We start from the raw sequence: 110,192 nt of genomic DNA on the forward strand, positions 1-110,192 counted from the left end.
CCGATGTTTTTGTCATCGGATATGGAATGGACATTGCATACCGTTACCGGGAATTGCCCTTCATAGGCAAAATGGGCCGGGCTTAGATCGGTGAAGATGCATTAATTAAGTGTCTTCCGTTTTTTAGGAAGGATGTCCCCGTGGCACGGGTATTGGTAGTTGAAGATGATGAAGCAGTCCGCGACTTTGTTTGTCGCGTGCTCTCGATGCATGGCCACAGCCTTCTGACCGCCCATGATGGCGCCGAAGCTGTCGAGCAGATGAATGCCCACCATTTCGACCTTCTGATTTCCGACATCGCCATGCCGGTGATGGACGGTATTTCGCTGGCGCTGAAAGTTCGCGCCTCCAGGCCGCATGTGCCGATCATCCTGATGACCGGTTACGCCAATGAACGCCAGCGCGCACACAATCTGTCATTGCTGATCGAAGGGCTTCTGTCGAAACCCTTCACCATGGATCAACTGCTGTCTGAAGTGGGTAATGCGCTGAAGGCTGCTCGCGCCCGCAAGGCGGAAATGGAGGCGGCAGGCGCCCCCATCTCAGCTCAATCGCCTGAGAGCCAGGACGGTATTTCGTCCAGCGACAGCAATTCATCCAGCGACTGACGTTTCCTGATCACCGCAACCTTGTCACCGTCCACAAGTACCTCAGGTACAAGCGGGCGGCTGTTGTAGGTTGACGCCATCACAGCACCGTAGGCCCCGGCTGACTTGATCGCCACCAGGTCCCCTGCCTTGAGTGGGGCAGTATTGCGTTGCTTGGCGAATACGTCGCTGCTTTCGCAGATGGGCCCGACAAAATCAGCCTTCAGCGTTTCGTCACCAGACGGTTCCGCAACAGGCACGATGGCGTGGTAAGCATCATACATGGCGGGACGGCTGAGATCATTCATCGCAGCGTCCAGGATATAGAAAGTGCGGTTTTCGCCCTGCTTCTCATAGAGCATTTCCGTCAGCAACAACCCTGCGTTCCCAGCAATCAGGCGGCCGGGCTCGAGAATGATGTTGCAGTCCATGTCCCCAAGGACCTCCCGGATCATGGCGCCGTAATCAGCGGGCGCAGGCGGGGTCTCGGCGTCCGGGTCATAAGGGATGCCCAGGCCGCCGCCCAGGTCGATGTGGCGGATGTCATGGCCCTTGGCGCGCAGGTCGCGCACCAGGCCAACCACGCGCTCAAACGCCAGGCGGAAGGGCGCCAGGTCTGTCAGCTGCGACCCGATATGCAGGTCTACGCCCACGGCCTTGAGGTTCGCAAGTTCGCCAATACGGGCATAGACCGCGTCCACTTTCTGCCAGGCGATACCGAACTTGTTTTCCGATTTGCCGGTGGAAATCTTGGCGTGGGTCTTTGCGTCCACGTCCGGGTTCACCCGTACGGATACCGGCGCTACCATGTCCATGCTGGCGGCAACGTCATTCAGGGTTTCAAGCTCGGCTTCGCTTTCGGCATTGAACTGCATGATGCCGGCCTCAAGGGCGGCGGCCATCTCGGCTTTGGTTTTTCCCACACCGGCGAAAGCAATCTTGCTGGCCGGGATGCCGGCTTTCAGCGCGCGCTTGAGTTCGCCCAGACTGACCACATCCGCGCCCGCGCCTGCTTTCGCAAGTACACGCAGCACCGCAATGTTGCTGTTGGCCTTGACGGCAAAGCACACCAACGCATCCAGCCCCTGAAAGGCCTCGGAAAACACACGGAAGTGGCGCTTCAGCGTTGCCGTTGAATAGACATACACAGGCGTGCCCACCTGTGCGGCGATCTGCTCAAGCGGTACATTTTCGGCCATCAACTGACCGTTGCGGTAATGGAAATGATCCATGGATAAACCTATCTACTCGGAAGGGTCAGTTTGATGATGAATAGCCAGCGGGCGGTTTGACATCGCCCTTCTTGCCGCAAGCCCCAAGGCTGCCGGCGGCCAGCAGAATCAGGGAAATGGTCAGCAGTTTACGCATCTTGGCTTCCTTACTTGAGGGCTTTACGGGCGGCCTTGACCGCCTTCTTGACATTCGCGGGCGCCGTACCGCCAAAAGACGTGCGGCTTGAGACACTGGCGGACACGCTCAACACGTCGAACACGTCCGACGTGATGCGCGGCTCGATGGTCTGCATGGCTTCAAGGGGTAGGTTCTCAAGGTCCACGCCCAATTGTTCGGCCGCTTTCACAACCGCGCCCGTTACATGGTGGGCATCGCGGAACGGTAGCCCGAGAACGCGGACCAGCCAGTCGGCCAGGTCTGTGGCAGTGGAGAAGCTCTGGCCTGCGGCAGCGGCCATGGCATCCGTGTTTGGCTTCAGGTCTTCGATCATGCCGGTCATGGCAGCCAAGCACAGCTCAAAATCATCCACGGCCTGGAACACGGGTTCCTTGTCTTCCTGCATGTCTTTTGAATAAGCCAGCGGCAGGCCTTTCATGACCATCATCAGGCCGTTCATGCTGCCGCTGATGCGGCCCACCTTGGCGCGGATCAGTTCGGCGGCGTCCGGGTTACGCTTTTGCGGCATGATCGATGAGCCGGTCGAATAGGCATCCGACAGCGTCAGGAAGCGGAAGGCCGCTGACGCCCACAGCACAATCTCATCCGCCAGGCGCGACAGGTGCACAGCGGAGATCGAGAGCACGCTCAGGAACTCAAGCGCGAAGTCCCGCGCTGAAACGGCATCCAGCGAATTGGCCATCGGGCGGTCGAAGCCGAGCGCCTTGGCGGTCATGTGCCGGTCGATGGGGAAGCTGGTGCCGGCGAGGGCTGCGGCGCCCAGGGGGCTTTCGTTCACCCGGGCGCGGCAGTCCTTGAGGCGCGCGCGGTCACGGCTCAGCATCTCATGGTAGGCCATCAGATGGTGACCAAGCGTGACGGGCTGCGCGGTCTGCAAATGGGTGAAGCCCGGCATGACGGTGTCAGCATGCTTTTCAGCCTGGTCCACCAGCGCGGCCAAAAGGCCCTTGAACAGGCCGTCCAGCGCATCAATGGCGCCGCGGGTCCAGAGGCGGAAGTCGGTTGCCACCTGGTCGTTCCGCGACCGGCCGGTGTGCAGGCGCGCGCCGGCGTCGCCGATAAGCTCACGCAGGCGGGATTCCACATGCATATGGATGTCTTCAAGCGCGGGGTCGAACACCATCTTGCCGGCTTCGATCTCACCCGCCACTTGGTCGAGGCCCTTATGAATGGCATCGCAATCGGCCTTGCTGATCACGCCGACAGATGCCAGCATGCTGGCATGCGCCTTGGAGCCTGCGATGTCTTCGCGGTAAAAGCGTTTGTCGAATCCGATCGAAGCATTGATTTCCTGCATGATGGCCGAAGGGCCGGAGGCGAAGCGTCCGCCCCACATGCTCTGGCCGCCTGCCTGCTGTTCAGCTGCGTCTTTATTGTCGGATTTGTGATCCACGGTGGTCTTGCCTTTCGTACCAGCCTGACTATTGTTTGGCCGATTGTTAACGGTCCTGTCTGGAGACTAAAATGCCTAAAAAGGCCTTATTGCCTGCTGTCATCCTTGTCGTCCTTCTGGGCGCAGCAGCTTATCGGCTGTTTTTGCCTTCGACAACGTCCTTCCCCGCAGATGCGCCGATAAATTCTTATCTGAAAGGCGAAATGGCCAAGCTTTCCTTGCCCGAGGAACCAAAGGGCCTGACAGACCATATCATCATGCGCGAAGACGGCTCGCCCATCAAGCTTTCGGCCATGAAGGGCAAAGCTATGCTGATCAACCTGTGGGCCAGCTGGTGCGCGCCCTGCCGGGCTGAAATGCACGAGCTTGCCAACCTGCAGCGCGAGCTCGGCGATGACACATTCGAAGTGGTGGCGATCACGGTGGACCGGGGCGGCGTGTTGCAGGCGAAAGACACGCTCGAAGAATGGGGTGTGGAGGGGCTGAACCTCTATGCCGAACCCACGATGGCCATCGCGCTTGAACTCGCTGACGGCAAGCTGCCCACCAGCTATATCATTGGCGCCGACGGGCAGGTGAAAGCCTATTTCCTTGGGCCGCTCAAATGGGACACGCCAGACGCCATCGCGCTTTTCACCGCGCTCAAGAACGGTGAGATCTAGCGTCTCTTTTCTTCGGTTATGCGGTGTGGCATCATGGGTGGGCCGGGCATCAGCGCCGTCACGCCGTAAAATGGGGAGGCAGTCATGAGACCGTCAAACATCTGGATCGCACTTGTTGGGCTGGCATTTTGCCTAGCGCTTCCCGCCAGGGCGGACGATAGGCCCATCGATGCCTATCTGGTCGGCGAAATGAAAGGCCTCGAGGTCTTCCACGGCGATTTGGATTTTTCCGATTATAAGCTGGTGACCGGCTTCAAGGGCCGCGAGAAGATTGTCGAGAAATTGGCGACCAAGCATGGCAAGGTCCTGATGATTGCCTTCTGGGCGCTCGCCTGCCAGCCATGCGACATGTATCTGAAGGACTTGAACAAAGTGCAGGAAGCGCTCGGGGACGACCGGTTCGAAGTGGTCGCGATTGATCTTGAACGCAACAGCATTGTCCAGACCCTGAAGGCGCTCCAGCGCCAGGGGCTGACCGCGCTCGCGCCCTATGGCGATTTTCATCCGAGCATTACGCAGGAACTGGAGGCCAACCCGGGCTTCCGCTTTTATGGCCGCGAGCCCAAGACCATCCTGGTAGACAGCAGCGGCAAAGTCAGGGCCTATTCCAGCGTCACGCGCGACTGGTTGTCGGACGACGGTAGGGCCCTGATTGATGCTTTGAAGGATGGCAAGATTTAACTAGCCCAAGCTTGTTGCGTCTGCCGGAATCTCATCCTGGTGGACGATCTGTGTCTCGGTCGCGGCGTCGGCTTTCCATTCCTTGATATAGGGATGGTTGAGGACCGCGTTCATATAAGTGCGGGCGGTCTCGCTCACCTCAATGCCGTAGGTCTCAAACCGGGACACCACAGGGGCATACATCATGTCTGCCGCGCCGAACGCGCCATAAAGGAAATGGCCCCCGGCGCCGAAGCGGCTGCGGGCGTCGGTCCAGATGGCGTCGATGCGGGTCACGTCCTTCTGCACAGCGTCTGAAAGTGCAAGCCCGGTCCAGCGCCCGCGCATGTTCATCGGCGCGTTGCCGCGAAGGCCCATGAAGCCGCTGTGCATTTCAGCGACGATAGAGCGCGCGTTCGCAAAGGCTGCTTTATCTTCCGGCCACCAGAATTTCTCAGGCGCGATGCGGGCGCAATAGTCGATGATGGCAAGCGAATCCCAAACCCGCACGTCACCGTCCAGTAGGGCGGGAACGCAGGATGTAGGGGAATAGTCTTTGATGGCTTCATAGAATTCCGGCGTATCTAGGCGGAGTTTGATTTCTTCGAACGGAAGGCCGGTATGGCGAACGGCAAGCCATCCGCGAAGCGACCAGCTGGAATAGGTCTTGGTGCCAACAATGATTTTAAGGTCTGACATATGTCGTGACTCCCTGAATTCTTATGGATGCACAGGATAGTCTGGCAGTCTTTACCATAAGTGCCCTACCGCGTCGCCCGAATGTTTCTAAGGCAACCCCTGCGAAAAATTAATGCTGCCACGACAAGCCTTGGATGATTCTTTTCTTGCAATTAAGAATGATTATTAATAATGAGGAGGGGTAGCCAAGAATGAAACCGGGGGTTTTACACGATGATCATGGAACGTGGGTTCGAGAAACAGATGCGGCGCTGCACGTGTCACAAGGAAAGCCGGGCGCGGCCAGCCCTGGGGACCGTGATGAAGCTGACCACGGTTGGCCTCAGGCAGGCCTGTGCGGCGCGGGCACAGGCGCTTGCCTTCGAGTGCGCCGACGCGCTTGAGGCGCGGCTGGCGGTCACAACAGGCGACAGTGAACTGATGCGCCTGTGGGACGCGCCGGTGGCCAAACCCATCGCGGTATCAGATGCCGTGTGGCAGCTGATGCGGGTGGCAAATGAACTGGCGTTCCGCACTGACGGTATTTTCGACGCGGCGGCCTCCGGCAGCGATGGCCAGGCACACTGGACGGATATAGATCTTTCCAAGCGGGGCTACGTGCGCTTTCGCCGCAAGATGCGGTTTGACCCCACGGGGCTGGTGAAAGGCTTTGCCGCCGATATTGCCGTGCAGGCGATGAGTGAACAGGGTGCGCGTCGGGGCTTGGTGGATGTGGGCGGCGTTATGCGCGCCTTCGGGCCGCAGGAATGGCGCGTGCAGTATCATCTGGCGAACAGTAAGCATCCGTTGCCTGTTGCCCTGACAGACGGCGCGCTGGCGGGGGGCGGCTCCAACAGCGGAAGGCTTTTTGACCCGGTAACCGGCGTCATGCACGCGGGCCAGGAATGGCGGGATCTGCGGCTGGTTGTGCGCGCCCGCACGGCGGCTGTGGCTGACGGTCTGACCAAGGTTGCCATGCTGGCGCCAGGGCGCGCAGCCACGCTGCTGCCACGTCTTGGTGCGTCGGTTGCCATGCTGACAAATGAAGGCGCCCACGCGCTGGAGTATGCGTCCTGATCAGGTGAAGGCAGCCAGGCTGATGCCTTCCGTGTTGCACACCTGGCGGACCATCTTATGGGCCGACAGGCGCTTCAGGTAGGCGCCCAAGCGGGGAAAGCTTTGGGGCGGGACGGGCATATCATCGGCCCAGATGCACAGCATCAGCAGGAAATAGTCACAGATGGTGACGGTATTGCCCACCAGATAGAGTTGGCCTTCAAGGGCTTCATCCAGAATCTTGAAGGCTGCTGCGACACGGTCGCTGTGGGCGGCCTCCACGGCCTTGGCGCCAAGCGGGTCCTGCGTGTGCTTTTCCGGGTAGCAATAGACCATATAGTCCGCCTGCAACGTGTTGGTCAGATACATCAGCCACTGCAGGAACTTGGCCCGGTGCGGACTGCCAGGCGCTGGCGCGAGGCAAGCGTCCATGTGACGTTCAGCCAGATACAGGCAGATGGCTGGGCTTTCAAACAGCACGGTTTTGCCGTCCACAAGCGTGGGAATGCGCCCCGCCGGGTTAAGCTTCAGATAGTCGGCTGACTTCTGCGCGTCCGCCTTGCGGTCTACCAGCTCAAGCGAAAAGGGAACACCAAGATGGGCCAGCACAAAATGCGGCGCCAGACTCGCGTTTCGAGGGTAGTAGAACAGACGGTACATAGAGCAGTGCCCCTTGCGAATGCTCATAATCAGACTGTTGGTCAGCGGATTTCTTGCTGATATCACGCCCGCCCGGAAAGGGCGAGCGTGCGCTGATCAGAAAGGGGGGCGACCTAACCGCCCCAGTGCAGGTCATAGGCGTCGATTTTTACCTGACGGCCGTTTTTGGCGAAGGCTTCCTGCGCTTTTGGCAGGGCCAGTGCCTTGCGAAGCCGGTTCATCATCACGCGTTCAAACGGCGGTGTCTTGGGCGCTTCCTTTGCCTGCAGGAATTTGCTGAGCGCCTCATCGCGGTAGGATGCATCCTCCAGGTTGGAGACGATCAGGTCCGCCGTTTCACCAGGCTTGTCAGCGCACAGAAGCGTTGCCTGATAGGCATGAATGTTCTTGCGTGGATCTTCTGCCATATTGGCCAGGATCGGGGCTGCCTCATCCGTGCGACCAAGCATGTAGCGTGAACATGCCTGCACGCTTTTGATGAACATCCGGCCATATTCGCTGGCATAATCGTTAGCCACCTCGGCGCCCAGTTCTTCCGCGTAGGTCAGGGCTTCCTCATAGCGTCCGACGCGCTGAAGCATGATCGCCAGATTGATGCGCATACTGATGGTATCGGGGAAATCCTCAATCGGAAGGTCTGCCATCTTCTTCAACACATCGATCGATTCGTCATAGCGACCCAGATCATTCAAGGCAAAGGCATAGCTGTTGACCGCCCAGAATGCGTCGGTGCCGATGGCCTCCACTGTGCCCCAGTCCTCGAAGAAGGGCTTGGCCACGGCAGCGGCTTCCTTGATCTTGCCGCCAGCCCGCAAGGCTTCGATGTAGGCGGTGAGGCGTTCGACATCCTCATCGTCTTCCTCATAGGCTTTCTTGCGGTTTTCAATCTCGCGGTCCAGCGCGATCCGGAGATCCGCGCCCGCGCGCTTTTCCACGTCCGGCCAGATAACCTCATAGCGGCGATCCACCATCAGCGACAACAGGGACTGCGGATCGCTGATCTGGTCCAGGAAGCGCGAGACGTTACTGAGCCGGTCAGTTTCCACCAGCGCCTGGACGGCTGTGGCATAGATCCAGTCGGCCCCCCATGAGTTGGACCCTTCATAGCCGGCACCGGCCAGCAGGATGGCCAGATTGTCAAACAGCTCAGTCTTGCCGACTTCGGTCAGCTTGAAGTTCAGGTCTCCGACCCACTCGCTGTTGAGGTTTTTGGCAGATTGCGGATGCTTGGCCGCTAACGTCAACAGCACGCCAACTTCCTTCTCGAGGTCTTCGGCACCGCGGTACAGCTCTGCCATCCTGAAATAGAGATTGGCGTCGTCGGCATAGAGGTCAGCGGCTTCTTCAAAGGCCTTCAGGGCAAAGCTGTCCCGGTCTAGCTTGTTCAGCACCATGCCACGTTTCAGCTGGATCAACCCGCGCAGGCGGTTGGCTTCAGGCACTTGTTTCAGCATGGCATTGAGCGTGCGCAACGCCTGGATGTTCTTGTCGTCATCCATGGCCCTCAGGGCCTTGGTCATATCCTCTTCAATCGGTGCGAACAGCTCTTCATCAATGTTGAAACGGCCAGCCATCGAAAGCGGCACGTTATCGATCTTGAAGGTCAGGTTGGTGTGGCCTGCCAGATCATTACCGAACTTGATGGCGTCAGCCGCATCGTCAGCGGCGACCGACAGCATATTGTTTTTCACCTCAAAATCGATCAGCAGCGTTTCGTGATTTTCGGTGAAGGTGCGCTTGAAAGTGGCGTCTTCCACGGACCTGATAACCACATCACTGCCTTTGGGGCGGCGGCCTTCAACGGTCAGCTTGATCTGGTGATGCCGGTTGATGCGGTAAGGCATCTCAAGCGGGGTGCGCCGCGAAGTCTGGTTCGGCACGTTGAACAGGTCGCGCACACCCCAGGCCCTGATGGGCATGGATTTCATGGCGCCAGCCGTGCGCGCCTTGACGCGCGAGAAGCTGTAGCCGACCGTGATGGTGACCCGGTTGGCATCCATATCGTCCTCAATGGTCAGCTTGGTGCTTTCCTCGATGCCGTCATACATGCCCTGGTAATAATCAAAATAAGATCCGGAAAACTCATCGTAGGACTGGCTGGCAATACTACCGCGCTGAATGTCGGCTTCGTCTTCCTCATAAACGGCGGTGACAGTCAGGGTGAAAAAATTCACACCCTTCGCGGGGAAGAAGTAGGATTCTGTGACCTGCAGGGTTGGCGCGGTGGTTGGCTGGACGGCAATCGGCTCCAGCCCCGCGTCTTCTGCCCCAATCGGCAGGCCATAGGCGTAGCTCGGCTGGATCAGCATGTCGCCGCGTCCGCCCTGGTGTGAAAGGGTCGGATCAAGCCAGTAGGCCTTGTCGCCGATCTGCGCTTTCGTGATGGCATGGTCGAATGCGATGGGCGCCGGCAGCATGTCCGGCAGGCCCGGGCCTTCGTCGCTTTCCACCAGCGCCGGCCAGGCGCTGATGCCCAGTTCACGCAGGACGGCAGTCAGCAGCATGGCCTTGTCCTTGCAGTCGCCGTAGCCGCGGCGGATCACCTGTTGCGGCGTCCTGGGTACGTGGGAGCCATTGCCGATTTCAATGCCCACATAGCGAATCTTGTCCTGTACCAGGCGCAGCGCCTCGGTCAGGCGGTCCTCTGGCGCTTGCCACTGGTCGGCGATGGTTTTGACCTGGGCTTTGAAGGCGTCAGGCAGGGTCATGTCTACGTCATATTTGGGGGCGGCCCAGCGCTGGACATCTTCCCAGCTTTCCATGCTGGAGACACTGACAAGCGGCCAGGTGATATGCCAGATGGGGGTCGATTCCTCGCCCGGAACCGAGTCCGGGTCAACCACTGACCATTCATAGACCTTTGATGCACCTGCGCTTGTCACGATTGGTGCCGGGGCGCCTTCATAATCCTTGATGTAAAGCGGCTTGTCAGCGGGCCAGATCAGCTTGTAGTGACGCGCGCCAACAGGGTCGGACCAACCCATATCGAAATAGTCGAAAAACTCACCAGGCCAGAGGTCGGAGGTGACCAACGAGGAAACAGCGTAATCGATGGTGTCGCCAACCTGGATGTCTTCCAGTTCGGCAAGGGCCGTCAACTGGCCGTCGATGATGCCCGCGCTCTCGAGCCCTTCTTCCTGACGCAAGAGCGTGATCTCAAGGTCCGCCAGGCGGTCCAGTACCTCGCCGTTCCGGATCACCCGGATATGGTTGAAGGTCAGGACCGTGTCATGGGGGTCGAACGCATAGGTCAGGCGCGACGCTTCCTCGAGCCCGGACCGGTCAGTTACCGTGTAGGCGAAGCGGTTATAATATTCATAGCCATCCGGGCGCCAGGCAACCTGTGTATCGGCCAGGGTATAGAATATGCCGTCGCTGACGCCTGCTGCCCGGTGCGCTGGGACTTCCGTTGTCGCGGTCCGTTCCACGATCCAGTCAGATGCTGCGGCTTTGCCAACAGTGACATCCTCTTTGGTTTCTATGGACGCCTGGGCCGGTGACATGACCACTGGCTCAAGAAACAGGAAACACGCAGCAAAAAGCGCTGCTGATACGCGATTGACCATGACAACCCCCACAAGATTTTTACGTCAGCGCCTGGTTACCACTTCTGGCGCTCAGAAATTGATAGCGTCCCAACTCCTGCGTGGCAACCATAGTGTATCGCTTACAGGGCAAAATGCGCGCACTGCGGGTCGGGCAAAGAAAAGCCTCGCCGGGCGGGCGAGGCTTGGTGGTCCTGAAAGGTCGGAGCCAAATTACCGGGTTGGTACCGGGATATCGCCGCGATAGTCGTAGAAGCCGCGGCCCGTCTTGCGGCCCAGCCAGCCGGCTTCGACATATTTCACCAGCAGTGGGCAAGGGCGGTATTTGCTGTCCGCCAGGCCGTCATAGAGTACCTGCATGATAGAGAGGCAGGTGTCGAGGCCAATGAAGTCCGCGAGCGTCAGCGGGCCCATCGGATGGTTGGCACCCAGCATCATGGCGTCATCGATGGCTTCCACGCTGCCCACGCCTTCATAGAGCGTATAGATGGCTTCGTTGATCATCGGCATCAGGATACGGTTGACGATGAAGGCCGGGAAGTCTTCGGACACCACAGTGGTCTTCTTCAGCTTTTCCGTGAACACATGGAAGCGGTCGAAGGTTTCTTCACTGGTGGCAATGCCCGGGATCAGCTCAACAAGCTTCATCACGGGTACGGGGTTCATGAAGTGAACGCCCATGAATTTTTCAGGCCGGTCGGTCGAGGCAGCGAGACGGGTGATGGCAATGGAACTGGTGTTTGATGCCACCAGCGCGTCGGCCTTCAGGTGCGGGCAGAGTTCCTTGAAGATGGTCGTCTTGGTCTTTTCGTCTTCAACCGCGGCTTCGATCACCAGGTCGCACTTGTTGTGGGCGGCGAGTGTGTCGGCCAGCTTGATGCGTCCGATGGCGGCGTCCATGTCAGTGTCTGTGATCTTGCCCTTGGTCACCTGACGGCCCAAGTTGCCGCGGATCACCTCAAGCCCGGCTTCCGCCCGGTCCATCGACACGTCAGACAGGAGCACGTCCATGCCCGCGAGCGCACAGACATGGGCGATCCCGTTGCCCATCTGGCCTGCGCCAATAATCCCTACCTTCTCAACCATGATATTCTTTCTTTGCCACGTGTTAAGTCGTGACTTTTTCTAACATATTTTTTGATACTGGGGCAAAAAAGGGCGCGCAATTGGTGCGAATTTTAGTCGCACGCGCTGCACGCCCTTTGGAATGTGTTAGCCGAGGGCTTTTTCAAGCGCCGGCACGGCTTCAAACAGGTCAGCCACAAGGCCATAATCCGCCACCTGGAAGATCGGGGCTTCTTCGTCCTTGTTGATTGCAACGATGATCTTGCTGTCCTTCATACCAGCCAGGTGCTGGATCGCGCCGGAAATACCGACAGCGATATACAGCTCTGGCGCCACGATCTTGCCGGTCTGGCCGACCTGGTAATCGTTCGGCACGAAGCCGGCGTCCACAGCCGCGCGGGATGCGCCAACGGCAGCGCCCAGCTTGTCAGCCACAGCGTCGATGATCTTGAAGTTCTCGCCTGAGCCCATGCCGCGGCCACCGGAGATGATGATCTTGGCGGATGTCAGTTCAGGACGGTCGGATTTCGACAGCTCAGCCCCCACATAGGACGACACACCGGACGCTGGCGTGGCAGCGATGCTTTCAACGGCAGCAGAGCCACCTTCAGCGGCCGCCTTGTCGAAGGCTGTGCCGCGCACGGTGATCACCTTCTTGGCGTCAGACGATTTCACGGTCGCGATGGCGTTGCCGGCATAGATCGGACGCTTGAAGGTGTCTTCGGAGACAACTTCGATGATGTCGGAGATCTGCGCCACATCCAGGGCCGCTGCAACGCGGGGCAGGAAGTTCTTGCCCGACGTGGTGGCCGGCGCCAGGATCGCGTCGTAGCCGTCAGCGATGGATAGCACGATTGCAGCCAGTTCTTCCGCCAGCGGATGCGCGTAAACCGCATCGTCGGCAACTAGAACTTTGGACACACCGTCGATTTTCGCGGCGGCGTCTGCGGCTGCGCCGCAATCCGAACCCGCGACCAGCGCGTGTACTTCACCAAACGCTTTGGCCGCTGTGACAGTGGCAAGCGTTGCGTCTTTTACCGACGCGTTATCATGTTCTACAATTACGAGAGCGGTCATTAGATTACTCCCTTTTCTTTAAGCTTGCCCACGAGTTCCTCAACGCTTTCAACCTTGATGCCGGCTTCGCGTTTCGGAGGTTCTTCAACCTTGATGGTGGTCAGGCGTGGTGCCATCTCAACGCCAAAGTCGCCGGGTGTTTTCTCATCAATCGGCTTGCGCTTTGCTTTCATGATGTTCGGCAGCGTCGCGTAGCGTGGCTCATTGAGGCGCAGGTCGGTGGTGATGACCGCCGGAAGGCTCAGCTTCACGGTTTCAAGACCGCCGTCGATTTCGCGCGTTACATTCACGCTGTCGCCGTCTGCAGCAACTTCAGAAGCGAAGGTGCCCTGCGGCCAGCCCAGGAGCTGTGCCAGCATCTGGCCGGTCTGGTTGCAGTCGTCATCGATCGCCTGCTTGCCCAGAAGCACGATGCTTGGGTTTTCTTCTTCCACGATGCCCTTGAGGATTTTGGCAACCGCGAGAGGCTCGGTCTCGCCGTCATATTCAACCAGGATGCCGCGGTCGGCGCCCATGGCGAGGCCGGTGCGCAGGGTTTCCTGTGCCGCCTTCGGGCCGATGGAGACCACAACGATCTCTTCCGCCTTGCCGGCTTCCTTCAGGCGGATTGCTTCTTCGACAGCAATCTCGTCAAAAGGGTTCATGGACATTTTAACGTTTGCGAGCTCAACGCCCGTATTGTCGGATTTAACGCGAACCTTCACGTTATAATCGACGACCCGTTTTACGGGGACCATGATCTTCATGGGGTTCTTTCTCCCAGTTTTTTGTGCAGGGCAACAAAGCCCCTGAGAACCTTGGTTGACAAAGTCGGGGCAAAAGAGGCCCCAACCCTTGGAAATATTAGGGATACACAGCGTTAAACCAGATAAAAACCCGAGTCAATGCAGTGCAGCATTTTGGGCTGCGCCGTAGCGGTAATCGGGTCTATCGTGTGGCGCCGGGCACCCACAAAACGTCCGAAGCACCATCCTTATTGAGGTGCCTTGAAAGGACAAATAGGTGGTCCGAGAGACGATTCAAATATTTTATCGCCGCTGGATTGATTGAAACCTCCCGCGCAGCCTTGATCGCATGCCGTTCCGCCCGTCGGATCACGGTACGGGCCAGATGCAGATGCGCGCTTGCGGGTGATCCACCGGGCAGGATGAAGCTGGTGAGCGGCTGCATCCGCTCGTTCATGCGGTCGATCTCTTCCTCAAGCCGCGTGACCTGCGCGTCGGTGACCCTGAGCGTCATCTCGCCGGGGGTGAAATCCTCGCCTGGGGTCGAAAGGTCAGCGCCCAGATCAAACAGCTCATTCTGGATGCGGGCCAGCATCTGGTCGGCGGGGCCTTGTGTGGTCAGGCGCGCAAGCCCGATCACCGAATTGGCTTCGTCCACCGTGCCGTAGGCTTCAATGCGGGCGTTATCCTTGGCCACACGGTCACCGCCGGTGAGCGAGGTTTCGCCCCCATCGCCGCCGCGCGTGTAGATTTTGGTCAGCTTCACCATGCCGCGCCCCTAAAGCGTGAAGGCGAACAGGGCAAAGAACAGGATGGCCAGCGCCTGCGCCGCTACCCGTGCCTGCATCAGCTTGTTGCCGTACTTCTTGTTGAAGTCACCGCCCTTCGCCATGGTGCCAAAGCCCGCGAACAGGATGAACAGGGTGAACAGCATGAACAGCATGCCGAGTACCAGGAAGATAAACATAAGGGTTGGTCTCTCTTTTGCGTTTTGCCCACTATAAACCACTACGGGTATGGGGCAACAGCAGACCAATGGGTGCGGCAATTGATTCACCTTTTTCTTGCGCCGGGGGTGATGTTCGGCTCTGAATATGCGGGACAACCGGGTGGGGGATCTATGAATTTCTATTCTCAGGAACTGAATGCCGAACTGGGCGCGGGCGAAAAGCTCATCTGGGCCGGCGGGCCGAAGCAGGGGATATATCTAACTCAGCGGGATTTCTTTTTGATCCCGATTAGCTTGTCTTGGCTTGGAACGGCTGTTGCTTGGGAATATTCTGTTTGGACCGACGGCGGGCATATCACATCGCTTCTTTTCGGTGGAGTTTTAGTCGCAATTGGCCTTTTTATGACGTTTGGACGTTTCATCGATGACTGCTGGAGGCGCTCAAAGACAATCTACGGACTATCCGAAAGGCGGGCGATTATTTTGGAAGGTCGCAACGTAAAGTCTGTTCAGCTTTCGTCGGCGACTACGTTCCAATTCTATCGGCATAACCACGGACGTGGGACGATACAGTTTGGTGTCACTCCAGAGGATCAGAAAAAAACTGGTGTTGGCGCTCTGTGGGCTTTTGATACCACTCTGCCCACCTTTGAACAGATCGAAGATGGCGAACGCGTTTATGCCGAAATCAAGAGGATCGTCGGGCTTTAAAGGCCAAGCGCGGCGAGCAGATCTGCCGGGTCGACACCACTTTCGCGCAGACTCTCAAGCGTGACGGACTTGTTCCTTTTGGCGAAACGCTCGCCGCGCTCGTCCAGCAAGAGCCCATGATGGTGATAGACAGGCGTGGGGTACCCGAGCAGTTTCTGCAGCACGATGTGGATATGGGTGGCGTGGAAAAGATCTTCGCCGCGAATGATGTGGGTGATGCCCTGAAGCGCATCGTCCACCACCACAGACAGGTGATAGCTGGTGGGCGTGTCCTTGCGCGCCAGCACCACGTCGCCCAGTTCGTCGGGGGTGGCTGTCACCTCACCCTTGAGTTCATCCTGCCAGACGAGCGGCTCGCCGATGTGCGCCAGCGCTTTCGCCAGGTCCAACCGCCAGGCGTGTGGCGTGCCCTCAGCGAGCAGGGTGCTGGCATCGTCGCGCCCACGGCAGATGCCCGGGTAAATTGGGCCGTCGGGACCGTGCGGCGCACTCTCACTTGCGTCGATTTCGCGGCTAATGTCTTTACGCGTGCAGAAGCACGGGTACACAAGCCCCATGGCCTTCAGGCGGTCGAGCGCATTCTGGTAATCACCAAAATGCTCGCTCTGGCGCCTGACCGGTTCTTCCCAGTCAAGGCCCAGCCATGTGAGGTCCTCAAATATGCCGCCCACGAATTCGTTTCGGCACCGAACTGTATCAATGTCTTCAATGCGCAACAGGAACCGCCCGCCCGCTTCCTGCGCGCGCCGGTAGGCCAGCAGCGCTGAATAGGCATGCCCCTTGTGCAGCCGCCCTGTGGGGCTGGGGGCAAAGCGCGTGACAAGCTGACGGGGCGTGGTGTTCATGCCCGCACTTTAGGAAACGCAGAGCGGAAAGCAAACCAAATTGCGCAGGCCCACATGACGGTATCCATGGCTCAGATCGAATCACAACATAATGCTTTGTCATCCGGGTGTAACACTGTATCTTGTATATATGACCTGTCGGAGTTGAAGCCTTTATGTTTGTGGGGCGGTGCCGATGGTGGGCGTCGGTACCCTTTCCGGCTTGTCGGGGGGATATAGACTATGGGTGTTAACTTTACGCCCCATTTGCCGAACCCGGACACCTGTCCGGCCCTTGTGCTGAACGCCGACTACAGGCCGCTCAGCTACTTTCCTTTAAGTCTGTGGAACTGGCAAACGGCCCTGAAGGCCGTTTTCCTGGATCGCGTGTCGATCCTGTCGAACTATGACCGCGAGGTGCATTCGCCCTCCATGTCCATGCCGCTGCCGAGCGTGATCGCGCTCAAGAAATATGTGCGGCAGCCCAAGTATCCGGCCTTCACGCGCTTCAACCTGTTCCTGCGTGATGAATTCACCTGCCAATATTGCGGCGCCACCGAGGAGCTGACGTTCGATCATGTGATCCCCAGGAGCCAGGGCGGCCGCACCAGTTGGACCAACATTACGGCAGCGTGCGCGCCGTGCAACCTCAGGAAGGGGGGCAGAACACCGGAAGAAGCGCACATGTACCCCATGCGTAGGCCCATACGGCCCACGGCCCATGAGCTTCATGAACACGGTCGCCAGTTCCCGCCAAACTATCTGCACGAAAGTTGGCGGGATTTTCTTTACTGGGACGCGGAACTCGAACGCTAGGCGAAGGGTTCCCCCGCTTCCATCCGTATCAGGCCCTGGGTGCCAGATATGGAAGGAGGCCATATGTCAGATGTATCTGCCATTGGTGGTGGTCAGGGGTTTCGCCCGCCGCCGCCCAAACCGCTCTCGGATGATCAGAAAAACCTGATCAGCGAGACACTCTCAAACTATGACCCCGACACTGTGTCAGAAGAAGACGCGCAGGCGATTGTCAGCGCCTTCAAGGACGCGGGCATCCGCCCGGGCAAGGAGCTTGCGAGCGCGATGGAGGAGCTTGGCTTCGACGCACGCGCGGTGGGCGAACTTGCAGGCGCTGAGCGCCCGAAGGGGCCGCCACCCCCAAAGCCGGGGGAAGGCCAGGCTCTCAACACCGAAGGCCTGCAAACCATCGAAGATATCCTCGAGGATTATGACCTGACCGAGCTTTCGGAAGAAGACGAGGAAAGCATCCTCAAGGCGTTCGAGGAAGCGGGCCTGATCGGCGAGGAAGGGTCAGTGTTCAACCTGACTGTATAAGCGAGGTATGTTCCGAGTAGGAGGGGCGGTCTCGTGCCTGAGGCCGCCTTTCTTTCAGTCTCGACCTAACGGCGTCATGCTGAACTTGTTTCAGCATCCATCATGTCATGGCCAAGGCAGCAGGTCAGTTGTCGTCGATCAATAGACGCTGTTTGCGAAGCTGGCGGTACGCCAATCAAGTTCAGGGTGACGGCTGGCGGCGTCTGCCATCACACCCGTTTCGAGATCCAGATGGCGGCTTTACAGCCGGCCTTGATGGCGGCGGAGAGGACAGGGTAGCCCACGGCTTCCTCGGCGCCATGTTCTTCGGCGATCTTCTTGTGTTCGACCTCTTCGGCCTGGAACTTTTCGATCACTTCTTCAAGCTCAGGGTCTTTGCCCTCAAGCCGGTCACGCTGGTGCTGGTAATGGTCGTCGATCACCTCTTCAACCGCCTGCGTGCAGGCCATGGCGGCCTTTTCGCCCATCAGCGCGGTGGTGGCGCCAAGGGCAAAGCCGGCCACATGCCAGAAGGGTGTCATCAGCGTGGGGCGCACGCCGCGTTCGGTGATCATCTTGTTGAAGCGGTCCAGGTGAACCTCTTCCTGCTCATGCATGTGCTTCAAAAGCCCCGCCTTGGGGTGGCTGTCGCCCATCACGGCGCGCTGGCCCGCATAAATCCGCACCGCGCCATATTCGCCCGCGTGATCAACGCGGATCATGCGCTCGGTCTCTTCCTTGAGGTTCCGGTCACCCGGCAGCGGGCGCGCAGGCACCTGTTTCTCAAGCGTTGGCTTTGGCAGGGTTTCTTTTGCGGTTTTGGCCATGCGTTTGTCCTCAGGCGTCTTTCGCTTTCAGGGCGCAAAAGGCGGTCATGCCCAGCGCGATCAGGAAATTATAGCCTGCCATGGAGATTCCGAAAAGGGACCATGCTATTTCGTCGCAGCGAATGAGCGGCGCGTCCATGATGGCCTTCAGCGCGTCATCGACGCTGTCGGTCACATCCACATAGCTTGAGCAGGTGGCCAGCCCTTCCCACCAGCGCTGTTCCACGCCGAAGTGGAAGGCGGCGATGCCCGCGTCGGTGGCGAACAACAGCGCCAGCAGCACCAGCACCCATTTCCGGGGCAGGCTTTTCATGCCGGTCGCGATCAGGCTGACGGCCATCACGGCCATATAGGGGTAGCGCTGCCACCAGCACAGCTCGCACGGCGGATAGCCCGCCAGCTGGAAGGCGAAGGCCGAGCCCAGAAGCAGCGTCGCCATGATGCCGGCAAACAGCACCGGCTCGCGGTTCGGGAAGGATGTGAGTGTCTCGCTCATGCGTGGGTCCTAAAGATACTTGAGGGCGACAAAGCCCAGAATGCCTAGCACCATGAAGGCGGTGGTGACAAGCCCGAGGCGCTTTTCGATAAAGTCGCGGATTGGGTCCCCGAACTTCCACAAAAGCGCCGCGACCAGATAGAAGCGCGCGCCGCGGGCGGGAATGGACGCGCCCACAAACACCAGCGGGTTCAGCCCCACAACGCCACTGGCGATGGTGACCACCTTGAAGGGGATGGGCGTAAAGCCTGCCACCAGCACAATCAGGATACCGTAGTCGGTATAATAGCCGCGGAAGGCTTCGAATTGCGCCCCATAACCGTAAAATTCGATGATCGGCTGGCCGATGGTCTCAAAGAGGAACATGCCGATCAGATAGCCCGCAACGCCGCCCAGCACACTGGTGACCAGCGTGATGGTGGCCAGCCGCCAGGCTTTCAGCCGGTCGGCCAAAATCATGGGGATCAGCATGATATCGATGGGGATCGGGAAAAAGCTGGATTCCGCGAACGAGATGGCGCCAAGCCACTTTTCAGACGCCGGGCTTTGGGCCTTTTCAATCGTCCAGTCGTAAAGTTTCCTCAGCACGGTCGCTGCGCTCCCCCTAAATGCTTTTGGCGGCACCGGCCCACACCCCCACCCGACCACCCACGGGATTATACTTGGGGTGGTCGGGTGGGGGTGTGGGCTGGACCAGCCAGCTACAAGCATGATCCTTAGCAATGGGGCGGGGGGATGGCAACTGAATGCGCCTGTGCACACGAATTATTTATGGGGGGTGTTCAGGCCGCTCACTGCATGCTTGACGGCAGAAGAAACGCGTATATGATGCACCCGCTTTCTACCGCAGATTCGATGCGCAGTGCCCCTGTGGCGGAACTGGTAGACGCGCGGGATTCAAAATCCCGTTCCTTCGGGAGTGTCGGTTCGATTCCGACCGGGGGCACCAAACAAACGGCGACCTTTGGGTCGCCTTTTTGTTTTGTGCCTTCCTTGAGGAATAACCGTGTTCGTTCACGCAGCGAATGGAATGAGCGAAGTAGACGTGAGCATGGCAAAGCCAGCGCAACGTCATTCCGACCGGTGGCACCATTTCACATAAGTCATAGATATTGTTGGAAAACTGAGCGAAATTTGGGAATCCGGACTAGGTGCGATATTTCCTAACTCCCTGAAAAATCAGTATTTCAATCTAGGCCGACAACCGATTTTTCCGGCTGCGGGTGCCATTTTGGGGACCAAAATCAAGAACACCTATCAGAGGATTTCTGTTGAACAAAAACAACCTTAAATGATCTAATTGCCGCCTGTTTGAATAATTAGCTAGGCTTGACGCATGTTTGAGAAACTACCCCACGAGTTAGAGGAAGGCGATATCAGGCGTGTGGTTGATCAGCGCTGGAAGGAAGGCGATACCCTCGAATTCAAGACATTCCCGTTGAAAAATGGCTCGTTGGATTTCGAAAGCTGCCGTGACCTGATTGCAAAGGAGCTTGTCGCGTTTGCAAACGCCCATGGTGGTTGGCTGATTTGTGGCATTGATGAAGTCGAAGGCGTAGCAGAGAATATTGTACCGGTCGCTAATGCAAGTGACGTGTTGGAAAGGCTGTGTAGATCTTTTGCCGATACAATTGATCCAAGACTAACGGTGCTCCACGTCGGGGACGTTCAGCTTGGCGACACTGGAAATGGGGTTCTGGTTTTCTATGTCCCTCGGTCGCGCCTCGCCCCACACAGGTGTAATCTCAAGAAAAATAAGGAATGCTATTATCGTCGGGGGGAGGAAAGTAGGCCGATGACGATGAGGGAGATACAGGATTTAACTCTTTTTGCCTTTCAAGGAATGCAGGCTGTTGATAGTGCACTTCGGGAAAGGGAACGATTGTTCGCGAAAAAAATGGAGGAAATGTATCCAAGGGGCAGTGGAGGCTTTGGGGTGCGCGGCTCCTTTTATCCACTTGAACAGCTTCAAGTGGATGATATGGCACAAGACGGTCGTCCAAGAGCGACAGCATTGCCAATTTCTTGCAACCAAACAGGTTTGACGTTGAAATTTAAGTCTGGGCCGGACTATTGGCGGCCAATTTTGCGCGGTGTTTCGGACGATAATTTTGATCGTCGGAAAGAGGAGCCGATGGTTCTCGGGCGGGAAATCTATGGAAATGGCTTGATAGAATACAATTTGTTTAGCAAGGCTATGCCTCTCGATCATGAAAAGAGAGAATTTACGTCAGACCTGAAAGCAGATTGGATTTTTTTCATACTATGCAATGGATTAATCTCTGCAGAACTGTTCCGGCGCCACGCAGGCGCTGTTGCCGCAGAATACGCTCTAGAAGTTGAAGTGCTGTCTCCTGAAATGCCGGTTAGAATGTTTACCCTAGCAGGGACCTTGCACGGGCGATTGCCGAAAGGGCAGACGAAATTCCCAAGGTATAGTGTTGGCCCACGACCAGAGTTTGAAAAACTGGTTAAGGTTTTCGAGCGCGATATGTGGAACGCAGCCAAACGGCAGGACAAGGCAGAGTTTGGACCCAATTTTGAGGGCGCTTTTGGGGCGCTTCAATCACAAGGATAGGTCCAGATACGCCAGCGTTCGGGGTACCATTTGGGTACCAATTGATTTCTAACTATTTGTTGTTAAGCCATTTTGTGCGCCCGACCGGGGGCACCATTTCTCAGGCTTCGGTCTTTTCCAGATAGTCTTTGACGGCCTTCAACAGCCCATCGCTGGCGGCTTGTATGGGGGATCGACAGGTGGCCTCAAAATCTTGGATCGTTTGTGGTGATCCACTCACAGTCCACATCAAAACTTGATGCCCTGCCAACAATGTTCTCAGGCAACAGAGACAATGCTCTGATGAGTTTTCTTGCGGTCAAAGGTGGGTCCAATGCTGCATCAACGTACAAGGATGTACCATTCGCCTTGATATGGTCGAATTGCTCGAACATTACAGGGCCGATTTCATCGACCAAGACAAAGCCGGTCGAGCACCAGCCCATGCCGTCCTCGATAAATCGCTCGATCTTGAAGCCAAGTTTGTCGGCAAGCGGTTCTATCATTGCCACGACTTGCAAAACGGGTTCGCAATGCTTGCTTGGCCACCCAGGAAAGTCTTCTGAGGTCGAAAATTGCACTTAATCCCCCAAGTCCAAAATGCGTCAAAACTATCTAGCTCATGCAACCTAATATGAAAAGAACAGGCCCTCAATCAGTTGGTGTTTGCTGGTGGGCAGGAGTGCTGCCTAGTGGGTATTTGTGCGCATTATTTGTACTGAACCGTCACTAAGATATTTTTTTTATAAGGATTCTTGCTTCCGACCGGGGGCACCATTTCTCAGGCTTCGGCCTTTTCAAGATAGTCTTTGACGGTCTTCAACAGCTCATCGCTGGCGGCTTGTATGTCCTGCAGCACGTCGGCCTGGATGCGCTGCATCACCATCTTGTTGCGAAAGGCGGACTGCAGGGCATGGTTGCCCGCCAGCTCTTCCCTGGTGGAAACCACCTCGCGGAAGCGGTAGCGAAGATGGTTGCTGAGGTCCAGCGTGATGTCCTTGGAATAGGCGTAGGAGGTGTTCGTCTGCTGGATGGCTTCCATATAGGCGCTTTCATACCGGAGGATCGCGGCCTGCATGTCCTTTGACGTGATCAGGTCCAGCTTGCCGCCTTCGATCAGGCGGCGCAGGGCCGCGGGCCGGTGGCGCACGCCCCAAAAGCGGTAAACGGCGATGTGGGTACGCTGGAAGGTGGCCAGGTCTTCGTCGGTCCAGCTTTCCTTATACAGCAGGCCCGTTGCCGCGGTTGTCAGGGCGGCGACCTCGCGCGATTCTGCTATCTCCTTGGCGCGGTCCTGGGTTTCGGCCTCAAGCTGGCTGGCCAGGAATTCAAGGAAATAGCGGCCTTCAGCGGCGTCCTTGCGCGCCTGGTTCCAATCTGTCACCTGCAGGCCGATGAAAATACCGGTAATCACCACCAGAACGTCCAGCCCCACGGCCACCCAGTTCTGGTCTGTCACATGTTTCATAAACCGCCGAAGGATCATGGCGTTGCTCCCCTCAGCCCCCGCGTGAAGCCTAGCCGCATTTGGCGCGGCTGTCTAATAGGGGTGTCAGTCGCGGGCGCGGATGGTGACACGCGGGCTGGTGTAGTTCCAGTCGCACACCAGATCGCTTGAATATTTCTGGCAGATATTCAGCGCCACCACTGCCAGGCAGCGGCCGCCAAAATCACCCTTGATCATCAGGTCCTGCGGGGCGTCGCTGATGTCCAGCAGGGTGCGGCCTTCACTCTGCTGCTTCTCCTTCACCCTCGCGAGGCTAACAGGCGCGCTGCTGATGTCGAACGCGATGTGCCGCGTGTTGTCGAGCAGGACACTGTACCATTGGCCGCTAAAGTGCCAGGTGGCGCCGATGATCAGCAGGCCTATGAGCGGGTTCAGCTTCACCTGCGACAGCTTCAGTTCCTTGATCTTGATGAAATACAGGTTGATGCCGCTTTGCAGTGTCATGTCGGCCCGGTCGCGCATCAGCACCACGACGCCGGTCAGCACCAGCAGCCCGAACACCGCCGCCGCCAGCGGCACCAGAATAGAGGCCACCAGCACCCAGAAGCCCTGTTCGTGGGCCACGCACAGCGCGCAATCAGGAAGCATGGTCTTCAAGCTCCCACGGGATAAAGATGGTGGTGATGCTGGTGCCTTCAAATGTTACGGTCACCACCCCGGGGTCAACCGTGAAGCCGGCATCGGAAACGCTGGCCTCGAAGGCGGGGGCCATGCCCAGGAACACGTCGCTGACGCGGTGGGCATGTTCTTCAAAGAAGGCGGCAATGGCGCCATCAAGTGCCTTCAGCGACCCGGCGGACAGGCTGTGTTCGTGCTTTCGCAGATAGGCGCCGCGCATGAACACCGGAATGGCTGCCTGCAGGAAATTAGGATCGCTGAGGCCTTTGCGGTTCCGGTTTGTGAACTGGTGGTAGTAATAGCTGAAAATTTCGAACCGACGGTTTTCATAGGCTTTCCAGTCCAGCTCCAGAAGGTCAGCCAGCATCTGCCGGTCGGCGCTGAAGCCGCCAAATTCGACTTCGCAGACGGTCTTGTCCTTGTACATCCAGACGCTGCAGGCTGCCGCTGTGCCGTAGCCCTGCCAGGACTGGTCCCTGAAGTTGCATTCACAGCGCTTGTCGGCCGCCCTGACGTCCGACGCCGCCCCCGCTATGCACGCCAGCGCGACGCCAACGAACACATGTAACAGCCTGTGGTCCATCCCATGCCTCCCCCAGATGAAAGATCAAATCTGGGTTGCATCATAGCGTATTGTCGGTTGCTTTGCTATCTGGCGTCAGTCCTGCGGCGTGGCGGTTGTCGGCGGGCAGTAGCGCTGGCCCTTGTCGAAGATGATTTTCCAGTCGCCGTCCGCGTTCTTTCGCCAGGTGGAATGATAGTATGCCACCACCGTGCCGTCTGGCGCTTTCACCGGGCCGGTTGAATGGGCCAATGTGCCGCTATTGAGCACCAACACGGTCTCGGGCGCCCAGGAAAAGGGCGCAGCCTCGCCGTCATAATAGGGGCGCCAGCGCATCATCACGGCATCACGCCCGCGGTCCGGCACATTGGGGCCCCAGAAGACGGTTTCCTCATCCAGGAAGCTGGCGAAGGCGTCAAAATCGCGGTCGGCCATGGTTTTGGCGAAGGCGGCCTCAACCGCCGCTACTTCTTGCTCAAGCGCCGTGGCTTCATAGCCGGACAGCAGGTCGTCTGCCTGCAGCGCGGGCGTGCCCAGGCCGATGGCCGCCGCCAGGATAATGGATGTCAGGTGATAACGGGTCATGCTGTGTCCTCCCCAGCCCAATGTCTGGTGGCAGTCTACCTTGAGGGCCGGGGAGTTGTCTATTGCACGTCGGTTGAGGGGCCTCAGGGGCCTATTCCGGTTTCCTGAGCACCATGAAAATGGCCTTCTTGGGCCCCGGGCGCCACTTGTAGGCCACATCGAAGCCGGCATTGGTGAAATCGGCTTCCAACTGATTGGCGGTGATGAAGGCAACCACCCGCGGGGCATAGCCCACCAGCCGCATCAGCGGCAGGATGGGCTTCAGCCAGCCCATGCCGTCCTTCAGGCACACGGTACTGGTGACAAACAGGCCGCCGGGCTTGAGCATGCGGTAGACCTGTTTGATTACCTCGCGCCGGTTTGGCACCAGGTGCAGGATGGAATGGGCCATCACCATATCGAGGCTGGCGTCCTCAACCTTCAGGTCATCGATGGCGGAAACCTCGAAGGTGACATTCTGGATGCCCTCCGTGTCGGCTTTGGCGCGCGCGATGGCGATCATTTCCTGAGAGATATCAGTGGCGCGGATGTGCTTCACATGCGGGGCGTGCCTGAGCGCCGTGGTGCCCGTGCCGCAGCCGATTTCAAGCACCTCCATGTCGGGCGTGAAATAGCCGCGCGTGACTTCAAGCTTGCGCTCGTAGGACGGCATGTCCGAGATTTTTGATTTCGCATAGCCCTTGGCCATGCGGTTCCAGAATTTTGCGTCTTGCTGCATGATGTTCCCCCATCGTTGCTGTCGTGGCCATAAGCCGATTGCACAGTGTATGTGGGAATGGGGACAGCGGCGTTAAAGGGTGACCTCAGGATTTTGCATCGCGCCGCAGTTTCAGGCGGTGGCCCACATCGACGATGGCTTCAATCGCGGGCTTCAGTTCCGCGCCCAGGTCCGTCAGCGAATATTCCACGGTGGGGGGTGAGCTGGGCACCACTTCCCGGTGCACGATGCCTTCGGCCTCCAGCTTCTTCAGCCGGGTGGTCAGCATCTTCGCAGACACGCCCACCACATCGTCCTTGAGTTCGCTGAAGCGGCGCGGCCCGGCCGACAGATGCCAGATGATATTGGGCGTCCACTGCCCGCCGATGATGGCGAGGCACTCGCTCAAGGGGCACATGGGGGGCGTGGATTCGACCTTGCTTTTGCGGCGTGTGAGCATGGGCTTCTTTCAATTTCATAAATATTACAGTGGGTTACCAATCGGTTCCCTACTTACCAGATGGTAACCTCAAAGTCATAGTTACCTATTGAAACTAACTATGCAGTAGTTATTTGATTTCGTAAAGAACGTGCATCCAAACGCTCAACGGAGGACGAAATCATGTGGCACAGTAGGCGCGCAACCGAGGCGCTCAACATCCGGTATCCGATCATTCAGGGTCCTTTCGGGGGCGGCTTTTCCAGTAGCGATCTGGTGGCGGCTGTGTCGAACGCCGGGGGGCTAGGCTCCTTTGGCGCGCATAACCTGACGGGCGACCAGATCCGGTCGGTGGTTGCTGAAATCCGGGAAAAGACGGACAAGCCCTTCGCGCTGAACCTTTGGGTGTCGGTGGTGGATGAGGGCGGTCATGGCCTGACGGGGCCTGAGTATGTGGCTGCCCTGGAAGCTTTCGCGCCCTTCTATGAAGAACTGGGCATCAGCGCGCCGCCGCCGCCCGAAAATCACATTGAAAACTATGAGGAACAGGTCAAGGCCCTGATCGAGGCGCGCCCTGACGTGTTCAGCTTCGTGTTTGGTATCCCCTCAGTGGATGTGCTGGCGCGCTGCCGCACCGCCGGCATCAAGACAATGGGCGCCGCCACAACGGTGGCCGAGGCCAAAGCACTTGAGGCTGCCGGCGTGGATATCATCCTGGCCACCGGGCTTGAGGCGGGCGGGCACCGGCCTTCGTTCCTGAAGGCGGCTGAAGAAAGTCTGGTGGGCACGCTGCCACTGGTGCCGCAGGTGCGGGACGCGGTCTCTGTGCCCGTTGTGGCCGCCGGCGGCATTGGCGATGCGCGCGGTATCAAGGCCGCTTTCGCGCTGGGGGCGGACGCCGTGCAGCTGGGCACGGCCTTCCTGGCGTGCGCAGAATCGAACGCCACCGACGCCCACAGGGACTGGCTTTTCGACAATGCGTCCGACGACACGGTCCTTAGCCGCGTGTTCACCGGGCGGCTGGCGCGGGTGAAGCGCAACCGCTTCACGGAAAGCGCGCCCGCGCCGCTGCCGTTCCCGCTGCAGGCCTGGTTCACCGGCGTCATGAAAAACACAGCCGCGAAGGTCGGGCAGCATGATCTGGCGTCGCTCTATGCCGGGCAGGGCTCGCCGCTCCTTAAACACCGGTCGGTCGAGGCGCTGATGACCGCGCTGCTGGCTGAGCTTGACCCTCAATTTCTTAAATCCCAAAACCCAATCATGGAGACTGACAATGTATGACCTTTATTTTTCCCCGGGCGCCTGTTCACTGGCTTTCCACACCATGCTGCGCGAGGTGGGCGCACCGTTTCAGCTGATCAACAAGGCCGATGTGCCTGAGGACGATTACGCCGCGATCAACCCCACAGGCACTGTGCCTGTCCTCAAGGACGGCGATCGTTATGTCCGGGAAGGCGCGGCCATCGCGCTCGCGATCGCGGAAGCCTTCCCGACCGACCTACTGCCGGTTGGGGTCGCGGGCAGATCGGCGCGCGAAGCCATGCTGTTCGCCAACGCCAGTGTACACCCGGCCTACAGCAAGCTGTTTTTCCTGGCCTTCAACCTGGAGGACGGCCCAGTGAAAACCCAGGCTCTTGAATTGGCCGCTGCCCGGGTTGCCAAATTGTGGGCCATTCTGGACCAGAGACTGGAGACCAGTGCCTATGTTGCGGGCGATGCGCTGACCATTGCCGACATCATGCTGACGGTTTACGCCAACTGGGGCCAGTTCTTCCCGGTCGATATTCCGCTTGGCAAGAATGTCCAGCGTGTGATCGCTGATGTGACCAAACGCCCTGCCTTCCAGGAAGCGCTGGCTGCTGAAGGTGTGACCTACAAAGCCGCTGCATAAGCCTGACGCCGGGGCGCCCATTGGGTGTCCCGGCTGCGCCACTATGGTTCTTGTTTTGTTCCGATTGTTTGGTGCATACTGCGGTCCTGCAACCGAAGGGGGAGAGATAGATGATCAAGGGAAGCTGTCACTGTGGCGCGGTTCATTTTGAAGTGCGCAAGCCGCTTGAATGGATCACCGAGTGCAATTGTTCTGCCTGCCGCAAACTGGGCACCATCTGGGCCCATGCGGATGAGAGCGAGATTGACCTGACATACGCTGAAGGCGCCACCCTCAGTTATGTCTGGGGCGACAAGACTTTGGCGTTCCACAGCTGCAAGACATGCGGCTGCACCACCCACTGGCTGACGCTTGATAAGGCAGAAGTTCCGCGGATGGCTGTTAACATGCGCCTGGCGGAGCCTGCCGCTGTCGCCAACATTCCGGTGCGGCACTTCGACGGCGCCGACACCTGGCGGTATCTGGATTGATCTTTTCTTTACTTGGGGCGGTTTGAGGCGCACATTTCCCTTTCGCGATGGGGTCGCGGGAGAGACAGAGTATGGCAGGCAACGGCCCCCAGAAAACACGCGTCTACGGCAGTCACCCCATTATCGATAGCGAAAGATGGTCGGTCTACAATCACCGACCTGACGATATCGTCATCACCACGTCCTATAAGGCCGGCACTACCTGGATGCAGACGATCGTTGCCAACCTCCTGTATCAGGACGGCAACTTCCCTGCGCCCGTCAGCGTGATGGCGCCGTGGCTTGATATGGCCCTGCCGCCGCTTGATGAAGTGGCCGCCGGGCTTGAAGCCCAGGAAGGGCGACGGTTTATCAAGACTCACCTGCCGCTTGACGGCATCCCCTTCTATGACACGATGAAATATATCTATGTTGGCCGGGACGGGCGCGATGTGTTCATGTCCATGTGGAATCACCACAGCAATTACAATGACGACCTGAATGCCATGGCGCGCGCGACCGCCGCTGCCCATGGCAGGGAATGGCCCGCAGAATATGCAGACATCCATGCCATGTGGCGTGACTGGGTCGGCAGCAGCTGGTTCGACTGGGAGGAAAGCGGTTTCCCTTACTGGTCGCACCTGCATCATGTGCAAAGCTGGTGGGACCACCGCGACCTGCCCAACATTCATTTTGTTCATTTCGCCGACCTGTTGGCCGACCCGGAAGGGGCGATCCGCCGCCTGGCTGCCTATCTGGATATCGAGATTGATGAAGCCATGCTGCCTGGCATCCTGGAAAGGATATCCTTTGGCGCTATGAAAAAGGGGTTCCAGAACATCATGCCAGAAGCCGACGATATCTGGCGCGGTGGCGGCAGTACCTTCATGAACAAAGGCACCAACGGCCGGTGGCGCGGTGTGCTGACGGATGAGGAGCTAGGGCAATATGACGCCGTGGTCGCGAAAGCGCTGGCGCCGGATTGTGCCAGATGGCTGGAGCACGGCGGGCCGGTCTAGATATAATCGAAGTCTTCCTCCGGGTGATGTACGTCCGGCTGCACCGGATGGATCGGGACAGTCAGGGTGACAGTTGTGCCCTTGCCTTTCTCGGATTCGATCCGCATGCCGCCTTTCATCAACAACATGAAATGTTCCACCAGCGGCAGGCCAAGGCCCGTTCCTTCGCCTTCCGTCTGGACATACATCTGCTCGCTCACCTGGGCAAACGGCTGCATCGCCAGCTCGATTTCCTGATCACTCATGCCGATGCCGGTGTCAGCAACCTTCAGTTCAAACTGGTCACCCAGCTCAGTGGCCTCGATGGAAATACTGCCTTCTGCAGGTGTGAATTTCACCGCATTTGATACCAGATTGATAATCACTTGCTTCAGGATGCGGGGGTCGGTTGTGATCTCGAGTGGCGGCACATTGATCTGCAGCTTCTGGTTCTTGCGGTCCATCAGCGGCTGGCTGAAGGAAACGGCTTCCTGCACGATCTTGTCCAGATAGGCATCATTGAATTGCAGTTCGAACCGGCCCGCTTCCAGCTTCGACAGGTCGAGGATGTCATTGATGATGTCCAGCAGATGTTTGCCGCTGTCGCAGATGTACCCCAGATATTCTTTGGTCTGTTCGGGCGTAACCGTCATATCCCTTTGCAGCATCTCGGAAAAGCCGATTACCGCGTTCAGGGGCGTCCGCAGCTCGTGGCTCATGGATGCAAGGAAGCGTGATTTGGCAATGCTGGCGGCTTCGGCTTCCTCTTTCGCGTGGGTCAGTTCCATGGTGCGTTCCACCACCATTTGTTCCAGCCGCTCTTTCTGTTCTTCCTGCAGTTTATAGTGCAGGCGAAGCTCATGGATCATATCTGCGAAGGCGCTCTGGAGGATGCGGAGCTCGTCATGGCTGTTGCGTTCACTGTTTTTGAGAAGCGCTCGGGTGATTTCGTCATCCAGCTCTTTCTGCAGGCCGCCAAAGCGGGCGCGCCGGGCAAGGCTGGTGACCATCTGCAGCGGCTTCAGCCAACGCTTCAACAGCCAGGCGGCGACCACAAGGCCCAGCAGCGCCAGCACGCCGGCATATAAGCTAGCCTGCTTGATCAGGTCGTTGATGCTGCCGTGCACCCGTTCGGTGGTTACCCCCAGATGTACAACCCCTATGAGTTCCTGATGCGTCGTACCGGCTGTTTCCGTTGGCTCGGCGTCAACCATCAGGTCTTCGTCGAACAGGTCGTCGCTGTCATTGGCCAGCAGGTCGCGCCAGATCGGGGCACCGATATGCATGCCGGCGCCAAGAATGTCCGTGGCTTCTGCGCTATTTTCTGCGTGCTGCAGCACAACAGACCCCCGTGCCTGCTGCACAGTGCTGGCGACAATGGCGTCAATTTCCTGTTCCTTGACCGTCTCCGGCAGAGAAGCGATCACCTGGCCCGATGGGTCAAGGATGCTGATGTAACTGACGTCCGGGTCCTGCAAATAGGGACGCAGGGTTTGTTCGAGCAACAGCCTGTCGCGTACCAGAACACCCAGTTTTACGTTTTTGGCGATCCCCGTTGCCGTGGCTTGGCCGCGCTGTTCGAGGTCGTCCGTGAACACCCGCGATGAAGTCACCACAAATGCGGCAGCCAACAGCCCGCCGACAGACAGAACCAGAAGCACGAGGAACCCGATGGCCCTTTGTGTCAGGCTGAGGTTGTCTGCAAGCCAGCGCCCTGGCGCCCATGTCTGGTCCCGCCTCTTCATCGCAGCACCATCTTGATACCTGCAGGGGCATCGCCGGTGGCCCTCGGGGTCTGGCTGCGTGTGTCTTGATTGACCAACAACTGGAACAGGGTGGGGTCATCAGACAGATCCGGTGCAACACCGGTCTGAAGAAATTGCTCAATGGCACGGCCAAGCTTTTCGCCCAGCCGGGCAGGGTCCACTGTCAGGGCGGCCAACATGCCGCGCTCCACCAGTCTGTCGCTGTCTACCAGGGTGGGTATCTGGTTCTCAAGTGTCAGCTGCAGGATATATTCGACGGTGTCGCCATTGATGGCCACCCGGTCCTGAATGAAGATGAGGGCATCCATTTCCTGGATCGCGGTCCGCAGGCCTTCAGGCACATCATAGGGCCGCTGGACATAATAAAACTTGATTTGCAGGCCGAGGTCTCGCGCTGCCTCGACTGTCGGGTCCCGGATTTCATCCAGGCTCTGTTTGGTGGCCAGGAAACCAACTTTCTGGATATTGGGTGCCAGTGCCTTCAGCGCCTGAAGCTTCAGTTTGGGCGAAGGAGGAATGACAAGGTTGACGACACTATCTTCATACTTGTCTGTTTTTATATCCGGCGTGCCAAGGCTGTAGAAGATGGGGACATCTTTCAGCTCGCGGGCGATCATGCGGGTGGCGGGTTTGCCAAGCGTGATCACCAGATCCAGGGCTCCGTCCTCTTTCAGTTTTGCCAGTTCGTAGGAAATCTGTCTGCCAATGCGAACGCTGCCTCTCATGTCCATGTATTTGACAGGGCGGCAAAGAGCGCAATGCTGGTTGAGAGCTTCTGCAAGCGTGATGCTTTGGTCGCGCTTGACGGTATCCACAACATAGACTTCCGCAGCCCAAGTGGGTGCGACCGGCAGGAGGCAGGCCAACAGGCCCCAGAGGCCGTGGAAACTCCTTCTCCACCTGCTTGCGCGAGAGCGCCTGTTTTTATAGCAGTCGTCCGCCGTCATATGCGATCGGTTTGTCCCTTTCCCGACAAAAGGGTCAGCTTGCCCTTTCAGGCCTTGCCCACCATGCATAAGCATATCAGGCAATAGGTTAGTAGCCGGTTAAGGATGATGTCGGTGATTTTCGGCGAGCAATAAGCCCAATAGTGTTGCTTACCGCTGAGGGCGCTCTATTCTCCTGATGGACACGGGAGGAATTCACATGAAAAAACTGAGCCTGATTGCCCTTATCTTTGTGGTTTGGACGGTGGTGCCGGCGCGTGGCAGCGATATACCAACAGCATCGCCCGAAGACGTAGGCCTGTCGGCGTCAACACTTGATGCCATGACGCGCCATTTCGACGCCTATATCAAGGAAGGCAAGCTCAGTGGCCTGACCACCCTGGTGGCCCGGCATGGCAAGGTGGTGCATTTCGAAACCTATGGCGACCGCACGCTGGCGGGGAATGAGGTGCTTAAGGATGATGATATTTTCCGCATCTATTCCATGACCAAGCCGGTGACCGGTGTGGCCCTGATGATGCTCTATGAGGAAGGCCGGTTTCAGCTGGATGATCCGGTCTCAGTCTATCTACCTGAATTTGCAAACGCCCAGGTCTTCGAGGCCATAGCGGAAGACGGCACGGTTGAAACCGTGCCAGCGAAGCGCCCGATCACCATTCGGGACCTGATGCGCCACACGGCCGGCCTGACCTATGGCCTGTTCGGCGAAACCCCGGTGGACAAGCTGTATCAAAAAAACGGCGTACTGCAGTATGGCCTGTCGGCAGAGGAATGGATTTCCCGCCTGGCCAGCCAGCCACTGCTGTATCAGCCCGGCGACCAGTGGGTCTACAGCTTTGCTGTCGATGTGCAGGGGCGTCTGATCGAGGTGCTATCGGGCAAACCGCTGGACCAGTTTTTTGAAGACCGGATTTTCAAACCGCTCGGCATGACCGATACGGGTTTCTATATTTCAGCAGAAAAGGCCACGCGCCTTGTCGATATGGTCAAGCCCGTTCAGGATCCAGCGGAAGGCGAAGGCCTGACCGTCACGACCGACCCTTATTTCCCGGACTATACCAAGAAACCGGCCAGCTTTTCTGGCGGTGGCGGGCTGGTCTCCACCACGCTTGATTATTGGCGGTTTGCCCAGATGCTGGCGAACGGCGGCGAGCTGGACGGTGTGCGCCTCCTGAAGCCGGAGACAATCCGCCTGATGGCGTCAGACCAACTGCCCCCGCAAGCGGCGGGCCTTTGGGGCGCTGACCGCGGGCTCGGTTTCGGGCTGGATTTCGCCGTGGTCAAGGACGTGCAGAAATATGGCGGGTACGGCAGTGAAGGCATTTTCTACTGGAGCGGCATGGCCAACACCCATTTCTGGGTCGACCCCAAGGAAGACATGGTGGTGATCCTGATGACAAACCTGCTGCCTTATGGCGCAGTGCCCCTTCGGGAAGACCTGACCAAATATGTGTATGAGGCCTTGGGCCAGACGGTCAGCCCTCAGGTCGCCCAAGGTCATTGACCTTTCAACAGGTTGTCTCTGGGTCAAAACCAAAAAATTATTGGATGACGCCTGCGTGTGTGGGTAGGCGCGTTAACGCAGTAGCGGCGGGGCATGGGCCCCGCCGCGCGCCCGGCTGTCTGCTCACAACGGATGACCCCCATCTACTCAGAGCGAACAACAATGGCGACTTTGTCCCGCCGCATGCCAGCCTTTACCGCTTCGTTATGGATGCGGATAAACTGGCCCATGGCCGCGCTCGGGTCTGTTTCCACCACTACAGGCGCCTCGGGGCGGGCGGTGTGCTCCTGTTTGATGATCGCCTCTATCGACCAATGGTCAATCAGCCGCCCGGCATGGAAGATGCGGCTGGCGGCATCCACGGAGAAGCCGATCGGCTCAGTCGGGGATTTCGGGCCTGGCTGCGGCTTCTGGAAGTTTACCGAAAGGCCATCCTCGCGGATGAAGCTGGCGGTGACGATGAAGAAGATCAGCATGATGAAGACAATATCCAGCATGGGGGTCATGTCTGTGCGGGCTGCGGTCCGGGAGCGGGTACGTGTGCGCATGGCGGCCTCCTTACTGGGTCTGAGTAAGTTCAAAGGTCATGCGGAACTGGCCCCTGGACGCCCGCGGCTGGCCGTCCACCACCGTCGGTTTGTATTTGAACTTCTGGATCGCCTTGAGGGCGGCCCGTTCGAAATAGCCCTTGGGGTTGGCATCAATCACCACGGCATTTTCAACAGTTCCCATTTCAGAGACGGTGAAATCCAGGATAACCCAGCCTTCGACACCGTCGATCAGGGCCCGCCGCGGGTAGGTGGGGTTGACGCGTACGATCGGAATACGCTCGCCATCAGAGACCCCCAGTTTGAAAGTGGTGCCTGTTGAGTTGATATAGGGTTTAGGAGCGGGGCCGACTTCAAAGTTGAAGCCATCAAAAGAAGCGGAGCGATCGACTTCGACTTCTGGCTGGGGTTCTGGTTCCGGCGGCGGGGTGACCCGCTCAATTTCACGTGCCGGTCGAACTTCGATATCACCTATATTCACATCCAGCCTGATCGGCGGTCGGGGCTCGGCAAAATCCAAATCATCTGAGGCCACCAGGCTCTGCATCAGGTAGAACAGGCCGAAGGTTGCGGCCATCGCTACACCGGAAATGGGAACCAGTTTGGTTTGATTGGTTGTTGCGAACATAACGCCCTCCATCAATGTTATGATGTAACATTATCAGAGGATTTCGATTTTGAAAAGTTATAATGTAACTTTTTATCGGGCAGCAGTCCCGAGGCGCCGAAGTTTGGCGAACCAGCCCTGCTTTTTTGCGGCGCTGGCTTTGTCGGTCATGCCGAAATAGCTGGTGCGGATAGGTCCGCAGCCTGAGAAGGCCAGCACATTGCGGATGAAGAACTTGACACCGTGGGCCCGGAAAAACAGCCGGTAGGCGAAAGCCGGCATGCCCAAGGTGACAACCAGGCGGACGGAACACCCCTTCATCAGCTTGCGCCATGCCACCGGGTCATTGCCTTCAGGCATCAGGTTGGGGCGGAATATCTGCTCAAAGAAAGCCTTGAGGAGCGCCGGCAGGCTGCCGAGCCACAAGGGAAAGATGATCACCAGATGATCGGCCGCGAGGATTTGCTGCTGGACCTGCGTCAGCCCGTCTGGGGTTGGGCCCTTGGTCCAGTCGGCAGGCGACCGCAGGACCGGGAAGTCGAGATCTGCGACAGTGACCCGCGCTACAGAATGGCCGGCGTCTTGCGCGCCGTCACTATAGGCGTCCGCGAGGGCGTGACAAAGGTGGGTGGTGGTGGTGTCTGGGTGGCCCTGCAGGACCAGGATATTCTTCGGCTTGGACATATGGATGCGCTCCCATTGGGTTGGCTGCATCCTGCCAGCGGAGAAGTCGCCGTTCCTTGACTGTGATCAACTGGCCCGCCTTCAGGCAGCGGCGGTTAGGCAAGGAGGTATCGCGGCAGGCAGGGGCAATAGCTGCCTGTGGGCTCAGGGCTTCGCTCGGTCGGCAAGCTCCCCAAAGAAAAACGGCGCCCCGAGGGACGCCGTTCTGATGGTTTTGGTGAAAAGCGTTTAGCCTTTCAGCATCTCTTCGCGGGCTTCTTCAGCGGCGAGATAGCTCTCCCACTGAGTGACCATGCGCTTGTCCTTGCGGTCGGTTGCCATACGCTTGGCAGTCTTGAAGGCCTGGCGGGCTTCCTTGAACTGCTTCAGCTCGGTATAGGCCTGACCCTGCTGCATGGTAGCAGACAGAATCTTGTCTTTGGCTTTATCCGACTTGTCGCCCTTGAACGCTTTGATCACATTCTCGAACGAACCAACGGCATCCTTATAGTGTCCAAGCTGCATCTGCACCTGAGCGATCTGGAACCAGAGGTCGCCATCTTCATCGCCTTTTGCGGCTACGGAAAGCGGTTTGAGCGCCTTCTCGTATTCGTAGGCCATCATATAGCATTGACCGAGGATCTTCTCGTTCTTGGGGGATTGCTCGACACGGTTTTCCTTGAAAGCCTTTTCGAGAATCCAGGCACATTTGATTGGAGCACCGCGCGCCAACTGGATCTGGGCAACGTTCACGAGCTGAGTCTCGTTATCGTCGAGGAAGCCTTGCTTGTAAGCTGCTTCCGTCAGCGAGTAGGAGGTCTGCTCCTGGCCCAGTTCCTGATAGATCCCTGCCAGCTGGGTCCAATAGCGAGGCTTTGGCCAGTTGATCAGGAGGATCTCCAGCACATCACGGACTTTTTCATACTGGCCAAGTTCCCAGTGAGAGGAGAGAGCAATGCTGTACCAGCTTTCTTTCACTTCCACTGTGTCTACGGTCTTGCCCACTTCGATTGCCTGATAGATATAGTTCAGGCACTCTTCGAATTCGTTCCGTACATAGTGCAGGTTGGCGATGAACTGCAGGTTGCTGACGCTGATGAGCGTCGGGTCAACACGGTTCTGCCAGCGCTGGATATATTCCAGCGATTTGTCGAAATCTTCTTCACTATAATAGAGTTGCCCCAGATTATAGATGATGCCGATTTCAAGAGCTTCCGGGATGGAATCTGCAAACCTGAGGATCTCTTCGTAAGCACGGATCGTGCCTTGAACGTCATCTTGCTCGTAGAATACCTGTGCCTTCAACTGCCAGGCCACGGCTTTTTCATAGTCGTTGGCCTTGCGCTCAAGGGCGTCATTCAGGATTTCCATACCTTCCGCATAGTTCTTAAGGTCGATGGCTTCCTGGGCCTTCTGCAGCTTCTTGTGGAAGTCTGCGCTCAGCGCCTGAACCTTGCGGGTTTTTTGCTCACGTCCAGCATCCGCCCGTTGAGCGAACGCTGCTTTTTCACCAAAGATTGGCGTACCTTCCGGCATTGGCAGCGCAGCAAGAACTGCAGCTGCCGCGACGGCCATTGGAAGGGACTTGATGGTCTTGATCATGTTCATGACTTTCTCCTCCCCCCTATTAATCGGCCAAGTCGAAGCTGAAGCGGTATTTCACACCGGTCACCTTCTGCGGTTGGCCATTGACCACCTTGGGCTTGTATTTGAACTTCTGCGCAGCTTTCGTTGCAGCCCGTTCAAAATAGCCTTTTGGGTCAGCGTCAATGATAATGATGCTTTCAGGCGGTACTGTACCGTCTTCGTTCACCGTCAATTCTACAATCACATAGCCTTCGATGCCGCGCTCTTGCGCCCGACGAGGATATTGTGGTTGCACGCGCACCAGCGGCAGATAGTCACCGTCCTGGCTAGGACCGAGGTCGATGGAACCCAGATCAACACCTGCGCCAGAGTTGGCACGGCCGATCGCCAGGTTCATCTTGTTCGGGCCCTGTAGGTCCACCTGAGGTGTTTCCATCTCCGGCGGTGGGGCTTCCACTTCCGGCGGCTTCTCTACTTTACGCTCCATGCGTTGAGGCGGCTGTTCGTCAATATCCTCCACGACGCTGACAAAACGCAGGCGCTTTGAGTCGTCGATGTTCACGTCCTGGTCAAAGTTGACCAGGGCCTGCATGAGGAAGAACAAGCCAAAGGTTACGCCAGAAGCGGCAAAGAATGCAGTAGCTAATCTTGCAATCATGATCCTTGCTCCGCTGCTATGGCAATTGTTGGGACGCCAGCATCGCGCACGGCGTCGTACACTTTCATTACCAAACCGGCCTTCGCTTCTTCGTCTGCCTGGATTGCAACAGTCCCTTTCGGGTTTTCACTGTGCAGTTTCTCAACCGCTGTCCGCAGAGCATCAAGCTCGACAGAGTCACGGTTGATCCAGATTTCGTCGTCAGGCGTGACAGCGATCAAAATACTGACTTGCGTCTGTGGTGTCGCTGTTTCCGCCGACGGCTTTACAACCTGGATCCCGGCTTCCTTTACGAAGACCGCAGTAACGATGAAGAAGATCAGCATGATGAACACGATGTCGAGCATCGGGGTCATGTTGATGTCTGCCTCTTCTTCTTCTCTTTGTGCGTGGTCTCGCATTGTTTTCTCCACTATGCCCCCTGAGGGACTGCCCTTGAGGCGGGGGCTGTGCCCCCACCGGCTTACTTCTTGGGCGTCATTACGACTTTGTCAGTGCCGATCCCGATAGCCATCGCCGCATCATAGATACGGAGCGAGAGGCCAAAATGGGACCCTTCGGCAGCCTGAATAACAACCGGTGCCTCCGGACGCTCCACGCTTTCTTTCTTGATAATCGATGACACGGACGAGATGTCTACATAACGGAAGTCATGCATAATCCGGCCACTGTTATCGATAATGAAAGCGATAGCGCGCTTGTCATCGTCCGGCGGCGGAGGATTTTCAGTATTGTTATCCTCCGGTTTGTTGATCTCCAGACCAGCTTCTTTGACAAAGGTTGCGGTAACGATGAAGAAGATCAGCATGATGAACACGATGTCGAGCATCGGCGTCATGTTAACTTCGGCTTCGTCGCCCCCTTTTGCAAATTTACGCATTGGTCAAACTCCAAATCTGGTCTTAGTGATCCGTTGTCAGGCTATCTTCGAGCCGCTCGGATTCGCGTTTCGCACGACGTTCGATATAGGTGCTGAGGAAGATGCCAGAAAGTGCGGCAACCATACCCGCCATAGTCGGGATTGTTGCTTTGGATACACCTGCTGCCATGGCGCGAGCGTTCGAAGAACCCTGTGTTGCCATAACCTCAAACACTTCAATCATCCCCGTAACCGTACCCAGAAGCCCGATAAGCGGACAAAGGGCAACGAGCGTTTTGATCATGCCAACACCCTGATTCAGGTTGTTGTTGACCTCGGAAATCATGGCAGTGCGGATTTTGTGCGCATACCATGACCGACGCTCGGCACGGGATTCCCATGCATCGACAACGCGATTCTTCTGCTTGTTGTACTCCAGTGCGAAGTACCAAAGACGCTCGACGATTAGCACCCACATAATGAACGTGACGCCAAGCACCAGGAACAGGACGCTACCGCCCCGCTCCATGAAGGCTTGGATCGCGCCGAATGCTTCGTTAAGCGCTAGCATTCGCGTGCTCCTTCTCTGCGTGAACAGCGATGATACCAGCGGATTGTTCTTCCAGTACGTGGATCACGGACTTGGAAGCACCGGCAACGAAGCTGTGCAAGAGCAGAGTAGGGATAGCAACCACGAGACCTTCCACCGTCGTCATCAGTGCGGCGGAGATACCTGCGGCCATCATGCTTGGGTCACCAGTACCGAACAGGGTAATCGCCTGGAAGGTCTGGATCATACCAGTCACTGTACCGAGCAGACCAAACAGTGGTGCTACCGCGGAGATCAGCTTGATCAGCGTCAGGAAGCGCTCAAGGGCAGGCGTTTCCTTCAGGATTGCTTCGTCAAGCTTCAGTTCAAGCGTCTCAACATCAACGTTTTTGTTGCTGTCGTAAACGGAGAGAACACGGCCCAGCGGGTTGTTGGTGTCAGCTACGTCAGAACGGATCTGCTTTTTCACCTTGCCGGAAACCAGCATCAGGTAAAGCCACTGAACAACCGCCATCAGAACGCCGATCGCACCCAGTGTCAGGGTCAGGTAACCAATGAAACCACCTTGAGCGAGATACTCAGGGAGTGTTGGCTTCTCAACTTCGAGGTTCAGGATCTGACCACGTGATGGGTCGATCGCGATTTCTGCGAAGCCGCTGGTTGCACCCTGGAACGGCTCAATCGTGCCAGTCAGACGACCGGAAGGCTGGCGCTGCAGCTCTTCAACTGTACCGTCGTTCTTCAGGATGAAGAACTTGCCTTCGCCCACGAGGCCGAAGTCACCGATACGAGTGATTTCTGCAGTGTAGGTGTTGCCGTCAACGCCGCGAACGGTGTGGTTGAAGGATTTCACCTGACCGGAACCGATCATCTCCAGAACCATCTGGGATGGCCAAGCGCGGATTTCTTCGATGGATGGCAGCTCAGACGTGGAGGACGCTTTTTCAACAAGCGTGTTGATTGGCTCCATACGGCCTGAGTTGTCGACTGTTACGTGCGAAGACGCGATAACGGATTTGGCGTCACCAGCAGCTTGCTGAAGAACACCGAACAGCTCCTGGAGCTGACCGAGACGCTCGCGCTGGAGTTCCAGCTGACGGGCAATTTCAGTTTCGTTATTGCGGCGAGTCTCTTCGAGACGCGCACTTTCACGCTCCAGGCGCTGCTGTGTCTGGCGCTCTTCGGCCAGAAGCTGAGCCTGTTGCTCTTTGCGGGCCATAAATTCGGCTTCGCGCTCTTTGTGCTGCTGAGTTTCAGTAGCACGGCCTTCTTTAACTTTGCTCAGAAGGCTGTTCAGGTCTGCGGTTTGAGCTTGTGCAGCGGCTGTGAAGCCAAGCACGAGAACTGCAGCAGAGGTCAGAAGTCTTTTCATTGTTATTACTCCCCTTACTGAGCCGGTGCTTTGACAGGCAGTGTCAGCACGTCAATTGGCATCTGGCTGCGAGCCATACGGATGAGTTGCTTAACCGGCGTGCCGAATTCGTCACCCAGCTGTACCCAGGACCGGCTGTTCTGGTCCCAAGTCGCGGTCTCTTTACCGTCTTTAGTCTGGTAGTAGAACGCAACACGACCCACGCGAACGAAGTTCACGCTGCGGCCATCTTCGAGGGTGTCCTCGTAAGCGTTGATCGAACGACCGTACTGAACCTCAGCCTTGTAGGCTTCGAGGATCACGCGGAAGCGCTCAGGATCGCTTACGTTCGGGTCGTCAATCACGTCAGTCAGGTTCGAGAGACGCTCACGGCGCTCGTCGATCTGGAACGGAATATCGAGTTCCACAAACTCAGACAGATCTTTGATCATGTCTTCCATCAGCGGAATCACTTGACGCTTGATTTCGTCAATCTGCCCGATGGAGCGTTTGATTTTCTCGATTTCTTCTTCCTGCTTGGTGATCACCCGGCGCTGTTGAGCGTTGTACGCCCGCAGACCAGCGTTGGTCTTCAGAACCGTTTTGAACTCCGTGTAAAGTTTGGAAGTAGCGTCGGCTGTTTTATCAATAGTAGCCTGGGACGCTTGTGCGATTTTAGTGGCCTGGTTTACCTCGTCTACGATCGACTTCAGGCGTGCATCTTGTGCGTTAGCAGCAGTTGCACCCAGAAGGATCGAGGCAACCGCAGCCGTCGAGACAGCTATACGTTTCACTTTAGCCTTATCCATTTTCTGCCCACATGGGTTTTAACAAAGCTACAGAACTCCCCGTGGAACAGGGCATCCTGCAGCGGATTAAACCTTGCAAAGATGAGGTGCCCGAAGGCCCCAAACCTTTACCCTTTCAAAAATTGGGAGCAAGCCGACAGCTATGCATAGTCCCGGACCCAAGAGCCCGTTCAGTCACAGAGTCGTTTCAAAAGGCTTTCCCGTACCTCTCCCAATTGTGCCGACCACCTCACGGATTTGCTCCGCTTTTTATCTCTTTGTCTCGCCGCCTATATTCCGACCTCGGGGAGGCAGGAGGACGATTTATTATGATTTTCCCCGCCCCCAGAAACTTGCGTCTCTGAAAGTGGAGATGAGACGGGCGGTCCGGCTCGGAGCCTATCATCCAAGAATCTTCTGTGATTCCAAGCAAAAATTTCACTTTTCGTATCAGAATCACGTCAAGCATATAATTTTACTGCGTCCAATCCGTTGGCTGAGTAGACAAAATTAGTATGTAATAATATAACTGATGGCGTGCAAAGTCAATTGTTTAGCACGGATGTGTGCCGGTGATAGACGGTGGGATGGGAACAATCAGACTTTGGTCGGTATTGGCAAGAACACACCAAACCATGGTTTAGAATGCATCAGGAACGGGCGGTGTTTTTCTGCTGCAATTCCATCAGGGCCGCCACGACGCCGTGCCACTGATTCTCGGTAGATACCTGAATTGCATGTTCAATTCCCATATGGCTGGACAGACGATTGGCCAACATCCGACTGTCGTCGGAAATGTGACCGGTGTCGAATTCGCCTGCGCTGCCCTGGGGGGTAACACATGAAGATGAACGCATACTGCACACCCTTTACTAACTACATACCTCTCGCTGCCGACTGGCGCCGACAGGAAATATAGTAGAGGCCAGTTCTAAAAATCGGGTTAACAGGTGCTGACGATTTGACCCAAAGCGTGGGCAATTTAATTCCGAAAAAGGGCTCATTTTTCTGCCCCAGCGCGCGCAAAACAATCTCCGGACGAGGGTGATTCGGTAGCAGCCCATGCCAAATAGCCGGAAATTCGTGGTGACTCGCAGTGGCTTAGAGCACTTCGGGCACAAGAGTGACCCGCCGCAAGCCCCGCACACTGTTGCCGATATAGAGTTCGTCGGCCGCCATCAGGTCCGCGCGGCGAATCACTGCTTCCGAAATCTTTGGGCTATGGCCTGAAAGGAGAGCCTGCCGAAACGTCCCGGCCAGCAGCCCGCACGTCTGCGCGGGGGTCAGCCACTGGCCGTCCCTGACGATGAAGACAGTGCTGATGGCACCTTCGGTCAGCTCATCGCGCTCGTTGAAGAACAGGATGTCCTCAAAGCCGGCCTTGAAGGCGCGGGCGAATGCACCGTCATAGAGCGGGCGGTTGGTGGTCTTGTGAAACAGGAACAGATCACCAGATTGCACCCGGTCCTTGGCCAGGCACACACGCCCGGTCCCGGCCTGGGGCACAAGGGCTGTACTGGTGACGGTCACGGCGCCCGTTTGACCGAGCAGCAGCCGCACCCGGCGCGGCGTGTCCATGGGCAGAAAGGCCTCGCGGTGCGCGTCCAGCATGGCCATGACCAGCTCCCGGTCGAAGGCAAAATCGAAATAACCGGCGCTGGCCTCCAGCCGTGCCAGGTGGGCGTCCAAGAGGTCAAAGCTGCCGTCCGTGTCCAGCCTCATGGTCTCGATCAGCGAAAAGTCTTTGGCGTTTTTGGCTTCTGTCTTGGTAAAGCGCGCCTTCAGCAGGCATTCCTGATACTCGCCCGCCGGGTCGCTGTCCGCCACCACGCCGCTGCCCACGCTTAACCGGCCATGGCCGTCCGGCCCGAAAGCCAGCGTGCGAATCGGCACATTGAGCGACCAGTCCATCTGGCCGTCACTGCCCGGGCTGAAGTGGCCGATGGTGCCACAATAAACACCCCGGGGTGCCGCTTCGAGTTCAGCGATAACTTCCATCGCCCGCACCTTGGGTGCGCCGGTGACCGACCCGCACGGGAACAGCGCCGCCAGGAGCGCGGACGGCGTCAGCGCCGCGTCTGCTTCTGCCTCGATGGTGGAGGTCATCTGCCACAGCGTGGGGTAGCGCTCGGTCTCAAACAGGCCCGTCACCTTCACGCTGCCGGGGCGGCTGATGCGACTGAGGTCATTCCTGATCAGGTCGACGATCATCAGGTTCTCGGCGCGGGATTTCTCGTCAGCCTTCAACTCAGTCGCCACCGTCTGATCATCCGCAGGTGTCAGGCCCCGGGGCGCGGTGCCCTTCATGGGCTTGCCGGTGAGCCTGTCGCCCTGGCGCCTGACGAACAGTTCGGGCGACAGCGACAGCACCTTATGGCCACCATGTTCCGCGCCGGTGTCGATATAGGCACCAAAAGGCACCGGCTGGCTGGCGCGCAGGCGTTCATACAGCGCCAGCGCATCGCCCTCAAGTCGGCAGGGCAACGGGAAGGTATGGTTGATCTGATAAACGTCCCCGGCTTCGATATAGGCGTGAACCTTGGCAAGTGCCGCCAGATAGTCGGCCTCCGAGACCGGCGACTCGCCGATCTCAAGTGTGGCCATATGCTGGTTGCCGCGCCGGGCATTGAAGAAAGCCTCACGTGCCTCACCCGGCGTCAGCTCTGTGCGCGTCCGGGTGGCCATCATCCAGATCAGCGGCTCATCCGCGCGCCCAGTCATCTGCGGCTTCAGCCGCGGCTCGAAATGCGCCGCGCATTCGTAAGATATCCAGCCCGCCAGATGCAGGCCGTCCGCGAGCGCCGCGTCCATGGCGGCCAGCGCTGCGCCCACCTCATCCAGGGTCTCGGCCACAATCACGCGCTCAGGATCACAGAACAGCAATGACCGTCCCGCCCGGTGCGCCGGGCGGCTATCGTCAAGGAGCACCATCGGTGCATTTCTGAAATCACTTACTGGCATAGGGGCAAAGGGCGCGCTGGCCTGCCTTCCGTTATTTAGTTACTATTGAAACTGTCGGGCTGGCGGATTAGAACCAGTTCCCAAAATCCGGGTCCTTATGAGACAGACCCACCGGCGCGTCAATATGGCGTGCTTTATAATAAAAGGGAAACCCTGATGCCCCTAACCAAACCCGAAGCCACCGACGTGCGCCCGATCGTTGACCCTGCTGAGCTTGAGACCATCACGGATCTCTATGACCGGGTGCAGTGGCTGTCGTCCTGGACCATCCATCACGCCAACAATATCCGCGAAAGCCGCGACGGCCTGAAGGTAGGCGGTCACCAGGCCTCAAGTGCGTCGCTCGCGGCCATCATGTGCGCGCTTTATTTTGGTGTGCTGCAGCCCGAGGATCGGGTGGCGGTCAAACCGCACGCCAGCCCGGTGTTCCATGCCATCCAGTATCTGTTCGGCAAGCAGACGCGCGACCAGCTTGAGCGTTTCCGCGCGCTCGGCGGTGCCCAAAGCTACCCAAGCCGCACCAAGGATATCGACGATGTGGATTTCTCCACCGGGTCCGTCGGGCTTGGCGTTGCCATGACGGCCTTCGCCTCCATGGTGCAGGACCATCTGATCGACCGCGGCCTTGTGAGTGCCGACAAGGCCGGCCGCATGATCGCCCTGATGGGCGACGCGGAGCTGGACGAAGGCAATATCTATGAAGCGCTGATCGAAGGCTACAAACATAACCTGAGGAACTGCTGGTGGGTGATCGACTATAACCGCCAGAGCCTTGATTCGATCACGTCCGACCGCATGTTCACCCGGTTCACCGACATCTTCGAGACCACGGGCTGGAAGGTGATCAACATCAAATACGGCAAGAAGCAGCAGGCGGCGTTTAAGAGGCCGGGCGGGATTGCGCTCCGCGACTGGATCGATGCCTGCCCCAACACGCTCTATAGTGCGCTGACCTACAAGGGCGGGGCTGCCTGGCGCGATCGCCTGATGGCGGATATCGGGTCGAAACGCGGGGTGAAGAAGCTCTTGGACGGCTATTCGGACGACGCGCTGCAGACGCTGATGACCAACCTGGGCGGCCACGATATTGAGCTCTTGCTTGAGACCTTCCGCTCCATCGACAGCGATCAGCCGCACTGTTTCATCTGCTATACGGTCAAAGGGTACGGCCTGCCGTTCCAGGGCCACAAGGACAACCATTCGGGCCTGATGAACCCATCCCAGATGGCTGAACTGCAGGCGCAAATGGGCGTGCCCGAGGGGCGCGAATGGGAACCGTTTGCCGGCATGGAAGACAAGGCCGCGCATCTTGAGAACTTCCTGAAGAAGGTTCCTTTCAACCAGCCAGCCACCCGCCGTCATGACGCACCGACCCTGAAGCTTGAGGATGCGCTCGAGCCCGTTACGGGCAAACAGTCGACCCAGGTGGCTTTCGGCAAGATCATGAATGCGCTCGGGAAGGGCACCAGTCCGCTGGCGGACCGCATCATCACCACCAGCCCGGACGTGACGGTGTCCACCAATCTGGGCGGTTGGGTGAACCAGCGCGGTATCTACAGCCGTGACCTGATGGAAGATGTCTTCAAGGCTGAAAAGGTAGTCAGCCCACAAATCTGGCAAGGCCACGGCAAGGGCCAGCATATGGAGCTGGGGATCGCTGAGAACAATCTGTTCCTTGCGCTCGCGGCCATGGGCCTTTCCGGCAGCCTGTTCGGCGAACGCCTGATTCCCGTGGGTACGCTGTATGACCCCTTCATCAACCGCGGTTTGGATGCGCTCAATTACGCCTGTTACCAGGACGCCCGCTTCATGCTGGTGGCGACACCAAGCGGATTGACGCTCGCGCCCGAAGGCGGTGCGCACCAGTCGATCCATACGCCGGTCATCGGTATGGCGCAGGACAAGCTTGTCTATTTCGAGCCCGCCTATACGGACGAGCTGGCGGCCATCATGGCCTGGGGCTTTGACTATATGCAGCAGCCGGACGGCAGCTCGATCTATCTGCGCCTGTCGACCCGCGCACTCGCGCAGCCCGAGCGGGACGGCGATGCCTGGCAGGCCGACCTGCTGAAGGGCGCCTATTGGGAACACACCCCGGAAGAGGGCGCTGAGCTGGCCATCATCTATACCGGCGCCGTGGCGCCTGAGGCGAATGCCGCCCTCCAGGAAATTCTGGAGGACGTGCCGGGTGCGGGGCTTATGGCTGTGCCGTCGCCCGACCTTCTGCACAAGGACTGGTCGGAAAGCGTGCGTTCGCTGGGCCGGGACGGTGTGCGGCGGGAAAGCCATATTGGCCGCCTGCTTTCTGGCCTGTCCCCCAATGCCGGGATTGTCACCGTCATCGACGGTGCGCCCACCACCCTCAGCTGGATCGGCGGCGTGAAGGGGCACCGCACCATGCCGTTGGGGGTCGATGAATTCGGCCAGTCGGGCGATATTGATGATCTGTACGACCGCTACCGCATCGGCACGGACGCCATTCTGGATGCCTGCGCATCTGTCTTCACCGCGCGGTAACGGCTTCCAAAATTGGCCCTATCAAAAATCCAGAAACCGGTCCTCCCTTCAGGGCCGGTTTTGTGGTTGGTTGTGGCAAACTGACGGAGATTTGCCATGCCCGGGTTCGACAGCCTGTTTCCTTTTTTCATCGCCACTGCCATCTTTGCCTTCATGCCGGGACCGGCGATCCTTTATACCGCCGCGCAAACGGTGGCGCGGGGGCGCAAGGCTGGCTTTATGGCGGCGCTGGGGATTCACCTGGGCTGTTATATCCATGTGATCGCGGCGGCCCTTGGCCTGTCGGCCATCTTCACCCATGTACCGCTGGCTTACACGGCGGTGAAGCTCGCGGGCGCGGCCTATCTGGTGTGGCTCGGGGTCAAGATGGTCCGGCAGAAGCTGGCGCCTGCGGACACCGCCCATGACCAGGAGATGATCGGCCAGACCAAGTCTGCCCAAAGGGCCTTCTTTGAAAGCATGACCGTGGAAATTCTGAATCCCAAGGTGGCCATCTTCTTCATCGCGTTCCTGCCGCAGTTTGTGGATGCGCACGGAGCGTGGCCTGTATGGGCCCAATTCATGGCGCTGGGGGCATTTGTGAATATCTGTTTTTCAAGCGCGGATGTGATGGTGATCTTCGCCGCCGACCGGGTGGCCAAGGGCATGAAGGGTATTGGGCGGAAACTGGATTTGCCGAACAAGGTGGCGGGTCTTGCGCTTATCGGCCTTGGCGCGCGGCTTGCGCTGGCCGACGATTAGGACGGATAAGGGAAGCGGCATACATCCACGCCGCTTCCCTCGAATTTTGGTCAGATAACGCCGTAGCCGTTCAAAAGGCCGGCGATGCTGGCAATCAAAATCACCAGCCAGCTGAACACCGTGCCCCAGAAGCGGAACGGGTTGCGGCCTTCGAATTTGCCGAACGTCAGGCCGTGCATAAAGCGCCCAAGCACAAAGAAGGCAGCCAGCACGATCAGGAAAATCGGGTTCACGCCCCGGTATTCCAGCAACCCGATCAAGATCATGCCAAAAGGTGCATATTCTGTCAGGTTGGCGTGCGCCCGGATGGCGTTTGCCAACTGCTCGTCACCGCCATCGCCGATAGAAACCTTGGCGCGCCCTCTGTTTTTTGCAACGTTATATGATAAGTAGAAAAGAAGCAGGCCCAAAAAGCTTGCGGAAATCAATGTAATGGTCATAAGCCCTCCCCGATTGATATAGGGGAAGGTGGTGCTTGTGGGCACCAAGGTCAAGTAGGGATTAAAAGTGGCACGGCAGGTAAAAGATCGATTCAGGGACTGGAATTTGCTGCATAAATCGGTGGTGGCATTGATTGCAGCTTTCTTCGTCAGTGTTGTCTACAGGGCCGTCATTGTGATCGACGCCGGGTTCGAGATGGAGCAGGAAATGGTGATGCCATATGCCGCTGAAGCCATCTGGCCGTGGATTTATCCACCCGAGCGCCGCACCGACTGGCAGGCCTGGCAGATTGATTATGCGCCTTATGTGGGCAAGCCAGACCAAGCAGAATCGACCCGCCTGGTGCGGTGGAAGCAAGGTTTCAAGCATTGGCATGCTATTGAGCGTACGACTGAAGTGGTGCAGCAGCGTCTCTATGCCACCGTGCAGGAATCAGACAAGGACGTGCGCTGGTTCCGGGTTGAGCTGATCCCCGAAGGCCCTTGCAGCACCCGCGTGCGCCTGCACGACGTGGCGCGCCCGAAAAAATATGAAGAACGCTTCTGGTTTTTCACCCGCCGCAAAGACGAACAGGATCGGCTCGACAAATCGCTTGAAGCCCTGGACCGCTGGGTTGGCGAAACAGCAGGCGCGTGCGAGGTCTCCGCAGACTGATCCGGCCTGGGGTGGCCTGCGAGGCAGGCACTCAAATTGTTCTGGATCGACCGCCGGTTTGTGCGGTCAGGTGGGGCAGGGTCAGGCGTCGCTGACTTCAAAGTCCGTGAATTCCCACTCGTCGATATTTTCCATCTCGGCCAGGAACAGGTTCTCTGCGGCTACCACTGCTTCCTCTTCGGACGCGGCCTCAACATCAGTAACCCAATAGAAGGTACCATGTGGAAGTGCTGCTTTCAGGGTAACGGTGCGACGAGCCATAGGGGTGTCCTTAATTCTGCTTGTTTGGTGCTTTCTGGAAACATCTCACAAGCGCCGGTCTAGCATGAAGCAAAAGCCCCTGCAATCACCCCGATGGCTATTTTCGCCTTTTTGAAGAATCGTCCTAGAGGGATCGCCCGATCAGTTCCTTCATGATCTCAGATGTGCCGCCATAGATGCGCTGAACGCGGCTGTCGGTATAATGGTGGGCGATCTCATATTCGGCCATGAAACCATAACCGCCATGAAGTTGCACGCAGGTGTCCACCACGCGGCCCTGCATCTCGGTGGTCCACAGTTTGGACATGGCGCCGCCCACAGCGTCCAGCTCGCCTTTCACATGGCGTGCCAGGCACTGGTCAATGAAGGCCCAGCCCACATCGATTTCGGTTTTCATTTCCGCCAGTTTGAAACGGGTGTTCTGGAATTTGGCAATCGGCCGCCCGAACGCGTGGCGCTCGTTGACATAGTCCAGCGTGATATCGAATGCCCGCTGGGCCCCCGCCATGGCAATCACGCCAATCGACAGGCGTTCCTGCGGCAGCTGCTGCATCAGATACATGAAGCCGGCACCCTCAGCCCCGATCAGGTTGGTGGCGGGCACGCGCACCTCGTCAAAGAACAGCTCAGACGTGTCGGACGAATGCTGGCCGATTTTCTCAAGGTTGCGGCCGCGGCGGAAGCCCTCGCGGTCCGCTTCCACAACCACAAGGCTTACGCCCTTGGCGCCTTCCTTGGGGTCGGTCTTGCAGGCGACGATAACGAAGTCGCAATTCTGGCCGTTTGAAATGAAGGTCTTCTGGCCGTTGACCACATAATGGTTGCCGTCCAGCTTTGCCGTGGTCTTGATGCCCTGCAGGTCTGATCCCGTGCCCGGTTCGGTCATGGCAATGGCGCCAACCATTTCGCCCGTGGCCATCTTCGGCAGGATGCGCTCTTTCAGGTCGTCGGACCCATAGTGGAACAGGTAGGGGGCCACGATGTCTGAATGCACCGCCAGCGCGGCACCACCGGCCCGGTTATAGACCTGTTCCTCGTTGATCACGCAGTTGAAGCGGTAATCGCCGCCCACGCCGCCGTATTCCTCGGGCATCTGCGGGCACAGGATGCCGGCTTCACCGGCCTTGTTCCAGAACTCGCGCGGGACCTGCCCGGCCTTCGACCAGTCCTCGGTATAGGGCACGGCCTCGGCTTCAAAGAATTTGCGGACGGCGTCCCGGAAAATATGGTGCTCTTCATCGTAAACTGCGCGGCGGGCCAGCATATGGCTTCCTTCCCTTTTGTTCCCTCTGGAACATGAAGATGGGGCGGTGGCAGGAGGGAGTCAAATAAAATGGACGCAGCAGTCTATTAAATGCAGTTGTTTGTGGGAAAGTACCCACTGACGGGTATTGCCCGTCGGTATCGGGAGGAAATGGCGCGGCATAATCGGCGTACAAAAAAAGGGACCGTCCGGTCCCTTCCTGCGTCTCTGGGTTTTGGGCCCTATGGGTGTGCCCCCAAAGTGCCCTTTTACCCGGTCTGTGCCCTTTTTAACCCGCTTGTGCCCGGCGGTAGGACCGGATCGCTTCGTTCATGCGGATCTGAAGTTGGCGGCGGCGCTCATGTACGGCGGCCAGGTCTTCGTCCCAGCGTGCCTGCTGGTCTTTGGTCAGATACGGCATGATTTTGGCGGCCCGCTGGTCCATGCAGGTCAGATATTCGTCTACCTTTTTGGAGTATTCCAGGATGGCGTCGCGGCTGTCGCGAATCTGGTCAGCATCGGCAACGGCCCCATTGGGCACAGGCGGTTCGTCCATCGGTGGCTCACCGCAATCTGCAGCAAAAACAGAAGTGCTTACAAGCACATAGCCGGCGAGTACTAGAGACAGGGTTTTCATCATCAGTTCGTTATCCTTACCAGTCAGAGACCGCATCATACAAAGTTTGGCGCCGAGGGCAATTGCCATAAAGGCTTATGCCTGATCAGCTTGGCCAAATTGCGGCGGTTGGCTTGGTCGTGCTCAAGGAAAGGGCCGGCACCGGGCCAGCCCTTCACTTTGCCTGGGGTGCCTTAGTCGGCCTTCTTGGCCGCGGCTTTTTTCTTGGGTGCCGCTTTCTTGGCGGCAGGCTTTTTCTTCGGTGCAGCCTTCTTGGCAGGCTTTTCTTCCGCCTGGGCTTCACCGCCAGACAGGTCGATCGGCTCGGGCGCTACATCGTTAGCCGCCGCCGATTCCGGTGCTGGGCTGCCGGTTTGCTGCGCCGCCGCCGCTGCCTGCTGGGCTTCCATTGCCTGCCTGCGAGCTTCGTCTTCCGCTTTGGCGTGCTCAGGGAACAACTGGCGGTACACCGCGTTCACGCGGCCACCAACGTCCGACAGCGCTTTTGCAACAGCCTGCAGGTTATAGCCCACACCGCGGTAGTAGAAGGTGTGTGTGTTCGGGTTATAGGCCCGATAGATGCACTCTTCCGGTGTGTTGCCTTCGCCAAGCTGGGCAGGGTCACCGACAAAGTCGAAGACAACCTGGCGACCTTTGGTGTTGGTGATCCATTCTTCGACCTTCTCGTCGGCGCGCTCCCACAGCTCTGCCAGACGGCGATCATTCAGTGGATGCTTCTCCGGCAGTTGCAGCACTTTCCTGAGGGCCTCACCACGACCGCGTGCACGGGCGCGGGTCGGCCACAGCAGCGACGAGATCTGGCTCGATGGCATCAAAACCATCTGGCCGCCATAAAGGACGCCGTTGGCTGCCTTGTTGACTACTGCCTGGTTGAAAAGGTCGAACGAGGCCTGCGCGTGCAGGCACTGGTTCCGGAGTTCGTGAATGTAAATGGCAAGCGTATTATTATCCATGTCAACTATTCGCTTTATTCTTGAGTTCGTTCGCAGCTGTCTCTCCGCACCTCCTCCCAGATGGTGCGCCTGAATTCCCTATTCAAGCCGGAGACTGCCCCCTATGGCCTGAGCGATAGCACAAGCGATCCCCCAAATACTAGCACGGAATCACGCCTTTCGGCGGAAGACATACGCTTGTGTCATTGCCAGAACACAGGGAAGGCGGTAAACTGCCAATGGGTGAAACTAGTTGGGTGCAAAAATGGCAGATGCTGCTTTTGCTGCAGGCTCGCAAGGCGCGAGCCCCGTTTCTCGTGCGGAACGTCCTTCCGCGCGCCCCAGCGGCTCGTCTTCAGCCCAATCTGCCGACTTCAGCCGAAGTCTGAACCAAGGTCAGGGCGAATCGGGTAGTTCGTCACTACGCTTGTTCCCGGGCCAAGGCGCAAATGCAGCCCAGCCTGGTCGTGGCCTTCTGGGGAACGGCGTGTCGTTCCTGCTGGCCCAGACCCGGACGCAGGAAGCCAGCGCACCGCTACCGCCAGTTTCCAATTTCGAGCGCGCCAAGAACCGCTATCTGGAGACCCAGTCCAAGATCAAGGACACGATCGCAGCCAACAGCATCCTGCGCGGCGAGGCGGACGTTGCTGCCGACGCAGAAGAAGCCTCAGCTCAGTCCCAGATATACGATGATGACGTCGAAGAAGCCCAGCCTGGCCGTGTGCAGTATGGTTCCGGCAGCCTGATCTAGGCTTTCCAGCGCAAGATTTGTTTCATATTGGATTAGGACGCAAGGCGCGATGTGAGGATCGTGAGCCAGCGGGTTACCCGCTTTTCATGCTCGCCCGGTTTGCTGTCGCCAATCGGCTTGCGGCTATAGATAACAAGGCTGCTTGAATAGCCATCGATATCCAGAATACGAACTGTCAGGACTGCAGGGATGCTTTCACCCGGGAGACGCTCCAGAAAATCAAACTGGTTGTTGACCGGGTCGAAGCTGTAGGTCCGAATGGTGGGCATATTGTCCACATAGTCGGCCAAAGCCAGTCTAAGTGTGCCGGCATCAACTTCAAAGCGGGCAGCAGGGCCGTTGGTTGTCGCAGCTTTGCAGAGAGTGCCCGGGCACAAAAGGTACCCGGTCTCATCCCCGTCGAAAGGCAGTGTTTCAAATTCCACCGTTTCGAGCGTGCCGCTCTCATCACCGAAAAGACTATCGCCCCCGCCGATCTGGACCATGAAATAGACTGCCAGTCCGATGACAATGACGAAAAGGCAGAGACCGATAGCGAGGGAGCGAAATTTTTCCAGCATGATAACCTATTTGACCAGTTGCTTAACCCAGGATCGAGCCAAGCTGCATGGCAAGGCTCATGTCGCCTTCTACACGCAATTTACCAGTCATGAAAGCCATCTGTGGATTAAGGTCTCCTTCTGCGATCTGAACGAAGTTATCCATCGTGACTTTAACAGTGCAGTCAGCTTCGGAGTCTTCGTTGTCGACCACGCTAGGCGAAGCCTTGCCGTCGATGCGCACAACGCCGTCGTCGCCAAAATCAAACTTGATGATAGCAGCCAGTGGGGAATGCGAGCCAACGCGGCCGCGGATTTCTTCGGTGATTTTTTCCAGTGACATAATGTCCTCCCTTACAACTGATTGTGAATATTGGACTTATCAGTCCAGAAATCAATCAGTTATTTTGTTCAATTTAATTCTGGTCGTCTTTTTTCTTCTTCAGCTTGCCTACGAGGCTCGACAGGCCTTCTTCCAATTTGCCTTCAGCGCCAGAGGCAATATCCTTCAGTTTGTCAGATGCGCCAGCCTTGATCAGCGCTTGGGTGATTTGTGGCTGCAGCACCGCCATGATGTGCCGTGCGATTTCAGCCGGGGCCAGGCCTTTTTCGTCTGTTCCAAGATCGGTGATGTTGAAATCAGCCAGCTGGATGGTCTGGTCCACTTTGATGGAGCCTTCATTCTTTACAGCCACCTGCGCACCGCGGATTTGCATGCTTTTGATTGTCAGGGTGATGTTGGACGGGGCGGTTTCTTCCGAAGGACCAACATTCTGTTGCAGCCTTTCAAAGTTTGTTTTGCCGTCGATACGTCGGGCATCCAGCATCGGAGCATCAATCACAATGCTGTCGATAATAATATGATCCGACATCAGTGTGCTGGGCCGCAGTTTCATGTCAAAACTGCCAACGCTTGCAATCTTGCCCTCGCCATATCCTTGCGGTTGGCCAATCTCAAGCCCCTTGATGGCAACCTTGCCAGAGAAGGGCGACAAGGACACGCTTTCAACAGTCACCGGCACCTTCAAAGTTTCCGGTCCACCGGTCTCCACGCCTACTTTGACAATATTGTCGAGTTGGACGTATGCCACACCCACACCGATGAGTATGATGACTACCAACCCAAGAAACAGCTTTTTCATTGTCGTGCCTCCGTCCCGTTTTGATCCGACTTGCCAGTATGATGGCACTGTTTTACGGCCTTGTTAAGGCATAAGACAGCAAGATCATTTGAACAAAAGTCTTAACGAATCCCGTCAGTTATGCCAGCATGGCCGTAAGGCTTGGCAAGTTTACCAAAAAGGGTGGTGATTTCATGGCAGTGCTGACGCAGGTGCTCCTTCTGGTATCTTATATGATCCTTGGTCTGGCGGTGATGATCATTCCGCCGCGCCTGTTTGACATGCCCGAGCAGCTGGCACAGCTGCTGGGGGTGGTTGTTTTCTTCGGCGCCTGGCAAATCCAGAACCTGTTCACCGTGAAGCGGATTGAGAAAGAAACCGCAGCGCGCGTCGCAGTGCTTGAAGATGTCACGACCATCTTGCGTGGCGACCTGGAGCGCACGCGCCGCAAGACGGAACAGGGCGACGAAAAGAGCATCGAGGTTGTTGGTGAGCTGAAGGTGCTGCACACCCTGCTGACCCAGTTGACGAAGCGCGAAGGTGAGCTGGAAGCCAAGGGTATCAAGGTGGCCAAGCCCGCGAAACGTGGCGGCAAGGCTGGAATCATCGAACCTACAGACGAAGATGCCATGGCACTCAGCGCCGATCATGTGCCGGAAAAGCCTGCTGAACAGCCAGAGGCCAAGTCAACGAAGGCAGCCAAAGCAGAGCCAGGAAGCGATGTAGATGGCGAGGCCAACGATGACGGTGACATGGAGCTTGATGAAATCGAGTTGACGCCGGAAGAGGCTGCCATGGCGGTGGTGGATGAAGGCGACGGCACGGAGCCCTTGCCACAGGACGAGGATGGTGATGAGGATGAGGGTGCGGAGCCTGGCTCGGCTGTGTCCCGCGCTGCTGGCGCGAGCCCGAAGGCACCTGTGCGTGGCAAGAAGGCACAAATCCGCCTGATCAAGCGCGAAGACCAGCTTCTGTCTGTGATCCGCAGTTCGCTGGCGGAAAACCGGGTGGACCTCTATCTGCAACCGATCGTCACGCTGCCATCCAGGCGGTCTGTGCACTATGAATGTTTCTCCCGCGTACGGGATGAAGAAGGCCGTATTATCCTGCCCCGCCAATATATGCGGGTAGCGGAAAACAAAGGCCTGATCGGCACCATCGATAACCTGCTGTTGTTCCGCCTGATCCAACTGGTACGCCGGCTTGGCAAGCGTCGTCCGAAGGTACGCTTCTTCATCAACATGTCGCGCCATTCCATGGAAGACGAGGAATTTTTCCCGCAGTTTATCGACTTTATGTCTGCCAACTCTGAATTCCGTGACCGATTGGTGTTCGAGATCAGCCAGGAAGACTATTATCTGCTGCCGGGCGAAGTGAAGGAGCGCCTACTGGCGCTTGGGCGCAAGGGGTTCGGATTCTCCATGGATCTTGTGAAGGATTTCAACAAGGACTTTACCTATCTGGGCGAAAACAAGTTCCAGTTTATCAAGTCCGACCTGAAGGATCTGATGATTGCGCACCCGGAAGAGGGCGACGTGGAAGCGATCAAGTCTTTCCTCCGTCGCAACGGTATGCAGCTTGTCGCCAGCCGGGTCGAGAGCGAAGATGATGTCCTGATGGCGCTTGAATCCAAGGTAGAATATGCACAGGGGTATCTCTTTGGCGAGCCAACGTCGGCTGCAAACCTGAGCAGCGAATTTTAATCTGTAGCGAGTAAGCCGCTGCGGGCGTCCGCCCCGGGCTCAAACTCCAAACTCTGGAGACTGTTTCATGCCGAATTCATCCGGCACCAGCGTACATATGGCCGTTGGACTTAGGGAAGTGATAGACGAAACCGACCTCGTGATATGCGACTTGTGGGGCGTGATGCACGACGGGTTACGCCTGCATGCGGACGCCGTTGAGGCCATTCAACGAGCGCGTGATGCGGGAGTGCGGACAGTGTTCCTGTCAAACGCACCGCGTCCTCGAACCCATGTGCGCGATCATTTGATGGAGATGGGACTGCCTACATCCCTGACCGATTTTGTCGTCACATCCGGTGGTCTGGCCCGAGACGAAGTGCGCGAGCGCTTTATGGACGCCCGGCTTTATCACGTGGGCCCGGAAGGAGACCGTAACACGGTGGAAGGCCTGCCGGTCACGGATGTGGACCACCCGGATGAGGCTGACATCATTCTGGCGACAGACCTCGATTTTCAGGATGTGGAGGCCCACGGTCCGTGGCTCAGGGCTGCGGCCGAGCGTGGCGTGCCATTCCTGTGCGCCAATCCGGACAGAATTGTCCATGTGGGCGAACGGCTTTATCCATGTGCGGGTGCAGTGGCTGACCTGTATGCATCCATGGGCGGTGACGTGCACTGGTTCGGCAAGCCGACGCCCCAGGCGCTTCAGTCCTGCCTCAAGGAAGTCGGGATGGATTGTAGCACGCCGGGCTCCCGTGTCCTGATGGTGGGAGACAGCCTGCAGACGGATATGGCGGGCGCGAGTGCGGCCGGTTATCGCGGCCTGTTCATTACCGGCGGCATTCACCGCGACGAAGCGCCCCTTCTGGACCAGGCAGCGAACAAGGCTCGCGTACCGGTGCATAGTTTCCGCAAGATATTCGGCGAGGAAAAAGCGGTGCCGCACGCGGTGATGCAAGCCTTGAAATGGTAACGTAACCCAAAGAAAAACCGGGCCGCAGAATGCACCTGGGCCCGGTTTCCATTTTATCTGGTAATCTAATCTAGCCGAACAAGGCGTCGATATCGTCCTGGCTGACCTCTTCGCCTTCAGGAAGGTCGATTTCTTCCTCTTTGGCTGGTTCAGCTTTCTTTTCGGCCTTTTTCTTTTCTTCCTCAGCCTTCTTCGCCTCTTCCGCCTTCTTCTTGGCCTCTTTGGCCTCCACGTCAGCTACTGGATCGAAGTCTTCCTCGAACATGTTGTCGAGTTCCTTGGGCGAAACGGCTTTTGGCGGCTCGACCTTGGGCTCGGGTTTTGGTTCAGGTTTTGGCTGTGGAGCAGGCGCAGGAGCCGCTTCCGCTTTTGGCTCAGCGGCAGCACCGCCACCCAACAGGGCGTCGACCTCAGATTGGTCAATACCTTCGCCTTGAAGGGCAGGGCCGGAAAGCAGCGATTTGTCTTCCGGTATCGGGCCTGCAGCTTCTTTGGCTTCTTCGATATCCTGATCGGTAACACCCAGAAGGTCGCGCAGCTCCATTACACGTGTCTCGATGTGGGCTAAAGTCTCCACAACTTTCGAGATGCGCTGGCCTGTGATGTCCTGGAAGGAGCAGGCTTCGAAGATGCGCATCACAGCATCCTGGCTGGTGGCGACATAATTGTCTTTGTCGTCCGGGTCCAGGCCCATGATTTCCTCAGCCGCCTCCATGATGGTGTTGGTGGCTTCTTCGGTTTGTTGGACGATTGCATCTAGCTCAAGCCCAGCCCGTGGAATGCGCGCACTTTCCAAGTCACCCGGCTGCAGGGAAGCAATTTCCTTGCGGGCATTGGAGATATAGTCGCTCAGGGACCGGCATTCCCGGTAGATAGACGTGTCGATGGACTTGAAGAACACGGACATGGTGCCGATCAGCACTTCAGTGACCGAAGCTACATCGGTCAGGGACAATTGCGTCGTATCTTGCTTCCGTAAGCTGTCGACTAGCAGTTGAATCTGCTTCGGAAGCTCTGGGGTTGTCATTAAAAGTCTCCGAGAACCGCGACTAGTTTGGTCTTCAGTGTCGCCGCGTTGAATGGCTTAACAATATAGTTGTTAACGCCTGCCTTCTTGGCGGCAATCACGTTATCTGTCTTGGATTCTGCCGTCACCATAATGAACGGTGTGTTCTTGATTACATTGTCGGCGCGAACCTCTTTCAGGAATTCGTAACCGGTCATCGGTTCCATGTTCCAGTCAGAGATGATCAGGCCATACTGTTTAGCCCGTGCTTTCTCAAGCGCCATTGCCCCATCCGTGGCTTCGTCAACATTGTTGAAGCCAAGTTGCTTCAGAAGGTTGCGGACAATCCGCAGCATTGTCTTGTAGTCGTCGACGATAAGGATCGGCATACCCATATCAACGGCCATGATAATTCCTCAATATTATTGATTACGCACCTTCAGTGCCAACCTGACACCGCTAAATTCCCTATTCAGGACACTAGCCCTGATAGCATGAAGAATTGGTTAACCCATCGGTGCACAAGTTTCAAACACTAACTCATTCTTTTGAAACCATATTATTGCGCCGGGCTCCGGCAATCAGCAAGAAAGAGTGGACAAAAACTAATGAAATCCGCCATTTAGGACCATATTCTGCCACCGTTGCATACCCAGAGGACAGGAAAAAATGGTTCAACAGCTTTTTTTTGAAGATATGAGTATCGGCCAAAGTGACTCGATCACCCGAACGATAACAGCGGAAATGATTGAAGCATTTGCGGAAATTTCGGGCGATGTGAACCCGCTGCACCTGGATGCCGAATATGCAGCAACCACGCGCTTCGGTGAGCGGATCGCCCATGGGGCCCTGACCGCAAGTTTTATCTCCGCCGTTTTGGGGACCAGGTTGCCAGGCATTGGTGCCGTGTTCATGCACCAAAGCACAAAATTCCTTGCACCGGTCAGGATTGGTGACACCGTGGTGGCGTCGGCCGAAGTAACGGCCATGGAAAAGAACCGGGTGTCCTATGAAACCAAATGTATGGTAGGGGACAAAATAGTGGTGGCGGGCGACGCATTGGTGTATGTCCCGAGCCGACCAAACGCATAAATTTCGAGCTCCTGTAGATGCAGGGGCTAGGTAGCAACAGGAATGGGTCAATCCATGCGCCTACTGCGGCACATCAATGAAGTCAGCGCTGAGCACCGCGGCAATGTGGTTGCGCTCGGTAACTTTGACGGGTTTCATCGTGGCCACCAGGTGGTGATTGGCGAGGCTGGCAGGCTGGCACGCCAGATGAAGCAGGGCCTGACAGTCGTGGTGACCGAGCCGCATCCCGTTAGCTTCTTCGCACCCAAGGTGCCGCCGTTTCGCCTGACACCGTTTCGCGAACGGGCCCAGCTTCTGGAACAGTTCGGCATTGACCAGCTACTGGTGCTGTCGTTCGATAAGTCTCTTGCTGGCATGCGGGCTCAGGATTTCGTGACCGAGATTCTTCTGAAGGGGCTGGACACCAAACATGTGTTTGTGGGCTATGACTACCGTTTTGGCAAAGGCCGGGGCGGCGGCACTGACGTGCTGGCCTGGATGGGCGAAATGGAAGGCTTTGGCCTGAGCGTTATCAAGCCTGTAACCGTGGGGCTAGAGGGCTATGCTGGTGAAGTCTACAGCTCCACGCTCGTGAGGCAGGCCCTGCAGGCGGGTGAAGCGCGCAAGGCCGCGGCCCTTCTGGGGCACTGGTGGTCGATCAATGGCCGGGTGACCAAAGGCGATCAGCGTGGTCGTACCATCGGGTTTCCAACGGCCAACGTGGAACTGGGTGAGAGCCTGCAGCCCAAGCTGGGTGTTTATGCAGTTCGCGTTCATATAGAAGGTGACGGCCGGGTGATCCAGGGCGTTGCCAACGTTGGCAACAGGCCAACCTTCGACAAGCGTGATGTCCTCCTTGAGGTGCACCTGTTTGATTTCGATGAAGATCTTTACGACAAGCATCTGCGGGTGGAGCTTGTAGCGTTCCTGCGGGCCGAACAGAAGTTTGACGGCATTGATGCGCTCAAGGACCAGATTCACCGGGACAGTCGGGTGGCGAGAATTGTTCTGGCGGAGCCGGAAAACGCGCGCGACCGGCTTGAACCGCCGACGCTTGATCGTTATCTCAAGCTCTTTCCTGAACCACATATCCGCGCGCGCTAAAGCCGCTCGGATACACATTCAAGTCTTGCGGGGGGGCACAATGGAACTTCTTATGGATTACCATGTCTGGGTCAGCTTTCTGACCCTGACAACGCTTGAGATCATCCTTGGCATCGATAACGTCGTTTTCATTGCGCTTTTGGTCGGGCACCTACCCGAAGGGCAGCGCAAGCGCGCCCGTATGATTGGCCTGACCCTGGCCCTTGTGATGCGCATTCTGCTGCTGTTGGGCGTTGCCTGGATCATCAGCCTGCAAACCCCTTGGTTGACGGTGTTCGGGCAGGCCTTTTCCGGCAAGGATATGCTGATGCTCCTTGGCGGTGGCTTCCTGCTTTATAAGGGGACCAACAGCATCCATGATGAAGTGACCGGTGACTATAAGGAAGAGATCAAGGCGGTCACGGGCGGCATGGCAGCCGTTATCCTGCAGGTTGTTTTTATCGACATTATATTTAGTTTCGACTCCGTAATGACTGCGGTGGGTATGACCAAAGTCATTCCGGTCATTGTTGCTGCCATGACCGTGGCAATGCTGGTGATGATGTTCTCAAGCGGCTATATCGCAAGCATCATTGAGCGGTTCCCGACGCTCAAGATTCTCGCGCTCAGCTTCATCATGCTGATTGGTGTGTTCCTTGTGGCGGAAGGCCTCGGGTTCCATGTGCCGAAGGGGTACATCTATTTTGCCATGGCCTTCTCCCTTGGCGTGGAAACCCTTAACTTGTTGAGGCGCCGCCGAAAGGCTGCAAGGCAACAGGGCTGACCTATCCAACGATATGAATGAATTGCAAGCCTGGCGCCAGACAGGAGCCGGGCTTGTTCTCTATGGGTTGGCGCTGCAATGGCTTCAAACCGGTTTTCGCTGTAGCCGGCCGTAGCCCGACTATTCCTGAGCGCTCCCGAAGAAGCGACATGATTAACGCACCTTTAATGAACGCGTCCTAGGCTAGGCTTGCAATCATTATGGAGATGATCCGATTAGTGGACCGGGTGAAATTCTGGCAAACCTTCATGTAATGTTGGCGCTTGGCAATGATCAGGCGTCATCGAGCCTCAAGGATATGATGCTCAGGCAGCGGATTGGCGTGGTGACGCCGGTGAATAACCGCGATGCCGTCGAGATGATGCTGGATCATACATACAATATGCTGGTCATTGATGAGCACTTTCCTGACCTGGGCGGTATCGATTTCTGCCGCTTCATCAGATTGACCAGCAGTCCGATGGCGGTTGCCCCAATTATCTTTGGCATTCATGAGCCCGACCAGAAAAAGGTAATGGCTGCACGGGATGCGGGCGCTACCAAGATCGCGGTGATGCCATTTTCCTTCACTACCCTGATGAAATCCATTGAAGCCGCTGCGACCGACACACGGTCTATTGTCCAGCATACAAGCTACAATGGTCCCGACCGACGTACACGGATGGCGCCTGTGCCGGGTGGTGTTGACCGGCGCAGGACAGAGCCCACCATTATAGACCGAGCGACCCAGTTGAGCATTCTCAGGGGCGAGAATAGCTGACTGGTGCCTACCCCCACCCTTCGTGAAAATTTGAAGCGATGCTTGAGTTAGGCGCGTGCGTCTTATATGACGAATTGCACTAACTATGTTTATTGTTTGGGGAGGGCCGCGCGTGAAGCTGGGCGAGAAATCCGATCTTCGAGTGTTGATCGCCATGGCCAACGGTCAGGCCGCCGTGGGTGCACGTGCCGTTTTCAAAGAACAGGGCGCCGCTGTTTTCCAGATTGCTGAAAACAATCGCGACGCAATGGAAAAGATGAACGTGGAACAGTTCAACCTCTTGCTGGTTGAAGACACCTTCCCCGATATTGGCGGCATCGATTTTTGCCGCTTTATTCGCATGATGAATGCGCCAATCTCGGTTGCCCCCATCATCTACGCGATGAAAGACCCAGACCGGGAAAGCGTGAACCAGGCTCGGAACGCGGGTGTGACCAAGATGGTGGTGATGCCCTTTACCACGGCCAGCCTAATTAAGAATCTGGACGACATTCTCCTCAGGCCGAAGCCCTTCATTCGCGTGACCGGCTACTATGGTCCCGACCGCCGCGTAGGTGGTGGCGACTATTCCGGGCCGGAGCGCCGCAAGAAGCAACAAGGCGTTTTCGCGGTTGCGAACCAGAAAAAGGTCTTCAAAGGGCTCTGATAGCCTGCCTTTCCGCTCGACACCCGGGGTCAAGATTGATAAAAGTGCCGCCATGCAAATCCACAGTAAATATGGCTGGCCTGTCGCTGGCATCATTATTCGAATTACTGGCCCGGCGCTAATAGACTAGCGACCGGGGTTTCAAGTTTACACATTTTCCAGAATTCCTTTGGGTGCAACGCAATTTTGAAGCGGCCCCATTTATCAAGAGCGAGACAAACAGTCATGTCTGCCGACAATAGTGAAAAGCGCGATTACCGCGATACCGTCTTCCTGCCGAAAACCGATTTCCCCATGCGCGCAGGCCTGCCCCAGCGCGAGCCAGAGTTCCTGAAGCGCTGGGAAAAGGATGCCATCTATAAAACCTTGCGCGAGGACGCCAAGGGCCGCGACAAGTTCGTGCTGCATGATGGCCCTCCGTATGCCAATGGCAACATCCACATCGGCCATGCGATGAACAAGATCTTGAAGGATGTGATCGTCAAGTCGCAGCAGATGCAGGGCAAAGATGCGCCTTACGTGCCAGGCTGGGATTGCCATGGTCTGCCGATCGAATGGAAGATCGAGGAAAAATACCGCAAGAAGAAGAAAAACAAGGACGATGTTGACCCGGTTGAATTCCGCAAGGAATGCCGCGCCTTTGCTGATGAGTGGATCGGCGTACAGCGCGAGGAATTCAAGCGCCTTGGCATCTTCGGTGACTGGGAAAAGCCGTATCTGACGATGGATTATGCGGCCGAGGCCCAGATCGTTGAGGAACTGCTGAAGTTCTCGACAAGCGGTGCGCTTTACCGCGGTTCCAAGCCTGTGATGTGGTCCCCTGTTGAGAAGACGGCACTCGCAGAGGCTGAGGTTGAGTATCACGACCACACGAGCGTGCAGATCGATGTGTCCTTCCCGTTTGTCAAAGTCCCGCATGAAGACCTTGAAGGTGCGCGCGTGGTAATCTGGACCACCACCCCGTGGACCATTCCGGCCAACCGCGCCGTCTGCTATGGCCCTGACATCGATTATATCGTGATTGAGGTAACCGAAGCTGGCGAAGGCGCCCAGGTTGCTGAAGGCGACCGCCTGGTTGTGGCCGAAGCACTGGTGCTTGAGTTCGTAAAGCGGGCACGGATTGAGAATTATCTGGTGATCAGCCACCTGAAGGGCAAAGCCCTTGAAGGCGGTGCGCTGGCGCACCCTTGGCGCGGTCAGGGCTATGACCTTGATGTGCCGATGCTGCCGGGCGACCATGTCACCACCGAGGCTGGTACCGGATTCGTGCACACGGCCCCCGGCCATGGTGACGACGACTATCAGGTCGCTCATGTGAAGTTTGGCATTGAAGTGCCGTACACGGTTGATGAAAGCGGTTGCTACTATGAGCATGTGCCGCTGGTGGCTGGCGAGCATGTTTATAAGGTGGCTGACAAGGTCTGTGAGCTGCTGACGGATGCCAGTGCACTTGCCAGCAAAGGCCACCTGACCCACAGCTACCCGCACAGCTGGCGCTCCAAGGCGCCGCTCATTTTCCGCAACACGCCACAGTGGTTCATCTCCATGGAGAAAAGCGGCCTGCGCGGCAAGGCGCTCAAGGGTATTGAGGATACCAACTGGTACCCGGCGGTATCGGAAAACCGTATCCGCGCGATGGTTGCTGACCGCCCCGATTGGGTAATCTCTCGCCAGCGCGCCTGGGGCGTGCCGATCACCGTGTTCGTACACAAGAAAACCGGTGAGCTGCTGCAGGACGCTGACGTCAATGCCCGCATCGTGGCTGCGGTCAAGGATGGTGGTGCAGATGCATGGGTGGCGATCCCAGCGCAGGACTTCCTAGGCGACAAATATGACGCTGAGGACTACGAGCAGGTGCACGATATTCTCGATGTATGGTTCGACAGCGGCTGCACCCACGCTTTCGTTTGCGAAGCGCGCGACGATCTGCAGTCCCCTGCGGACCTCTATCTTGAAGGGTCTGACCAACACCGAGGCTGGTTCCAGTCAAGCCTTCTGGAAAGCTGCGGTACGCGTGGTGTTGCACCTTACAAGAATGTGCTGACACACGGCTTCACCATGGACGGTGAAGGCCGCAAGATGTCCAAGTCCTTGGGCAACACTGTGGCGCCACAGAAAATCATCCAGCAGTATGGTGCCGATATCCTGCGCCTGTGGGTGACGTCTGTGAACTATATGGAAGATGTGCGCATCGGTGACCAGATCATCCAGGGCCAGGTTGATGCGTATCGAAAAATCCGCAACACCATGCGGTACTTGCTGGGTAACCTTGCGGGCTTCACGGAAGAAGAGCGCCTGCCAGCGGCCGAAATGCCGGAACTGGAGCGCTATATCCTGCACCGCCTGGCGGATCTGGATACGCTGATCCGGGAAAAGGCGAACACGTTCGACTATAACCCGATCTTCCAGGCGCTTTACCAGTTCTGCATTGTTGAGCTGTCGAGCTTCTACTTCGATATCCGGAAAGATTCGCTCTACTGTGACGCTGAAGGCAGCAACCGCCGCCGCGCTGTCCGTACGGTGCTCGATGAAGTGTTCAACCGCCTGACCACATGGTTCGCGCCGATCCTGGCCTTCACGGCCGAGGAAGTGTGGCTGTCCCGCTTTGGCGATGACGCTGAAAGCGTTCACCGTCAGGCCTGGCCCGAGACGCCTGCGGATTGGAAAAACGACGCGCTCGCGGAAAAATGGACCATGATCCGCCGCCTGCGCCGCGTTGTGACCGGCGCGCTGGAGTTGGACCGTCGTGAAAAACGTATTGGCGCCAGCCTGCAGGCTGATGTGGCCATCTATGTGGCTGACCACGCTTATGTCGACGCGCTGGGTGGCCTTGATGTGGCAGAGCTGATGATCACCTCTTCAGCCCGCCTCATCGAAGACGCGGCACCAGAAGGCGCCTTCACCCTTGATGACGTCAAGGGCGTGGCTGTGGTGACTGCGGCGGCAAGCGGTGACAAATGTGAACGCTGCTGGGTGGTGTCTGAGGAAGTCTCAGCCCACGGTGAACTGTGTAACCGCTGTGCGGACGCTGTCACCGGGCTTGACGTCCAGGCTGCAGGGTAATCGACCTGATGGCGGGTCCATATTTTCGGAAAGGGCTTTTGGGGGCCGCGGGTTTGCTCGTGGCCGACCAGCTCTCGAAATGGTGGATTCTCGAAGGCCTCAAGCTGCCGGAAAAAGGCAGTGTTGAATTGCTGCCTTTCCTGAATTTTTCCATGGTCTGGAATCGTGGCATCTCGATGGGCATTCCGCTTGGCGAATCCCTTGGAAAATGGGGCATCATTGTCCTGACCGGGCTAATCAGTCTGTGGGTTGCCAAATGGCTGTTTGATACGGTCAAGAAAATGGAAGCCTGGGGGCTTGCACTGATCCTTGGCGGGGCCATTGGCAACATCATCGACCGCTTCCTGCACGGCGCGGTGGTGGACTTTGTGCACCTGCATGCAGGGGGCTATAGCTTCTATGTTTTCAACGTGGCTGACGCGGCAATCACCATCGGTGTGGTGCTTCTGCTCATTGATGGCTTGCGGCCAGCGGCGAAAGGCCCTAAAAATGCCCAAAAGGTCGGCGACGGTACGGTCGACCACAAAGGAGAGAGTTCATGAATCTCAAGTCTGTTTTGTTTATCGGTGCGGCTGCCCTGACGCTTGCTGCTTGCGGTGGTGGTAAGAACAGCCCCGACGAGTTTGAAGTTGTCAGCCGGGCGCCACTTGTTGTGCCACCGGAAGCAAACCTTGCGCCGCCACGTCCGGGTGAGCCAAACGCTCAAACCATTGACGCCAGCGGTCAGGCTTATGAAGCATTGTTCCCGGGCAAGAAGTTCAAGCGGTCCGAGCCCAAGAGCGATGCTGAGCGCGACCTGCTCTCGCGCGTTGGCCCAAGCGAGCCGGATGTGCGCTCCAACGTTGGCCAGAAGGATTTGGCTGTGGTGAAGAAGACGCTTCTCCTTGCCGACATCCTGGACGCTGATGAGCGCGAATTCCGCACTGACAATGTCTCCGTTCGCCGGGTGTCTTCCGGCAGCTAAACCGGAACCATCTAGAATTGGAAAAGGCCGCAGGCAGGATTGCCGCAGCCTTTAGTTTTTCGTCTATGATTGGTGCCCCTTTTTCCTGTAGGCAGAAGGGGAAAGCCCGGTTACTTCTTTGAAGGCTGTATTGAATACCGATTTGGTGGCGAAGCCGGATCGATGAGCAATTTCCAGAACGCTCGTTTTGGGTTCGCCGAGCAATAGTGTGCAGGCAAAAGAAATCCGTAGGCGTCTAACTTCCGCTTTGAAGCTGTTGCCGGACGATCTGTTAATTGCTTCCGACAGTTCTCTTGGCAACACCGACAATACTTCGGCTGCGTCGGAGATTTTCAGTGTCTCATGAAGAAATAGCCGATCTTTCCTCATCATCTCAGTGAAGCGTTTATACAGGTCTTGCTCGTCTGTTGTTGCAGCTTTTGTCTCGCCCTTCGGCCGCCGGCCCAGCAATATTTCGGGCTTAACCATAGCCCACCATAATAAGGTCAGTACGGCAGCGCTGATGCCAATGGACTTCAGGACTATCAGCCAAGTGGGCGCGTACCAGCTGTTGTCCATCAAGAAAACCCCCAGGGCGGAAAGCTTGAGCACCGAAAGGCCAGCGGTTGCCGCAGCAAGCAAGCCAACCCATACAACCCATCGTGCTTTTGGCGAAGTCTTCAGGTGCGGCCAAATAATGAAGCCAGCGGCCAGAACATATGCCAAGCGTGTGACCGACAAGGCGCCAAATGACAGGCTGATGTATGTAGGCGGCAAAATGGCAGCCATCAGCAAGAGCGAGGCTGGCACCAAAATGTGCTGCCATGCTGGCAGGCCGGTATTCTCACTGTTTTTTGTTTGAGCCAGCCACCAGATGGCAGGCCCTTCAAGTGCGCCCACAATAAGGGTGGCATAGTCTGCCGCAGCGGACGGATTTCCGTATGCCCATGTAAAGACACCATAGTTTGCAGCATAAACAGCAAATATCAGCTGGACTGCAGCACCTGCCTTGCCACGCCTTGCGTAGGCGAACAAGAGTAGAGCGGACACCGTTATCATGAGGGCTATGGCTGGCGGTAATAGTCCAAAAGTCACAATTGTATCCTGCAAAAAAAACGGTCGATTTCGCGTTTCAGGTCGAAATCCAGAGAAAGGTACGCCTTTTTCTCCCCATCGGGCGGCCCTGGCCCTTGGCTATGTCGCCCCAAAATATGTCGATCGGAGGATAGAATGAAGAAAAAAGTATTATTGTTTCTAGTGATGATCATTGGGCTACCTGCGTATGCGCAGGAACATGGCCAGCGGGAAGTGAAATTCTTTGCGGGTTTGGCAGGGGTCATTTCTCCCATGCTGGAATACACGCCACGGGGAGAGATCGATGCCGACAAAGCCGCAACCACCGACCATTATCGGATCGCGTATGACCACGAAGGCCGGTTGAGCAATATCAAATATTTCAAGCATGGCGTGCCTTCGAATGATGCCTATTTTTATGCCCATGAGGTGCGTTACGGCTATGATAAAGGGCGGCGTGTGCGCCAGTATTTTGATGCTGGTGGCGCACCGGATACCATGTGGCGGCATTATTACCGGTCTGAAAATGTGCACCGCGAAGTGTATACTCAGGAAGGGAATGTGGTGACGCTGCAGATGTTCGGCTTGGATGGGGAGCGTGTTTCAGTGGGAACCGAAAGCTTCGAATTTCAGGCGGAACTTGGCCATGAACGCGGCTTCTGGCAGACGCAGACAAAGGAAGATGGGGCCCCCAATGTGATTTTTGGCTATCTGCCATTTGAGGCAGCCCTAATCACCCGTGATGATCGTGGGTTTCTCTATCAAATCCTGAACATTGATCGCGATACAGGGAACCTGACAATGCATCCGCTGGCGGGCTTTGCAGAAATGCGTATCCTGTTTGACGATTACGGCAACGAAATGGGGTGGGAGTTCAGAGACGACCAAGGCAAGCTTGTGAACCGGGGGGCTGAGGCCGTAGATCCAGGCTATGCACGCTGGCTTTATGAGTTTGATTGGACTAATAGACCGCTTGGCCACTTTCGCATGCTTGGCGAACGGTATGAAACAGCAGATGGTGGCCAGTTCTGTATGGGCGGCGTGAAGTGCCGCGTTCGTCGGTACCAGGACACGCAGGGGAATGTGATATCACAGGCCACGTATGGGCCGGATGGGGCGCTGGTTGTGGACCCGGATACAGGCTATGCGAAGGTCGAGCTTGACTATGATGATCAAAATCGCCGGATAGAAACGCGCTATCTGGGCCCGGATGGTGCCTTGCGCGCCTCAGGTGTGGCAGTACGGCGCATAAAATATGATGCTGCCGGCGAGGCCACCACCGCAGAGTTTGACCATACTGGCGCGCCCATAGAGAAAACCGAATAGCAATCTGGAAAGCGCCTCATGGCAGGCGCTTTTCATATTCCGCTTCCAGCGGCAGGAAGATGCTCCAGAACGGCTTGGGTGTTTCGCCCTTGAGGACAGCGATCATGATATCTACATGGCCGTGCCAGCCGCCACACACGCCGATTGTCGTCTCGCGGTCCGGCAGTTTGCGGTGTGTGATCACAAGCTTGGTCATATCGCCCATGGCTGTCAGCTCAAACGTCACTTCCGAATCCGGGGCTTCACCCTCTGCCCAGGTGTAGGCCAACAGGCGGGGTGGCTCGATTGCGGTGATGTGACCGATCATTTTCGTGATACCGCAGTGCTTTTTGTATTTATCCGGGATTTCGATGGTCTCCGGGTGGGGTGACAGGGTGCGGTGGTCGAACACATGCTCCACCACGCCGCCGACACGAAGGTCCATATCCCCTGTTGCCAGCCATTTGCCGCGCTTTTCACTTTCGGTCAGGTATCCCCAAACCTGCTCAATTGAAGCGGGCAGCATGCGCTCCAGCCTGGCTGTTCCTGGTTCCAGCAGCGTTGCGAATTCAGTCATTTTCCGTCCTTTCAGGCTTGTGTATGTCTGTTGCCAGCGCGGCTTCAAGCGCGTCCAGCCTGCCTGCCCAGAATTTCTGGTATCGTTCGGTCCAGGCGTGTGCCTCGCGCAGTGCCGCGGCGTCCAACCGGCAGATGTGGCTGCGGCCCCGAATTTCGCGGGTTACCAACCCGGCGGCCTCCAGCTTCTTTACGTGCTTTGAGGCCGCCGCAAGTGACATGGCGTAGGGTGCCGCAAGGTCGCTGATCGTTTGGTCGCCCGTGGCGAGGGTGGCGAGCATGCCGCGCCGCGTGGGGTCCGCAAGCGCAGCGAATGTGGCGTCGAGCCGATCTGATAAATATTCAACCATATGGTTTAGTATCTTGGGCGAAGATAATTGTCAACCATTTGGTTGAATATATAATCAAAATGTTGCTGCCGATTGGCACACCGGTTGCTTATGAGATCTTTGCCGGTTGCGTTACGAGGACAGTGATATGGACATCGCAAAAACAGACACCAGTACGCAACATCTTGAATCTTTTGGAAGAACTGAAACCCAGGCGGGGGTCATGGACTCAGTTTCTCATTTTCGTGCGCTGTTGGAGCAGTTCGACGGGACAGGTGAGACGCGCATTATTGCCCATCAGCGGAACGGTATTGCCGAGTTGGGCGTGGTTGGATGGGCAATGCGTGCCCTGGAACTAGATAGCTATATCACCGCCAAGAAGGCGCTGATGGATGAAGAGGGTCTGACGGTTCTGGATCTTCGAGACATGAAAGCGTCCGAACGCGCCGTTTTTGAGGCCCGGGTTTTCAACAGCATGCACCAAAGGGACGATATGGCCCAGGCCGTGAAAGCCTATGAGGAAATGGAGCTGGAACGGAAAAAGCAGAATTTCTACCGCGTGGTAACCATCCCGGACCCGGAGTAGGTCGCGTGAAAATTACGCCATCTTTGCCAAACGTGTCAGCGCTTGAGGCCCCGGGCGGCACACAACCACATTCACCAGATGAAAGTGCGGAAGCCGCCTTCAGTCAGTATCTGCAGGCCTTTGACGTGGCAGGCAAAGCGCGGGTCAAAGCTGACATGACCGAAAAGTCTGAACAGTTTGATGCTATGGCATGGATGCTGCGGGTACGGCAATTGGGGCTATATACCAAAGCCCGCGATGATCTGATGGCGGAAAGAAACCTGGATCATCATGACTTTGATGCCATGAGCGACGAGGAGCGCGTCAGTTTCGAATCACAGGTCTATAGCCGGGTGCGCGATGAGCTGGTTTTGCGCATGAAGGACCGCCACAGATGCCCGTGCGACGAGGAAGAAATTAGGCTTTACCGAGCCGCACCCTTCCTGATTTCAGGCTAGATTTCGTCCTCCATCGCGAAGGGTGACAATTTGCACGCGGCGGCACTTCCATGGCCCAGAAAAGCCTGATAGGGTCGCGCCATGACAAGCCAGAACAGACATGATCTTCCAACACAAGCGGGCATTATACACCTGCTGAGTGAACGCACCATCAACCGCATCGCGGCTGGTGAGGTGGTTGAGCGTCCGGCCAGCGCCGTCAAGGAACTGGTGGAAAATTCGGTCGACGCCGGTGCCACCCGCATTGATGTGGTGATGCGCGACGGCGGCAAGGCCCTGATCCAGGTGGTGGATGACGGCCGCGGCATGGACGCGGATGAGCTCTCTCTGGCGGTGGAACGCCACGCCACCTCGAAGCTCAAGGATGATGACCTGGTCAATATCGCGTCTCTCGGTTTCCGGGGCGAGGCACTGGCCTCCATCGGGGCTGTGGCGCGCCTGACGGTGACGTCCAAGGCCAGGGGCTCAGATGAAGCCTGGGCCGTGCGCGTGGAAGGTGGCCACAAGAATACGGTGGAACCCGCGGCGCTCACCACTGGCACCCGCATTGAAGTGCGGGACCTTTTCTATTCAACGCCTGCGCGGCTGAAGTTCATGAAAACGGCGCGCACCGAATATGCCCAAGCGGGTGATGTGATCAAGCGGCTGGCAATGGCCCACCCGGATGTTGCCTTTACCTTGTCTGATGGTGACCGCACCACATTCCGCGCACCGCAGGTAACAAGCCTGACGGGCGATGTGCGGCTTGAACGCCTTGGGGCAATTCTGGGCAAGGAATTCCGCGAAAACGCGCTGGAGATTGACGCCGAACGCGAAGAGCTTCGCCTGACCGGCTTTGCCGGGCTGCCCACCTATTCGCGTGGCAATGCCCAGCACCAGTATCTGTTCGTGAATGGCCGACCGGTAAAAGACAAGCTGCTGAACGGTGCTGTGCGCGGCGCGTACCAGGATTATCTGGCGCGGGACCGCCACCCCATTCTGGCGCTGTTTCTGGATGTGCCCTCCAGCTTTGTGGACGTGAATGTGCACCCGGCCAAGGCAGAGGTGCGCTTCAAGGATGCCGGGCTGGTGCGGGGGCTCATTGTCTCGGCGCTTAGGCACGCGCTGGCGGCGGCGGGGCACCGGGCCTCAACCACCGTGGCGGGTGCGGCGCTTGGCGCCATGCGGCCACATTCGGGGCTATCAAACGCGCTCCCATACGGCAGGCCCCATGAACGCCCCACACTGCCCGCTGGCTTTAACGAAGTCGCTGAACAAATGTATAACCCATCCGCCGGTTCCTACGGTGAGATGCAGGAAAGCCAACTGGCGTTTGACCGGTCTGGTGATATGGCTGCGCCGTCCGCTCGCCCGATTGATGAGCAGGCCACGTATGGCGCGCCGGTTGCTGACATGCCGCAGGCTGCGCCGCAGGATTTCCCGCTTGGCACTGCGCGCGGCCAAGTGCACGCCACCTATATTGTCAGCCAGACAGCCGACGGCATCGTGATTGTCGACCAGCACGCAGCCCACGAACGGCTGGTGTATGAACGCATGAAAAAACAGATCGCCGCCACCGGCGTGGCGCGGCAAAGCCTGCTGCTCCCCGAAGTGGTGGAGCTCGAGGACGGCCCCGCAGAACGGCTGCTCAAACGCGTGGATGAGCTGGAAGCCCTCGGCCTTGTGATCGAGCCTTTCGGTGAAGGCGCTGTGGTGGTGCGCGAAGTGCCCGCCATGCTGGGTAAGCTGGACGTGCCGGGCCTTGTACGCGACCTGGCCGATGAGCTGACAGACCTTGATGAAGCGCTAAGCTTGAAGGAAAGCCTTGAAGAGGTGTGCGGCACCATGGCCTGCCACGGCAGCGTGCGCGCGGGCCGCAGGCTGACCGTGGACGAGATGAACGCATTGCTGCGCGAGATGGAAGCCACGCCGCATTCCGGCCAGTGCAACCACGGCCGCCCCACATACGTAGAGCTGAAGCTCAGCGATATCGAAAAGCTGTTCGGGCGGCGTTAGGATGGTCGCTGTGGAGACAGCTTCTGCTCCGCTATGATCTCTGGTGGATTGAATGACAAAACCTCAACGCATGTGATTGAGCTTGAGATCACAAATGACCACCCATCGGTTGTTGAGTGAATGAAACTTACAGGGCTTTCTTCACTCCACCCGTGGCCTCGGACTCTGAATGTCATAGGAGGTTTGTCAGATTTGTTTCTGATTTTTCGCCTTTCGTCAGATGACCATAATTGCAATAAGCCGCCTTCATCTAACACACGGTGGGCTCCTATTTGGTCAAACTCTATCCGATATACAGTCTGATCGTCTGGGCAGAATAAGCGTATTGTAAGGCTATCATAATTTTTTTCGTTGGATGGCGCTAAGTCCCACAGCTTCTGTCCTTCTGCTAAATATAGGTAGAAGCCGCCATTGCCATATTGGACGTCAAAGATAACTGTGTCCGAAAATTCAAAGGGAGTTTCCCACCTCTCGAATTCGACTAATGGTGGCTGTTCTGTCACATTATCCCCCGCTTCGTCTCCAGATAGGTCGCGAAGCTGGCAAGCCAGTGGCTGCCGGCATAATGCTCGTCGTTGACGGCTTTCACGCCCGCATCCTTATGCACTGCGGCGGCGGCCAGGATGGCGGTCCTGCGCGGGTCGCCCTCGGGCAGGGCAGAGGCAATGCCCTCCAGCGCCCAGGCGCGGGAAAGGTTCACGCCGTCCAGATGCACCAGCTTGCCGTCTGTGGCGTCTTTGACAATGGCGGGCTCAAGCCAGCCGGCCTTGCCGTTCCTTGGGATGCGCGGCAGGAAGCGGCCCAGCCATACGGCAAAGTCGGCTTCGCCGATCACGCGGCGCATCAGGTCTGCTTCCATCAGGCAGGGGGAGAGGAAATCCTCGCCCGACGGTTCATAGCCGATCGGGCAGCTGGTATCGCCTTCAAAGAAATCCAGCGTGCGTTCAGCCAGCAGGGCTTCGAACGCGCCGTCGCCCACCGTGCGGGCGTAATCCAGCATCAGGCCGAAGGCGAAGGCGCTTTGGTTGTGGGTGCCAAGGCGCACGGGGTAGGCCAGCTTGGGCAGCCAGTCTGTCATTTTGGTGACGATGGCTTCTTCAAGCGGGCGCAGGGTTTCCCGCCACTGTTGGTGCACAGGGTGTGTGCTTTCTTCCAGTTCCGCCACCAGTTGCAGGAACCAGGCGATGCCGTAAGGGCGTTCGAATGACTTGCGGCCTTCAGCGGTATAATAGGCCACCTCGGCCTTGATGTTCTCTGGCGTGAAGCTTTCCGCCAGCGCGTCCTCAGCGATGTCAGCGAACGGGCTGTCGGGGTCCAGCTTCATCAAGCGCACCAGCAGCCAGTGGCCATGCACGCTGGAGTGCCAGTCGAAACAGCCATAGAAAGCCGGTGTCAGCTCACGCGGGGCGCCCACATCGGCGTCTGAATTCAGGACATGGCTGATCTTGTTCGGATACTGACGGTGAATACAGCTAAGCGCCATATGGGCGAACCGGTCTGTCACCACGCCGTCGCGTGGGGCCGGCAGTGTGCGGTCCTCTGTGGCTGTGCCCTGATTATTCCCGCTATCGCAGGCTGCGAGCGCAAGCCCGGCTGCGAGCGCAAATGTAACGACTGATTTCTTCACCGATATCCTCCCCATGGATGTGTGGTTTCACCCATATCATCTTGACGCATTGGATGCCACGGCGAACCGCCGAAAGGCTGGCCCGGCCAGCGTGTGACCGGGCAAAATGGTTACTTGTTACGGTTTGGGAAATTGCCTTCCGTAATAACGCAGTAAGTTACGGCCAAGCGCGGTCCGGAAAGATACATGCTGTTGCTGTGGCCTGTTGGCATAACTGTGATGGTTGGCGGTTCAGCCGGGCTTGTCTGTTCTTTTGTCATGTCGGATGACTTTGTTGCAGCGGCCTGTGGCTGGGAAGAGCTGGATGGGCCTTCGCTGCCAGTAGGGTAGGAAGCGGTGGCTTCATGGGTGTGATGAGCGAGTTGCCGCTCGGTCTGGATTGTATTAAGCCTGCCGAGCTTTTCCCCAATACTCGCTGAATTTTGCATGCCGTGGGGGACCGACACGTCATATTGGCCTGTCCCGACCGGTGCGCGCATTCTGAGATCAGGCAACGCAAAGGTTGTGCTGCCATCGCCGCCATAAATATTGCCAAGGACAGCGTATAACTCCTGGTAATCGGCAATAGGTAGCAAATGGCCATTGGCCATTGCCGTTCCAGCCGGGCAATAGTTGGCGCCGGTGGCGCAGATGTCGCCGATAAAAGCATAGGCCGGGTTGCAGCCTGCTTGTGCATCGTCTGAAGCAAATAGGCTTGCGGCGGTGCCAAGCGCGGCACAGGCTGCAAGATGGATAGGTTTGAGTGTCATTGTCGGTCTCCGTTCAGGGGTGATGAGGGACGCGTGCGCGCCCAAATATACAACTCAGGACAGGAGGGGAGTGCCGCCCCCAAAGCGGCACTGCGAAGCGATTGTAGGGCGCAATAAGACAACCAAAAAGTGAATTTAACAAGTATATGCTTTTTTACGTTGTGTTTTGAGAGGGGTCATTGGACAAAGATTCGACAAGGAAGGTCAGGCGCTGAAGCGCTCCATTAGGCCCTTGATCAGGGCTTTGCTTTCTTCCATGTGGGCTTCTTCGGTCTCCAAGATGGTCATGAACAACCGCTTCTTGAAGCCTTCGAGGTCATAATCCGCGGGCAGCGGATCGTCGCCTGCCGCGTCCAGCATGAAATCCACCAGCCGGCTGGCGGCGTGCAGGCGGCCCCAGATATAGTCGTTTTCCCGTGCCTTTCGGCTGAAGAAGGCGCCGAAATTGTATAGCTGGGTGCCTAGTAGCGGTTGCTGGTCGTGGTCGTCCTGCATGTTTTCGCAGTCCAGCGGGCTGATACGCGCAACGCGGATTTCGTCCACTTCCAGAAGGTCAGCACCCTGGCTCATGGGCAGCATCAGCACGTCATAGAAGGCATAGCCTACATAGGCGCGGAACAGTGTCAGCCTGAGCGCATTTTGCGGCAATATGGAAAGCGCCAGCGCAAAGGTTTCGTCCTGCTCATAGTCCAGGTCTTCCAGTTCCATGGCGGAGGCTATGGAATCCAGGAAGGCGGTGATCGCCATGTCGTCTATTGGCTGGGTGACGAGCCGCTCGAAAATGACTTCGTCAAAATGCTCTGGCGCCCAGCGGGTGCGGTAGCTTTCCAGCATGGTGTATATCTGGCGTTTGATCTTCTTGACCGGCTCGACCAGATGGCCCTGGTTGTCCTGCTGCATGAAGCGGTTCAGTTTCATGATCACGAACCTGAGCCGCCTGATGCGGTAATCCACGTCCAGTTCCCGCAGGCGCCGCACATGGTGTTGTTGGCCCTGTTCCGGGACAATATCAACCACACCGCCTTCAGGGCACAGCATGCCCTTGCGTTCAGCCCACTGCCTGAGTGCTTCGAACATGTCGGATTCAGAGAGCTTCACACCGCGCATGGCTGCGCCTTCAACCATCAACTGGGCGATCCGTTCAACCATGCGCACGGTTTTGGACTGCATGTAGCTGGAGTAGCTGAAGCCTGTGTGTTTGTGTGCTTCCTCGTGTGCCCGCTCCCGCCAGCTGGCCAGCATGGCGGTATCCACCTTGTGTTCCCGGTCAAGGTTCAACACCTTGTCCACCAGCCGGTTTACTTGTGCCTCGGCCGACTGCAGCGTGGCCTCAAACCGGCGGGCATTCTTGTTTTGCTTGTCGATGGCGCGCAGGTCTTCGTAGATCGGTTCCCGGCGCGGTATTTCCGCCAGCGCCGAGAGGATGGTGCGGAAGAAGCCCGGCAATTCCTTGTGCCGCTGGCCTTCAAGCAGCGTCTCCGGGTCATCCGGCAGCGGGTCCACATAGATGATGCGGCGGTCTACCTCGCGGTGGGCCGGGCGCTCATATACCGCGCTGATGGCAGCGCCAAACGGTTTGTTGTTGGTCACCCCGCCATCAATGAAGGACATATCATACAGGGTGGCCTTGTCGCTTATGAGGGCAGGAAAATTCTTCGTCATGAAGAAATCCCGCGCGGGCCAGGCTTGCCGCCTGGCCGTCAGCCTGTCTTCCAGATCCTTGAATCTGAGCGGCGGGAAAGCGCCGGGGAAGCTGGATGTCGCACGAGCCGCAAACCCGAGGCCTGGTATGTTGTCGTCTCCAAAGTCGCTCACTGTTGTGCCGGTGGCAGCCTGGCGAAATCCGAAATTCAGGGTTACGCTATGCTGGTGCTCCAACACTTCCTTGGGGTCATGCAGTTTGATGCGCCGCGGCTGGCCGAAGAAGTTGGTCAGGCTGACAAACAGGTCCAGCTTGTGCCCGGGCGGCATCAGTGTGTGCCCGCTTTCGGCGTGGCCCATGTTTTCGCAGGCGTTGAGCATCCAGGTCAGCATATGGGTGCCAGAGAAGGGCGGCTGGAACCAGCGCGAGCGCACAAAGCGGAACAGCTTGCGTTTCGTTTCCTGATCTGGTGCATGATCGCCGAAAGCGCGCCCGCCAAAGAGCCAGATGAAGGGATAGAACCACAGCTTACTGGTGCGGTCGGCGATGGTGTCTTCTTCCATCAGCTCTTCAATGTCTGCCAGGTTGAGCCACATGGTCCTGAGTGGGTCGAAATCCAGGTCATGAGCCAGCGCGCGGGCAAGGAAAATGCCGTTGATGCCGCCTGCGGATGCGCCGGATACCACATCAACGATCACCCTGAGTTCCAGCTTTTGCCCCAAGGCCTGGAATAGCTCGAAATAGAGGCTTTCTGTGTCTGTACGGTAAGGGCGCTTCGGGGCGGCCTGATCAAAGGTGGCCGCCGCGCGCTCGATGCGGTCCGAAACACCGTGATAGGCCTTGGACGCGCGCACGAGCTTCAGGACTTCGCTGGAGATGCCGTTCATATAGATGGCAAGCGAAGCCCCGCCATAACACACCAACGCCAGCCTGAGTTCCTTTTCGCGCATGTCCGCCTAATCCTTCGTGCGCGGCAAGTGCCCCGCAACCCTATGGATAGTTTGCGTTTTTTTGCGCGAAACGCAAATAGTTGTTTGGCCGGACGGTCAGTGGTCCGGCCAGGATCGGTTAGTCGCGCGGTGGGAATTGGCCATTTGTGACAATGCAATACCGCATGCCTAGTCTGGGGCCGACAACCGGCATGGGGCTATTGTTCCCGGTATCCCCGACTGTCACTGTACCCCCACTTGGGGCGCCATGATGCCGGTGGCGGGTCGGCGTAATGTCCGTATCGCCGTCGGTATCCACAGGCGTGGTTTGGGTGCCTGTGTTCGCAGATGTGGTTTCCAGATCACCTGCCTCAACAGACGCGGTTTGGCTGCGGTTCGGGGTGAAGATGGCCGTATGGTTGTGTCGGGGCAGTTGATCAAGTGTCTGGGAAACGGTTTCCTGGCCGTAGGCTATCCCCATTTGCACGGGGTTGAGTCCCCGCCCGGTTCCTGCGCCAACGGGGGCCCGACCGCGCAGGTCTGGGAGCAAGAAGAATGTTCGCCGATCACCGCCATATGTCGTTCCGAGGAGGGCGTAGAGTTGCGTATACTCTGAAATTAGCATGTGTGCGCCATTTGCTTCGGCCATGCCCGTTGGACAGTAGGAAGCGGCAGTCAGACAGATCGAGCCGGTATAGGAGGAGTCTGGGTCTGTGCAGTTGGCCTCGGCTGCGCCGGAGACGCCAAGGGCGGAAAGACCGAGCATAAGGGCGCCCAGTCGCGCGCGGTGGATGTTGCGATAATGTGTTTTCACGGGAAATCCCCTTGTTGTTTGGTCGGACGGTCAGTGGTCCGGCCTACTGTGGCCAATAGCAGGCTTGGTCTTTATTCAGGGCGTGCCGGATATTGTCCGTTGGTGACAATGCAATAGCGCAATCCCAGCTGCGGGTTGACGACGCTGATCGGCTGGCCATCACCGGTGGATGCAACCGCCACAGTGCCACCAGTGTTGGTGCCGCCCGAGACGCCAGCCAGGGGAACGGTAGCCGGGCTTGTGCCCGAAAACAGGTTCACGCTATCGGCAGGGGCCGCGCCGGTGTTTGGTTCAGCCAGCATGTTTTTTTCGGTTACCTTGCCGGTGATGGCTTCCTGCGCAGCAACTTCAACATGCACGGGGTCGCTGGCATTGGCAGTGAAAGTGGCCGTGTGAGTGTGGGCGGGCATTTGAGGAATCACTTGTATGACGCTCTCCTGGCCCCGTGTCTGTCCCAATGTGACATTGTTCAGGCCCGGTCCTTGCCCGATGCCAACGGGCACGCGCCCACGCAGGTCCGGCAGAGCAAAGTAAGTGGATCCGTTGCCGCCAAAGGATGTGCCGAGGAGGCTGTAGAGGGCGGGATAGTTCACGATTTGTAGCATCGTTCCGTCTGCCTCCAGGGTTCCTTCTGGGCAGTAGCTCGTGGCCATCAGGCAGATCTGGCCTGTATAGTCGTTGTCGTTGCATTCCGCTTCGGCGACATTGCTGACAGCCAGTGCCGAAAGCCCCAGTAAGGCGGCGCCTGCCCCTCGTGTGAGACTCTTGTTTCGTGGTTTATTCATAATTAAGCTCCCTTATTCCTTAGCTTTATTTTGGTCAGGTCATTGTTTGTTACATCTGTGAACACCTTCCATGAAGTTTCTATAGATTGTATTTGACGGCAAATAGTTTCCGCAAAAGTTGTATTTTGATGGTTGTATAGCTGGGATTGACCGGGCTTTTGGGTGCTGTGTTCCTGTAAACCTAAGATTATAAAGGGCTTTATGCGGTGACGCCGGGGGTGTGCTGCGCTAGGTTGGCATCAGCGCAAACATGGTGGAGCTATAGGCGTGACAGAATTGAATGTAGCCAACCCCAACTGGTGGCCTCACAGGTTTGATCCCGCCCGTGGCCACGTGCATTTTATCCGTGCCACGCGCGAAGATCACCGTAAGGCTGTGTTCCTGACGGATGAGTATTTGGCGGACGCGGCCAATCCGCAAGCAGTTGATTTGGCAGCGGCCGCTGCAGCTGGTAGGCAAGCCCCGCTGCATTTCGTTTTTCATTCGGCCTATTGCTGCTCGACGCTGTTGGCGCGCGCCTTTGACCTGCCGGGCATTTCCATGGGCCTGAAGGAGCCGCAAATCCTGAACGACCTCTCAGGGTGGCGCATGCGTGGGGCACAGCCCCAGGAGCTGGCGAGTGTCATGGCTAGCGTGCTGGCTATTCTTTCGCGACCGTTCGGTGACGGTGAAGCGCTTGTGGTGAAGCCATCCAACCTGGTGAATGGCTTGGCGGGGTTGATGCTGCATGTGCGGCCTGATGCCAGGGCGGTTTTCCTGCATGCCCCCCTTCGGGACTTTCTTGGCTCGATCGCGCGCAAGGGCATGTTCGGGCGCCTGTGGGTTCGGGAATTGATGGTCAAGCAGATGCGCGAGGGCCTGATTGATCTCGGCCTCGAAGGCGAAGACTATCTGCAGCTAACAGATTTGCAGGCTGCGGCGGTTGGATGGTTGGCCCAGCACGCATTGTTCGCCCAGATCGTGCAGAAGTTTGGGGCGTCAAGGGTTCGAACCCTTGATAGTACCCGACTGATGGCAGCGTCTGGGGACGCTATGGCTGCCCTCGCTACTCATTTCAGTTTATCGCTTGAAGGCAAAGTGTTGGACGGCCTGGTCAATGGTCCTGTATTTCTGCAGCATTCCAAAAATGATGAAGCGTTTGATGCGGATGCCCGTGACGCGGCAAAGCGCGAGGGTGAGAAGCTACATGCTGACGAAATTGAGAAGGTACATACCTGGGCTGAAGCTGTGGCGCAAAATGCTGGCATCAGTATGGCTTTGCCTGCGCCCCTCATCTGATCAATTTTTACTTCGCTGCAAAGAAAAAGGCGGGCCAAAAGCCCGCCTTTCGTTTTTGCTCTGTGCGTCAACCTTAGAAGGTGATGCGTGCCTGGATGCTGAAGCGGCGACCCAGGGTGTCGAATGTCGACGGGTAAGTGTTGCCGCTGTTGAAGCCTGTTGAGCCGATGAAGGAACCAGTCAGTGGTGGCTCTTTGTCGAACAGGTTGGATACGGTACCGGTGAGGGTCACGTTTTCCAGAACGCGGTAGCGAACAGACATGTCAAACAAGTTGTACGCTGGAGTTGTGCCGAAATCAGACTCTTCCGTGAGGTTCTGAGGGACGCCACTGAAAACAGGGTCGGTTGGATCGCCCAGGTTTTCATACTGGTTGCTGCTGATATGGCGCCAGTTCAGGGACACGTCGAACTTCTCGAACGACAGCGTGTTACGCCAGTTGAAGCTGAACTCAGGCTGGATCGAGGCACAGTTCGCGCTGTAGAGGCCTACACACTCACGGTCGAGCGATACGCCAGTTACAGCCTGGAACGTGGAGCTGTTGGTCCAGTTGCCAGATACGCGGGTGTCCCACTGCATGTCGTCGGTGATCGCCATGCCGTAAGATACGGAGAAGTCGATACCGTCTGTTGCAAGGTTACCGTTGTTGGACGTGAACAGGTCCAGGCCGGAAACAACTGCACTGTCACCAGAAAGGCCACCGTCAATCGGCGAACGGCCAATCGCAGAACAAGCAGGATTGTCTGTGCTTGCGTTGTTGAAGCAAGCGGCAATCACGTCACCAGGGTTTGGAGCGTTAATCGCATCTTCTACCTTGATGTTGTAATAGTCTGCAGTGACCGTCAGGCCAGGAATGGCTTCAGGCTGCAGAATAATGCCGATTGTCCAGCTGTCTGATTTCTCTGGTTTCAGGTCGAGGTTACCACCGAAGGTACCGTTGGCCTGACCAGCTGCTGGTTGTGGAATGAAGCCGATAGCACCGGCAGGAGCACCCTGTGCGATACAAACGTCACGCAGTGCGCCAGTTGGCACGTTACCGTTGTTCACGCCTTGGTCGTTTACGCTTGCGCATGGATCACTTTGCAGGTTGGTCAAGCCAGTGTTCTGCGGAGCAAACAGCTCAGTGATGTTTGGTGCGCGAACGGCGCGAGCGAATGTACCACGGATGGTAACATCGTCGATCGGGGTCCAGCTCAGGCCCAGCTTCCAAGTAGTCGTGTCATACTTAGGGCTGGTTTCGTCGTCCACAGTGTAGTTGGAGTAACGGATACCTGCTTCAAACGTCAGCTCTTTTGCGAAGTCGGCATCTTGCACGACTGGCAGAAGAACCTCGGCTACTGCTTCGTATACGCTGTAGCCACCGTAAGTGTTTGGTTGCGCACCACCAGCACCACCGAGGTCACCGGACTGCGACAGCAGATCGGATTCGATGGATGCGGAGTAGGAACGCCACTCACCGCCTACTGCGTAGTTGAGGCCATCAGATGCCCATGGTGTTGTGAAGTCCATCTCACCGGACAAGGAGCCAACAACCTGGCCCATGTCAAACTTGGTGGAGATGTTGCTTTCACCGCCAGCCAGGAAGGCATTCATTTCTTCAGTGATCGAACCAGTTGGGCCGAAGTAATCAGCTGGTACACAGCCATTTGATGTATCGTTACAACCGTTAGGGCCGGCAAGCAGGGCCTGACGGAAGCGAGACTTCATCCAGTAGCCCTTCTGAACCTGAGTTTGGTCGCCTTGACCGTAGGATGCATACACATCCCAGTTCATGCTGTCGCCAATCTCACCGCGCAGGCCAGCCTGGTAATCGAACCAAGTGGAGTTGAAGTCACTGATCCGTGGGCCGCCTTCTACGTTACGACGACGCAGCTGGGTGTTGACTTCACGGTAGTTCGGGTCACTGTCATCAACCGCTGCACCGGCGGCGTCACACTCAGCCTGAGTGTAAAGCGGCGTGTAAACGCCAGCTGCCGGGTCAGTATCGAACGCACAGAATGCGTTCCGCTGAGCGTCAGACAGGAACGGGTGGTTCAGGGAAACAGTTACCGCGTCACCGAATGCGCCAGATGGAGCAATGATGGTGCTTACGGTCTGCTTGGAGAAGATCGCACGCGTGTAGACTTCTACGTTGTCCGAAATCTGATAATTCGCGGAAGCGTAGATGTTGTAACGATCAAACGGCGTCTGGAACGTGTTGAACGGCGCGTAGTTGAACGGTGTAAACGCAGCTGCGAACGTACGGTCGTCCTGAACGCCACCCAGAGGCAGGTTTGAATTGTCTGCACCAGTTGGGTTCACGTTACCAAAACGGGTGTTGAACGGGCCGAGGCCAGAACCACCAGCTGTACCGTCCCAGTAGAAGAGCGTGTCTTTGGAGAAGTCACGATCACCTTGGAATACAGCGTCTGATTTCTGGTAGCCTACGCTCAGGATCGCGTTGCCACGACCGTCGTCGAGGTTTGTGCCTACAGTGATTTCATAACGCTTGGTATCGCCGTCACCTTTTTCAGTGGTGCCATACGCCACGTTTGCTTCAACGCCGTGGAAATTTTTCTTGGTGATGAAGTTCGTCACACCGCCAACAGCATCAGCGCCGTAGGTGGTGCTTGCGCCGCCGGTCAGGACGTCAACACGGTCAACGATCGCGAGCGGGATGTTGTTCAGGTCGGTACGACCCTGAAGCTCGGATGGCGAAAGGCGACGGCCGTCCAGCAGAACGACGTTACGGTTGGAGCCGATGCCGCGCAGGTTCACATAGGAGAAACCGCCGTTGCCGTTGTTCACTTGGGCACCGATGGAAGGTACCATGCCTGGAATTTCACGCAGAAGTTCTTCGGCAACGCCTGCTTGCTGGTAATCCATCTCGTCTGTGGAGACAACAGATACCGGCGCAGAGCGCGTGAGGTTAGGGTTCCGGATAAGGGAACCAGTTACAACGATTTCTTCAAGGTTGACATCGTCTGTATCGGCGTCGGCATCCTGCGCATAAACAGTGCCTGCACCCATTGTCATCAGCGCAAGCGCTGTGGCGGTGCCGCCAAGAAGTTTGGATCGCGCCCCCTTCAGGCGATCCGGGCCAAATGTAGTTGCCATGAGTTTTCCTCCTCTGTGAAATGGCGAACCAAGTTCGAGGTCGGCTGTTCTTACGGACAGCGCGACATACGGAGAAAAGACCCTCTTGTTGGATTTGTTTCAAATGAAATGAAGTATTTTACTTTGGAAAAATCCCTTAAAAATCAAACTAGTAACAAAATAATCACATTGATATTTAGATTATATTAGTAGTTTATTTCAAAGGTTTATTGAGTTGTTAAATTAATACACAAAGTATACTTATCTATACTTTGGTTTGGTTCCTGGGGAACGTATCTCAAATAGGTTTATGGCTATATGACAACCAGACGATTCAAGCCCCTCCCAAAAAAGATGCAAATTCATCAAAAAAACATGATTCGACGGGTTTTGAGGCTAAGCGCTGCCGGTGGCAAAGGCATATAGGAAGGGCTTGGAAGGGGTAAGCAGAGGCAGTTGGGGTGCGTGAGGATGGCGCATCCACCCCGGATGGGGGTCGCGGAGCAGATGCGCCGGAGAATGTGTTGCCTTGGCAAGCCGTTACAATTTCGGACACGACAGGGTAAAAGCCCGCTTTGGCAAACAAACGGCTAAATGGACATGTGTTGGCCTCCAGCCGCTTGCATGTCTGTTACGGCAGGTGTGAGCGATACCCTTCGCGAAAATTGTGGCGAAAGCTATTTCCTGAGCAGGAACAGAATACGTTGCTGACCTTGGCTGCGGTCGTCGACGGCTTCGAGCATGTCAGGGATGTCGACTGGTTCGTCAGCGGCCTGCTCGCATACGATCACCCCATCTTCCGAAAGCCATCCTTGGGCCAGTATGGAGTCCAGTGTCGGGCGTACAAGACCTTGCCGGTAGGGTGGGTCCATAAAAATAAAATCACATGGGGCGTTTGCGGGCGGTAGATTGGTGGCGTTTTTTGCCAGGATAGTCGCCTGGTCGCTAACACCAAGTGTTCCAATGTTCGCATTGATGCAAGCGACGGAGGGGCGCGCTTGTTCGACAAAGGTAACCCTGGCCGCGCCCCGTGAGAGGGCTTCAAGCCCGAGCGCACCAGTGCCTGCGAAAATGTCAGCGACCACGGCGTCTGTCATGTCCGGGTATCGACCGTGCATCAGCATGGAAAACAGGCGTTCGCGCATTCGGTCGGTTGTCGGGCGTACGTCGCGCCCTTTGGGTACATCAAGGCGTCGCCCGCGGAACCGGCCCGCGACAATACGGGTCATTTTTTAGGTCCCCGTACTGGGCGTCCCTTCGCCTGGGGGCCTTTGTTGCCTGGTCGTGCCGAACCACCAGGTTTGCCGGTTTGCCGGCCCATGGGCTTGCCGCCTGGCTTTCCGCCCAACTTGCCTGCGGGTTTGCCCTCAGGCCGCCCTGCAGATCTTGCGGCAGGTTTGCCCTTGGTGGTGCTTTCAGGCTTGTCGTCCCGTTCCCCGCGCGGCTTTCGCATGCCCGGCTTGGGGGCATCGGTGTCGGCGATGCGGCTCTGGCGCCGCCGCTTGGCACCGGGTTTTGGCCTGTCGTCTTTTTTTGCTTTGGCCCATTTGCTTGGGTCATGCTTTTTGATAGGCGCCGCAACACTGCCGGTGGCTTCGTTGAAAAAGGCAGATAGGGCATCGCGCAACTGCTTGTCCGGTACCGTGGCCACGCCTTCAAGTGGCAGGTTGCCAAGGGCGAAGGGACCATAATGGGTGCGGATCAGGCGGTTAACTTCAAGGCCCAGGTGTTCCAGCACCTTCCGCACTTCCCGGTTCTTGCCCTCGCGGATGGCAACGGTGATCCAGGCATTGGCGCCAGCTTGGCGCTCTAGCTTCGCTTCAACGGCACCATAGTGAATGCCATCGATTGTCACGCCGTCGGCCAGTTTGGCCAGTGCCTTTTCGTCTACCCGGCCATAGGCACGAACGCGGTAGCGGCGCACAAGGGCGGTGGACGGCAATTCCATCCAGCGGGCCAGTTCGCCGTCGTTGGTCAGCAGCAACAGGCCTTCTGTGTTCATATCCAGTCGGCCAATTGCAATCACACGGCCAACATGGTTCGGCAGATTGTCGAATACCGTTTGGCGGCCCATCGGGTCTTTGTGTGTTGTCAGCGTGCCGCGGCGCTTGTGCATGCGCCAGATTTTGGTTTCGCGCACATCGCCTACCGGTTCGCCGTCCACGGTGATGCCTTGAAGGGTCGATACCAGTACGGCTGGGGTTTCAAGCTTCTTGCCGTCAAGCCAGATACGGCCTTCGGCAATCATGCGCTCCACGTCCCGGCGTGAACCGATGCCCGCGCGTGCCAGCACTTTGGCGATGCGTTCGGCGGGCAGGCCTGTGGCCGGTGTGTCCTGTATTTTTTCGTCGTTGCTCATGGCGCGCACAATAGGCGCGAAGCGTGTTCCGCGCAACTGAATAGCGCCCCGGTTATCATGGGCTTGACCTTTTGTTGCCTGCGCCCGATTGTGGCAGCCATGATTGATACATTCCCACATATGCACCGGGCGCTTGAAGAAGCCCGCAAGGCCGCTGACCGCGGTGAAGTGCCTATTGGCGCGGTGGTGGTGGGGCCCGATGGAAAGGTCTTGGCTGCTGCCGGGAACGACGTAGTGGGCCCCAAGGACCCAACAGGGCACGCGGAACTGATCGCTATTCGGCAGGCGGCCAAGGTATTGGGGTCAGAGCGACTTGAAGGATGCGATCTGTATGTTACGCTTGAGCCCTGCGCCATGTGTGCCCAGGCCATCGCCTTCGCGCGCATTCGCAGGCTCTATTATGGGGCGGAAGATGAAAAGGGCGGTGGCATCACCGTCGGCGCCCGAATTTTCAGCCAGAAAACCACACACCACAAGCCGGAAATCTATGGTGGGATTCTGGAGCGGGACAGCGCTCAATTGCTTAGAGACTTTTTTAAAACAAGGCGTTAAACTCCCGCTATGGGAGAAGAACTCAAGGCACAGATCATCGCGTTACTGAGCGACGGCTGGGTATGGGCAAAGACCAATGTGCTCGAACCTGTCCGCCTGCTTGAGCTCGCTATCATCATTGTTTCAGTCCTGTTGTCGCGCTTCGCGTCAAGCCGTATTCATGGCGGGTTGATGAAAGCCTTCGGCGAGCACAAGTGGATGCTTCGGATCGAAGCCCGGCTCCAGCCAATCCTGTCCACGGCCCTTGCGATCATGCTGCTCTGGACCGCGATCCTGGTCATGAGCCCCTGGGTGCCATCACCTTATTTGCTGTCGATTGCGACAAGCCTGTTCTCGGCCTGGCTGGTAATCCGCCTGGCCGTCAGCCTGATTGAAAACCGTGAGCTTGCACGGCTTGTCGCAGGTATTGCTTGGGCGGTCGCAGCGCTCAATATCGTCGGGCTTCTGAGCCCGATCATGATCGTACTGGACGAGGCCCACCTGCCGCTTGGCGAATCGTCCATCAGTGTTCTGGATATCATCCAGGGTGTCTTTACCTTTGCTGTGGTTCTCTGGGTGGCGCTGGCGCTCTCTGCGCTGCTTGAGAAGCAGGTGAGAGGCCTCTCGAGCGTGCCGCCGAGCGCGCGGGTGCTGATGACCAAGTCAGGCAAGATCCTCCTGGTATCGCTGGCCTTCCTGATTTCCCTGAATGCCACGGGCATTGACCTGACCGCCCTTGCGGTCTTCGGTGGTGCCCTTGGTGTGGGTATCGGTTTTGGTCTGCAGAAGGTTGTCGGTAACTTTATCTCGGGCATCATTCTGTTGATGGACAGATCGATCAAGCCCGGTGACGTGATTGAAACACAGGGTACCTACGGCACCATCAACCGCCTGGCCGCCCGATATACCAGCGTCATTACCCGTGACGGCACGGAATTTCTGATTCCGAATGAGGATATGATCACCCAGCCGGTGGTCAACTGGTCACACAGCCACCGGCTTGTGCGTCGGCGTGTACCGGTGCAGGTGTCCTATGATAGCGACATCAGGAAGGCGATGGAGCTGATGGTTGAAGCCGCGGGCAAGGAACAGCGTGTCCTCAACAACCCCGCGCCCAGAACCTTGGTTAAAGGCTTCGGTGCAGACGGGGTGGACCTTGAGCTCCGGATGTGGATAGAGGACCCTCAGCATGGTGTATCCAACATCGCGAGCGACGTGATGCTGCATATCTGGGACCTGTTCCACGAAAATGATATCGAATTTCCGTTCCCGCAACGTGTGGTACACTTGCGGCACGATGAAGGCCATACAGTCCGTCAGGACAGCCTTGAAAGCTTTGGGGGCAAAGAAAACAAGGGTGCGGAGTAACGACAGAAGAGGATAAGCGATCCAACAGTTAGGGGAGGAACCGATGAACGTTGGAAAATTTATCCTGAATATCGTTGTTGCGTTTATTGCTTACGGCATTCTCTACACAGCCGGAGAAGCCATTTTTTCTGATCAGTTTGCTGCTGGGATGGCCATGATGCATCCACAGGAAGCCATTATGGTGCCCGTATTGGGCTATCACCTGGTGCAAACCATTGTTGTGGTCTGGCTGTTCGGCAAGGCCGTTGGCTCAGGTGACCTTAAGGCAGGCGCCATGTTTGGCTTCATGATCGGGCTATACCTGCTGGCAACTGATAACAATTGGTTCACCATGCTCAAGGATTTCCCGCAAGACGCACGGTTGCCGATTGACATACTCCATCTGGTGAACGGCACGATCGTTGGTGCACTGCTGGCCTTCATGTGGGGAAAGGGCTGGGGTGCCGGCTCGTCAAATGCGGCGGCAGATTAAGCGTCCATAAAGGCCTTATAGGCTTCAACCAACCGTTTGGCGACGGGCCCAGGGGTGCCGTCGCCAATTTTCTGTCCGTCCAGGCTTACGATTGGCATCGCGCAGCTGGTGCTTGACGTCAGGAACATTTCAGCAGCCCCTTTGGCTTCCTCAAGCGTAAATGCGCGTTCTTCCACCTTCATCTGCAAATCCCTGGCAACCTTCATGACGCTCGCACGGGTAATGCCGGGCAGGATGTTATCGTCCGTTGACCGGGTTACAAGCGTTCCGTCCTTTGTGACCATCCAGATGTTGGTGCTGCTGCCTTCGGTTACATAGCCGTCCCTATCAACCATGACAGCCTCAAAGGCGCCTGCTTCGCGGGCGGCCTGCTTGGCCAGAATGTTGGGCAGAAGCGATGTGGATTTCACATCGCAGCGACCCCATCGGATGTCCGGCTGGCTCGAGCCTGCAACCCCTTGGGTCATGGCCCGATCCATCACCGCGTCAAAGTTCAGGCGCTTGGCAGTTACCACCATGGCAGGCCAGGGTGTTTGTGCCGGGAAAGGGTGATCGCGCGGCGCAACACCGCGAGTGATCTGCAGATATAGAAATCCGTCCTTGATGCGGTTCCGGCGCACCACTTCCTTCAGGACAAGCCGCATGGGCCCACGGTCCATGGGGGCCATCATCTGCAGTTCGCCCAAAGACCGCCAGAGCCGGTCCAGGTGAGGCTCCAGGTCAATCAATTTGCCGTGCCGTACGGATACGCCTTCATAGACACCGTCGGCAAACTGGTAGCCGCGATCATCAATATGTACACAGGCTTCCGACATGGGCACATAGGCGCCGTTCACATAGGCAATGCGGGACATGGGTTACTCCTGACCGATCACGGGGGCTTGTTCTTCGCCATTATCCTCAAGCGGCTTGATGGCGAGAATGAGAATAACCGCAGGGAAAATTATGGCAACCACCATGATGGTCAGTGCTGTTAGTCCCATCAGAATAAAAGGTGCGACCAGCGCGGTGCCAACGGCGGCTATGCCCGTGGTGGCCAGAATGATAATGGCAGAAGCACGCTCATCGTCGCCGTGGCTGGCTGTCAGCGCGCGCACAAAGCCCGCACCACCCCGGATGCCTAGGCCCGTATTCAAGACCCAGAAGAGGGCCGAAAGGTGCATCGGGTCATTGACGCCAAAGAGCGCATAGCCAAGCAGCAGCAAGGTCCCCAGAAGGGACAGGCAGGTACCGGCGGTGATGACGGTTTCGGCGCCCCAGCGTTTAACAAGGTTGCCAGCAAGGTTGGCCGATACGATGAAGCAGCTGACGCCAATGAATTGCATCAGGATAAAGTCTTCAATGGTGCCGCCCATGGTCTGGATGATTACAGCAGGGGCAGAGAAGACGAAGGTTAGCAGTGCGCCCAAAATCAACGCGTGGCTAAGTCCATAGCGCAGGAACGTGGGGTTGGCGACAACCTTCAGGTAGCTGGAGGGTGCGTCGCCTTGCTTACGACCAATGTGGGGCAGGAGAGACGGCACAACAAACACAAGCAGGCAGATGGCAAGGCACAGGATGCCGGTGAGGTTGAATGACATTTGCCAGCCATAAGCTTTATGCAGCCAGGCACCGGCGATGGGCGCCAGTCCTGGCACGAGGGCCTCAATGCTGCCCATGGCGCCAATCGCGCGTACAGCTCCGAGTTCAGAGAACAAGCCCCGGATAAGGCCAGGCGCCAGCACGGCAGACCCGCTGGCAGCTGCGCCCTGAAGCAGGCGAAGGCCAATCAGCGCCCAGATGTCGTCGACCAGCGCTGAGGCAAGAGAGACGAGCGCAAAGGCGGCGAGGGAGGCAATGAACAGGCGGCGCCGGCCAAAATGGCTGGCAAGTGAACCAAACAGCAGAAGCCCGACCGTGGACCCGGCGACGTAGGCGGCCAGCACCATCTGTGCCGTGGCCTGGGTGGTGCCAAAAATTTGTGGCATGAACGGCACGGACGGCAGAACAAGGTCAATCCCCGCCAGGCCCAAGGTGGTGCCGGCGACAATTGTCAGGAAGGCCAGGATAGCCCTGGTGGGTGGATGGTCTTGCTGCTGTGGATTCACTGTCATTGCCCTTCTCCTTCGCGCCATTGTTGGCGTCGTTGGGCAAGGCTTATATCAGTAATTTAAATATAAAGAAATCTTTATATTACTTTACCCAGGCAGAATGCTTTAGCGGGGACGGCTGAACATAGCCATTCTTCACGATACAATCCTGGAACTGGTGAACCAGTTCAACGATCGTCTCAGGTGCTTCGATCTGCGGAAAATGGCCAATGCCAGGCAGACGAACCACTTTCATGCCGATTTCACGCTCAATGCCGTCAGCCGCGTGGGCGCCCGATACCGGGTCCGCCAGCCCATTGATCAACATCATGGGCGCGATGGTTTGCTTGAGGGCACCGACCCACCTGTTGGCGTGTTCCAGGCGTTCATGCATATAGCGGATGCGGCGGGCAAAGGCGCCGCGACCGTTCACACCCAGCATGGCGGGCCAGAATTCTTCAAGCAATGCACCAGAAGGCCGCGTGTTCGGGCCGAACACGTCTGCAAAGCCTGTCAGGAACTTCTTCTTGCTTGCGGACCGCGCGATCAGTGGCCCAGCCTTGCCAGCCAAAAGAGTCTGGACAGTACGCGGCCGGTGCAGATGTGGCAGCATACCACCATTCAGGAACAGCACGCTTTTGATGCGGAAGGAAAGCTTCCCTTCATTCTGGCGTGCCAGCAGTTCCTGGGTGACTGTGTCGCCGACATCGTGCGCCAGGATATGGGCTTCGCCAGCTTCGCGGTGGGCCATCAGGGCCTCAAGCATGTCTGCTTGATCCATGATAGAACACGTCTTTTTCCGGCTGTTCAGCGACCGGCCGTAATCCAGCAGGTCTGGAACGATCATGTGGAAGTCTTTGATCAGGTCCCTGGCGACCCACGCCCAGTCCCAACTGCATGTGGGGAAGCCGTGCAAAGTCAGCAGCACTTCACCGCTACCGCCACGCTGGTAGTAAACATGGTGATCCTGCCACTCGAAATACTTGCCGCATTTGCTCCATTTTTCGAGCGTCATTGGCGCGTGTTGCATGTTTCCATCCAGCCCATTTATCTTTATCGCTGGCGGGGACATACCCTCTAACGGCGCCTTTTGCCACCTTTTGGTCTCGTCTTGCGGTAAAAATCGGCGGGTTTGCCCTTCAGCCACTGGATAAACAGGCTGATTTCCTCCGATTGCCGCAGAGCCTCAATGGTTGAGAAGCGTCGTGCCAGCTCTTTCTCGTTAAATAGGGCGTGAATCTTGCGGTGGCAAATCGGATGCAGCGGAATGGTGTCCCGTCCGCCCTGGCTTTTCGGAATTAGGTGATGCATTTCAACGGCTTGGCCGAATGGGCGATCACATAACGGACATGTGTTTTTCTCTTCCATTGCTCTATATGTATACCGATTGGGAGCTTTATAAAGCCCGGATGGGGGCTTCGCATAGCGCTACATTTCGCAGCGGGCTGGATGTCAGCCAGCGTGTTGCGTATGATGCGCCAAAGCAAATGTAAAACAGGGGACAGGGATGATCAGGAAATTCGTCAGCCGTTTGGCCAGCACCAGCATGCGGGCCGGTTTGGGTGTGATTCTTTTAGCCAGCAGCGCTGTTGCAGAGCCGCTCGACTATTATCTTGTGACCGGCACGGATTATGACCAGACGGTGCTGAAGCCGGCGGAGGAGTTCGGCCACGATATTGGCGATCAGCCGATCCGGCACGACCTTATGGTCTCCTATATCCGCCAGCTCGCTGCCGCCAGCCCACGCATGATGGTGGAGACAATCGGCTACAGCCACGAACGCCGCCCAATCCTGTTTATTACAGTTTCCAGCCCTGAAAACCTGGCACGGCTTGACGATATCCGCGCGAACCATCTGCTCAGAAGCAATCCGGAAACCGCAGACCAGGCATCGGACGACCTGCCGGTTGTTACCTGGCTGAATTATGGGGTGCACGGCGCCGAAGCAAGCGGCATGGACGCGGCAGTTCCCGCGCTTTACCACCTGGCGGCGGCCCGCGGCGACAAGATTGATGAGACGTTGGAGAACAGCGTGATCCTGATCACGGCCATTTTCAACCCGGACGGTCACGCCCGCCGCGGCGCCTGGGTTACCCAGTATGGCTCTGAAGTACGGGCGACAGACCCTGAGCATGAAGTGCATAATCAGGTTTGGCCGGGTGCCCGTACGAACCACTATTGGTTCGACCTCAATCGCCAGTGGCTGTTGCAGACCCAGCCCGAAAGCCGGGCGTGGCTAGAACAGTGGCACAAATGGAAGCCTCAGGTGTCGGCCGATTTCCATGAGATGGGGCCCAACAGCACTTATTATTTCCACCCAGGCGTGCCAACACGAAAATACCCGCTGATCCCTGCCAGGGGGCGCGAACTTCTGGTGGAAATCGCCGGCTATCACCAGAAATCGCTCGATCAGGAAAAGTCTCTCTATTTCTCTGAGGAAGGCTTCGACAACTATTATATCGGTAAGGGGTCAACCTATCCGCAGGTCAATGGGTCTCTGGGAATCCTGTTTGAAGCCGGTGCCCAGATGGGTATCGCGCGCGAAAGCGACCAGGGCATCAAGACCTATGCGAAAAATATCCGCAATCATTTCCTGACCAGCCTTTCGACCATAGACGGCGCTGCGGCCATGCGCACCAAACTGCATGCTTACCAGCGCGAGTTCTATGAAACTGCCATGGCGGCTGCGAAAGATGATGATGTAACAGGCTATGTTTTCCGCGCACCGGAAGACCCGATGCGTGTTGTCAAATTCCTGGCGCTTCTGAAGCGGCATGACGTGACGGCTTATAAGCTGTCAGCTAGCCTGCGCGCGGGTGGCAAGACGTTTGGCGAAGACAGCTTCGTGGTTCCGATGAACCAAACCCAATACCGGATGGCCAAGGCGCTCTTTAACCGCATCACCGAATTTCCGGACAAGGTTTTCTATGACGTGTCTGGATGGACGCTGCCGCTGGCTTATGGTCTTGACTATGCACCAGTGGAAGCAAGCCTGCGCGGTAAACTCGCGGATGTTCCTTCGGATATGGCCATGCTGAAGCCAAGCTTCCCGTCAGACATTGCACCCTATGCCTATGTTTTCCATTGGTCTGATTATTACGCACCACGCGCGGTGGCCCGCCTGCTGGAGACCGGTGTTATGGCGCGTGTGTCGAAAGAGCCAATCCGCGTGCAGACTGCAGGTGGCGTCGTATCTTTTGATCGGGGCGCCATCATTGTCCAGCGTGACCTGCAGACCATGCCGATCGAGGAAATGCATGCGCTACTTAAGGAGGTTGGCGCAGATAATTATCTTCAAATCCACGCAGCTACATCCGGCCACACGCTGGACGCGGGCGCGGACCTTGGTGGGCGGAATTCTGTCGCGGACCTCAAGGCGGTAAAACCGCTTCTGGTGGTGGGCGGCAAGATGTCATCCTATGACGCGGGAGAGGTATGGCACCTTCTGGATCACCGGATGAATATGCCGGTGACGCTGGTGCGCCAGGACCGCCTCAAGGGTGTCGATATGCGCCGCTATACCCATCTTATCCTTGTGGGTGGACGTGGTGATGTGCTGCCAAAAGACATGGCCTCAGACCTGAAGGCCTGGGTGAAGGCGGGCGGTACCATCGTTGCATCCCGCCAGGGGGCTGACTGGGCGGCCAAATATGTCACGGGGAAAGACAAGAAAGCCGACAAGAAGGATGACGCAACACCGGAGCGCCTTGCCTACGCTGACAAAGGCCAGAAGGACGCCGAGCATGTGATTGGCGGCGCGCTATTTGAAAGCGATCTGGATATCACGCACCCGATGGGCTTTGGCCTGGTTCGGCGCATGGTGGCGTCTAACAAGAATACCAGCACGAAGCTGCCTGTGCCGAAGGACCCCTATGCCCAGGTGGCTGTCTATTCAGATAGCCCGCTGCTGTCAGGTTACGCGTCAGACCGGCGAATTGAGGAGCTCAAGGGCACGCCCATGATGACCGCTGAGCGCTTGGGGGACGGGGCTGTTATCCTGTTTGCTGATAACCCGAATTTCCGGGCGACCTATCTGGCAACGGAAAAGCTTTTCCTGAATGCGCTGTTTTTTTCAACGGCTTTCGACCGGTCTTATGCGGATGAAGCCGATGAGCAGGCTGTCGAGGAATAAAGGATAGGTTGTGACTTGGAGAAGGGGCTGCTTTCGCGGCCCCTTTTTCTATAGGTAACCAGCCTCCCTTAGGCTGCCTTCAAATGTTTTTGAAACCGGCACTGTCATGCCGCCCTTGAGGTGGATCAGATGTCGGCGACCGTCTTTCCTGACGCTCTCAATCATGTCCAGCGCGACCCACCAGGACCGATGTACTTGCAAGCCGCCAAAGCCTTCCAGTTCGGCCACGGCATCCTTCAGCCGCATGCGAACCAGCGTATCGCCTTTGTCTGTGTAGGCCCGAATATAGTGGTCTTCCATCTGCAGACACAGCAGGCCTTGTCCAAGCGGGGCGGGAAGACGGCGCAGGAACAGATACCCTGGCGGCGGGCCTTTCTGTTCGGGGGCGGGCTTTGGGCGGGTGATATGCACGACCATGCTGATCGCGGCGTTCGCCATGAAGGTGATGATCGAAACCTGGAAATACCAGATGATGAGATCCCAGGCGCTCAGGTCCTCATGGGTCAGGAACTTGATATAATAGTCGACCGTCGGTCCCGCTCCGGTATGCCTGACAGAATGATAATAGATGTCGATGGCGACGACCGTTACGTAAACGGGCGCCGAGAGGGCCATGGCATAGGCTGCCAGAAGCAACCCCGGCGATTTGGTGTACTTCATGATCCTCGGAAAGCTGAAACGCGCAACAGGCCCTGTAAGCACGGAGCCCAACAGCAAAAGGCTGACCCAATAAAGGACACGCCACAGACCTGACGGCATATCAGACGTGTCATAGGGCGCGATGAAAGCCAGAATCAGGCCGCAAGCGCCCATCATCGTGGTCTTTTGCAATTCTATTTTGGGGACCTTGGTGCCCCAAAAGGCGAAAAGCTCGTCCTGCGTCACGTCTGTTGCCTCATACCTGTCGCTTCCCTAATGCGACGGCATCATAGCCGGGTCGAAAACGAGCGCAAGCGGCAGGACTTGCAGCGGCGGGTAATTTCACGACGCGCGAATGCACAGGTTGGCCAGGTGCAGCAAATTCATGATCTGAATTGGCAATTTCGCGTAACAGGTTTTGACGGCTCTCGCCTGCATAAACAAGGTAGCGTTGTCGTTCGGGAGGCGCAGGCCATGAAACACAAAGCTTACTATCTGGTATTGGCCCTTGTGGGGTTGGGTGCGTTGATGGGGCTATGCCTTGTGGGATTGGCGCGTGTCATCTGAAGCGGGCACATGGATGACAAAAAAAAGGAAGTCACGATGATGAAAGCGAGATTGTTTGGAGTTGGAATGGCTGGTGCCGTGCTGGCCTGCACGGGTGCAAGCGCCCAGGAAGGCGGTCCGCCGAAATGGTCAGTTGGCGGCATTGGGCTTTATAGCACCAGCCCGTTCGCCCTCGAGGATGATGAATTCAACGCCTTCCCCTATATTGCCTACAGGGGCGACCGGTTCTTTATTGAAGGTACGGAGCTGGGTTTCCACCTGCTGAAGCCGGCAGAAGATGCAGATGCGGGTTTTTCCCTGGATGTGATCGGGTCGGCGCGGATGTTGCCGGGCTCCAGCCGTAACAAGGTCACTGCGGACCTTGGCCTCAGGGCAAGCCTTTCGGGCTCCTTTGGTACACTGTCGGCCACAGGCCTGCATGACGCAACGGACACTTCCAGTGGCATGGAGCTGAAGGCGGGTTACAGCTACACCTTCACGTCAGACAAGCTGTTCGTCACACCAAGTGTGGGTGTTAGCTGGCAAAATGAAGACCTGACCAATTACCTTTGGGGCACCACGGCCGAGCAGCAAGCCAAGATGATTGAAAAGGATCGGGATGTGATCCTGCCGGTGTTCCAGCCAAACACCAAAGCGCTGAATTTTGAGGCCGGTGTCACGGCCGTGTATCAGTTGAGCGACAGCGTGAACATGATCGCCTTCTCAAACGCCACTTACCTGGACAAGGATATCCGCATCAGTCCAGCTATCGACAAGCGCTATATGCTGACGTTCGGGCTAGGGGTTGCCTATAACTTCTAGGAGTCAGGCGTTGGTGGCGTCGGGCAGTTTGCCAAATGAGGGCTTGCTGGGCTGTTCGGGCAGCTCGGCAGGCTTGTCTGATACGCCGTAGACGCCAAGCAGCTCAATCTTGGCGCTAGCGATAGCGGTGTCGAACCGATGCGCTTCGGCTTCTGTTTCAAATCTGAAAACAATGCCAAGGCAGCGATGCTGCTTGGCGCCAGGCTCCAGCCAGACATCGATGATGTTGCTGACCTTGTCGGTCAGATTAAGAGGGTTAGCAGTCTTTAAACCCACGCGCGCGACATAAACCCCCTTGTCCCTGTTGCTGATAGTGGCGGACAGGAAGCGCCGGTATGGTTTGTTATCGAAATCCAAGCTGAAAGCGCAAGCGCTGGCTTCATCATGTGTGCGGATGTCGGAAAAGCGAACAGGTGCACTTTGAGCGACGGCATAGCCGTTTGTGCAATGCCCCATGATCTGGCGGTCGCTACGGCCCTTTTCCAGTCTCAGCCCGGCGGCACGGCATTCCTGCCATCCGGTTAAAGTGCCTTCCATTCCATCGGGGGTGTAGAACCGGTTGACCGCCTGTGTTTCTGGTATTGCAAGCGGCATCAAGGCCTCTGCAATACTGACACCGATGATCAATGTTAAAATGAAAAGGCCCTGAATGATGGCTTTGGTCATGGCTTGTTCCCCCAAGGTAATGGTTATTTACTTAGTGTAAAAATGTAAACAAAGGTTGAATGGGGAATGCATGTGCAGTTTTGGATATCCGGATGTTTTAGGCAGTGAAAGCCCGGTCACGACCGGAGCGTTTGGCTTGGTACATGGCTTCGTCTGCGCGTTCCGAGATAGATTTGGCGTCTTCATCAGGCTTCAGCATAACGACGCCGAGCGACATTGTTGTTGTGATCTTTCTTTCGTCATCAATGGATATAGACAGGTCATGGATAACGTCCAAAAGCCGTTCCGCAAGCTGTGCGGCTTGGTCGAGCGACGTTTGAGGCAGAAGAATTGCAAACTCTTCACCCCCGATACGGGCGAAAAGCTCGTTCTGGCGCAGGGCTGACGCGACAGATTCTGTCACAGCAACAAGGACGAGGTCCCCGGCGGCGTGGCCATAGGTGTCGTTGACCTTTTTGAAATGGTCCAGATCGAAAAAGATGAGCGACAAAGGTGTTTCGTGACGGCGGGCGTTAATCACTTCGGCGTCCAACCGGTCGCGGAAGTGCCTGAGATTATAAAGCCCTGTCAGGGAATCCCGAAGCGAGCGCTGTCGCATCAGGCCTTCCTGTTTTCCCACATAGAAACCGAAGGCGCTGAATACCAGCATCGTGCCAAACAGCATATACAGATAGAGCGGTAAATTTGCAGGGATGTCTGTCTGTAGGTCAACACCGCGGAATATTTGAATGACTGCCCAACCAAGTGGGGCGCCACTGCCCATGATCATGCCCTGCAGCGTCCGCCTGAAGATCACCCGGCGTGCTGTACGACTTGAAAGTGCATGCCGGTAATGCATGGTGCTTCCCTTCGGTTTCCCATTTCCCTCGGACGCTTTTAGCGCGGTCCAGTTGTGATACCAACCTTTAGTTTTCAGGTCTGAGCGGCACGGCAATCACGCCCGGCATCGTGAGGTGCCGTTGCATATCGCCGTCCTGGATCATGTCCTTCAGCGCTTTCGTCAGGGCAGGGATCTTGTCGGCGTGGCGGGGCTGCAGCAAATGGTAAAAGGGTTCGGTAGCCCAGCGCTTGCTCGTCAGCCGGTCAGCGCTGTCGCCGAACGCGTCGATGATGTTGGGTTCATGGGCGCTGCTGGTGGCATACACATGGATGCGGCCATGTTCCAGAAGCGCCTTTACCTGGCTGCCGCCAGAGATGGCAAAGGGCTTGCCGCCCATCAGGGGAATATGGGTTTCAAGCCACCTGAAACCGGCGCGGTAGCCGACAGTCAGACCGTTGAGGTCGGCTGGGTCGCCCGAGAAACCAGTGTCCTTGAGCCAGATCATGCGGGCTTCAAGGCCGAAGACGGCCTGGGGTACGATCTGCTGCTCAAGGCCGCGCGTGGCGATATATTCGGAGGGGCGGAACCAATCGCCGTCCAGTTTGCCATTCGCCATTAATTGCTCAATCCGCTTTGGTGTCATGGCGATGGAGATGGCGCACAACCCGGCGCGCTTGTACAGATCGGTAATGAGTTGCTCGTATGCGGGATAGTGAGGGCCAAGCGTCTCATCTGCGCCAAGTTTGAGGCAGTTTTCAGAGGCGCCATCGGATGACTTTACATCCCTCTGGGCGAAAGCTGCGCCGCCGAGCACATAAAGAGCAATCAGGCAGCACAGCATTTGTTTCATGGGGCCTACTCTTCTTCCGCAGGGGCCTTGTTGCCGGTCTCGCTGCGAAGCCAGTCGATAAAGTCCTGAACGCGTTCGTTCTTCAGCTTGTCTTCCGGGCAGACAATATAGTGCGCGAAGTTAATCGGTACGGCTTCGCCAAACGGCTTGATGAGCCGCCCGGCCCTCAGGTCCTCTTCTGCGATGGCGGAGCGTGCCAGCACCACGCCGCGCCCTGCAACCGCAGCTTCAATCGCCAGTGCGTGGTTGTTGAAGTGCAGCGCCGGCATGCCGTCGGGCATCTCGATCCCTGCTGCTTTCATCCACATTGTCCAGGTGGGGACGCTGTCGTCCTCCGCTGTGCTGTCATCATGGATCAGCGTGTGGCTGAGGATGTCGCTTGGCGTCGTGGCCACGCTCTTGCCTTCAAAGAGGCTGGGCGAACACACTGGGAAAACCGTTTCGCGCAGGATTTCCTCTTCATAGAGGCTGGTATAGTTGCCCAGGCCATAACGGATGGCGATATCAACATCTTCGGCCTTGAAGTCGGTGATCTGCATGGTGGCGGAGATTTTCACGATCGCATCCGGGCGCCGCTCATAATAGCTCGCGAGCCTCGGCACCAGCCACTTGCTGGCGAAGGATGGCGACACACTGACCTTCAACACATTGGAGGTTTTCGATTCCGTCAGGATATCGACAGCCTCTTCCATGCGCTCAAACCCCTCCTTGAGGGGGGCGAGCGACAGTTGCGCGGCCTCTGTCAGGACAAGTGATCGGTTGGTGCGACGAAACAGTTCTACCCCCAGGAAATCCTCAAGCGAGCGGATCTGCTGGCTGATGGCTGCAGGCGTCACCGACAGATCATCGGCGGCGAGCTTGAAGCTCATATGACGGGCGGCAGCATCGAAAGCACGGAGGGCATTCAAAGGTAACAGCGAGCGCTTCATAAACAAACCTGCGTTAGAAAAACTTAATCACCGCATCATAGGCACTTGTGACACAAGAGCAAAGATTTTCTTGATGAATTGGGGATTTTTTTGACCGGAATTCTGGACTTTCCGGTCAGGTTAACCCTTGGATAGAATGCGGCTGTTCTCAGCCAAGCTTAAGTGAATGCCACATTCGGTTTTGGCCTGGCCACGCCAGCGTCCCGCGCGTTCGTCTTCGCCGTCTGATACGCGGTCAGTACAAGGCATGCAGCCAATGGACGCGAAGCCTTCAGACACCAGCGGGTGGTCTGGCAGGTCCACGCGCTCCTTATAGTCAAGCACATCATCCTTGGTCCAGAACGCCAGTGGATTCACTTTCACGCGTCCGTCAGATGCCTCGAAATGTGGCAGCAGGCTGCGGACGCCCCCCTGGTAACGCTTGCGGCCAGAGCCCCAGCCTTCGAAGCCTTCCAGTACACGCGCCATGGGCGCCACTTTGCGGATATAGCAACATTTGTTCGGGTTCTGGTTCCAGAGCGCACCTTTCGGGTCATCCCGCTGTGTGTCATTCACATCAGGTGAGATGGAGCGCACGTCCGTAAGGCCGAGCAGGTCAATCAACTGATCCCGGTAGCGCTTGGTCTCGCCAAACAGTTTACCGGTATCAAGGAACAGCACCGGGATGTCTTTCGATACCTGGGACGCAATATGCAACAGCACAGCCGATTCCGCCCCGAAGGAAGACACCAGCGCGAAGCGGCGGCCGAAATATTTGAGCGCTCCGTCGATCACCTCTTCCGGCTCCACGTTGGCGTAGCGCGCGTCAAGATAATCCACTGCCGTGAGCGGATCAAAAAAATCAGCAGTCTTCAAGGCGGGGGCAGCGGTCACGATGCTTTCCTCTCCTGGTTTTTACCGTGGCGGGCATGCGCGAGCGAAACCTGGCCGGTATAGTCTGTCTGGTAGAAGGTATCGAAACGCTTGAGGGCAGCCTTGAAGGCGGCCTCGCGTGCGTCACTCACCTCGACCGTGTCAAAGCCTGCACGCAGCAGGAACAGGGCCTGATCCGGGATCACTGGGCCGGTGGCGCGGATTTCGCCCTTGAAGCCCAGATCCTTCCGAAGCCGCACAGCAAGGGAAAAGCCGCGGCCATCGCCGAAAGCCGGGAAGTCGATCACGACAAAGGCCAGCTTGTTCATCAGTGGCGCGAGGTCGGTATAGTTGGTGTCTGTGGCCAGCACCGCACCGACCGGGCCTGCGACCTTGAAGAAGTCGTCGCCTTCGTCCCGTAGGCGTGAGAGCGGTACAGCAACAGTCGCGCCCTCTGCCGGGGTCTGGTCTTCAGCGAGAACAGTGAAGTCCCCTGCCTGGATGCCTGTCAGATTAACGAGTGCCATAAACAGCCTCCTTGAATACGTCTGGGCCTACCCGGCGGTATGTCGCCAGGAATTCTTCGCCGTCGGTGCGTTCGCCAAGATAAACAGCGACCACTTTTTCAATGGCGTCGATGACGCCATTCTCGTCAAAACCCGGGCCGAGGATCGCGGCTTTGGATGCGTCTTCCGCGCCCGAACCGCCCAACAGCAGCTGATAGTTTTCCTCGCCCTTGCGGTCCACACCCAGGATGCCGATATGGCCTGCGTGGTGGTGTCCGCAGCTGTTGATGCAGCCGGAGATCTTGATCTTCAGGGGGCCGATATCCTGCAGCCGCTTGAAGTCGTCGAAACGCTTGCCGAGTTCCTGCGCCAGCGGGATCGACCGCGCGTTCGCGAGCGAGCAATAGTCCAGCCCAGGGCAGGCGATCATGTCTGTCAGGAGGCCCGCGTTCGGGATGCCGAGGCCAGCTTCATCAAGGTCGGTCCAGATGGCTGGCAGGTCCTTCTTCGCCACATGCGGCAGGATCAGATTCTGCTCGTGGCTGATCCGTAGCTCACCCTGGCTATATTCGTCCGCCAGCGCGGCCACCAGTTCCATCTGCTCAGCTGTGGCATCACCCGGAATGCCGCCGTGCGGCTTCAGGCTGATCGTTACATTCACATGGCCAGGCACCTTGTGCTGGTTGGTGTTGTTCTTGAGCCAAGCGCCGAAGATGAAGTTCTTCTTCGCCAGCTCATCAACGGCGGGAACATTGTCTTCGAGCACCTGAAGCGGTGGCGGCGCGAAGAAGGCCTTGATGCGAGCTGCCTCTTCCGCCGGGAAGTCGATCGGCAGGTCTTTGATCTTCTGCCACTCTTCTTCCGTCTGGCGGGCATATTCGTCCGCCCCGAGAGCGTCCACGAGGATTTTGATCCGCGCCTTGTATTTATTGTCGCGGCGGCCTTGCTCGTTATAAACGCGCAGGATGGCTTCCAAGTAACTCAGAAGATCTTTCTCTGGCAGGAAGTCGCGGATGGTTTTCGCGATTACCGGCGTCCGGCCCATGCCGCCGCCCACAAGAACTTCGAAGCCTACTTCGCCTGCGTCGTTCTTTTTCACCACCAGGCCAATGTCGTGCCACTTCACGGCAGCGCGGTCGATGTCCGCACCGGTGATGGCAATCTTGAACTTCCGCGGCAGGAACGAGAATTCCGGGTGGAAGCTGGACCACTGGCGGATCAGTTCAGCATAAGGGCGTGGATCAGCGATCTCGTCGGCGGTCGCGCCCGCGAACTGGTCGGTCGTCACGTTGCGGATACAGTTGCCGGATGTCTGGATGGCGTGCATTTCCACGTCAGCCAGTTCCTGCAGGATGTCCGGTGTGTCAGACAGCTTCGGCCAGTTATACTGGATGTTCTGGCGTGTGGTGAAATGGCCATAGCCTTTGTCATATTTGCGCGCGATATGCGCCAGCGTCCGCATCTGGTCGGCCGAAAGCGTGCCGTAGGGCACGGCAACGCGCAGCATATAGGCATGCAGTTGCAGGTACAGGCCGTTCATCAGGCGCAGCGGGCGGAACTCTTCTTCCGTCAGTTCGCCTTTCACGCGGCGCTCAACCTGGTCGCGGAACTCCGCAACGCGGGAGTTCACAAGGGCATGATCATATTTATCGTAAGCATACATCTCTGATCGTCCTTAAAGGTCGGTTTGTTCCCATGCCGGCGAAACCTGGTAACCCAGATCCGGGCGCACACTTGGGCCCTTTGCCTGCATGGCGAATTTCATATGAGCGGGGAACGGTTTGCCGTCGCGCTCTGTGGCGTCGATCACCTCGATCGACAGCACGTAATTTTCGTCTGCGGATTTTTGCGCCAGCACTTCAAGTGCTTCGACGCCAGCCTCATCAGCGGCGACAGCGGCGTCGCCCGCAACGGCGGACCAAGTGCCGTCGGCTTTCATGAATACCACGCGACCGTCCAGAAGGCGGTTCGCGACAATCATCTGTGGCCCTTTGATTTTTCTAGCCATCGTTAACTCCTGACAGTTACGCGGTTGCCTGCAGGCGACCGGATTCTTTTGCGGCCCAGGCGAGATCAGCGGCGTTAGAGACCACATCACCGATCAGCAGCAGCGCTGGGCTTTTCACATCATTTTTGGCAACAACTTCAGGCAGCGTTTCAAGCGTGCCATAGAAACGGCGTTCGTTGGCGCGGGTGCCGTTTTCAACCACGGCCACAGGGGTGGACGCCTTGACGCCTTCACCGATTAGGCCTGCCGAGATCTTTGGCGCACCCTTGACGCCCATGTAGATCGCCAGTGTCTGGCCGTCACCTGCGAGGCGCGCCCAATCCTTGTAGGCGCCGTCCTTCAGGTGGCCGGTAACCAGCGTGATGGAACTTGCGTGCGCACGGTCCGTCAGCGGAATCTGCGTGGTGGCGGCGATGCCTTGGAAGGCGCTGATGCCAGGCACCACCTCAACATGAATGTCGTGGGCGCGAAGCGCGTCCAGTTCTTCACCAGCACGGGCAAACAGCAGCGGGTCGCCGCCCTTCAGGCGCACAACGCGGCGGCCCTTGAGGGCCTCTTCAACAATCACACGATTGATGCCTTCCTGGCCGATGCCGTGGTCGCCTTCGCGCTTGCCAACGAAGATCAGGTCTGCGTCGCGGCGCGCGAGCGCCAACACGTCACGGCTCACCAGCCGGTCATAAACGATGACATCAGCCTGCTGCAGCGCGCGGTGCGCTTTGATAGTCAGCAGATCCGGGTCACCGGGGCCTGCGCCAACAAGCTGCACCTGGCCGGTGGTCGCACCCACGCGGTGGCTTTTCGCGGCCTCAAGCACCAGGCGCTCTACCTCATCCTGGTCAAGGTCGGCATAGGTGCCGGCGTTATCATAGAGGCGATCATAAAATAGTCTGCGGCGGGTTCCGTCAGGGATGATGGTTTTGACGCGAGCCCGGACAGCGCCCGCCGCAGCAGCAAGCACGCCAAGAGAAGGGGGCAGGAGTTTCTCAAGGCTGCTACGGAGGCGGCGCACGAATACAGGCGCGTCACCCCCGGAAGAGAAAGCCACCTGCAGCGGCCCGCGGGCGAACTGAGCTGGCGTGGTGAAATTCGATTTGGCTGGCTTGTCGATCACATTGACCGGCAGATTGCGGGTGTTAGCGAGCCGAAGGATACGCTCTTCTGTGATCTCGTCATCGGCGCCGATATAAACAAGCGTTTTGCCCCGGAGGTCATCTTCCGTGAACGGACGATCGTGAACCAGCAGGTCGCGGCCTGTGTCTTCAGGCAACAACCCGGCTTCCCTGAGCGCGTCCGTCGCACCTGGGGCAATCACACTGATGCGGGCTGCGGTTGGCGTGAACAGGCCAACCTTCGCCATTGCCGCCGATGTGGCGCCAACGATCAGGATGTGATGCTTTTCAGCGGTCAAAAAAACAGGGATGCTCGACATGGCCCTATACTCCTCGCGTCAATCTTGCACCCTTCAACTTCAAATCCTGCCAAGGGTTGAAAGGTGCTTCTTCAGTGGTTCCATACATAGGCGCAGCTGCCCAGCGAAACAAACGAGAAGAATTTAGGGGTATCAGTAGAAAATTTATACTCAAATAATGGTGATATTGCGCTTGATAAAAAATTAAATTCTAATTTTTGAGTTATATGGAAACGCTCGGTTTGAGAATTTTGGTTCAGTAGAATATACGGCGAAGGAAATGCGCAGGAATGAAATACCAGTGTTTAGGATATTTTTGTTCAGGTAATCTAAAGTCACTCTTGTGGGTCGGCTTATGTGGAAATATTTTCGCCGCTGATTCCGGTGGGGTCAGGTGAAATAGCCTGTCTCCAGCGTCAAAACAACAAGTTCCCAATTGGCAAGGGAGCGGAATTCTGGCAGCTTTTCCTGCGGGGAAAAGGGGAGACAAATCATGGGGTCCAGTCAGACTGGTCGTCGTTTTTATGTGGGGATGGGCCTTGCCCTGATCCTGCTATCCATTCTTGGTTTCACACCGTTCATGTATGCACGTTTCGCTAGTGGCGGGACAATGAGCATGGCGCTGGTGGCCCACGGCATCAGCTTCTTCGCCTGGCTCGCGCTATTTACCTATCAGGCATCGCTTGTACGCGCGAAAAACCTCAAGAAACATATGAAGCTTGGGCAGGCCAGTGTGGGGCTGGCGTTGATCGTGTTGGCCTCCGGCGTTGTGGTGACGGGCGAGGTGTTCGCCCGCGGTGACGCCAGTGCAACACCGTTTTCGCCTGAGCAATTCATTATGCTTCCGCTGATGGATATCACCATCTTCGTGGTCTATTACACGCTGGCGATCATGAACCGGAAGGTGCCCGAAACCCACAAACGGCTGATGCTTTTGGTCGGCATCATGATGATGGACCCGGCAACCGGACGGCTTGGGTTTACGCTTGGGTTCCCGCCCATTGGCATGCTGTTCCATTTTGGCCTGATCGCGGCCATGTGTATCTATGACCGGCGGACACTGGGGCAAGTTCACAAGGTTTCCTGGGTCGCGCTTGCCGTCCTGACGGCCCGCTACGCTGCCTTCTTTATCATCGGGCCAACCGAGGCGTGGGCGGCGTTCACCCACTGGCTGCTGGGATAGGTAATCTCCCTGTTCCCTTGATCGGGGCCAATGTGTATGAAGGGCATCTGATCAGGGGAACACAGTATGCATATCCATGAAGCCAGCTGGCAAAAAGCGCTCGGCACCGAATTTGACAAAGACTATATGCGGGCGCTTGCGGCCTTCCTGCAATCGGAAAAGGCTGCCGGGAAAACCATTTATCCAGCTGAGGAGAATATCTTTCACGCGCTTGAGGCGACGCCGATTGACGCGGTAAAGGTGGTGATCATCGGGCAGGACCCGTATCACGGCCCCGGTCAGGCGCATGGGCTCAGCTTTTCGGTGCAGCCGGGGGTGGATGTGCCGCCAAGTTTACGGAACATGTACAAGGAACTTGAAGAGGATCTGGGCGTCACACACCCGGGACACGGCTATCTGGAAGGCTGGGCCAAGCAGGGCGTGCTGATGCTCAATGCCGTCCTGACGGTGGAGGCCGCGAACGCCGGCGCCCACCAGAACAAGGGCTGGGAAAAGTTCACCGACCGGGTGATCCAGGTATTGAACGAGGCCCATGACGGAATCGTTTTCATTCTGTGGGGTGGCTATGCCCAGAAGAAGGGCGCCGGGATCGACAAGGATCGGCATCTGGTGCTTGAAGGCCCGCACCCGTCACCACTGTCGGCCTATCGCGGCTTCTTCGGCTGCGGGCATTTTTCCAAAGCGAATGACTATCTGACGGCGCAGGGCAAGGCGCCAATCAACTGGCAGCTAGCCCCCATCACCACACCGGGAGAGCAATTGGGATTGCTCTAGCTGGTTTCTTCCACAGTGGGCGGCATGGAAAGCGGCGCTTCCATGGCTTTGGCTTCCGCTGTGCCGATGTCGCTTCCGGGCCGGTCGGATTTCACGAACGGCCACCATAACTGGCTTTGCCAGCTATCGAGGCCTTCTTTGATGGTGCCATAGTAGGCGGGGCGCTTGTCCTTGTGAAACTCGACCGTGCGAAACAGCACGTCCCAGACCGACAGCAATTGACCATAGTTTCCAAAGGGTACACCGCCTTCGCCAAGACCGTGATGGCCGCGGTGCAGGCCGGGGCTGTTGATGACATATTCGCTCCAGTGATAAAGGCGCCCGATGACTGGTAGCCGGTAAAGTTTCTGGTCAAAGTCCAGCCCGTTATGTAGCCAGACATTATGGGCACCAACGATTGCGGCATTCAGCAAGAACGCTTCCCCGAGCCCCAGATAGACCATGAAAGCGCCCCACCAGGCACCGGGCTGGAACGTCAGCCACAGCCAGTTTTCCCGGAAGATGATGGAAACATTGTAAGTGGGGCTGGTGTGGTGGGTCCGGTGCCAGGGCCACAGCCGGGGCCATTCATGGGCCGCCCGGTGATAGGAATAATGCAGGAAGTCGTCCGGCAATGCGACCAGAAGGAAGGCGGCCCAGAAGGGCACGCCGGTAAGGGCGCCCTGATAGCCGGGCAGGGCCAGACTCCCGATCATGGCCGCCATAAGGACGATGCCGGGATTGATCAGTATGGTGAATTGGCCGATGCTGATGACATCGATAAACCAGTCATCGCGTCGGCGTTTCAGCCTGCCATAAAGCCCGGTGAACAATTCGGCCAATCCGAAAAGCAACATGAAGCCCACAACGGCATAGAGGGGAAGCTGATCGTTGATTTCCATGAGCGTTTGTTCCTTTAATGCATATATGCACATTAATGCACTTATATGGGTAAAAAAAGTGTCAGCAGCAGTCCAGTGCCATACAGCGTTTAATGGTTTGGGTGATGGCTTCGAACCGTTCGATAAACTGATCACCCTGAATGGTGTAAATGCGGTGGCGCCCGTCTTTTCGCATGCTGACAACCTTGGCTTCTTCCAAAATCGACAGATGGCGCGAAATCACGCTGCGGTCCTGCGGCAGGTCTTTCGCGATGGTGTGGATGTCTGCTTCACGCACCATGATCAGCTTCTTCAAGATCTCAATGCGCACGGGCTCAGCCAGTGCCTTGAAGAAGGTCGAATCCATCTGTTCGAACAGGGTGTTGACTTCAGTTTCTGCGTTCATGACTTTTTATGTGCATATTTATGCACATAATGTCAAGGGGAGGATGATTGCCTTTTGCGCGCAGATGAGCCGGGTCAGCCGGCTGGTTCTGCTTCAGCTTCTTCTTCCTCATAGGGCATGTCTTTGAGGATGGCTTCGCCCTTGACGTACCAGGAAAGCCCGAACGCCCAGACCGAGATTGTCTCCAGCCAGAACGTGGGGCTGTAGGCCTCGATCGCGGCTATCTGTTCGGTGCGGAGAATATATTTCCCCAGGATCAGATACACAGCGCCCAGCCCGATCATGGACAGCATGGTCCAGCCGCACAGGCGGTAGATCTTGTTGCGGCGGCGCTTCTGCAGGGTCGGTTCCGCATCAGAGGATTTGGTGAAAAGGCACAGACAGAAGTAGGCCAGTATCAGGAAGAAGAGAAGCGAGAAGAACCAGTGCAGATAGCTTGAGATGCCGAAAGGGATGCCGGCCAACACGTCTTTGGTTTCAAGCGTGGGGAAGATGGCAGTGCCCGCTGCCGCCACTGCGGCGATATTGCCTGCGGCATTGTCGGAAATATAATACCAGGGTCGCCTGGCGGCCTGTTCGGGTGTGTCTTTATAACCCTGGTAGGCATAGAGAAAAATGGCTTCGGCGCACAAGACGCCAACGAACACATCGCCCATGGGCGAATGATAATATTGGCTGATCGACAGGCGCATGATATCGCCACCAAGGTTGGCCATGTCCCCGAAGAGAATGCTGCCCACAACCAGGATGATGGGGAACAAAAGCCCCAGCCGGCCTATGGCCCGCCGCATGCTCATATAATGTAGGATTAATCCGTCAGAGTGCGCCATGGAAACCTCCCCGTTTCATGTGTCGAAGCACTCTGAACGAAGAGTATAATACACGGAATGCAGGCAACCGCCAATCGGGCGATTGCCTGTGTCGCAAAACGCTATCCTGCGATTTCTGTTAGCAGAATGTGCCAGTGCTCCAGCGCGTCATAGAAGGCCTTGACGGGAAGGCGCTCATTCAGGCCGTGGGCATAAACGTCGCTGCCCTTCATGAAGATGCCTGATACGCCGTAGCTGTCCATGCCGGCCGCGCGGAAATGCATGCCGTCGGTGCCACCTGATTCCATATAGGGCACGATTTCAACACCGGGATGCAGGGCATGAACGGCCTTGGTCAGTGGGCCGATTACATCGTCTCGCAGCGGCGATGCCGGGCTTTCTGTCGGCTCATAGGTGACTGTCCAGTTGATGGCCGGGTTGCCTACGACCTCCTTCAGGGTGTTGAGAGTGTTCTCGACACCAGCGCCGGGGAAAATCCGGCAGTTCACAGTCGCTGTGGCCGTCTGGGGCAGGGCGTTTTCTGCGTGTCCGGCTTTCAGCATCGTCGCCACACATGTGGTGCCCGTGGTGCCGACATATTCGGGGTAGGACCGCAGGGTTTTGACCGCCCAAGCATCATTGGGGTTCTTGGCGAAGGTCGCCATGGCTTTTCCCAGATCCCCTTCTGCCTGATCGGCAGACTTGCGAAAAAAAGTGCGGGTCAATTCACTGGAACTCACCGGGAATTGATAGGCCTGAATCTTCTTCAGGGCGTCCGCGAGATCATAGATCGCGTTGTCGCTGCGGGGCCGGCTTGAATGGCCGCCCGGATTGGTGACGGTCATCTCGAAAGTGACATAGGTTTTCTCGGCCGCCTGCATATTGTAGCTCAGTACGCTGCCGTCCTCCGCCAGCGCCCCGCCGCCCGCGTCGGCTATCAGCACAAATTCTGCACCTGTCAGGTCGCGGAAGTCATTAGCCAGTGCCTTGGTTGTCACCATGCCGGTTTCTTCGTCGCCCGAGAAGGCGATGATCAGATCACGGTTTGGCACAAATTCCTCAGCCTTCAGGCGTAGGAAATTGCTGGTCAGCGACGTGATGCCCATCTTGTTGTCAGCGGTGCCGCGGCCAAAGAAATAGCCATCCTCTTCAATAAGGGTGAAGGGGTCGCGTTCCCAATCTTCCGGGTGGGCATCCACTACATCCATATGTGCGGACAGCAGGATCGGCTTCTTACCGGACGAGCCATCGCCGCGGTAGCGCACGATCAGCGCTGCGGTTTCGCCCATGTCCTTGATGTGTATGTCCGCTTCATCAAAGCCTGCGGCCTTGAATTCGGCAGCCAGATAGTTGGCCAGCTTTGGCACATTGCCAAAGCCCTCGGCTGTGCGCATGGAAATGGCGGTACGGTATATTTCCAGTGCCTTCTGTTCATGCGCGGTGGGTGCATCCTGGCTGGCGTGCGCCAGCGGGGCCAGAAGCGTTGCCGCAAGGGCAACTGCTGTCAGTGTCAGTTTCATTTTGGGCGTCCCTCTTTTATCCTCACTCAAAAAGAACGTAGCTTAACAAGCGTTCAGGAACACCATAGAAATTCTGGGACTGAGTATAAGTTGTTTGCCTGGCTGAATGCACTCCCATGCGACTTTCGTCCAATTGAATGCCAGAGTCCGGCATGCTAGGCCTTGCCTGTTCAGCAAGTCGGAGAGCATCTCATGTTTCACATTATTGATCCCCTGCTGTTGCCAGAGGAAGTGGCGCGCCTGCAGCAGTTGGCCTCAACGATCAAGTTTGAAGATGGGCGGCACAGCAATCTGGGCTTCTCGAAGAAGAACAATCTTCAGCCGGATCATTCAGATGAAGGCTACAAGGAAGCCGCAAATATCGTTCAGACCGGCTTGTCAAGGAATGAGTATTTTCGCGACTATTGCATTCCCAAGTCCATGGCCATTCCGATGCTGACCAAATATCAGCCAGGCATGAATTACGGCGAGCACATCGATAACGCGACACTGCCCTATCGCCCCGTCATCCGGTCAGACATCAGCTGCACGGTATTTGTGTCAGACCCGGAAAGCTATGAAGGCGGAGAGCTGAATGTGCGTCTGGGGGACAAAAACCTGCAGATCAAGGGCAAGGCCGGGTCTGCAGTCATTTACCCCAGCACCACCTATCATCAGGTTCTGCCTGTGACGAAGGGGGAACGCATTGTGTCCATCACCTTCATTGAGAGCATGGTGCGCAGTCTGGAACAGCGCGAGATTCTGGTGGAACTAACCGAGTTCCTGCACGCGAACGCCGCCAAGGTGGGATCAGACGAGCAGATGCGCCTTGAATATGTACGCCAGAACCTGACCCGCATGTGGAGCGGTACCTAGCCTTCAGCTGGCATAACCAAAAGCCCG

General features: G+C 57.2%; 117 protein-coding genes and 1 tRNA gene (2 of these 118 running past the window's edge). 42 read left to right on the top strand and 76 right to left on the bottom strand.

Features of this window, described 5'->3' with window-relative positions; translation table 11 throughout:
- Positions 1 to 86: the final stretch of a phosphoribosyltransferase gene (locus tag KORLAC_RS01345; RefSeq protein ID WP_068301693.1), read on the top strand. It extends 469 nt beyond the left edge of the window; 86 of the gene's 555 nt are visible here — the last part of the coding sequence; its start codon lies beyond the left edge, outside the window; it ends in the stop codon at positions 84 to 86.
- Between the two features lie 54 nt (positions 87 to 140).
- Entirely contained in the window at positions 141 to 608 is a 468-nt protein-coding gene (locus tag KORLAC_RS01350; protein ID WP_068301696.1) for a response regulator, read from the top strand.
- Here the strand turns inward: KORLAC_RS01350 and lysA are convergent.
- From lysA to argH, 3 genes are read right to left on the bottom strand one after another with little or no spacing between them, the layout of a single operon-like run.
- Positions 548 to 1,819, bottom strand: a complete 1,272-nt coding sequence (lysA, locus tag KORLAC_RS01355; protein ID WP_068301698.1) for a diaminopimelate decarboxylase — start codon at positions 1,817 to 1,819, stop codon at positions 548 to 550. The two genes, KORLAC_RS01350 and lysA, sit on opposite strands and share 61 nt — an antisense overlap.
- 25 nt (positions 1,820 to 1,844) lie before the next feature.
- Positions 1,845 to 1,955 (bottom strand): LPS translocon maturation chaperone LptM, encoded by a 111-nt coding sequence (lptM, locus tag KORLAC_RS19235; protein WP_420913267.1) that lies wholly within the window; start codon positions 1,953 to 1,955, stop codon positions 1,845 to 1,847.
- Positions 1,956 to 1,965: 10 nt separating this feature from the next.
- Positions 1,966 to 3,333 carry an argininosuccinate lyase gene (gene argH / locus KORLAC_RS01360; RefSeq protein WP_068303095.1) on the bottom strand — a complete coding sequence of 456 codons (1,368 nt, stop codon included), beginning with the start codon at positions 3,331 to 3,333 and terminating at the stop codon, positions 1,966 to 1,968.
- Positions 3,334 to 3,461: 128 nt separating this feature from the next.
- Between argH and KORLAC_RS01365 the strand changes: the two genes are divergently transcribed.
- Together KORLAC_RS01365 and KORLAC_RS01370 are read left to right on the top strand one after the other, a co-directional pair.
- Positions 3,462 to 4,052 carry a TlpA disulfide reductase family protein gene (locus KORLAC_RS01365; RefSeq protein ID WP_068301704.1) on the top strand — a complete coding sequence of 197 codons (591 nt, stop codon included), beginning with the start codon at positions 3,462 to 3,464 and terminating at the stop codon, positions 4,050 to 4,052.
- An 84-nt stretch (positions 4,053 to 4,136) separates the two neighbouring features.
- Positions 4,137 to 4,733, top strand: coding sequence for a TlpA disulfide reductase family protein (locus KORLAC_RS01370; protein ID WP_068301706.1), 597 nt, complete (start codon positions 4,137 to 4,139; stop codon positions 4,731 to 4,733).
- Here the strand turns inward: KORLAC_RS01370 and KORLAC_RS01375 are convergent, their stop codons facing one another.
- Positions 4,734 to 5,411, bottom strand: a complete 678-nt coding sequence (locus tag KORLAC_RS01375; RefSeq protein ID WP_068301708.1) for a glutathione S-transferase family protein — start codon at positions 5,409 to 5,411, stop codon at positions 4,734 to 4,736.
- Between the two features lie 213 nt (positions 5,412 to 5,624).
- Here KORLAC_RS01375 and KORLAC_RS01380 point away from each other — a divergent pair, with 213 nt between their 5' ends.
- The gene (locus KORLAC_RS01380) at positions 5,625 to 6,467 is read left to right on the top strand and encodes an FAD:protein FMN transferase (protein ID WP_068301709.1); all 843 of its coding nucleotides are present in this window, start codon (positions 5,625 to 5,627) and stop codon (positions 6,465 to 6,467) included.
- Here KORLAC_RS01380 and KORLAC_RS01385 read toward each other — a convergent pair whose 3' ends face one another.
- The 7 genes from KORLAC_RS01385 to KORLAC_RS01415 all read right to left on the bottom strand — a co-directional run bounded on the left by KORLAC_RS01385 (position 6,468) and on the right by KORLAC_RS01415 (position 14,485).
- A complete protein-coding gene (locus KORLAC_RS01385; RefSeq protein WP_068301712.1) occupies positions 6,468 to 7,106 on the bottom strand; it encodes a glutathione S-transferase family protein in 639 nt (212 codons plus the stop codon).
- A 113-nt stretch (positions 7,107 to 7,219) separates the two neighbouring features.
- Positions 7,220 to 10,672: a DUF3857 domain-containing protein gene (locus KORLAC_RS01390; protein WP_068301717.1), complete on the bottom strand. Its 3,453-nt coding sequence runs from the start codon at positions 10,670 to 10,672 to the stop codon at positions 7,220 to 7,222.
- A 192-nt stretch (positions 10,673 to 10,864) separates the two neighbouring features.
- On the bottom strand, positions 10,865 to 11,737 hold the full coding sequence (locus KORLAC_RS01395) for a 3-hydroxybutyryl-CoA dehydrogenase (RefSeq protein ID WP_068301720.1): 873 nt from the start codon (positions 11,735 to 11,737) through the stop codon (positions 10,865 to 10,867).
- Positions 11,738 to 11,863: 126 nt separating this feature from the next.
- Positions 11,864 to 12,793: an electron transfer flavoprotein subunit alpha/FixB family protein gene (locus KORLAC_RS01400; RefSeq protein ID WP_068301723.1), complete on the bottom strand. Its 930-nt coding sequence runs from the start codon at positions 12,791 to 12,793 to the stop codon at positions 11,864 to 11,866.
- Positions 12,793 to 13,539 carry an electron transfer flavoprotein subunit beta/FixA family protein gene (locus KORLAC_RS01405; RefSeq protein WP_068301731.1) on the bottom strand — a complete coding sequence of 249 codons (747 nt, stop codon included), beginning with the start codon at positions 13,537 to 13,539 and terminating at the stop codon, positions 12,793 to 12,795. The genes KORLAC_RS01400 and KORLAC_RS01405 overlap by 1 nt, the downstream gene beginning before the upstream one ends.
- A 181-nt stretch (positions 13,540 to 13,720) precedes the next feature.
- Entirely contained in the window at positions 13,721 to 14,287 is a 567-nt protein-coding gene (locus tag KORLAC_RS01410) for a cob(I)yrinic acid a,c-diamide adenosyltransferase (protein ID WP_068301735.1), read from the bottom strand.
- Positions 14,288 to 14,296: 9 nt separating this feature from the next.
- A complete protein-coding gene (locus KORLAC_RS01415) occupies positions 14,297 to 14,485 on the bottom strand; it encodes a twin transmembrane helix small protein (protein WP_068301739.1) in 189 nt (62 codons plus the stop codon).
- A gap of 72 nt (positions 14,486 to 14,557) precedes the next feature.
- Here KORLAC_RS01415 and KORLAC_RS01420 point away from each other — a divergent pair, with 72 nt between their 5' ends.
- Positions 14,558 to 15,178, top strand: coding sequence for a hypothetical protein (locus KORLAC_RS01420; protein WP_139167478.1), 621 nt, complete (start codon positions 14,558 to 14,560; stop codon positions 15,176 to 15,178).
- On the opposite strand, the gene gluQRS is transcribed toward KORLAC_RS01420, so the two are convergent.
- Positions 15,175 to 16,023 (bottom strand): tRNA glutamyl-Q(34) synthetase GluQRS, encoded by an 849-nt coding sequence (gluQRS, locus tag KORLAC_RS01425; protein WP_068301747.1) that lies wholly within the window; start codon positions 16,021 to 16,023, stop codon positions 15,175 to 15,177. The two genes, KORLAC_RS01420 and gluQRS, sit on opposite strands and share 4 nt — an antisense overlap.
- A 222-nt stretch (positions 16,024 to 16,245) precedes the next feature.
- Between gluQRS and KORLAC_RS01430 the strand changes: the two genes are divergently transcribed.
- Both KORLAC_RS01430 and KORLAC_RS01435 read left to right on the top strand, forming a co-directional pair.
- A complete protein-coding gene (locus KORLAC_RS01430; protein ID WP_068301749.1) occupies positions 16,246 to 16,818 on the top strand; it encodes an HNH endonuclease in 573 nt (190 codons plus the stop codon).
- Positions 16,819 to 16,881: 63 nt separating this feature from the next.
- Positions 16,882 to 17,334, top strand: coding sequence for a hypothetical protein (locus tag KORLAC_RS01435; RefSeq protein ID WP_068301752.1), 453 nt, complete (start codon positions 16,882 to 16,884; stop codon positions 17,332 to 17,334).
- A gap of 209 nt (positions 17,335 to 17,543) precedes the next feature.
- Here the strand turns inward: KORLAC_RS01435 and KORLAC_RS01440 are convergent, their stop codons facing one another.
- From KORLAC_RS01440 to KORLAC_RS01450, 3 genes are read right to left on the bottom strand one after another with little or no spacing between them, the layout of a single operon-like run.
- The gene (locus KORLAC_RS01440; RefSeq protein WP_068301755.1) at positions 17,544 to 18,140 is read right to left on the bottom strand and encodes a demethoxyubiquinone hydroxylase family protein; all 597 of its coding nucleotides are present in this window, start codon (positions 18,138 to 18,140) and stop codon (positions 17,544 to 17,546) included.
- A 10-nt stretch (positions 18,141 to 18,150) separates the two neighbouring features.
- A complete protein-coding gene (locus KORLAC_RS01445; protein ID WP_068301759.1) occupies positions 18,151 to 18,636 on the bottom strand; it encodes a disulfide bond formation protein B in 486 nt (161 codons plus the stop codon).
- Between the two features lie 9 nt (positions 18,637 to 18,645).
- Positions 18,646 to 19,224 (bottom strand): YqaA family protein, encoded by a 579-nt coding sequence (locus KORLAC_RS01450; RefSeq protein ID WP_068301763.1) that lies wholly within the window; start codon positions 19,222 to 19,224, stop codon positions 18,646 to 18,648.
- 276 nt (positions 19,225 to 19,500) lie between these two features.
- Between KORLAC_RS01450 and KORLAC_RS01455 the strand changes: the two genes are divergently transcribed.
- A tRNA-Leu gene (locus KORLAC_RS01455) sits at positions 19,501 to 19,585 on the top strand.
- 387 nt (positions 19,586 to 19,972) lie between these two features.
- On the top strand, positions 19,973 to 21,214 hold the full coding sequence (locus tag KORLAC_RS01460; RefSeq protein WP_068301770.1) for an AlbA family DNA-binding domain-containing protein: 1,242 nt from the start codon (positions 19,973 to 19,975) through the stop codon (positions 21,212 to 21,214).
- Positions 21,215 to 21,399: 185 nt separating this feature from the next.
- Here the strand turns inward: KORLAC_RS01460 and KORLAC_RS01465 are convergent, their stop codons facing one another.
- From KORLAC_RS01465 to KORLAC_RS01495, 7 genes are all read right to left on the bottom strand, one after another.
- Positions 21,400 to 21,774 carry a hypothetical protein gene (locus KORLAC_RS01465; RefSeq protein ID WP_068301773.1) on the bottom strand — a complete coding sequence of 125 codons (375 nt, stop codon included), beginning with the start codon at positions 21,772 to 21,774 and terminating at the stop codon, positions 21,400 to 21,402.
- Positions 21,775 to 21,974: 200 nt separating this feature from the next.
- Positions 21,975 to 22,679 carry a hypothetical protein gene (locus tag KORLAC_RS01470; RefSeq protein ID WP_068301776.1) on the bottom strand — a complete coding sequence of 235 codons (705 nt, stop codon included), beginning with the start codon at positions 22,677 to 22,679 and terminating at the stop codon, positions 21,975 to 21,977.
- A 66-nt stretch (positions 22,680 to 22,745) separates the two neighbouring features.
- A complete protein-coding gene (locus KORLAC_RS01475; RefSeq protein ID WP_068301778.1) occupies positions 22,746 to 23,288 on the bottom strand; it encodes a hypothetical protein in 543 nt (180 codons plus the stop codon).
- Positions 23,278 to 23,901, bottom strand: coding sequence for a hypothetical protein (locus KORLAC_RS01480; RefSeq protein WP_068301780.1), 624 nt, complete (start codon positions 23,899 to 23,901; stop codon positions 23,278 to 23,280). The genes KORLAC_RS01475 and KORLAC_RS01480 overlap by 11 nt, the downstream gene beginning before the upstream one ends.
- A gap of 75 nt (positions 23,902 to 23,976) precedes the next feature.
- The gene (locus tag KORLAC_RS01485) at positions 23,977 to 24,465 is read right to left on the bottom strand and encodes a YybH family protein (RefSeq protein ID WP_068301783.1); all 489 of its coding nucleotides are present in this window, start codon (positions 24,463 to 24,465) and stop codon (positions 23,977 to 23,979) included.
- A 91-nt stretch (positions 24,466 to 24,556) separates the two neighbouring features.
- Positions 24,557 to 25,183 carry a class I SAM-dependent methyltransferase gene (locus tag KORLAC_RS01490; protein WP_068301786.1) on the bottom strand — a complete coding sequence of 209 codons (627 nt, stop codon included), beginning with the start codon at positions 25,181 to 25,183 and terminating at the stop codon, positions 24,557 to 24,559.
- 85 nt (positions 25,184 to 25,268) lie between these two features.
- Positions 25,269 to 25,622: a winged helix-turn-helix transcriptional regulator gene (locus KORLAC_RS01495; RefSeq protein WP_068301789.1), complete on the bottom strand. Its 354-nt coding sequence runs from the start codon at positions 25,620 to 25,622 to the stop codon at positions 25,269 to 25,271.
- 162 nt (positions 25,623 to 25,784) lie between these two features.
- Here KORLAC_RS01495 and KORLAC_RS01500 point away from each other — a divergent pair, with 162 nt between their 5' ends.
- The 4 genes from KORLAC_RS01500 to KORLAC_RS01515 all read left to right on the top strand — a co-directional run bounded on the left by KORLAC_RS01500 (position 25,785) and on the right by KORLAC_RS01515 (position 28,960).
- Entirely contained in the window at positions 25,785 to 26,882 is a 1,098-nt protein-coding gene (locus KORLAC_RS01500; protein ID WP_068301792.1) for an NAD(P)H-dependent flavin oxidoreductase, read from the top strand.
- The gene (locus KORLAC_RS01505; RefSeq protein ID WP_068301798.1) at positions 26,875 to 27,492 is read left to right on the top strand and encodes a glutathione S-transferase family protein; all 618 of its coding nucleotides are present in this window, start codon (positions 26,875 to 26,877) and stop codon (positions 27,490 to 27,492) included. The genes KORLAC_RS01500 and KORLAC_RS01505 overlap by 8 nt, the downstream gene beginning before the upstream one ends.
- A 110-nt stretch (positions 27,493 to 27,602) precedes the next feature.
- Positions 27,603 to 27,962, top strand: a complete 360-nt coding sequence (locus KORLAC_RS01510) for a GFA family protein (protein WP_068301803.1) — start codon at positions 27,603 to 27,605, stop codon at positions 27,960 to 27,962.
- A gap of 71 nt (positions 27,963 to 28,033) precedes the next feature.
- Entirely contained in the window at positions 28,034 to 28,960 is a 927-nt protein-coding gene (locus KORLAC_RS01515; RefSeq protein WP_068301804.1) for a sulfotransferase domain-containing protein, read from the top strand.
- Here the strand turns inward: KORLAC_RS01515 and KORLAC_RS01520 are convergent.
- Together KORLAC_RS01520 and KORLAC_RS01525 are read right to left on the bottom strand one after the other, a co-directional pair.
- Positions 28,957 to 30,684: a sensor histidine kinase gene (locus KORLAC_RS01520; RefSeq protein ID WP_068301808.1), complete on the bottom strand. Its 1,728-nt coding sequence runs from the start codon at positions 30,682 to 30,684 to the stop codon at positions 28,957 to 28,959. The two genes, KORLAC_RS01515 and KORLAC_RS01520, sit on opposite strands and share 4 nt — an antisense overlap.
- Positions 30,681 to 31,520, bottom strand: coding sequence for an ABC transporter substrate-binding protein (locus tag KORLAC_RS01525; RefSeq protein ID WP_160328570.1), 840 nt, complete (start codon positions 31,518 to 31,520; stop codon positions 30,681 to 30,683). The genes KORLAC_RS01520 and KORLAC_RS01525 overlap by 4 nt, the downstream gene beginning before the upstream one ends.
- A gap of 331 nt (positions 31,521 to 31,851) precedes the next feature.
- Between KORLAC_RS01525 and KORLAC_RS01530 the strand changes: the two genes are divergently transcribed.
- Positions 31,852 to 33,156 (top strand): serine hydrolase domain-containing protein, encoded by a 1,305-nt coding sequence (locus KORLAC_RS01530; RefSeq protein ID WP_068301814.1) that lies wholly within the window; start codon positions 31,852 to 31,854, stop codon positions 33,154 to 33,156.
- 143 nt (positions 33,157 to 33,299) lie between these two features.
- Here KORLAC_RS01530 and KORLAC_RS01535 read toward each other — a convergent pair whose 3' ends face one another.
- The 12 genes from KORLAC_RS01535 to pabB form a co-directional block, all read right to left on the bottom strand.
- The gene (locus tag KORLAC_RS01535) at positions 33,300 to 33,704 is read right to left on the bottom strand and encodes an ExbD/TolR family protein (RefSeq protein ID WP_068301817.1); all 405 of its coding nucleotides are present in this window, start codon (positions 33,702 to 33,704) and stop codon (positions 33,300 to 33,302) included.
- Between the two features lie 10 nt (positions 33,705 to 33,714).
- Positions 33,715 to 34,332, bottom strand: a complete 618-nt coding sequence (locus KORLAC_RS01540; protein WP_068301819.1) for an energy transducer TonB — start codon at positions 34,330 to 34,332, stop codon at positions 33,715 to 33,717.
- Positions 34,333 to 34,404: 72 nt separating this feature from the next.
- Positions 34,405 to 34,995 carry an NAD(P)H-dependent oxidoreductase gene (locus tag KORLAC_RS01545; protein ID WP_068301822.1) on the bottom strand — a complete coding sequence of 197 codons (591 nt, stop codon included), beginning with the start codon at positions 34,993 to 34,995 and terminating at the stop codon, positions 34,405 to 34,407.
- Between the two features lie 228 nt (positions 34,996 to 35,223).
- A complete protein-coding gene (locus KORLAC_RS01555; RefSeq protein ID WP_068301828.1) occupies positions 35,224 to 36,582 on the bottom strand; it encodes a tetratricopeptide repeat protein in 1,359 nt (452 codons plus the stop codon).
- 19 nt (positions 36,583 to 36,601) lie between these two features.
- Entirely contained in the window at positions 36,602 to 37,219 is a 618-nt protein-coding gene (locus KORLAC_RS01560) for an energy transducer TonB (protein ID WP_068301830.1), read from the bottom strand.
- Positions 37,216 to 37,620 carry an ExbD/TolR family protein gene (locus tag KORLAC_RS01565; protein WP_068301833.1) on the bottom strand — a complete coding sequence of 135 codons (405 nt, stop codon included), beginning with the start codon at positions 37,618 to 37,620 and terminating at the stop codon, positions 37,216 to 37,218. The genes KORLAC_RS01560 and KORLAC_RS01565 overlap by 4 nt, the downstream gene beginning before the upstream one ends.
- 62 nt (positions 37,621 to 37,682) lie before the next feature.
- On the bottom strand, positions 37,683 to 38,099 hold the full coding sequence (locus KORLAC_RS01570) for an ExbD/TolR family protein (RefSeq protein WP_068301837.1): 417 nt from the start codon (positions 38,097 to 38,099) through the stop codon (positions 37,683 to 37,685).
- A gap of 22 nt (positions 38,100 to 38,121) precedes the next feature.
- Entirely contained in the window at positions 38,122 to 38,649 is a 528-nt protein-coding gene (locus KORLAC_RS01575; protein WP_068301849.1) for a MotA/TolQ/ExbB proton channel family protein, read from the bottom strand.
- Positions 38,636 to 40,000, bottom strand: coding sequence for a MotA/TolQ/ExbB proton channel family protein (locus KORLAC_RS01580; RefSeq protein ID WP_068301851.1), 1,365 nt, complete (start codon positions 39,998 to 40,000; stop codon positions 38,636 to 38,638). Before KORLAC_RS01580 ends, KORLAC_RS01575 begins: the two co-directional genes overlap by 14 nt.
- Before the next feature lie 14 nt (positions 40,001 to 40,014).
- The gene (locus tag KORLAC_RS01585) at positions 40,015 to 40,773 is read right to left on the bottom strand and encodes a DUF3450 domain-containing protein (protein WP_160328571.1); all 759 of its coding nucleotides are present in this window, start codon (positions 40,771 to 40,773) and stop codon (positions 40,015 to 40,017) included.
- A 644-nt stretch (positions 40,774 to 41,417) separates the two neighbouring features.
- Positions 41,418 to 41,624, bottom strand: coding sequence for a hypothetical protein (locus KORLAC_RS01590; RefSeq protein ID WP_068301858.1), 207 nt, complete (start codon positions 41,622 to 41,624; stop codon positions 41,418 to 41,420).
- Positions 41,625 to 41,868: 244 nt separating this feature from the next.
- Positions 41,869 to 43,698 (bottom strand): aminodeoxychorismate synthase component I, encoded by a 1,830-nt coding sequence (gene pabB / locus KORLAC_RS01595; RefSeq protein ID WP_160328572.1) that lies wholly within the window; start codon positions 43,696 to 43,698, stop codon positions 41,869 to 41,871.
- Between the two features lie 186 nt (positions 43,699 to 43,884).
- On the opposite strand from pabB, the gene KORLAC_RS01600 reads away from it, so the two are divergent.
- Both KORLAC_RS01600 and KORLAC_RS01605 read left to right on the top strand, forming a co-directional pair.
- Positions 43,885 to 46,245 (top strand): transketolase, encoded by a 2,361-nt coding sequence (locus KORLAC_RS01600; protein ID WP_068301862.1) that lies wholly within the window; start codon positions 43,885 to 43,887, stop codon positions 46,243 to 46,245.
- Positions 46,246 to 46,341: 96 nt separating this feature from the next.
- Positions 46,342 to 46,986: a LysE family translocator gene (locus tag KORLAC_RS01605; protein WP_068301867.1), complete on the top strand. Its 645-nt coding sequence runs from the start codon at positions 46,342 to 46,344 to the stop codon at positions 46,984 to 46,986.
- 50 nt (positions 46,987 to 47,036) lie between these two features.
- Here KORLAC_RS01605 and KORLAC_RS01610 read toward each other — a convergent pair whose 3' ends face one another.
- A complete protein-coding gene (locus KORLAC_RS01610) occupies positions 47,037 to 47,426 on the bottom strand; it encodes an MAPEG family protein (RefSeq protein ID WP_068301868.1) in 390 nt (129 codons plus the stop codon).
- A gap of 67 nt (positions 47,427 to 47,493) precedes the next feature.
- Between KORLAC_RS01610 and KORLAC_RS01615 the strand changes: the two genes are divergently transcribed.
- Entirely contained in the window at positions 47,494 to 48,081 is a 588-nt protein-coding gene (locus tag KORLAC_RS01615) for a hypothetical protein (RefSeq protein ID WP_139167483.1), read from the top strand.
- An 81-nt stretch (positions 48,082 to 48,162) separates the two neighbouring features.
- On the opposite strand, the gene KORLAC_RS01620 is transcribed toward KORLAC_RS01615, so the two are convergent.
- From KORLAC_RS01620 to KORLAC_RS18950, 4 genes are all read right to left on the bottom strand, one after another.
- Positions 48,163 to 48,342 (bottom strand): hypothetical protein, encoded by a 180-nt coding sequence (locus tag KORLAC_RS01620; protein ID WP_068301875.1) that lies wholly within the window; start codon positions 48,340 to 48,342, stop codon positions 48,163 to 48,165.
- 124 nt (positions 48,343 to 48,466) lie between these two features.
- Positions 48,467 to 49,603 (bottom strand): acyl-CoA dehydrogenase family protein, encoded by a 1,137-nt coding sequence (locus tag KORLAC_RS01625; RefSeq protein WP_349680331.1) that lies wholly within the window; start codon positions 49,601 to 49,603, stop codon positions 48,467 to 48,469.
- Positions 49,604 to 49,874: 271 nt separating this feature from the next.
- Positions 49,875 to 50,225: a hypothetical protein gene (locus KORLAC_RS01630; protein WP_139167485.1), complete on the bottom strand. Its 351-nt coding sequence runs from the start codon at positions 50,223 to 50,225 to the stop codon at positions 49,875 to 49,877.
- A gap of 170 nt (positions 50,226 to 50,395) precedes the next feature.
- Positions 50,396 to 51,175, bottom strand: coding sequence for a hypothetical protein (locus KORLAC_RS18950; RefSeq protein ID WP_068301885.1), 780 nt, complete (start codon positions 51,173 to 51,175; stop codon positions 50,396 to 50,398).
- 244 nt (positions 51,176 to 51,419) lie between these two features.
- Here KORLAC_RS18950 and KORLAC_RS18755 point away from each other — a divergent pair, with 244 nt between their 5' ends.
- Entirely contained in the window at positions 51,420 to 51,905 is a 486-nt protein-coding gene (locus KORLAC_RS18755) for a hypothetical protein (RefSeq protein ID WP_139167487.1), read from the top strand.
- Between the two features lie 32 nt (positions 51,906 to 51,937).
- Here the strand turns inward: KORLAC_RS18755 and KORLAC_RS01645 are convergent, their stop codons facing one another.
- The 3 genes from KORLAC_RS01645 to KORLAC_RS01655 all read right to left on the bottom strand — a co-directional run bounded on the left by KORLAC_RS01645 (position 51,938) and on the right by KORLAC_RS01655 (position 53,586).
- A complete protein-coding gene (locus KORLAC_RS01645) occupies positions 51,938 to 52,465 on the bottom strand; it encodes a hypothetical protein (RefSeq protein WP_068301891.1) in 528 nt (175 codons plus the stop codon).
- 22 nt (positions 52,466 to 52,487) lie between these two features.
- Positions 52,488 to 52,787, bottom strand: coding sequence for an SCP2 sterol-binding domain-containing protein (locus KORLAC_RS01650; RefSeq protein ID WP_068301897.1), 300 nt, complete (start codon positions 52,785 to 52,787; stop codon positions 52,488 to 52,490).
- Positions 52,788 to 52,860: 73 nt separating this feature from the next.
- Positions 52,861 to 53,586: a DUF748 domain-containing protein gene (locus KORLAC_RS01655; RefSeq protein WP_068301900.1), complete on the bottom strand. Its 726-nt coding sequence runs from the start codon at positions 53,584 to 53,586 to the stop codon at positions 52,861 to 52,863.
- Positions 53,587 to 53,759: 173 nt separating this feature from the next.
- On the opposite strand from KORLAC_RS01655, the gene KORLAC_RS01660 reads away from it, so the two are divergent.
- Together KORLAC_RS01660 and KORLAC_RS01665 are read left to right on the top strand one after the other, a co-directional pair.
- Positions 53,760 to 55,268 (top strand): EAL domain-containing protein, encoded by a 1,509-nt coding sequence (locus KORLAC_RS01660; protein WP_160328573.1) that lies wholly within the window; start codon positions 53,760 to 53,762, stop codon positions 55,266 to 55,268.
- Between the two features lie 67 nt (positions 55,269 to 55,335).
- A complete protein-coding gene (locus KORLAC_RS01665) occupies positions 55,336 to 56,223 on the top strand; it encodes a TIGR01459 family HAD-type hydrolase (RefSeq protein ID WP_068301905.1) in 888 nt (295 codons plus the stop codon).
- Positions 56,224 to 56,293: 70 nt separating this feature from the next.
- Here KORLAC_RS01665 and KORLAC_RS01670 read toward each other — a convergent pair whose 3' ends face one another.
- Both KORLAC_RS01670 and KORLAC_RS01675 read right to left on the bottom strand, forming a co-directional pair.
- Positions 56,294 to 57,250, bottom strand: a complete 957-nt coding sequence (locus KORLAC_RS01670) for a protein phosphatase CheZ (RefSeq protein WP_068301910.1) — start codon at positions 57,248 to 57,250, stop codon at positions 56,294 to 56,296.
- Entirely contained in the window at positions 57,250 to 57,636 is a 387-nt protein-coding gene (locus KORLAC_RS01675) for a response regulator (protein ID WP_068143631.1), read from the bottom strand. Before KORLAC_RS01675 ends, KORLAC_RS01670 begins: the two co-directional genes overlap by 1 nt.
- Before the next feature lie 262 nt (positions 57,637 to 57,898).
- Between KORLAC_RS01675 and KORLAC_RS01680 the strand changes: the two genes are divergently transcribed.
- The 8 genes from KORLAC_RS01680 to KORLAC_RS01715 all read left to right on the top strand — a co-directional run bounded on the left by KORLAC_RS01680 (position 57,899) and on the right by KORLAC_RS01715 (position 65,600).
- On the top strand, positions 57,899 to 58,321 hold the full coding sequence (locus tag KORLAC_RS01680) for a MaoC family dehydratase (RefSeq protein ID WP_068301913.1): 423 nt from the start codon (positions 57,899 to 57,901) through the stop codon (positions 58,319 to 58,321).
- 54 nt (positions 58,322 to 58,375) lie between these two features.
- Entirely contained in the window at positions 58,376 to 59,404 is a 1,029-nt protein-coding gene (locus tag KORLAC_RS01685) for a bifunctional riboflavin kinase/FAD synthetase (protein ID WP_068301915.1), read from the top strand.
- Between the two features lie 40 nt (positions 59,405 to 59,444).
- Positions 59,445 to 60,167 (top strand): TerC family protein, encoded by a 723-nt coding sequence (locus KORLAC_RS01690; protein WP_068301919.1) that lies wholly within the window; start codon positions 59,445 to 59,447, stop codon positions 60,165 to 60,167.
- 253 nt (positions 60,168 to 60,420) lie between these two features.
- Positions 60,421 to 60,927 carry a response regulator gene (locus KORLAC_RS01695; protein ID WP_068301922.1) on the top strand — a complete coding sequence of 169 codons (507 nt, stop codon included), beginning with the start codon at positions 60,421 to 60,423 and terminating at the stop codon, positions 60,925 to 60,927.
- A 112-nt stretch (positions 60,928 to 61,039) separates the two neighbouring features.
- Positions 61,040 to 61,573: a response regulator gene (locus KORLAC_RS01700; protein ID WP_068301928.1), complete on the top strand. Its 534-nt coding sequence runs from the start codon at positions 61,040 to 61,042 to the stop codon at positions 61,571 to 61,573.
- A gap of 225 nt (positions 61,574 to 61,798) precedes the next feature.
- Complete coding sequence (gene ileS / locus KORLAC_RS01705) at positions 61,799 to 64,636, top strand: isoleucine--tRNA ligase (RefSeq protein WP_068301930.1); 2,838 nt, start codon at positions 61,799 to 61,801, stop codon at positions 64,634 to 64,636.
- An 8-nt stretch (positions 64,637 to 64,644) separates the two neighbouring features.
- Positions 64,645 to 65,178 (top strand): signal peptidase II, encoded by a 534-nt coding sequence (gene lspA, locus KORLAC_RS01710; RefSeq protein WP_068301932.1) that lies wholly within the window; start codon positions 64,645 to 64,647, stop codon positions 65,176 to 65,178.
- Positions 65,175 to 65,600, top strand: coding sequence for a DUF3035 domain-containing protein (locus KORLAC_RS01715; RefSeq protein WP_068301934.1), 426 nt, complete (start codon positions 65,175 to 65,177; stop codon positions 65,598 to 65,600). Before lspA ends, KORLAC_RS01715 begins: the two co-directional genes overlap by 4 nt.
- A gap of 63 nt (positions 65,601 to 65,663) precedes the next feature.
- On the opposite strand, the gene KORLAC_RS01720 is transcribed toward KORLAC_RS01715, so the two are convergent.
- Positions 65,664 to 66,674: a helix-turn-helix domain-containing protein gene (locus KORLAC_RS01720; RefSeq protein WP_139167489.1), complete on the bottom strand. Its 1,011-nt coding sequence runs from the start codon at positions 66,672 to 66,674 to the stop codon at positions 65,664 to 65,666.
- A gap of 135 nt (positions 66,675 to 66,809) precedes the next feature.
- Between KORLAC_RS01720 and KORLAC_RS01725 the strand changes: the two genes are divergently transcribed.
- Positions 66,810 to 67,979 (top strand): hypothetical protein, encoded by a 1,170-nt coding sequence (locus tag KORLAC_RS01725; protein ID WP_139167491.1) that lies wholly within the window; start codon positions 66,810 to 66,812, stop codon positions 67,977 to 67,979.
- Between the two features lie 16 nt (positions 67,980 to 67,995).
- Here the strand turns inward: KORLAC_RS01725 and KORLAC_RS01730 are convergent, their stop codons facing one another.
- The gene (locus KORLAC_RS01730; protein ID WP_068301943.1) at positions 67,996 to 68,535 is read right to left on the bottom strand and encodes an SRPBCC family protein; all 540 of its coding nucleotides are present in this window, start codon (positions 68,533 to 68,535) and stop codon (positions 67,996 to 67,998) included.
- Positions 68,528 to 68,884, bottom strand: coding sequence for an ArsR/SmtB family transcription factor (locus KORLAC_RS01735; RefSeq protein ID WP_068301946.1), 357 nt, complete (start codon positions 68,882 to 68,884; stop codon positions 68,528 to 68,530). The genes KORLAC_RS01730 and KORLAC_RS01735 overlap by 8 nt, the downstream gene beginning before the upstream one ends.
- A gap of 202 nt (positions 68,885 to 69,086) precedes the next feature.
- On the opposite strand from KORLAC_RS01735, the gene KORLAC_RS01740 reads away from it, so the two are divergent.
- From KORLAC_RS01740 to mutL, 3 genes are all read left to right on the top strand, one after another.
- Positions 69,087 to 69,449, top strand: coding sequence for a hypothetical protein (locus KORLAC_RS01740; protein WP_139167492.1), 363 nt, complete (start codon positions 69,087 to 69,089; stop codon positions 69,447 to 69,449).
- Between the two features lie 5 nt (positions 69,450 to 69,454).
- Positions 69,455 to 69,886 (top strand): hypothetical protein, encoded by a 432-nt coding sequence (locus KORLAC_RS01745; RefSeq protein WP_068301953.1) that lies wholly within the window; start codon positions 69,455 to 69,457, stop codon positions 69,884 to 69,886.
- Positions 69,887 to 69,967: 81 nt separating this feature from the next.
- Positions 69,968 to 71,881, top strand: coding sequence for a DNA mismatch repair endonuclease MutL (gene mutL, locus KORLAC_RS01750; RefSeq protein WP_068301955.1), 1,914 nt, complete (start codon positions 69,968 to 69,970; stop codon positions 71,879 to 71,881).
- Between the two features lie 499 nt (positions 71,882 to 72,380).
- Here mutL and KORLAC_RS01755 read toward each other — a convergent pair whose 3' ends face one another.
- From KORLAC_RS01755 to KORLAC_RS01775, 5 genes are all read right to left on the bottom strand, one after another.
- The gene (locus KORLAC_RS01755) at positions 72,381 to 73,514 is read right to left on the bottom strand and encodes a DUF2891 domain-containing protein (RefSeq protein WP_068303097.1); all 1,134 of its coding nucleotides are present in this window, start codon (positions 73,512 to 73,514) and stop codon (positions 72,381 to 72,383) included.
- A 104-nt stretch (positions 73,515 to 73,618) separates the two neighbouring features.
- Entirely contained in the window at positions 73,619 to 74,257 is a 639-nt protein-coding gene (locus tag KORLAC_RS01760) for a phage tail protein (protein WP_068301959.1), read from the bottom strand.
- A 204-nt stretch (positions 74,258 to 74,461) separates the two neighbouring features.
- Complete coding sequence (locus tag KORLAC_RS01765) at positions 74,462 to 76,849, bottom strand: patatin-like protein (RefSeq protein ID WP_068301962.1); 2,388 nt, start codon at positions 76,847 to 76,849, stop codon at positions 74,462 to 74,464.
- A 118-nt stretch (positions 76,850 to 76,967) separates the two neighbouring features.
- Positions 76,968 to 77,642 carry a phage tail protein gene (locus KORLAC_RS01770; RefSeq protein ID WP_068301967.1) on the bottom strand — a complete coding sequence of 225 codons (675 nt, stop codon included), beginning with the start codon at positions 77,640 to 77,642 and terminating at the stop codon, positions 76,968 to 76,970.
- A 71-nt stretch (positions 77,643 to 77,713) separates the two neighbouring features.
- Entirely contained in the window at positions 77,714 to 78,427 is a 714-nt protein-coding gene (locus tag KORLAC_RS01775) for a phage tail protein (RefSeq protein WP_068301969.1), read from the bottom strand.
- Between the two features lie 267 nt (positions 78,428 to 78,694).
- On the opposite strand from KORLAC_RS01775, the gene KORLAC_RS01780 reads away from it, so the two are divergent.
- Positions 78,695 to 79,705 carry a hypothetical protein gene (locus KORLAC_RS01780; RefSeq protein ID WP_206594833.1) on the top strand — a complete coding sequence of 337 codons (1,011 nt, stop codon included), beginning with the start codon at positions 78,695 to 78,697 and terminating at the stop codon, positions 79,703 to 79,705.
- Between the two features lie 73 nt (positions 79,706 to 79,778).
- Here the strand turns inward: KORLAC_RS01780 and KORLAC_RS01785 are convergent, their stop codons facing one another.
- The 3 genes from KORLAC_RS01785 to KORLAC_RS01795 form a co-directional block, all read right to left on the bottom strand.
- Positions 79,779 to 82,799, bottom strand: a complete 3,021-nt coding sequence (locus tag KORLAC_RS01785) for a TonB-dependent receptor (RefSeq protein ID WP_082714440.1) — start codon at positions 82,797 to 82,799, stop codon at positions 79,779 to 79,781.
- A 656-nt stretch (positions 82,800 to 83,455) separates the two neighbouring features.
- The gene (gene rsmD / locus KORLAC_RS01790) at positions 83,456 to 84,007 is read right to left on the bottom strand and encodes a 16S rRNA (guanine(966)-N(2))-methyltransferase RsmD (protein ID WP_068301972.1); all 552 of its coding nucleotides are present in this window, start codon (positions 84,005 to 84,007) and stop codon (positions 83,456 to 83,458) included.
- Positions 84,004 to 85,173 (bottom strand): pseudouridine synthase, encoded by a 1,170-nt coding sequence (locus KORLAC_RS01795; protein WP_068301977.1) that lies wholly within the window; start codon positions 85,171 to 85,173, stop codon positions 84,004 to 84,006. Before KORLAC_RS01795 ends, rsmD begins: the two co-directional genes overlap by 4 nt.
- A 63-nt stretch (positions 85,174 to 85,236) precedes the next feature.
- On the opposite strand from KORLAC_RS01795, the gene KORLAC_RS01800 reads away from it, so the two are divergent.
- From KORLAC_RS01800 to KORLAC_RS01810, 3 genes are read left to right on the top strand one after another with little or no spacing between them, the layout of a single operon-like run.
- Positions 85,237 to 85,689 carry a nucleoside deaminase gene (locus KORLAC_RS01800; protein ID WP_068303106.1) on the top strand — a complete coding sequence of 151 codons (453 nt, stop codon included), beginning with the start codon at positions 85,237 to 85,239 and terminating at the stop codon, positions 85,687 to 85,689.
- A gap of 9 nt (positions 85,690 to 85,698) precedes the next feature.
- Entirely contained in the window at positions 85,699 to 87,036 is a 1,338-nt protein-coding gene (locus tag KORLAC_RS01805; RefSeq protein ID WP_068301982.1) for a mechanosensitive ion channel family protein, read from the top strand.
- A gap of 43 nt (positions 87,037 to 87,079) precedes the next feature.
- Positions 87,080 to 87,508 carry a hypothetical protein gene (locus KORLAC_RS01810; RefSeq protein ID WP_068301985.1) on the top strand — a complete coding sequence of 143 codons (429 nt, stop codon included), beginning with the start codon at positions 87,080 to 87,082 and terminating at the stop codon, positions 87,506 to 87,508.
- Here the strand turns inward: KORLAC_RS01810 and KORLAC_RS01815 are convergent.
- The 4 genes from KORLAC_RS01815 to KORLAC_RS01830 all read right to left on the bottom strand — a co-directional run bounded on the left by KORLAC_RS01815 (position 87,505) and on the right by KORLAC_RS01830 (position 90,945).
- The gene (locus KORLAC_RS01815) at positions 87,505 to 88,362 is read right to left on the bottom strand and encodes a D-amino-acid transaminase (protein ID WP_068301987.1); all 858 of its coding nucleotides are present in this window, start codon (positions 88,360 to 88,362) and stop codon (positions 87,505 to 87,507) included. The two genes, KORLAC_RS01810 and KORLAC_RS01815, sit on opposite strands and share 4 nt — an antisense overlap.
- Positions 88,363 to 88,365: 3 nt before the next feature.
- Positions 88,366 to 89,601, bottom strand: coding sequence for an MFS transporter (locus tag KORLAC_RS01820; RefSeq protein ID WP_068301990.1), 1,236 nt, complete (start codon positions 89,599 to 89,601; stop codon positions 88,366 to 88,368).
- A 79-nt stretch (positions 89,602 to 89,680) separates the two neighbouring features.
- Positions 89,681 to 90,607, bottom strand: a complete 927-nt coding sequence (locus KORLAC_RS01825) for an alpha/beta fold hydrolase (RefSeq protein ID WP_068301993.1) — start codon at positions 90,605 to 90,607, stop codon at positions 89,681 to 89,683.
- A gap of 47 nt (positions 90,608 to 90,654) precedes the next feature.
- On the bottom strand, positions 90,655 to 90,945 hold the full coding sequence (locus tag KORLAC_RS01830) for an HNH endonuclease signature motif containing protein (RefSeq protein WP_068301996.1): 291 nt from the start codon (positions 90,943 to 90,945) through the stop codon (positions 90,655 to 90,657).
- A gap of 139 nt (positions 90,946 to 91,084) precedes the next feature.
- On the opposite strand from KORLAC_RS01830, the gene KORLAC_RS01835 reads away from it, so the two are divergent.
- Positions 91,085 to 93,709, top strand: a complete 2,625-nt coding sequence (locus KORLAC_RS01835) for a M14 family zinc carboxypeptidase (protein ID WP_068301998.1) — start codon at positions 91,085 to 91,087, stop codon at positions 93,707 to 93,709.
- Positions 93,710 to 93,757: 48 nt separating this feature from the next.
- Here KORLAC_RS01835 and KORLAC_RS01840 read toward each other — a convergent pair whose 3' ends face one another.
- Positions 93,758 to 94,594 carry a LytTR family DNA-binding domain-containing protein gene (locus KORLAC_RS01840; RefSeq protein ID WP_068302000.1) on the bottom strand — a complete coding sequence of 279 codons (837 nt, stop codon included), beginning with the start codon at positions 94,592 to 94,594 and terminating at the stop codon, positions 93,758 to 93,760.
- A 387-nt stretch (positions 94,595 to 94,981) separates the two neighbouring features.
- Here KORLAC_RS01840 and KORLAC_RS01850 point away from each other — a divergent pair, with 387 nt between their 5' ends.
- A complete protein-coding gene (locus KORLAC_RS01850; RefSeq protein WP_160328574.1) occupies positions 94,982 to 95,716 on the top strand; it encodes a MipA/OmpV family protein in 735 nt (244 codons plus the stop codon).
- A 3-nt stretch (positions 95,717 to 95,719) separates the two neighbouring features.
- On the opposite strand, the gene KORLAC_RS01855 is transcribed toward KORLAC_RS01850, so the two are convergent.
- The 9 genes from KORLAC_RS01855 to cysG all read right to left on the bottom strand — a co-directional run bounded on the left by KORLAC_RS01855 (position 95,720) and on the right by cysG (position 103,779).
- Positions 95,720 to 96,382: a hypothetical protein gene (locus KORLAC_RS01855; protein ID WP_068302005.1), complete on the bottom strand. Its 663-nt coding sequence runs from the start codon at positions 96,380 to 96,382 to the stop codon at positions 95,720 to 95,722.
- A 97-nt stretch (positions 96,383 to 96,479) separates the two neighbouring features.
- Positions 96,480 to 97,220: a GGDEF domain-containing protein gene (locus KORLAC_RS01860; RefSeq protein ID WP_068302010.1), complete on the bottom strand. Its 741-nt coding sequence runs from the start codon at positions 97,218 to 97,220 to the stop codon at positions 96,480 to 96,482.
- Positions 97,221 to 97,287: 67 nt separating this feature from the next.
- The gene (locus tag KORLAC_RS01865) at positions 97,288 to 98,052 is read right to left on the bottom strand and encodes a type 2 periplasmic-binding domain-containing protein (RefSeq protein WP_068302013.1); all 765 of its coding nucleotides are present in this window, start codon (positions 98,050 to 98,052) and stop codon (positions 97,288 to 97,290) included.
- A 5-nt stretch (positions 98,053 to 98,057) separates the two neighbouring features.
- Complete coding sequence (gene gcvA / locus KORLAC_RS01870) at positions 98,058 to 98,981, bottom strand: transcriptional regulator GcvA (protein ID WP_068302016.1); 924 nt, start codon at positions 98,979 to 98,981, stop codon at positions 98,058 to 98,060.
- A gap of 120 nt (positions 98,982 to 99,101) precedes the next feature.
- Positions 99,102 to 99,854 (bottom strand): phosphoadenylyl-sulfate reductase, encoded by a 753-nt coding sequence (locus KORLAC_RS01875; RefSeq protein ID WP_068302017.1) that lies wholly within the window; start codon positions 99,852 to 99,854, stop codon positions 99,102 to 99,104.
- Positions 99,851 to 100,360, bottom strand: coding sequence for a DUF934 domain-containing protein (locus KORLAC_RS01880; RefSeq protein ID WP_068302018.1), 510 nt, complete (start codon positions 100,358 to 100,360; stop codon positions 99,851 to 99,853). Before KORLAC_RS01880 ends, KORLAC_RS01875 begins: the two co-directional genes overlap by 4 nt.
- Positions 100,347 to 102,002, bottom strand: a complete 1,656-nt coding sequence (locus KORLAC_RS01885) for a nitrite/sulfite reductase (RefSeq protein ID WP_068302019.1) — start codon at positions 102,000 to 102,002, stop codon at positions 100,347 to 100,349. The genes KORLAC_RS01880 and KORLAC_RS01885 overlap by 14 nt, the downstream gene beginning before the upstream one ends.
- 12 nt (positions 102,003 to 102,014) lie before the next feature.
- Entirely contained in the window at positions 102,015 to 102,347 is a 333-nt protein-coding gene (locus KORLAC_RS01890; protein WP_068302024.1) for a DUF2849 domain-containing protein, read from the bottom strand.
- A 16-nt stretch (positions 102,348 to 102,363) separates the two neighbouring features.
- Positions 102,364 to 103,779: a siroheme synthase CysG gene (cysG, locus tag KORLAC_RS01895; protein WP_068302027.1), complete on the bottom strand. Its 1,416-nt coding sequence runs from the start codon at positions 103,777 to 103,779 to the stop codon at positions 102,364 to 102,366.
- A 472-nt stretch (positions 103,780 to 104,251) separates the two neighbouring features.
- On the opposite strand from cysG, the gene KORLAC_RS01900 reads away from it, so the two are divergent.
- Positions 104,252 to 104,941: a hypothetical protein gene (locus KORLAC_RS01900; protein ID WP_068302030.1), complete on the top strand. Its 690-nt coding sequence runs from the start codon at positions 104,252 to 104,254 to the stop codon at positions 104,939 to 104,941.
- A 66-nt stretch (positions 104,942 to 105,007) separates the two neighbouring features.
- On the top strand, positions 105,008 to 105,715 hold the full coding sequence (gene ung, locus KORLAC_RS01905) for a uracil-DNA glycosylase (RefSeq protein ID WP_068302033.1): 708 nt from the start codon (positions 105,008 to 105,010) through the stop codon (positions 105,713 to 105,715).
- Here ung and KORLAC_RS01910 read toward each other — a convergent pair.
- The 4 genes from KORLAC_RS01910 to KORLAC_RS01925 form a co-directional block, all read right to left on the bottom strand.
- Positions 105,712 to 106,596 (bottom strand): sterol desaturase family protein, encoded by an 885-nt coding sequence (locus KORLAC_RS01910; protein ID WP_068302035.1) that lies wholly within the window; start codon positions 106,594 to 106,596, stop codon positions 105,712 to 105,714. The two genes, ung and KORLAC_RS01910, sit on opposite strands and share 4 nt — an antisense overlap.
- Positions 106,597 to 106,657: 61 nt before the next feature.
- Positions 106,658 to 106,981, bottom strand: coding sequence for an ArsR/SmtB family transcription factor (locus KORLAC_RS01915; protein ID WP_068302036.1), 324 nt, complete (start codon positions 106,979 to 106,981; stop codon positions 106,658 to 106,660).
- Between the two features lie 74 nt (positions 106,982 to 107,055).
- A complete protein-coding gene (locus KORLAC_RS01920; RefSeq protein ID WP_068302039.1) occupies positions 107,056 to 107,811 on the bottom strand; it encodes a DUF998 domain-containing protein in 756 nt (251 codons plus the stop codon).
- Positions 107,812 to 107,912: 101 nt separating this feature from the next.
- Positions 107,913 to 109,310 (bottom strand): M20/M25/M40 family metallo-hydrolase, encoded by a 1,398-nt coding sequence (locus tag KORLAC_RS01925; RefSeq protein ID WP_068302043.1) that lies wholly within the window; start codon positions 109,308 to 109,310, stop codon positions 107,913 to 107,915.
- A gap of 192 nt (positions 109,311 to 109,502) precedes the next feature.
- Here KORLAC_RS01925 and KORLAC_RS01930 point away from each other — a divergent pair, with 192 nt between their 5' ends.
- The gene (locus KORLAC_RS01930; protein ID WP_068302046.1) at positions 109,503 to 110,165 is read left to right on the top strand and encodes a Fe2+-dependent dioxygenase; all 663 of its coding nucleotides are present in this window, start codon (positions 109,503 to 109,505) and stop codon (positions 110,163 to 110,165) included.
- 3 nt (positions 110,166 to 110,168) lie between these two features.
- Here the strand turns inward: KORLAC_RS01930 and KORLAC_RS01935 are convergent, their stop codons facing one another.
- On the bottom strand, positions 110,169 to 110,192 hold the final stretch of the coding sequence (locus KORLAC_RS01935; RefSeq protein WP_068302051.1) for a hypothetical protein. Its footprint extends 1,026 nt past the window's final position; only the last 24 of its 1,050 coding nucleotides appear in the window; the start codon falls outside the window, past its right edge; the stop codon is at positions 110,169 to 110,171.

The sequence above is a fragment of the Kordiimonas lacus genome (assembly GCF_001550055.1).
GTDB classification, from domain to species: domain Bacteria; phylum Pseudomonadota; class Alphaproteobacteria; order Sphingomonadales; family Kordiimonadaceae; genus Kordiimonas; species Kordiimonas lacus.

Excerpts from the sequence above, each read along its gene's own strand:
- lysA (WP_068301698.1), bottom strand. The coding sequence starts at position 1,819 with ATGGATCATTTCCATTACCGCAACGGTCAGTTGATGGCCGAAAATGTA.
- lptM (WP_420913267.1), bottom strand. The coding sequence starts at position 1,955 with ATGCGTAAACTGCTGACCATTTCCCTGATTCTGCTGGCCGCCGGCAGC.
- argH (WP_068303095.1), bottom strand. The coding sequence starts at position 3,333 with ATGTGGGGCGGACGCTTCGCCTCCGGCCCTTCGGCCATCATGCAGGAA.
- KORLAC_RS01365 (WP_068301704.1), top strand. The coding sequence starts at position 3,462 with ATGCCTAAAAAGGCCTTATTGCCTGCTGTCATCCTTGTCGTCCTTCTG.
- KORLAC_RS01370 (WP_068301706.1), top strand. The coding sequence starts at position 4,137 with ATGAGACCGTCAAACATCTGGATCGCACTTGTTGGGCTGGCATTTTGC.
- KORLAC_RS01375 (WP_068301708.1), bottom strand. The coding sequence starts at position 5,411 with ATGTCAGACCTTAAAATCATTGTTGGCACCAAGACCTATTCCAGCTGG.
- KORLAC_RS01380 (WP_068301709.1), top strand. The coding sequence starts at position 5,625 with ATGATCATGGAACGTGGGTTCGAGAAACAGATGCGGCGCTGCACGTGT.
- KORLAC_RS01385 (WP_068301712.1), bottom strand. The coding sequence starts at position 7,106 with ATGTACCGTCTGTTCTACTACCCTCGAAACGCGAGTCTGGCGCCGCAT.
- KORLAC_RS01390 (WP_068301717.1), bottom strand. The coding sequence starts at position 10,672 with ATGGTCAATCGCGTATCAGCAGCGCTTTTTGCTGCGTGTTTCCTGTTT.
- KORLAC_RS01395 (WP_068301720.1), bottom strand. The coding sequence starts at position 11,737 with ATGGTTGAGAAGGTAGGGATTATTGGCGCAGGCCAGATGGGCAACGGG.
- KORLAC_RS01400 (WP_068301723.1), bottom strand. The coding sequence starts at position 12,793 with ATGACCGCTCTCGTAATTGTAGAACATGATAACGCGTCGGTAAAAGAC.
- KORLAC_RS01405 (WP_068301731.1), bottom strand. The coding sequence starts at position 13,539 with ATGAAGATCATGGTCCCCGTAAAACGGGTCGTCGATTATAACGTGAAG.
- KORLAC_RS01410 (WP_068301735.1), bottom strand. The coding sequence starts at position 14,287 with ATGGTGAAGCTGACCAAAATCTACACGCGCGGCGGCGATGGGGGCGAA.
- KORLAC_RS01415 (WP_068301739.1), bottom strand. The coding sequence starts at position 14,485 with ATGTTTATCTTCCTGGTACTCGGCATGCTGTTCATGCTGTTCACCCTG.
- gluQRS (WP_068301747.1), bottom strand. The coding sequence starts at position 16,023 with ATGAACACCACGCCCCGTCAGCTTGTCACGCGCTTTGCCCCCAGCCCC.
- KORLAC_RS01430 (WP_068301749.1), top strand. The coding sequence starts at position 16,246 with ATGGGTGTTAACTTTACGCCCCATTTGCCGAACCCGGACACCTGTCCG.
- KORLAC_RS01435 (WP_068301752.1), top strand. The coding sequence starts at position 16,882 with ATGTCAGATGTATCTGCCATTGGTGGTGGTCAGGGGTTTCGCCCGCCG.
- KORLAC_RS01440 (WP_068301755.1), bottom strand. The coding sequence starts at position 18,140 with ATGGCCAAAACCGCAAAAGAAACCCTGCCAAAGCCAACGCTTGAGAAA.
- KORLAC_RS01445 (WP_068301759.1), bottom strand. The coding sequence starts at position 18,636 with ATGAGCGAGACACTCACATCCTTCCCGAACCGCGAGCCGGTGCTGTTT.
- KORLAC_RS01460 (WP_068301770.1), top strand. The coding sequence starts at position 19,973 with ATGTTTGAGAAACTACCCCACGAGTTAGAGGAAGGCGATATCAGGCGT.
- KORLAC_RS01470 (WP_068301776.1), bottom strand. The coding sequence starts at position 22,679 with ATGATCCTTCGGCGGTTTATGAAACATGTGACAGACCAGAACTGGGTG.
- KORLAC_RS01475 (WP_068301778.1), bottom strand. The coding sequence starts at position 23,288 with ATGCTTCCTGATTGCGCGCTGTGCGTGGCCCACGAACAGGGCTTCTGG.
- KORLAC_RS01480 (WP_068301780.1), bottom strand. The coding sequence starts at position 23,901 with ATGGACCACAGGCTGTTACATGTGTTCGTTGGCGTCGCGCTGGCGTGC.
- KORLAC_RS01485 (WP_068301783.1), bottom strand. The coding sequence starts at position 24,465 with ATGACCCGTTATCACCTGACATCCATTATCCTGGCGGCGGCCATCGGC.
- KORLAC_RS01490 (WP_068301786.1), bottom strand. The coding sequence starts at position 25,183 with ATGCAGCAAGACGCAAAATTCTGGAACCGCATGGCCAAGGGCTATGCG.
- KORLAC_RS01495 (WP_068301789.1), bottom strand. The coding sequence starts at position 25,622 with ATGCTCACACGCCGCAAAAGCAAGGTCGAATCCACGCCCCCCATGTGC.
- KORLAC_RS01500 (WP_068301792.1), top strand. The coding sequence starts at position 25,785 with ATGTGGCACAGTAGGCGCGCAACCGAGGCGCTCAACATCCGGTATCCG.
- KORLAC_RS01505 (WP_068301798.1), top strand. The coding sequence starts at position 26,875 with ATGTATGACCTTTATTTTTCCCCGGGCGCCTGTTCACTGGCTTTCCAC.
- KORLAC_RS01510 (WP_068301803.1), top strand. The coding sequence starts at position 27,603 with ATGATCAAGGGAAGCTGTCACTGTGGCGCGGTTCATTTTGAAGTGCGC.
- KORLAC_RS01515 (WP_068301804.1), top strand. The coding sequence starts at position 28,034 with ATGGCAGGCAACGGCCCCCAGAAAACACGCGTCTACGGCAGTCACCCC.
- KORLAC_RS01520 (WP_068301808.1), bottom strand. The coding sequence starts at position 30,684 with ATGAAGAGGCGGGACCAGACATGGGCGCCAGGGCGCTGGCTTGCAGAC.
- KORLAC_RS01530 (WP_068301814.1), top strand. The coding sequence starts at position 31,852 with ATGAAAAAACTGAGCCTGATTGCCCTTATCTTTGTGGTTTGGACGGTG.
- KORLAC_RS01535 (WP_068301817.1), bottom strand. The coding sequence starts at position 33,704 with ATGCGCACACGTACCCGCTCCCGGACCGCAGCCCGCACAGACATGACC.
- KORLAC_RS01540 (WP_068301819.1), bottom strand. The coding sequence starts at position 34,332 with ATGTTCGCAACAACCAATCAAACCAAACTGGTTCCCATTTCCGGTGTA.
- KORLAC_RS01545 (WP_068301822.1), bottom strand. The coding sequence starts at position 34,995 with ATGTCCAAGCCGAAGAATATCCTGGTCCTGCAGGGCCACCCAGACACC.
- KORLAC_RS01555 (WP_068301828.1), bottom strand. The coding sequence starts at position 36,582 with ATGAACATGATCAAGACCATCAAGTCCCTTCCAATGGCCGTCGCGGCA.
- KORLAC_RS01560 (WP_068301830.1), bottom strand. The coding sequence starts at position 37,219 with ATGATTGCAAGATTAGCTACTGCATTCTTTGCCGCTTCTGGCGTAACC.
- KORLAC_RS01565 (WP_068301833.1), bottom strand. The coding sequence starts at position 37,620 with ATGCGAGACCACGCACAAAGAGAAGAAGAAGAGGCAGACATCAACATG.
- KORLAC_RS01570 (WP_068301837.1), bottom strand. The coding sequence starts at position 38,099 with ATGCGTAAATTTGCAAAAGGGGGCGACGAAGCCGAAGTTAACATGACG.
- KORLAC_RS01575 (WP_068301849.1), bottom strand. The coding sequence starts at position 38,649 with ATGCTAGCGCTTAACGAAGCATTCGGCGCGATCCAAGCCTTCATGGAG.
- KORLAC_RS01580 (WP_068301851.1), bottom strand. The coding sequence starts at position 40,000 with ATGAAAAGACTTCTGACCTCTGCTGCAGTTCTCGTGCTTGGCTTCACA.
- KORLAC_RS01590 (WP_068301858.1), bottom strand. The coding sequence starts at position 41,624 with ATGCGTTCATCTTCATGTGTTACCCCCCAGGGCAGCGCAGGCGAATTC.
- pabB (WP_160328572.1), bottom strand. The coding sequence starts at position 43,698 with ATGGTGCTCCTTGACGATAGCCGCCCGGCGCACCGGGCGGGACGGTCA.
- KORLAC_RS01600 (WP_068301862.1), top strand. The coding sequence starts at position 43,885 with ATGCCCCTAACCAAACCCGAAGCCACCGACGTGCGCCCGATCGTTGAC.
- KORLAC_RS01605 (WP_068301867.1), top strand. The coding sequence starts at position 46,342 with ATGCCCGGGTTCGACAGCCTGTTTCCTTTTTTCATCGCCACTGCCATC.
- KORLAC_RS01610 (WP_068301868.1), bottom strand. The coding sequence starts at position 47,426 with ATGACCATTACATTGATTTCCGCAAGCTTTTTGGGCCTGCTTCTTTTC.
- KORLAC_RS01620 (WP_068301875.1), bottom strand. The coding sequence starts at position 48,342 with ATGGCTCGTCGCACCGTTACCCTGAAAGCAGCACTTCCACATGGTACC.
- KORLAC_RS01630 (WP_139167485.1), bottom strand. The coding sequence starts at position 50,225 with ATGATGAAAACCCTGTCTCTAGTACTCGCCGGCTATGTGCTTGTAAGC.
- KORLAC_RS18950 (WP_068301885.1), bottom strand. The coding sequence starts at position 51,175 with ATGGATAATAATACGCTTGCCATTTACATTCACGAACTCCGGAACCAG.
- KORLAC_RS18755 (WP_139167487.1), top strand. The coding sequence starts at position 51,420 with ATGGCAGATGCTGCTTTTGCTGCAGGCTCGCAAGGCGCGAGCCCCGTT.
- KORLAC_RS01645 (WP_068301891.1), bottom strand. The coding sequence starts at position 52,465 with ATGCTGGAAAAATTTCGCTCCCTCGCTATCGGTCTCTGCCTTTTCGTC.
- KORLAC_RS01650 (WP_068301897.1), bottom strand. The coding sequence starts at position 52,787 with ATGTCACTGGAAAAAATCACCGAAGAAATCCGCGGCCGCGTTGGCTCG.
- KORLAC_RS01655 (WP_068301900.1), bottom strand. The coding sequence starts at position 53,586 with ATGAAAAAGCTGTTTCTTGGGTTGGTAGTCATCATACTCATCGGTGTG.
- KORLAC_RS01660 (WP_160328573.1), top strand. The coding sequence starts at position 53,760 with ATGGCAGTGCTGACGCAGGTGCTCCTTCTGGTATCTTATATGATCCTT.
- KORLAC_RS01665 (WP_068301905.1), top strand. The coding sequence starts at position 55,336 with ATGCCGAATTCATCCGGCACCAGCGTACATATGGCCGTTGGACTTAGG.
- KORLAC_RS01670 (WP_068301910.1), bottom strand. The coding sequence starts at position 57,250 with ATGACAACCCCAGAGCTTCCGAAGCAGATTCAACTGCTAGTCGACAGC.
- KORLAC_RS01675 (WP_068143631.1), bottom strand. The coding sequence starts at position 57,636 with ATGGCCGTTGATATGGGTATGCCGATCCTTATCGTCGACGACTACAAG.
- KORLAC_RS01680 (WP_068301913.1), top strand. The coding sequence starts at position 57,899 with ATGGTTCAACAGCTTTTTTTTGAAGATATGAGTATCGGCCAAAGTGAC.
- KORLAC_RS01685 (WP_068301915.1), top strand. The coding sequence starts at position 58,376 with ATGCGCCTACTGCGGCACATCAATGAAGTCAGCGCTGAGCACCGCGGC.
- KORLAC_RS01690 (WP_068301919.1), top strand. The coding sequence starts at position 59,445 with ATGGAACTTCTTATGGATTACCATGTCTGGGTCAGCTTTCTGACCCTG.
- KORLAC_RS01695 (WP_068301922.1), top strand. The coding sequence starts at position 60,421 with ATGTTGGCGCTTGGCAATGATCAGGCGTCATCGAGCCTCAAGGATATG.
- ileS (WP_068301930.1), top strand. The coding sequence starts at position 61,799 with ATGTCTGCCGACAATAGTGAAAAGCGCGATTACCGCGATACCGTCTTC.
- lspA (WP_068301932.1), top strand. The coding sequence starts at position 64,645 with ATGGCGGGTCCATATTTTCGGAAAGGGCTTTTGGGGGCCGCGGGTTTG.
- KORLAC_RS01715 (WP_068301934.1), top strand. The coding sequence starts at position 65,175 with ATGAATCTCAAGTCTGTTTTGTTTATCGGTGCGGCTGCCCTGACGCTT.
- KORLAC_RS01725 (WP_139167491.1), top strand. The coding sequence starts at position 66,810 with ATGAAGAAAAAAGTATTATTGTTTCTAGTGATGATCATTGGGCTACCT.
- KORLAC_RS01730 (WP_068301943.1), bottom strand. The coding sequence starts at position 68,535 with ATGACTGAATTCGCAACGCTGCTGGAACCAGGAACAGCCAGGCTGGAG.
- KORLAC_RS01735 (WP_068301946.1), bottom strand. The coding sequence starts at position 68,884 with ATGGTTGAATATTTATCAGATCGGCTCGACGCCACATTCGCTGCGCTT.
- KORLAC_RS01740 (WP_139167492.1), top strand. The coding sequence starts at position 69,087 with ATGGACTCAGTTTCTCATTTTCGTGCGCTGTTGGAGCAGTTCGACGGG.
- mutL (WP_068301955.1), top strand. The coding sequence starts at position 69,968 with ATGACAAGCCAGAACAGACATGATCTTCCAACACAAGCGGGCATTATA.
- KORLAC_RS01760 (WP_068301959.1), bottom strand. The coding sequence starts at position 74,257 with ATGACACTCAAACCTATCCATCTTGCAGCCTGTGCCGCGCTTGGCACC.
- KORLAC_RS01765 (WP_068301962.1), bottom strand. The coding sequence starts at position 76,849 with ATGCGCGAAAAGGAACTCAGGCTGGCGTTGGTGTGTTATGGCGGGGCT.
- KORLAC_RS01775 (WP_068301969.1), bottom strand. The coding sequence starts at position 78,427 with ATGAATAAACCACGAAACAAGAGTCTCACACGAGGGGCAGGCGCCGCC.
- KORLAC_RS01785 (WP_082714440.1), bottom strand. The coding sequence starts at position 82,799 with ATGGCAACTACATTTGGCCCGGATCGCCTGAAGGGGGCGCGATCCAAA.
- rsmD (WP_068301972.1), bottom strand. The coding sequence starts at position 84,007 with ATGACCCGTATTGTCGCGGGCCGGTTCCGCGGGCGACGCCTTGATGTA.
- KORLAC_RS01800 (WP_068303106.1), top strand. The coding sequence starts at position 85,237 with ATGATTGATACATTCCCACATATGCACCGGGCGCTTGAAGAAGCCCGC.
- KORLAC_RS01805 (WP_068301982.1), top strand. The coding sequence starts at position 85,699 with ATGGGAGAAGAACTCAAGGCACAGATCATCGCGTTACTGAGCGACGGC.
- KORLAC_RS01810 (WP_068301985.1), top strand. The coding sequence starts at position 87,080 with ATGAACGTTGGAAAATTTATCCTGAATATCGTTGTTGCGTTTATTGCT.
- KORLAC_RS01815 (WP_068301987.1), bottom strand. The coding sequence starts at position 88,362 with ATGTCCCGCATTGCCTATGTGAACGGCGCCTATGTGCCCATGTCGGAA.
- KORLAC_RS01820 (WP_068301990.1), bottom strand. The coding sequence starts at position 89,601 with ATGACAGTGAATCCACAGCAGCAAGACCATCCACCCACCAGGGCTATC.
- KORLAC_RS01825 (WP_068301993.1), bottom strand. The coding sequence starts at position 90,607 with ATGCAACACGCGCCAATGACGCTCGAAAAATGGAGCAAATGCGGCAAG.
- KORLAC_RS01830 (WP_068301996.1), bottom strand. The coding sequence starts at position 90,945 with ATGGAAGAGAAAAACACATGTCCGTTATGTGATCGCCCATTCGGCCAA.
- KORLAC_RS01835 (WP_068301998.1), top strand. The coding sequence starts at position 91,085 with ATGATCAGGAAATTCGTCAGCCGTTTGGCCAGCACCAGCATGCGGGCC.
- KORLAC_RS01850 (WP_160328574.1), top strand. The coding sequence starts at position 94,982 with ATGGCTGGTGCCGTGCTGGCCTGCACGGGTGCAAGCGCCCAGGAAGGC.
- KORLAC_RS01855 (WP_068302005.1), bottom strand. The coding sequence starts at position 96,382 with ATGACCAAAGCCATCATTCAGGGCCTTTTCATTTTAACATTGATCATC.
- KORLAC_RS01860 (WP_068302010.1), bottom strand. The coding sequence starts at position 97,220 with ATGCATTACCGGCATGCACTTTCAAGTCGTACAGCACGCCGGGTGATC.
- KORLAC_RS01865 (WP_068302013.1), bottom strand. The coding sequence starts at position 98,052 with ATGAAACAAATGCTGTGCTGCCTGATTGCTCTTTATGTGCTCGGCGGC.
- gcvA (WP_068302016.1), bottom strand. The coding sequence starts at position 98,981 with ATGAAGCGCTCGCTGTTACCTTTGAATGCCCTCCGTGCTTTCGATGCT.
- KORLAC_RS01880 (WP_068302018.1), bottom strand. The coding sequence starts at position 100,360 with ATGGCACTCGTTAATCTGACAGGCATCCAGGCAGGGGACTTCACTGTT.
- KORLAC_RS01885 (WP_068302019.1), bottom strand. The coding sequence starts at position 102,002 with ATGTATGCTTACGATAAATATGATCATGCCCTTGTGAACTCCCGCGTT.
- KORLAC_RS01890 (WP_068302024.1), bottom strand. The coding sequence starts at position 102,347 with ATGGCTAGAAAAATCAAAGGGCCACAGATGATTGTCGCGAACCGCCTT.
- cysG (WP_068302027.1), bottom strand. The coding sequence starts at position 103,779 with ATGTCGAGCATCCCTGTTTTTTTGACCGCTGAAAAGCATCACATCCTG.
- KORLAC_RS01900 (WP_068302030.1), top strand. The coding sequence starts at position 104,252 with ATGGGGTCCAGTCAGACTGGTCGTCGTTTTTATGTGGGGATGGGCCTT.
- ung (WP_068302033.1), top strand. The coding sequence starts at position 105,008 with ATGCATATCCATGAAGCCAGCTGGCAAAAAGCGCTCGGCACCGAATTT.
- KORLAC_RS01910 (WP_068302035.1), bottom strand. The coding sequence starts at position 106,596 with ATGGAAATCAACGATCAGCTTCCCCTCTATGCCGTTGTGGGCTTCATG.
- KORLAC_RS01915 (WP_068302036.1), bottom strand. The coding sequence starts at position 106,981 with ATGAACGCAGAAACTGAAGTCAACACCCTGTTCGAACAGATGGATTCG.
- KORLAC_RS01920 (WP_068302039.1), bottom strand. The coding sequence starts at position 107,811 with ATGGCGCACTCTGACGGATTAATCCTACATTATATGAGCATGCGGCGG.
- KORLAC_RS01925 (WP_068302043.1), bottom strand. The coding sequence starts at position 109,310 with ATGAAACTGACACTGACAGCAGTTGCCCTTGCGGCAACGCTTCTGGCC.
- KORLAC_RS01930 (WP_068302046.1), top strand. The coding sequence starts at position 109,503 with ATGTTTCACATTATTGATCCCCTGCTGTTGCCAGAGGAAGTGGCGCGC.